This is a genomic window from Streptomyces sp. NPDC026377 (assembly GCF_055567715.1).
Map to the genome: position 1 here is coordinate 168,492 of NZ_JBVHPV010000006.1, position 112,953 is coordinate 281,444.

Annotated in this window: 105 protein-coding genes and 1 tRNA gene (2 of these 106 running past the window's edge); 32 read left to right on the forward strand and 74 right to left on the reverse strand. The window is 72.3% G+C overall.

The features are described from left to right. Together ACZ4MU_RS15360 and ACZ4MU_RS15365 are read right to left on the reverse strand one after the other, a co-directional pair. Positions 1-891, reverse strand: the 5' portion of a protein-coding gene (locus ACZ4MU_RS15360; RefSeq protein ID WP_467875881.1) for an MFS transporter. It extends 654 nt beyond the left edge of the window; 891 of the gene's 1,545 nt are visible here — the first part of the coding sequence; its start codon is at positions 889-891; the stop codon falls past the left edge of the window. After that, positions 888-1,439, reverse strand: coding sequence for a TetR/AcrR family transcriptional regulator (locus ACZ4MU_RS15365; RefSeq protein ID WP_467875883.1), 552 nt, complete (start codon positions 1,437-1,439; stop codon positions 888-890). The genes ACZ4MU_RS15360 and ACZ4MU_RS15365 overlap by 4 nt, the downstream gene beginning before the upstream one ends. Before the next feature lie 115 nt (positions 1,440-1,554). On the opposite strand from ACZ4MU_RS15365, the gene ACZ4MU_RS15370 reads away from it, so the two are divergent. Beyond that, positions 1,555-2,061: a DinB family protein gene (locus ACZ4MU_RS15370; RefSeq protein ID WP_467875886.1), complete on the forward strand. Its 507-nt coding sequence runs from the start codon at positions 1,555-1,557 to the stop codon at positions 2,059-2,061. A gap of 64 nt (positions 2,062-2,125) precedes the next feature. On the opposite strand, the gene lepB is transcribed toward ACZ4MU_RS15370, so the two are convergent. The 3 genes from lepB to ACZ4MU_RS15385 form a co-directional block, all read right to left on the reverse strand. Beyond that, the gene (gene lepB, locus ACZ4MU_RS15375; protein ID WP_467875888.1) at positions 2,126-3,025 is read right to left on the reverse strand and encodes a signal peptidase I; all 900 of its coding nucleotides are present in this window, start codon (positions 3,023-3,025) and stop codon (positions 2,126-2,128) included. Between the two features lie 120 nt (positions 3,026-3,145). Then, positions 3,146-4,573 carry an argininosuccinate lyase gene (argH, locus tag ACZ4MU_RS15380; protein ID WP_467875890.1) on the reverse strand — a complete coding sequence of 476 codons (1,428 nt, stop codon included), beginning with the start codon at positions 4,571-4,573 and terminating at the stop codon, positions 3,146-3,148. Between the two features lie 83 nt (positions 4,574-4,656). After that, complete coding sequence (locus tag ACZ4MU_RS15385; RefSeq protein ID WP_467875893.1) at positions 4,657-5,850, reverse strand: argininosuccinate synthase; 1,194 nt, start codon at positions 5,848-5,850, stop codon at positions 4,657-4,659. 184 nt (positions 5,851-6,034) lie between these two features. Here ACZ4MU_RS15385 and ACZ4MU_RS15390 point away from each other — a divergent pair, with 184 nt between their 5' ends. Further along, positions 6,035-6,745, forward strand: coding sequence for a L,D-transpeptidase family protein (locus tag ACZ4MU_RS15390; protein ID WP_467876358.1), 711 nt, complete (start codon positions 6,035-6,037; stop codon positions 6,743-6,745). A 13-nt stretch (positions 6,746-6,758) separates the two neighbouring features. Here ACZ4MU_RS15390 and ACZ4MU_RS15395 read toward each other — a convergent pair whose 3' ends face one another. From ACZ4MU_RS15395 to ACZ4MU_RS15420, 6 genes are read right to left on the reverse strand one after another with little or no spacing between them, the layout of a single operon-like run. After that, entirely contained in the window at positions 6,759-7,298 is a 540-nt protein-coding gene (locus ACZ4MU_RS15395) for an arginine repressor (RefSeq protein WP_190089598.1), read from the reverse strand. Between the two features lie 7 nt (positions 7,299-7,305). Further along, positions 7,306-8,505, reverse strand: a complete 1,200-nt coding sequence (locus tag ACZ4MU_RS15400; RefSeq protein WP_467875895.1) for an acetylornithine transaminase — start codon at positions 8,503-8,505, stop codon at positions 7,306-7,308. Beyond that, entirely contained in the window at positions 8,502-9,422 is a 921-nt protein-coding gene (gene argB / locus ACZ4MU_RS15405) for an acetylglutamate kinase (protein ID WP_467875897.1), read from the reverse strand. The genes ACZ4MU_RS15400 and argB overlap by 4 nt, the downstream gene beginning before the upstream one ends. Next, complete coding sequence (gene argJ, locus ACZ4MU_RS15410) at positions 9,419-10,576, reverse strand: bifunctional glutamate N-acetyltransferase/amino-acid acetyltransferase ArgJ (protein ID WP_467875899.1); 1,158 nt, start codon at positions 10,574-10,576, stop codon at positions 9,419-9,421. Before argJ ends, argB begins: the two co-directional genes overlap by 4 nt. Then, positions 10,573-11,604 (reverse strand): N-acetyl-gamma-glutamyl-phosphate reductase, encoded by a 1,032-nt coding sequence (argC, locus tag ACZ4MU_RS15415; protein ID WP_467875902.1) that lies wholly within the window; start codon positions 11,602-11,604, stop codon positions 10,573-10,575. The genes argJ and argC overlap by 4 nt, the downstream gene beginning before the upstream one ends. A 45-nt stretch (positions 11,605-11,649) precedes the next feature. Next, a complete protein-coding gene (locus tag ACZ4MU_RS15420; protein ID WP_467875903.1) occupies positions 11,650-11,877 on the reverse strand; it encodes a hypothetical protein in 228 nt (75 codons plus the stop codon). A 21-nt stretch (positions 11,878-11,898) separates the two neighbouring features. On the opposite strand from ACZ4MU_RS15420, the gene ACZ4MU_RS15425 reads away from it, so the two are divergent. After that, positions 11,899-12,456: a sugar O-acetyltransferase gene (locus tag ACZ4MU_RS15425; protein WP_467875905.1), complete on the forward strand. Its 558-nt coding sequence runs from the start codon at positions 11,899-11,901 to the stop codon at positions 12,454-12,456. Between the two features lie 138 nt (positions 12,457-12,594). Here the strand turns inward: ACZ4MU_RS15425 and ACZ4MU_RS15430 are convergent, their stop codons facing one another. Next, positions 12,595-13,170, reverse strand: a complete 576-nt coding sequence (locus ACZ4MU_RS15430) for a histidine phosphatase family protein (RefSeq protein WP_467875907.1) — start codon at positions 13,168-13,170, stop codon at positions 12,595-12,597. 32 nt (positions 13,171-13,202) lie between these two features. Continuing rightward, entirely contained in the window at positions 13,203-14,648 is a 1,446-nt protein-coding gene (locus ACZ4MU_RS15435) for an aminotransferase-like domain-containing protein (RefSeq protein ID WP_467875910.1), read from the reverse strand. On the opposite strand from ACZ4MU_RS15435, the gene ACZ4MU_RS15440 reads away from it, so the two are divergent. Both ACZ4MU_RS15440 and ACZ4MU_RS15445 read left to right on the forward strand, forming a co-directional pair. Then, complete coding sequence (locus tag ACZ4MU_RS15440) at positions 14,647-15,597, forward strand: DMT family transporter (RefSeq protein WP_467875913.1); 951 nt, start codon at positions 14,647-14,649, stop codon at positions 15,595-15,597. The genes ACZ4MU_RS15435 and ACZ4MU_RS15440 overlap by 2 nt on opposite strands. A gap of 65 nt (positions 15,598-15,662) precedes the next feature. After that, positions 15,663-15,854 carry a DUF1918 domain-containing protein gene (locus tag ACZ4MU_RS15445; protein WP_467875915.1) on the forward strand — a complete coding sequence of 64 codons (192 nt, stop codon included), beginning with the start codon at positions 15,663-15,665 and terminating at the stop codon, positions 15,852-15,854. A gap of 18 nt (positions 15,855-15,872) precedes the next feature. Here the strand turns inward: ACZ4MU_RS15445 and ACZ4MU_RS15450 are convergent, their stop codons facing one another. Then, positions 15,873-17,153, reverse strand: a complete 1,281-nt coding sequence (locus ACZ4MU_RS15450) for a glycoside hydrolase family 10-like protein (RefSeq protein ID WP_467875918.1) — start codon at positions 17,151-17,153, stop codon at positions 15,873-15,875. A 164-nt stretch (positions 17,154-17,317) separates the two neighbouring features. Between ACZ4MU_RS15450 and ACZ4MU_RS15455 the strand changes: the two genes are divergently transcribed. Both ACZ4MU_RS15455 and ACZ4MU_RS15460 read left to right on the forward strand, forming a co-directional pair. Beyond that, entirely contained in the window at positions 17,318-18,190 is an 873-nt protein-coding gene (locus ACZ4MU_RS15455; protein ID WP_467875921.1) for a 3-hydroxybutyryl-CoA dehydrogenase, read from the forward strand. 188 nt (positions 18,191-18,378) lie between these two features. Then, a complete protein-coding gene (locus ACZ4MU_RS15460) occupies positions 18,379-18,636 on the forward strand; it encodes a hypothetical protein (RefSeq protein ID WP_467875924.1) in 258 nt (85 codons plus the stop codon). Between the two features lie 20 nt (positions 18,637-18,656). Here the strand turns inward: ACZ4MU_RS15460 and ACZ4MU_RS15465 are convergent, their stop codons facing one another. The 10 genes from ACZ4MU_RS15465 to infC all read right to left on the reverse strand — a co-directional run bounded on the left by ACZ4MU_RS15465 (position 18,657) and on the right by infC (position 29,772). Then, positions 18,657-19,193: an NUDIX domain-containing protein gene (locus ACZ4MU_RS15465; RefSeq protein ID WP_467875926.1), complete on the reverse strand. Its 537-nt coding sequence runs from the start codon at positions 19,191-19,193 to the stop codon at positions 18,657-18,659. Between the two features lie 51 nt (positions 19,194-19,244). Next, positions 19,245-20,585 (reverse strand): transcriptional regulator, encoded by a 1,341-nt coding sequence (locus ACZ4MU_RS15470; protein WP_467875928.1) that lies wholly within the window; start codon positions 20,583-20,585, stop codon positions 19,245-19,247. A 321-nt stretch (positions 20,586-20,906) separates the two neighbouring features. Continuing rightward, positions 20,907-21,974 (reverse strand): PP2C family protein-serine/threonine phosphatase, encoded by a 1,068-nt coding sequence (locus ACZ4MU_RS15475; protein WP_467876361.1) that lies wholly within the window; start codon positions 21,972-21,974, stop codon positions 20,907-20,909. Positions 21,975-22,203: 229 nt separating this feature from the next. Further along, positions 22,204-24,732, reverse strand: coding sequence for a phenylalanine--tRNA ligase subunit beta (pheT, locus tag ACZ4MU_RS15480; protein WP_467875930.1), 2,529 nt, complete (start codon positions 24,730-24,732; stop codon positions 22,204-22,206). Further along, positions 24,732-25,856: a phenylalanine--tRNA ligase subunit alpha gene (pheS, locus tag ACZ4MU_RS15485; protein WP_467875932.1), complete on the reverse strand. Its 1,125-nt coding sequence runs from the start codon at positions 25,854-25,856 to the stop codon at positions 24,732-24,734. Before pheS ends, pheT begins: the two co-directional genes overlap by 1 nt. Positions 25,857-26,004: 148 nt before the next feature. Further along, on the reverse strand, positions 26,005-27,126 hold the full coding sequence (locus ACZ4MU_RS15490) for a sensor histidine kinase (protein ID WP_467875934.1): 1,122 nt from the start codon (positions 27,124-27,126) through the stop codon (positions 26,005-26,007). 82 nt (positions 27,127-27,208) lie between these two features. Further along, positions 27,209-28,045, reverse strand: a complete 837-nt coding sequence (locus ACZ4MU_RS15495) for a TrmH family RNA methyltransferase (RefSeq protein ID WP_467875937.1) — start codon at positions 28,043-28,045, stop codon at positions 27,209-27,211. A gap of 272 nt (positions 28,046-28,317) precedes the next feature. Beyond that, positions 28,318-28,701, reverse strand: coding sequence for a 50S ribosomal protein L20 (rplT, locus tag ACZ4MU_RS15500; RefSeq protein WP_003970214.1), 384 nt, complete (start codon positions 28,699-28,701; stop codon positions 28,318-28,320). 105 nt (positions 28,702-28,806) lie between these two features. Next, positions 28,807-29,001, reverse strand: a complete 195-nt coding sequence (gene rpmI / locus ACZ4MU_RS15505; RefSeq protein ID WP_030754426.1) for a 50S ribosomal protein L35 — start codon at positions 28,999-29,001, stop codon at positions 28,807-28,809. A 99-nt stretch (positions 29,002-29,100) separates the two neighbouring features. Beyond that, a complete protein-coding gene (infC, locus tag ACZ4MU_RS15510) occupies positions 29,101-29,772 on the reverse strand; it encodes a translation initiation factor IF-3 (protein WP_467875940.1) in 672 nt (223 codons plus the stop codon). A gap of 340 nt (positions 29,773-30,112) precedes the next feature. Between infC and ACZ4MU_RS15515 the strand changes: the two genes are divergently transcribed. Next, entirely contained in the window at positions 30,113-30,478 is a 366-nt protein-coding gene (locus ACZ4MU_RS15515) for a DUF1844 domain-containing protein (RefSeq protein WP_358837796.1), read from the forward strand. A 77-nt stretch (positions 30,479-30,555) separates the two neighbouring features. Here the strand turns inward: ACZ4MU_RS15515 and ACZ4MU_RS15520 are convergent, their stop codons facing one another. The 3 genes from ACZ4MU_RS15520 to ACZ4MU_RS15530 form a co-directional block, all read right to left on the reverse strand. Beyond that, positions 30,556-31,293, reverse strand: a complete 738-nt coding sequence (locus tag ACZ4MU_RS15520; RefSeq protein ID WP_467875943.1) for an SseB family protein — start codon at positions 31,291-31,293, stop codon at positions 30,556-30,558. A gap of 62 nt (positions 31,294-31,355) precedes the next feature. Next, entirely contained in the window at positions 31,356-32,576 is a 1,221-nt protein-coding gene (gene mycP / locus ACZ4MU_RS15525; protein WP_467875946.1) for a type VII secretion-associated serine protease mycosin, read from the reverse strand. Next, the gene (locus tag ACZ4MU_RS15530) at positions 32,573-33,364 is read right to left on the reverse strand and encodes a hypothetical protein (protein WP_467875947.1); all 792 of its coding nucleotides are present in this window, start codon (positions 33,362-33,364) and stop codon (positions 32,573-32,575) included. Before ACZ4MU_RS15530 ends, mycP begins: the two co-directional genes overlap by 4 nt. Positions 33,365-34,419: 1,055 nt before the next feature. Between ACZ4MU_RS15530 and ACZ4MU_RS15535 the strand changes: the two genes are divergently transcribed. After that, positions 34,420-35,622: an amino acid deaminase/aldolase gene (locus ACZ4MU_RS15535; RefSeq protein ID WP_467875949.1), complete on the forward strand. Its 1,203-nt coding sequence runs from the start codon at positions 34,420-34,422 to the stop codon at positions 35,620-35,622. Between the two features lie 18 nt (positions 35,623-35,640). Here ACZ4MU_RS15535 and ACZ4MU_RS15540 read toward each other — a convergent pair whose 3' ends face one another. From ACZ4MU_RS15540 to ACZ4MU_RS15555, 4 genes are all read right to left on the reverse strand, one after another. After that, positions 35,641-36,576, reverse strand: coding sequence for a DUF2510 domain-containing protein (locus ACZ4MU_RS15540; RefSeq protein ID WP_467875951.1), 936 nt, complete (start codon positions 36,574-36,576; stop codon positions 35,641-35,643). 73 nt (positions 36,577-36,649) lie between these two features. Next, positions 36,650-37,432 (reverse strand): 3-oxoacyl-ACP reductase, encoded by a 783-nt coding sequence (locus tag ACZ4MU_RS15545; protein WP_467875954.1) that lies wholly within the window; start codon positions 37,430-37,432, stop codon positions 36,650-36,652. A gap of 3 nt (positions 37,433-37,435) precedes the next feature. Beyond that, positions 37,436-38,833, reverse strand: a complete 1,398-nt coding sequence (locus tag ACZ4MU_RS15550; protein WP_467875957.1) for an aldehyde dehydrogenase family protein — start codon at positions 38,831-38,833, stop codon at positions 37,436-37,438. A gap of 8 nt (positions 38,834-38,841) precedes the next feature. Further along, positions 38,842-40,206 carry a glutamine synthetase family protein gene (locus tag ACZ4MU_RS15555; RefSeq protein WP_467875960.1) on the reverse strand — a complete coding sequence of 455 codons (1,365 nt, stop codon included), beginning with the start codon at positions 40,204-40,206 and terminating at the stop codon, positions 38,842-38,844. 77 nt (positions 40,207-40,283) lie between these two features. On the opposite strand from ACZ4MU_RS15555, the gene ACZ4MU_RS15560 reads away from it, so the two are divergent. From ACZ4MU_RS15560 to ACZ4MU_RS15570, 3 genes are all read left to right on the forward strand, one after another. Continuing rightward, complete coding sequence (locus ACZ4MU_RS15560; protein ID WP_467875962.1) at positions 40,284-41,009, forward strand: FadR/GntR family transcriptional regulator; 726 nt, start codon at positions 40,284-40,286, stop codon at positions 41,007-41,009. Between the two features lie 206 nt (positions 41,010-41,215). Then, positions 41,216-42,670: an ethanolamine permease gene (gene eat, locus ACZ4MU_RS15565; RefSeq protein ID WP_467875965.1), complete on the forward strand. Its 1,455-nt coding sequence runs from the start codon at positions 41,216-41,218 to the stop codon at positions 42,668-42,670. A gap of 47 nt (positions 42,671-42,717) precedes the next feature. Beyond that, on the forward strand, positions 42,718-43,422 hold the full coding sequence (locus tag ACZ4MU_RS15570) for a gamma-glutamyl-gamma-aminobutyrate hydrolase family protein (RefSeq protein ID WP_467875968.1): 705 nt from the start codon (positions 42,718-42,720) through the stop codon (positions 43,420-43,422). On the opposite strand, the gene ACZ4MU_RS15575 is transcribed toward ACZ4MU_RS15570, so the two are convergent. Further along, on the reverse strand, positions 43,416-44,360 hold the full coding sequence (locus tag ACZ4MU_RS15575; protein ID WP_467875970.1) for a LysR family transcriptional regulator: 945 nt from the start codon (positions 44,358-44,360) through the stop codon (positions 43,416-43,418). The genes ACZ4MU_RS15570 and ACZ4MU_RS15575 overlap by 7 nt on opposite strands. 70 nt (positions 44,361-44,430) lie before the next feature. On the opposite strand from ACZ4MU_RS15575, the gene ACZ4MU_RS15580 reads away from it, so the two are divergent. Beyond that, positions 44,431-45,528, forward strand: coding sequence for a TDT family transporter (locus ACZ4MU_RS15580; protein WP_467875973.1), 1,098 nt, complete (start codon positions 44,431-44,433; stop codon positions 45,526-45,528). On the opposite strand, the gene ACZ4MU_RS15585 is transcribed toward ACZ4MU_RS15580, so the two are convergent. From ACZ4MU_RS15585 to ACZ4MU_RS15600, 4 genes are all read right to left on the reverse strand, one after another. Then, positions 45,497-46,237: a helical backbone metal receptor gene (locus ACZ4MU_RS15585; protein ID WP_467875976.1), complete on the reverse strand. Its 741-nt coding sequence runs from the start codon at positions 46,235-46,237 to the stop codon at positions 45,497-45,499. The two genes, ACZ4MU_RS15580 and ACZ4MU_RS15585, sit on opposite strands and share 32 nt — an antisense overlap. Further along, positions 46,237-46,788 carry a helix-turn-helix domain-containing protein gene (locus tag ACZ4MU_RS15590; RefSeq protein ID WP_467875979.1) on the reverse strand — a complete coding sequence of 184 codons (552 nt, stop codon included), beginning with the start codon at positions 46,786-46,788 and terminating at the stop codon, positions 46,237-46,239. Before ACZ4MU_RS15590 ends, ACZ4MU_RS15585 begins: the two co-directional genes overlap by 1 nt. A gap of 222 nt (positions 46,789-47,010) precedes the next feature. Next, a complete protein-coding gene (locus ACZ4MU_RS15595) occupies positions 47,011-48,807 on the reverse strand; it encodes an ABC transporter permease/substrate binding protein (protein WP_467875981.1) in 1,797 nt (598 codons plus the stop codon). Next, positions 48,800-49,864: a quaternary amine ABC transporter ATP-binding protein gene (locus ACZ4MU_RS15600; RefSeq protein ID WP_467875983.1), complete on the reverse strand. Its 1,065-nt coding sequence runs from the start codon at positions 49,862-49,864 to the stop codon at positions 48,800-48,802. The genes ACZ4MU_RS15595 and ACZ4MU_RS15600 overlap by 8 nt, the downstream gene beginning before the upstream one ends. A 254-nt stretch (positions 49,865-50,118) precedes the next feature. Here ACZ4MU_RS15600 and ACZ4MU_RS15605 point away from each other — a divergent pair, with 254 nt between their 5' ends. Together ACZ4MU_RS15605 and ACZ4MU_RS15610 are read left to right on the forward strand one after the other, a co-directional pair. Beyond that, entirely contained in the window at positions 50,119-51,027 is a 909-nt protein-coding gene (locus tag ACZ4MU_RS15605; RefSeq protein WP_467876363.1) for a 5'-3' exonuclease, read from the forward strand. A gap of 123 nt (positions 51,028-51,150) precedes the next feature. Next, positions 51,151-51,996, forward strand: coding sequence for a siderophore-interacting protein (locus tag ACZ4MU_RS15610; RefSeq protein ID WP_467875985.1), 846 nt, complete (start codon positions 51,151-51,153; stop codon positions 51,994-51,996). Positions 51,997-52,288: 292 nt separating this feature from the next. Here ACZ4MU_RS15610 and ACZ4MU_RS15615 read toward each other — a convergent pair whose 3' ends face one another. The 11 genes from ACZ4MU_RS15615 to ACZ4MU_RS15665 form a co-directional block, all read right to left on the reverse strand. Then, positions 52,289-55,123: a DEAD/DEAH box helicase gene (locus tag ACZ4MU_RS15615; RefSeq protein WP_467875988.1), complete on the reverse strand. Its 2,835-nt coding sequence runs from the start codon at positions 55,121-55,123 to the stop codon at positions 52,289-52,291. Positions 55,124-55,267: 144 nt separating this feature from the next. Beyond that, the gene (gene tatC, locus ACZ4MU_RS15620; protein WP_467875990.1) at positions 55,268-56,224 is read right to left on the reverse strand and encodes a twin-arginine translocase subunit TatC; all 957 of its coding nucleotides are present in this window, start codon (positions 56,222-56,224) and stop codon (positions 55,268-55,270) included. 62 nt (positions 56,225-56,286) lie between these two features. Then, positions 56,287-56,568 carry a Sec-independent protein translocase subunit TatA gene (tatA, locus tag ACZ4MU_RS15625; RefSeq protein WP_467875993.1) on the reverse strand — a complete coding sequence of 94 codons (282 nt, stop codon included), beginning with the start codon at positions 56,566-56,568 and terminating at the stop codon, positions 56,287-56,289. A 211-nt stretch (positions 56,569-56,779) separates the two neighbouring features. Then, a complete protein-coding gene (locus ACZ4MU_RS15630) occupies positions 56,780-56,977 on the reverse strand; it encodes a hypothetical protein (RefSeq protein WP_467875995.1) in 198 nt (65 codons plus the stop codon). Between the two features lie 9 nt (positions 56,978-56,986). After that, complete coding sequence (locus ACZ4MU_RS15635) at positions 56,987-57,250, reverse strand: hypothetical protein (protein ID WP_358991305.1); 264 nt, start codon at positions 57,248-57,250, stop codon at positions 56,987-56,989. Between the two features lie 15 nt (positions 57,251-57,265). Continuing rightward, a complete protein-coding gene (locus ACZ4MU_RS15640) occupies positions 57,266-58,252 on the reverse strand; it encodes a helix-turn-helix transcriptional regulator (protein ID WP_467875998.1) in 987 nt (328 codons plus the stop codon). Between the two features lie 16 nt (positions 58,253-58,268). Beyond that, a complete protein-coding gene (locus ACZ4MU_RS15645) occupies positions 58,269-59,219 on the reverse strand; it encodes a helix-turn-helix transcriptional regulator (protein ID WP_467876000.1) in 951 nt (316 codons plus the stop codon). Between the two features lie 123 nt (positions 59,220-59,342). Continuing rightward, on the reverse strand, positions 59,343-59,714 hold the full coding sequence (locus tag ACZ4MU_RS15650) for an FKBP-type peptidyl-prolyl cis-trans isomerase (protein WP_467876002.1): 372 nt from the start codon (positions 59,712-59,714) through the stop codon (positions 59,343-59,345). A gap of 57 nt (positions 59,715-59,771) precedes the next feature. Next, positions 59,772-60,725, reverse strand: coding sequence for an FKBP-type peptidyl-prolyl cis-trans isomerase (locus ACZ4MU_RS15655; protein WP_467876005.1), 954 nt, complete (start codon positions 60,723-60,725; stop codon positions 59,772-59,774). 110 nt (positions 60,726-60,835) lie between these two features. Next, entirely contained in the window at positions 60,836-62,197 is a 1,362-nt protein-coding gene (gene pafA / locus ACZ4MU_RS15660; RefSeq protein WP_365110438.1) for a Pup--protein ligase, read from the reverse strand. A 24-nt stretch (positions 62,198-62,221) separates the two neighbouring features. Beyond that, positions 62,222-63,466, reverse strand: a complete 1,245-nt coding sequence (locus ACZ4MU_RS15665; RefSeq protein WP_467876009.1) for an MFS transporter — start codon at positions 63,464-63,466, stop codon at positions 62,222-62,224. Between the two features lie 54 nt (positions 63,467-63,520). On the opposite strand from ACZ4MU_RS15665, the gene ACZ4MU_RS15670 reads away from it, so the two are divergent. Then, a complete protein-coding gene (locus ACZ4MU_RS15670) occupies positions 63,521-64,594 on the forward strand; it encodes a LacI family DNA-binding transcriptional regulator (protein WP_467876011.1) in 1,074 nt (357 codons plus the stop codon). Positions 64,595-64,661: 67 nt separating this feature from the next. Here ACZ4MU_RS15670 and prcA read toward each other — a convergent pair whose 3' ends face one another. The 5 genes from prcA to arc all read right to left on the reverse strand — a co-directional run bounded on the left by prcA (position 64,662) and on the right by arc (position 70,411). Beyond that, positions 64,662-65,411, reverse strand: coding sequence for a proteasome subunit alpha (gene prcA / locus ACZ4MU_RS15675; RefSeq protein ID WP_406551024.1), 750 nt, complete (start codon positions 65,409-65,411; stop codon positions 64,662-64,664). Between the two features lie 46 nt (positions 65,412-65,457). Further along, positions 65,458-66,303: a proteasome subunit beta gene (gene prcB / locus ACZ4MU_RS15680; RefSeq protein WP_467876013.1), complete on the reverse strand. Its 846-nt coding sequence runs from the start codon at positions 66,301-66,303 to the stop codon at positions 65,458-65,460. A 232-nt stretch (positions 66,304-66,535) separates the two neighbouring features. Further along, positions 66,536-66,754 carry a ubiquitin-like protein Pup gene (locus ACZ4MU_RS15685; protein ID WP_467876016.1) on the reverse strand — a complete coding sequence of 73 codons (219 nt, stop codon included), beginning with the start codon at positions 66,752-66,754 and terminating at the stop codon, positions 66,536-66,538. Positions 66,755-66,885: 131 nt separating this feature from the next. Then, complete coding sequence (gene dop, locus ACZ4MU_RS15690) at positions 66,886-68,397, reverse strand: depupylase/deamidase Dop (protein WP_467876018.1); 1,512 nt, start codon at positions 68,395-68,397, stop codon at positions 66,886-66,888. A gap of 247 nt (positions 68,398-68,644) precedes the next feature. Next, positions 68,645-70,411, reverse strand: coding sequence for a proteasome ATPase (gene arc / locus ACZ4MU_RS15695; protein WP_467876021.1), 1,767 nt, complete (start codon positions 70,409-70,411; stop codon positions 68,645-68,647). A 278-nt stretch (positions 70,412-70,689) separates the two neighbouring features. Here arc and ACZ4MU_RS15700 point away from each other — a divergent pair, with 278 nt between their 5' ends. Next, complete coding sequence (locus ACZ4MU_RS15700; RefSeq protein ID WP_467876023.1) at positions 70,690-70,968, forward strand: ferredoxin; 279 nt, start codon at positions 70,690-70,692, stop codon at positions 70,966-70,968. Positions 70,969-71,005: 37 nt separating this feature from the next. Here ACZ4MU_RS15700 and ACZ4MU_RS15705 read toward each other — a convergent pair whose 3' ends face one another. The 3 genes from ACZ4MU_RS15705 to ACZ4MU_RS15715 form a co-directional block, all read right to left on the reverse strand. Next, positions 71,006-71,578 (reverse strand): hypothetical protein, encoded by a 573-nt coding sequence (locus ACZ4MU_RS15705; RefSeq protein ID WP_467876026.1) that lies wholly within the window; start codon positions 71,576-71,578, stop codon positions 71,006-71,008. Positions 71,579-71,802: 224 nt separating this feature from the next. Continuing rightward, the gene (locus ACZ4MU_RS15710) at positions 71,803-72,690 is read right to left on the reverse strand and encodes a tRNA (adenine-N1)-methyltransferase (protein ID WP_067156039.1); all 888 of its coding nucleotides are present in this window, start codon (positions 72,688-72,690) and stop codon (positions 71,803-71,805) included. 75 nt (positions 72,691-72,765) lie between these two features. Next, on the reverse strand, positions 72,766-74,016 hold the full coding sequence (locus ACZ4MU_RS15715; protein ID WP_467876029.1) for a site-2 protease family protein: 1,251 nt from the start codon (positions 74,014-74,016) through the stop codon (positions 72,766-72,768). Between the two features lie 103 nt (positions 74,017-74,119). Between ACZ4MU_RS15715 and ACZ4MU_RS15720 the strand changes: the two genes are divergently transcribed. Then, entirely contained in the window at positions 74,120-74,977 is an 858-nt protein-coding gene (locus ACZ4MU_RS15720) for a RecB family exonuclease (protein WP_467876032.1), read from the forward strand. A 108-nt stretch (positions 74,978-75,085) separates the two neighbouring features. Further along, the gene (locus ACZ4MU_RS15725) at positions 75,086-75,757 is read left to right on the forward strand and encodes a response regulator (RefSeq protein WP_053723497.1); all 672 of its coding nucleotides are present in this window, start codon (positions 75,086-75,088) and stop codon (positions 75,755-75,757) included. Between the two features lie 98 nt (positions 75,758-75,855). Here ACZ4MU_RS15725 and ACZ4MU_RS15730 read toward each other — a convergent pair whose 3' ends face one another. The 4 genes from ACZ4MU_RS15730 to metH form a co-directional block, all read right to left on the reverse strand. Further along, positions 75,856-77,442, reverse strand: coding sequence for an ABC transporter substrate-binding protein (locus ACZ4MU_RS15730; RefSeq protein ID WP_467876035.1), 1,587 nt, complete (start codon positions 77,440-77,442; stop codon positions 75,856-75,858). A gap of 114 nt (positions 77,443-77,556) precedes the next feature. Beyond that, entirely contained in the window at positions 77,557-79,158 is a 1,602-nt protein-coding gene (locus ACZ4MU_RS15735) for an ABC transporter substrate-binding protein (RefSeq protein ID WP_467876037.1), read from the reverse strand. Positions 79,159-79,685: 527 nt separating this feature from the next. Further along, complete coding sequence (locus ACZ4MU_RS15740) at positions 79,686-80,387, reverse strand: HAD family hydrolase (protein WP_467876039.1); 702 nt, start codon at positions 80,385-80,387, stop codon at positions 79,686-79,688. A gap of 158 nt (positions 80,388-80,545) precedes the next feature. Next, the gene (gene metH / locus ACZ4MU_RS15745) at positions 80,546-84,058 is read right to left on the reverse strand and encodes a methionine synthase (protein ID WP_467876041.1); all 3,513 of its coding nucleotides are present in this window, start codon (positions 84,056-84,058) and stop codon (positions 80,546-80,548) included. 281 nt (positions 84,059-84,339) lie between these two features. Between metH and ACZ4MU_RS15750 the strand changes: the two genes are divergently transcribed. From ACZ4MU_RS15750 to ACZ4MU_RS15770, 5 genes are all read left to right on the forward strand, one after another. Further along, positions 84,340-85,104 carry an IclR family transcriptional regulator gene (locus ACZ4MU_RS15750; protein WP_467876043.1) on the forward strand — a complete coding sequence of 255 codons (765 nt, stop codon included), beginning with the start codon at positions 84,340-84,342 and terminating at the stop codon, positions 85,102-85,104. A 302-nt stretch (positions 85,105-85,406) separates the two neighbouring features. Next, positions 85,407-86,198, forward strand: coding sequence for an MIP/aquaporin family protein (locus tag ACZ4MU_RS15755; protein WP_467876046.1), 792 nt, complete (start codon positions 85,407-85,409; stop codon positions 86,196-86,198). Positions 86,199-86,250: 52 nt separating this feature from the next. Then, positions 86,251-87,792 carry a glycerol kinase GlpK gene (gene glpK, locus ACZ4MU_RS15760; RefSeq protein WP_365110406.1) on the forward strand — a complete coding sequence of 514 codons (1,542 nt, stop codon included), beginning with the start codon at positions 86,251-86,253 and terminating at the stop codon, positions 87,790-87,792. Positions 87,793-87,799: 7 nt separating this feature from the next. Further along, positions 87,800-89,410, forward strand: coding sequence for a glycerol-3-phosphate dehydrogenase/oxidase (locus ACZ4MU_RS15765; RefSeq protein ID WP_467876049.1), 1,611 nt, complete (start codon positions 87,800-87,802; stop codon positions 89,408-89,410). Positions 89,411-89,637: 227 nt separating this feature from the next. Then, a complete protein-coding gene (locus ACZ4MU_RS15770) occupies positions 89,638-90,636 on the forward strand; it encodes a PAC2 family protein (protein ID WP_467876052.1) in 999 nt (332 codons plus the stop codon). 173 nt (positions 90,637-90,809) lie between these two features. Here ACZ4MU_RS15770 and mshC read toward each other — a convergent pair whose 3' ends face one another. The 4 genes from mshC to ACZ4MU_RS15790 all read right to left on the reverse strand — a co-directional run bounded on the left by mshC (position 90,810) and on the right by ACZ4MU_RS15790 (position 94,377). Continuing rightward, on the reverse strand, positions 90,810-92,039 hold the full coding sequence (gene mshC / locus ACZ4MU_RS15775) for a cysteine--1-D-myo-inosityl 2-amino-2-deoxy-alpha-D-glucopyranoside ligase (protein ID WP_467876055.1): 1,230 nt from the start codon (positions 92,037-92,039) through the stop codon (positions 90,810-90,812). 131 nt (positions 92,040-92,170) lie between these two features. After that, positions 92,171-93,010 (reverse strand): SCO1664 family protein, encoded by an 840-nt coding sequence (locus ACZ4MU_RS15780; RefSeq protein ID WP_467876058.1) that lies wholly within the window; start codon positions 93,008-93,010, stop codon positions 92,171-92,173. Further along, positions 92,974-93,564 (reverse strand): DUF3090 domain-containing protein, encoded by a 591-nt coding sequence (locus ACZ4MU_RS15785; protein ID WP_385535481.1) that lies wholly within the window; start codon positions 93,562-93,564, stop codon positions 92,974-92,976. The genes ACZ4MU_RS15780 and ACZ4MU_RS15785 overlap by 37 nt, the downstream gene beginning before the upstream one ends. 96 nt (positions 93,565-93,660) lie before the next feature. Next, the gene (locus ACZ4MU_RS15790) at positions 93,661-94,377 is read right to left on the reverse strand and encodes a histidine phosphatase family protein (RefSeq protein WP_467876061.1); all 717 of its coding nucleotides are present in this window, start codon (positions 94,375-94,377) and stop codon (positions 93,661-93,663) included. 59 nt (positions 94,378-94,436) lie between these two features. Between ACZ4MU_RS15790 and corA the strand changes: the two genes are divergently transcribed. Then, positions 94,437-95,450: a magnesium/cobalt transporter CorA gene (gene corA, locus ACZ4MU_RS15795; protein WP_467876063.1), complete on the forward strand. Its 1,014-nt coding sequence runs from the start codon at positions 94,437-94,439 to the stop codon at positions 95,448-95,450. 30 nt (positions 95,451-95,480) lie between these two features. On the opposite strand, the gene ACZ4MU_RS15800 is transcribed toward corA, so the two are convergent. Beyond that, positions 95,481-96,269 carry a ferritin-like domain-containing protein gene (locus ACZ4MU_RS15800; protein WP_467876065.1) on the reverse strand — a complete coding sequence of 263 codons (789 nt, stop codon included), beginning with the start codon at positions 96,267-96,269 and terminating at the stop codon, positions 95,481-95,483. Positions 96,270-96,508: 239 nt separating this feature from the next. Beyond that, positions 96,509-97,564, reverse strand: coding sequence for an LLM class F420-dependent oxidoreductase (locus ACZ4MU_RS15805; protein WP_467876068.1), 1,056 nt, complete (start codon positions 97,562-97,564; stop codon positions 96,509-96,511). A gap of 137 nt (positions 97,565-97,701) precedes the next feature. On the opposite strand from ACZ4MU_RS15805, the gene ACZ4MU_RS15810 reads away from it, so the two are divergent. Together ACZ4MU_RS15810 and ACZ4MU_RS15815 are read left to right on the forward strand one after the other, a co-directional pair. Further along, complete coding sequence (locus ACZ4MU_RS15810) at positions 97,702-98,685, forward strand: aldo/keto reductase (RefSeq protein WP_467876070.1); 984 nt, start codon at positions 97,702-97,704, stop codon at positions 98,683-98,685. After that, on the forward strand, positions 98,682-101,063 hold the full coding sequence (locus ACZ4MU_RS15815) for a helix-hairpin-helix domain-containing protein (protein ID WP_467876073.1): 2,382 nt from the start codon (positions 98,682-98,684) through the stop codon (positions 101,061-101,063). The genes ACZ4MU_RS15810 and ACZ4MU_RS15815 overlap by 4 nt, the downstream gene beginning before the upstream one ends. A 90-nt stretch (positions 101,064-101,153) precedes the next feature. On the opposite strand, the gene ACZ4MU_RS15820 is transcribed toward ACZ4MU_RS15815, so the two are convergent. Beyond that, positions 101,154-101,822: a hypothetical protein gene (locus tag ACZ4MU_RS15820; RefSeq protein ID WP_467876075.1), complete on the reverse strand. Its 669-nt coding sequence runs from the start codon at positions 101,820-101,822 to the stop codon at positions 101,154-101,156. 47 nt (positions 101,823-101,869) lie between these two features. On the opposite strand from ACZ4MU_RS15820, the gene ACZ4MU_RS15825 reads away from it, so the two are divergent. Then, complete coding sequence (locus ACZ4MU_RS15825) at positions 101,870-102,058, forward strand: DUF5703 family protein (protein WP_344075348.1); 189 nt, start codon at positions 101,870-101,872, stop codon at positions 102,056-102,058. Positions 102,059-102,160: 102 nt separating this feature from the next. Here the strand turns inward: ACZ4MU_RS15825 and ACZ4MU_RS15830 are convergent, their stop codons facing one another. The 3 genes from ACZ4MU_RS15830 to ACZ4MU_RS15840 form a co-directional block, all read right to left on the reverse strand. Beyond that, the gene (locus tag ACZ4MU_RS15830) at positions 102,161-102,973 is read right to left on the reverse strand and encodes a chaplin (protein WP_467876077.1); all 813 of its coding nucleotides are present in this window, start codon (positions 102,971-102,973) and stop codon (positions 102,161-102,163) included. Between the two features lie 135 nt (positions 102,974-103,108). Continuing rightward, positions 103,109-103,342 carry a chaplin ChpH gene (gene chpH / locus ACZ4MU_RS15835; RefSeq protein ID WP_467876079.1) on the reverse strand — a complete coding sequence of 78 codons (234 nt, stop codon included), beginning with the start codon at positions 103,340-103,342 and terminating at the stop codon, positions 103,109-103,111. Between the two features lie 214 nt (positions 103,343-103,556). Further along, entirely contained in the window at positions 103,557-104,882 is a 1,326-nt protein-coding gene (locus ACZ4MU_RS15840; RefSeq protein ID WP_467876082.1) for a M20/M25/M40 family metallo-hydrolase, read from the reverse strand. A 194-nt stretch (positions 104,883-105,076) separates the two neighbouring features. Here ACZ4MU_RS15840 and ACZ4MU_RS15845 point away from each other — a divergent pair. After that, positions 105,077-105,164 (forward strand) — tRNA-Leu (locus ACZ4MU_RS15845). A gap of 38 nt (positions 105,165-105,202) precedes the next feature. Next, a complete protein-coding gene (locus tag ACZ4MU_RS15850; RefSeq protein ID WP_467876084.1) occupies positions 105,203-106,156 on the forward strand; it encodes a pseudouridine synthase in 954 nt (317 codons plus the stop codon). A gap of 183 nt (positions 106,157-106,339) precedes the next feature. Here ACZ4MU_RS15850 and ACZ4MU_RS15855 read toward each other — a convergent pair whose 3' ends face one another. From ACZ4MU_RS15855 to ACZ4MU_RS15870, 4 genes are all read right to left on the reverse strand, one after another. Continuing rightward, complete coding sequence (locus tag ACZ4MU_RS15855) at positions 106,340-106,969, reverse strand: MBL fold metallo-hydrolase (RefSeq protein ID WP_467876087.1); 630 nt, start codon at positions 106,967-106,969, stop codon at positions 106,340-106,342. Beyond that, complete coding sequence (locus ACZ4MU_RS15860; protein ID WP_467876089.1) at positions 106,969-108,054, reverse strand: S-(hydroxymethyl)mycothiol dehydrogenase; 1,086 nt, start codon at positions 108,052-108,054, stop codon at positions 106,969-106,971. Before ACZ4MU_RS15860 ends, ACZ4MU_RS15855 begins: the two co-directional genes overlap by 1 nt. A 147-nt stretch (positions 108,055-108,201) precedes the next feature. Further along, positions 108,202-109,653 carry an amino acid permease gene (locus ACZ4MU_RS15865; protein WP_467876092.1) on the reverse strand — a complete coding sequence of 484 codons (1,452 nt, stop codon included), beginning with the start codon at positions 109,651-109,653 and terminating at the stop codon, positions 108,202-108,204. 213 nt (positions 109,654-109,866) lie between these two features. Continuing rightward, positions 109,867-110,568 (reverse strand): FadR/GntR family transcriptional regulator, encoded by a 702-nt coding sequence (locus ACZ4MU_RS15870; protein WP_467876094.1) that lies wholly within the window; start codon positions 110,566-110,568, stop codon positions 109,867-109,869. A 193-nt stretch (positions 110,569-110,761) separates the two neighbouring features. Here ACZ4MU_RS15870 and ACZ4MU_RS15875 point away from each other — a divergent pair, with 193 nt between their 5' ends. Continuing rightward, on the forward strand, positions 110,762-111,271 hold the full coding sequence (locus ACZ4MU_RS15875) for a gluconokinase (RefSeq protein WP_467876097.1): 510 nt from the start codon (positions 110,762-110,764) through the stop codon (positions 111,269-111,271). A 10-nt stretch (positions 111,272-111,281) separates the two neighbouring features. Continuing rightward, positions 111,282-112,688: a GntT/GntP/DsdX family permease gene (locus tag ACZ4MU_RS15880; protein WP_467876100.1), complete on the forward strand. Its 1,407-nt coding sequence runs from the start codon at positions 111,282-111,284 to the stop codon at positions 112,686-112,688. An 80-nt stretch (positions 112,689-112,768) separates the two neighbouring features. Here the strand turns inward: ACZ4MU_RS15880 and ACZ4MU_RS15885 are convergent, their stop codons facing one another. Beyond that, positions 112,769-112,953 carry the 3' portion of an APC family permease gene (locus ACZ4MU_RS15885; RefSeq protein WP_467876103.1) on the reverse strand. The gene runs 1,336 nt beyond the window's last position, so 185 of the gene's 1,521 nt are visible here — the last part of the coding sequence; the start codon falls outside the window, past its right edge — the gene reads right to left on this strand; its stop codon occupies positions 112,769-112,771.

Here is a 112,953-nt window from a genome sequence, read left to right on the forward strand (position 1 = left end):
GGAGAGGAAGAAGACCAGCCCGGACAGGCCGAGGATGGTCAGCAGGTCGGCCAGGACCGCGCCGGAGAAACCCCGGTGGTGGAAGAGCCGCATGTCCAGCAGCGGCGACTCCAGGGTGAGCTGGCGGCGTACGAACCAGACCAGGGCCAGCACACCCACCGCGGCCGCCGCGGCGATCTCCCACGTGAAGCCGTTGACCGCCGCCTCCTTCACCGCGTACACCACCGCGACCATGCCCACCAGCGACAGCAGCACGCTGCCGAGGTCCCAGGGGCCCGGGCTGGGGTCGCGCGACTCGGGCAGCAGCTTGATGCCGACGAGTACCAGCACCGCCATCACGGGCAGGTTGATCAGGAACACCGAGCCCCACCAGAAGTTCTCCAGCAGGAAGCCGCCGACGACGGGTCCCACGGCGGCGCCCGCCGAGGCGGCCGCGCCCCAGATGCCGACGGCGACGCTGCGCTCGCGCGGGTCGTGGAAGATGTTCCGGATCAGCGCCAGCGTGGACGGCATCAGCGTCGCGCCCGCCACACCGAGCAGCGCCCGCGCCGCGATCATCATCTCGGGGCTGGAGGCGTACGCGTTGAGGACCGAGACCGCGCCGAAGGCCACCGCGCCGCACAGCAGCAGCCGCTTGCGGCCGATCCGGTCGCCGAGGCTGCCCATGGAGACGAGCAGACCCGCGATGACGAACGAGTAGACGTCGCCGATCCACAGCAGCTGCGTCCCCGAGGGCTTGAGGTCCTCGCTGAGGAAGGGCGTGGCCAGGCCCAGGACCGTCGCGTCGACGGCCACCAGGAGCACCGCCAGGACGAGCACGGCCAGCGCGAGCCAGCGGCCCGGCTGGCGTGCCTCGTGCACGGACTCGGCCCGGGAAGTGGTACTGGTCATTTCTCCACGCTCCGTCGCGCTCCGCCGAGCAGCAACTCGACGATCATGTGCTGGAAGTCGTTGCCGGCGACCCGGCCGACCTGGACGGCCCAGGCGCAGGTGCCGATCAGGCCGTAGAGGGCCTCGGTGAGCCACGCCGGGGTCAGGTCGATCCGGAAGTCGCCCTGCTCCTGGCCGCGCCGGAAGAGCGCGCAGACGCGCGCGTCGAGCCGGTCCCAGCCCTCGTTCATCCGGTCGCCCTCGAAGAGCTGGTTCTCGGTGACCAGGAAGGCGAGCAGTCCGGCGGCGGGCTCGACCTCGGCGATCAGGCGGCGCAGCGCGTCGGGCGCGGGCCCCTCGTCCAGCCGGGCCGCGTCCAGGGCGTCCTCGAACTGCTCGATGCCGAAGTTCTCCAGCGCCCTGACCAGCGCGTCACGTCCGGCGAAGTGCCGGTGCAAGGTGGCGCGCCCGATACCGGCGGCGCGCGCCACCTCGTCCATCGTGGCGGTGGCCTTGCGGGAGAGCAGGGCGGCCGCCGTACGCAGCACCTGGTCACGGTCCACAGTCATGAGACAACCATAACCCGAATGAGACATTGGCGTCTCATTCGAAATGCTGTCGACTCGCGGCTTGTGGATCACTAGCGTGGCGGTCGCCCGCCCACGCCCCCGGAAGGACCCCGTCATGACCGACGACCGCCCCTCGCCGCCCCTGCTCGCCGATGAGCGCGAGACGCTGCGCGGCTTCCTCGACTACCACCGGGCCACGCTCGCCATGAAGTGCGAGGGCCTGACCGACGAGGAGCTGCGCACCACCTCCATGCCGCCCTCGACGCTCTCGCTGCTCGGCCTCGTCCGCCATATGGCCGAGGTGGAGCGGACCTGGTTCCGCAGGGTGGTGGGTGCCGAGGACATCACGCTGGTCTACTCGGACGTGAACGACTACCAGGTGGCGTACGACGCGAGCGGCGCCACCCGCGCGGACGCGTTCGCCCGCTGGCAGGCGGAGGTCGAGCACTCCCGGCGCATCGAGCGCGAGGCCGAGTCGCTGGACGTGGTCGCGCACAACGCCCGGTGGGGCACGGATGTCTCGCTGCGGCTCGTGATGGTGCACGTCCTGCTGGAGTACGCCCGCCACAACGGCCACGCCGACTTCCTGCGCGAGGGGATCGACGGGGTGGTCGGCGCCTAGGGCGCGCACGGTGAAGGGCCGGGCCGTCCGGTCGGACGGCCCGGCCCTTCCCTGGCGAAACCCCTCAGCGCCTGGCGCGCCTGCGCCTGCGCAGCAGCACGACCGGGGCCGCGCCGAGCAGGCCGAGCGCGGCGGGCGCCGCCGAGGCGGCCGTGCCGATGCCCGGCTGCCCGAAGGTGCTCGGCACCGACAGCGCCTCCCAGCGGTTGACGGGCCAGGCGACGACGAGCGCGCGCCCCACGACCTTGTCGACCGGCACCGAGCCGCCGCCCGGCTGGTCGCGGTGGTAGCGGGAGTCCGCCGAGTTCTGCCGGTGGTCGCCCATCACCCAGATCCGGCCCCGGGGGACAGTGATCTTGAACTGGCTCTCCTGGTCGGCGCTGCACGGGGTGTTCCCGGCGAAGACATACGGTTCGTCCAGGGCCTTGCCGTTGACCTTGAGAGGGCCGGTGCCCTTGCACTCCACGGTGTCCCCGCCGACCGCGACGACCCGCTTGATCAGGTCCTTCTCCTCGGCGGAGGGCATCAGCCCGACGAAGCTGAGCACCTTCTGGACGGCGTTGGGCTGCGGGGTGGGCTCGCCGTCGAGCCAGTTGCCCGGGTCGTGGAAGACGACGACCTCGCCGCGCTCCGGCTCGGAGCCGAACCACGGGGTCAGCTTGTCCACCAGGACCCGGTCACCGCGCTGGAGCGTGTTCTGCATCGAGTCCGAGGGGATGGAGAACGCCTGCACCAGGAACGTCTTGATCAGCAGCGCGAGGATCAGCGCGATGCCGATGAGCAGCGGCAGCTCCTTCCAGAAGGAGCGCTGCCGGGGCTTGGGCCCGGCCGGCTCGGCGCCGGTGTCGGCCGTTTCGTCCGCTGCCGTTTCGGTCGCTGCCCCGGGCGCCGCCGTCCCCCCGGGCTCCCGGGGCCGCTCGGCGTCCCCGTGTCCTTCTTGCGCGCCGACCGCCACGTCCCCCACGTCCCACTCCCTCACCGCCGAAGGGACCATGGTCGCACGAAAAGGGCGCCGCTGATCGACATCGGCGGCGCACTCCATCCGTACGGGGCATGCGCGGCGCGCACACCCCGCACCGGTATCTCATGTACGGGCGCCGGCCCAGGCGTGCTGGACGGCCAGGTCGGCCTTGACCTCGGCGAGCTGGACGGCGACGGCCGAGGGGGCGGTGCCGCCGCGGCCGTCTCGGGAGGCGAGGGCGCCGGGGACGTTCAGGACGGTCCGCACCTCGGGCGTCAGATGCTCGGAGATCTCGGCGAACTGCTCGTCGGTGAGCTCGTCGAGCTCGATGCCCCGCGTCTCGCAGACCTTGACGCACTCCCCCGCGACCTCGTGCGCCACCCGGAACGGCACGCCTTGCCTGACCAGCCACTCCGCGATGTCCGTGGCGAGCGAGAAGCCCGCGGGCGCCAGCTCCTCCATGCGCTCCCGGTTGACGGTGAGCGTCGCCATCATCCCGGTGAACGCGGGCAGCAGCACCTCCAGCTGGTCGCAGGAGTCGAAGACCGGCTCCTTGTCCTCCTGGAGGTCACGGTTGTACGCGAGCGGCAACGCCTTCAGGGTCGCCATCAGACCGGTCAGATTGCCGATCAGCCGTCCGGACTTGCCGCGCGCGAGCTCCGCGATGTCCGGGTTCTTCTTCTGCGGCATGATCGAGGAGCCGGTGGAGAAGGCGTCGTGCAGGGTGACGAAGGAGAACTCCTTCGTGTTCCAGATGATGATCTCCTCGGCGATCCGCGAGAGGTTCACGCCGATCATCGCGGTGATGAAGGCGAACTCCGCCACGAAGTCGCGGGAGGCCGTGCCGTCGATGGAGTTGGCCGCGCTGCCGCGCTCGAAGCCGAGGTCGGCGGCGACCGCCTCCGGGTCGAGGCCGAGGCTGCTGCCCGCGAGCGCGCCCGAGCCGTACGGCGAGACCGCGGTGCGCTCGTCCCACTGCCGCAGCCGCTCGGCGTCCCGGGACAGGGACTGGACGTGGGCCAGGACGTGGTGGGCGAAGAGGACGGGCTGGGCGTGCTGGAGGTGGGTGCGGCCGGGCATCGCCACGTCCCCGTGCGCCTCGGCGAGGCCCACCAGCGCGTCCTGGAGCTCGGCGATCAGGCCGCCGATGATCCTGGCGTGGTCGCGCAGGTACATCCGGAAGAGGGTGGCGACCTGGTCGTTGCGGGAGCGGCCGGCCCGCAGCTTGCCGCCGAGGTCGGGGCCGAGCCGCTCCAGCAGGCCCCGCTCCAGGGCGGTGTGCACGTCCTCGTCGGCGATGGTGCCGGTGAAGGCGCCGCTCGCGACGTCCGCCTCCAGCAGGTCCAGACCCGCGGTCATCCGCTGGAGCTCGTCGGCCGTGAGCAGGCCCGCCTTGTGCAGCACGCGCGCGTGGGCGCGGGAGCCGGCGATGTCGTACGGCGCGAGGCGCCAGTCGAAGTGGACCGACGCGGACAGCTTCGCCAGCGCCTCGGCGGGTCCGTCGGCGAACCGGCCGCCCCAGAGCCGGACGTCACCGTTGTTGCTGCTCACAGCTGCTGCTCCTCACAAGGGGTGGGTATGCCGCCGCCTCCCCGCCGCGGAGACGGGGAGGCGGCATGGACAACGCGTCGCCGTTACGCCAGGTCGCGCTTGGCGGCGATCTTCGAGGAGAGTCCGAAGATCTCGATGAAGCCCTGCGCCTTGGACTGGTCGAAGGTGTCGCCCGAGTCGTAGGTGGCGAGGTTGAAGTCGTAGAGCGACTCCTCGGACTTCCGGCCGGTGACGACGGCGCGGCCGCCGTGCAGGGTCATCCGGATGTCGCCGGTGACGTGCTGGTTGGCCTCGTTGATGAAGCCGTCCAGGGCGCGCTTGAGCGGGGAGAACCACAGGCCGTCGTAGACCATCTCGCCCCAGCGCTGCTCGACCTGCCGCTTGTAGCGGGCCAGTTCGCGCTCGACGGTGACGTTCTCCAGCTCCTGGTGGGCGGTGATCAGCGCGATCGCGCCGGGCGCCTCGTACACCTCACGGGACTTGATGCCCACGAGCCGGTCCTCGACCATGTCGATCCGGCCGATGCCCTGGGCGCCGGCCCGCTCGTTGAGCTGCTGGATCGCCTGGAGGACGGTGACGGGCCTGCCGTCGAGGGCCACGGGCACGCCCTCCTTGAAGGAGATGACGACCTCGTCGGCCTCGCGGGGCTCGGCCGGGTTCGAGGTGTACTCGTAGATGTCCTCGATCGGCGCGTTCCAGATGTCCTCCAGGAAGCCGGTCTCGACCGCGCGCCCGAAGACGTTCTGGTCGATCGAGTACGGCGACTTCTTGGTGGTGGCGATGGGGAGGTTCTTGGCCTCGCAGAAGGCGATCGCCTTGTCCCGGGTCATCGCGTAGTCGCGGACCGGGGCGATGCACTTCAGGTCCGGGCCCAGGGCCGCGATACCGGCCTCGAACCGCACCTGGTCGTTGCCCTTGCCGGTGCAGCCGTGGGCGACCGTGGTGGCGCCGTGCTTCCTGGCCGCGGCCACCAGGTGCTTGACGATGGTGGGCCGGGAGAGCGCCGAGACCAGCGGATAGCGGTCCATGTACAGGGCGTTGGCCTTGATCGCCGGGAGGCAGTACTCGTCGGCGAACTCGTCACGGGCATCCGCGACCTCGGCCTCCACGGCACCGCAGGCGAGCGCGCGCTTGCGGATGACGTCCAGGTCCTCGCCGCCCTGGCCGACGTCCACGGCAACGGCGATGACCTCGGCGCCCGTCTCCTCGGCGATCCAGCCGATGGCGACGGAGGTGTCCAGACCGCCCGAGTAGGCGAGTACGACGCGCTCGGTCACGGGTTTCTCCTTACGGTGCATTCGGTGATGGGTATAACTATGCAGTGGTCCGTATGTTTTGTCAACGAGGGGACGGAAGGGGACCGCGGGGGGGCATCAGGAGAACGCGTGCCACGCGACCGGGGTAACGGTTCGGGCCCCCGGCAGGACGTCAACGGGCGGGCCGCGTACGGTCACGGGCATGATGCGTACCGCTCTCGCACTCGGTGCGGCCCTGCTCGCGCTCGCGGCCCCGGCCGCGACGGCCGACTCCCGCCCCTTCCACTCGCCGAACCTGCCCAACCGGATGTCCGACACCGGCGGCGGCACCCAGCTGATCACCGCGGAGGCGCCCTCGCCCGGCTCCACCACGGGCCGGGTGACCTGGTGGGACAGACGCGGGCCGCTGTGGGTGGCGGTGGGCGGGGCCGAGGCGAGGTTCGGCGCCAAGGGCCTGGTCGAGGGGACCACCCGCACCCAGGGCACCAACACGACCCCGACCGGCCTGTACGACCTGCCGTACGCGTTCGGCACCACGGCCGCGCCCCAGGGGACGAAGTTCACCTACCGTCGCGCCACGGCGAAGTCCTGGTGGTGCGAGGACACCGCCTCGCAGGCGTACAACCGCTGGGTGGAGGGGCTGCCCGCGGACTGCCGGGCGAGCGAGTCCGAGCAGATCACCGCCTACCCCACGCAGTACGCCCGCGCCCTGGTGGTCGGGTTCAACTACGACCAGCCGGTGCGCGGGCGGGGTGCGGGGATCTTCCTGCACGTCAACGGGAAGGGGGCGACGGCCGGTTGCGTCTCGGTCCCGGCGGACGCGATGGCCGCCATCCTGGCCTGGGCGGACCCCGCCAAGCACCCCCACATCGCGATCGGCACGGCGTCCGGGCCGACCGCGATCACGCGTTACTGAGCCCCGGCGGGCCCTAGCGGTCGTTCTGTGCCAGGCGCAGCAGATGGTCCGCGAGGGCCTGGCCGCCGGCCGGGTCGCGGCTGATGAGCATCAGGGTGTCGTCGCCCGCGATCGTGCCGAGGATGTCGTGCAGCTCGGCCTGGTCGATGGCCGAGGCGAGGAACTGGGCGGCGCCCGGCGGCGTCCGCAGCACCACCAGGTTGGCGGAGGCCTCCGCGGAGATCAGCAGCTCCGCGGAGAGCCGGCGCATCCGCTCCTCCTTGGCCGACTCGCCGAGGGGCGCCTTGGGCGTGCGGAAGCCGCCCTCGCTGGGCACCGCGTAGATCAGCTCGCCGCCGGTGTTGCGGATCTTCACCGCGCCCAGCTCGTCGAGGTCGCGCGAGAGCGTCGCCTGGGTGACGCTCAGCCCGTCGTCCGCGAGCAGCTTGGCGAGCTGGCTCTGGGACCGCACCGGCTGCCGGTTGAGGATGTCCACGATCCGTCGGTGGCGGGCGGTGCGGGTCTGCGGTACGGCGGGGCCGCCGAGCTCTTGGTCCTGCGCCTCGTCGGTCATCGTCGTCTCATTCTCCGGATCGTCCGTCCCCGTTATTGCTCGCGTCGAGGACACCGGGCAGCGACTGGAGGAACGCGTCCACCTCCGCGTCACCGATGATCAGCGGCGGCATGAGCCGTACGACATCGGGGGCGGGCGCGTTGACCAGGAATCCGGCATCCTGGGCCGCCCGCTGCACCTTGGCGGCGACGGCCTCGGTGAGCACGATACCCAGCAGCAGCCCCGCGCCACGGACGTGGGAGACCAGTGGGTGTGCCAGCGCCTCGATTCCGCCCCGCAGCCGCTCGCCCAGCCGCTTCACGCGGTCGAGGGCTCCGTCGGCGGCGAGCGTGTCCAGGACGGCGAGTCCGGCCGCGCACGCCACCGGGTTCCCGCCGAAGGTGGTGCCGTGCTGACCGGGCGTCAGCAGCTCGGCGGCCGGGCCGAAGGCGACGGTGGCGCCGATGGGCAGACCGCCGCCGAGCCCCTTGGCGAGGGTGACGAGGTCGGGCAGGACGCCCTCGTGCCGCTGGTACTCGAACCAGGCGCCGGTGCGGCCGATGCCGGTCTGCACCTCGTCCAGGACGAGGAGCGTGCCGGTGGCCGCGGTGATTTCCCGGGCCGCCCGCAGATAGCCCGGGGGCGGGACGACCACGCCGTTCTCGCCCTGGATGGGCTCGATGACGACCAGCGCGGTGTTCTCGGTGACCGCTTGCCGCAGCGCCTCGACGTCCCCGTACGGCACATGCGTCACATCGCCGGGCAGGGGCAGGAAGGGCTCCTGCTTCTTGGGCTGGCCGGTGAGGGCGAGCGCGCCCATCGTGCGGCCGTGGAAGCCGCCTTCGGTGGCGACCATGTGGCCCCGGCCGGTCAGCCGCCCGATCTTGAAGGCGGCCTCGTTGGCCTCGGCGCCGGAGTTGCAGAAGAAGACCCGGCCCGGCCGGCCGAACAGCTCGATCAGCCGCTCGGCGAGCGCCACCGGCGGCTCGGCGACGAACAGGTTGGAGACGTGGCCGAGCGTGGCGATCTGGCGGGAGACCGCCTCGACGACGGCCGGGTGGCCGTGGCCGAGGGCGTTGACCGCGATGCCGCCGACGAAGTCGGTGTACTCGGTGCCGTCGGCGTCCCACACCTTGGCGCCCGCGCCGCGCACCAGCGCCAGTTTCGGCGTGCCGTAGTTGTCCGTCATGACCCGCTGCCAGCGCTGGGCCAGTTCCTGACCGGTCACTGTGCTTCCCCCTGCTGGTCGTCGGGCCGCTGATCGTCGGGCACGACCATCGTGCCGATGCCCTCGTCGGTGAAGATCTCGAGAAGGATGGAGTGCGGGACGCGCCCGTCGATCACGCGCGCGGTGGTGACGCCGTTGCGCACCGCGAACAGACAGCCCTCCATCTTGGGGACCATGCCGCTGGAGAGGTCGGGCAGCAGCTTCTCCAGCTGCCGGGCGGTGAGCCTGCTGATGACCTCGTCGCTGTGCGGCCAGTCCTCGTACAGGCCCTCGACGTCGGTCAGGACCATCAGGGTTTCGGCGCCCAGCGCAGCCGCAAGAGCCGCAGCCGCCGTATCAGCATTGACGTTGTAGACATGTCCGTCGTCCTGGGAGCGGGCGATCGAGGAGATGACCGGGATCCGGCCGTCCTCCAGCAGCGCCTCGATGGCACCGGTGTCGATCGCGGTGATCTCACCGACCCGTCCGATGTCGACGAGCTCGCCGTCGATCTCGGGCCGGTGCTGGGTGGCGGTGATGGTGTGGGCGTCCTCGCCGGTCATCCCGACGGCCAGCGGGCCGTGCTGGTTGAGCAGCCCGACGAGCTCGCGCTGGACCTGCCCGGCGAGCACCATCCGTACGACGTCCATGGCCTCCGGCGTGGTGACGCGCAGGCCCGCCTTGAACTCGCTGACCAGGCCGTGCCGGTCGAGCTGGGCGCTGATCTGGGGGCCGCCGCCGTGCACCACGACGGGCTTGAGCCCGGCGTGCCGCAGGAAGACGACGTCCTGGGCGAAGGCGGCCTTGAGCGCCTCGTCGACCATGGCGTTGCCGCCGAACTTGATGACGACGGTCCTGCCGTGGTGGCGGGTCAGCCACGGCAGCGCCTCGATGAGGATGCGCGCCTTGGGGAGCGCGGTGTGCTTTCGCGTGCTCATGAGCTGTACGCGCTGTTCTCGTGGACGTAGTCGGCGGTGAGGTCGTTGGCCCAGATCACGACGGGCTCGGCGGACCCGGCGGCGAGGTCGGCGGTGATGCGGACCTCCCGGTAGCGCATGTCGACGAGGTCGCGGTCCTCGCCCACCGAACCGTTCTTGCACACCCAGACGCCGTTGATGGCGACGTTGAGGCGGTCCGGGTCGAAGGCGGCCCTGGTGGTGCCGATGGCGGACAGCACCCGGCCCCAGTTGGGGTCCTCGCCGTGGATGGCGCACTTGAGGAGGTTGTTGCGGGCGATGGAGCGTCCGACCTCGACGGCGTCCTCCTCGCTCGCCGCGTTCACGACCTCGATGCGGATGTCCTTGCTGGCGCCCTCGGCGTCCCCGATGAGCTGCCGGGCGAGGTCGTCGCAGACGGTCCGTACCGCCTCGGCGAACTCCGCGTACCGGGGGGCGGTCTCCGAGGCGCCGGAGGCCAGCAGCAGCACGGTGTCGTTGGTGGACATGCAGCCGTCGGAGTCGACCCGGTCGAAGGTGGTCCGGGTGGCATCGCGCAGGGCGCGGTCCAGGACGGGGGCGTCCAGGTCGGCGTCGGTGGTGAGGACGACGAGCATGGTGGCCAGGCCCGGGGCGAGCATCCCGGCGCCCTTGGCCATGCCGCCCACGGTCCAGCCGTCCTTGGTCACGACGGACGTCTTGTGGACGGTGTCGGTCGTCTTGATGGCGATGGCCGCCTTCTCGCCGCCGTGCGCGGAGAGCTCGGCCGCGGCCTTCTCGATGCCCGGCAGCAGCTTGTCCATGGGCAGGGTCACGCCGATGAGCCCGGTGGAGGCGACGGCGACCTCGCCCGCGCTGTGCCCGTCGAGGACCTCGGCGGCCTTCTCTGCGGTCGCGTGGGTGTCCTGGAAGCCCTTGGGGCCCGTACAGGCATTGGCGCCACCGGAGTTGAGGACGACGGCGGTGACCGCGCCGCCCTTGAGGACCTGCTCGGACCACAGGACGGGGGCGGCCTTGACGCGGTTGGAGGTGAAGACGCCCGCGGCGGCGCGGCGCGGCCCGTGGTTGACCACGAGGGCCAGGTCCGGGTTGCCGTTCTCCTTGATCCCGGCGGCGATGCCCGCCGCCGTGAATCCCTTGGCTGCCGTCACGCTCACGGCGCAACTCCTGTCGTGGTCAGGCCCAGGGTCTCGTGAAGTCCCAGGGCGATGTTCATGCTCTGCACCGCGGCGCCCGCGGTGCCCTTGGTCAGGTTGTCGATGGCGGCGACCACCACGATCCGGTGGGCGCTCTCGTCGTACGCCACCTGGATCTGCGCGGCGTTGGAGCCGTACACCGACGCGGTGGCGGGCCACTGCCCCTCGGGCAGCAGATGGACGAACGGCTCGTCGGCGAACGCCTTCTGGTACACCGCCCGCACCGCCTCCCCGGTGACCGACGGCTTCGCCCTGGCGGAGCAGGTGGCGAGGATGCCGCGGGGCATGGGGGCGAGGGTCGGCGTGAAGGAGACGGTGACGCGCTCCCCGGCGGCCGCGCTGAGGTTCTGGACCATCTCGGGGGTGTGGCGGTGCCCGCCGCCCACGCCGTACGGCGACATCGACCCCATGACCTCGCTGCCGAGCAGATGCGGCTTGGCCGCCTTGCCCGCGCCGGAGGTGCCGGAGGCGGCGACGATCACGGCCTCGGGCTCGGCGATGCCGCTCTCGTACGCGGGGAAGAGCGCCAGCGACACGGCGGTCGGGTAGCAGCCGGGGACCGCGATGCGCCGGGCCCCCTCCAGCGCGGCGCGCCCGCCCGGCAGTTCCGGCAGCCCGTAGGGCCAGGTCCCGGCGTGCGGCGAGCCGTAGAACGCCTCCCAGTCGGCGGGGTCCTCCAGCCGGAAGTCCGCGCCCATGTCCACGACCAGGACGTCCGCGCCGAGCTGCTCGGCGACGGCGGCGGACCGACCGTGCGGCAGCGCCAGGAACACCACGTCGTGGTCGCGCGCCAGCGCCTCGGCGGTGGTGGGCTCCAGGACGCGTCCGGCCAGCGGCAGCAGATGCGGCTGGAGCGCGCCGAGCCGCTGTCCGGCGTTGGTGTTCCCGGTCAGGGCGCCGATCTCGACGTCCGGGTGCGCGAGGAGCAGCCGCAGCAGTTCCCCGCCCGCATACCCGCTCGCCCCGGCCACTGCCGCTCGTACCGCCATCGAAGCCTCCTCGTCGATGGCATGACTATACGCAGCTATGCAGTTTTATGCAAAAGTCCTGTCGTCGACCGGCTCCTGCCCCTCGCCACCCCGGCGGTACCCCCTCGGCCGCACCAGCCCCGTCATGTACGCGAACACCGCCGCCCGGGTCCGGTCGCGCGGGCCGGGTCCGGCCAGGACGGCGATCCGCCCGGTGTGCGCGAGGTCCCCGACGACAGGGCAGGGGGGCGGGTCGCCGAACTGCCCTGCGGCGGCGGTGAGATGCTTCGTCACCGAGGACGAGGAGGAGCTCCCGTGGGTGAGAACAAGCGGCTCATGCTGGCCGGCGAGTGGTACCTGCCCGACGACCCCGAGCTGGCCGCCGACACCGAGCGCCGGATCGCGCGGTGCGCCGCCTACAACGCGGCGGCCGGGGCCCCGCCCGCCGAACGGCACGCCCTGCTGGCCGAGTTGCTGGGCGCGGTCGACCCGTCCGTACGCGTCCGGCCGCCGTTCCACTGCGACTTCGGGTACAACATCAGCATCGGCGCCGGTACGTTCGTGAACTTCGGCGCGGTGTTCCTGGACACCGGCCGGATCACGGTCGGCCGGGACGCCCAGATCGGGCCGAACGTCCAGCTCCTCACCCCCACGCACGAACTGGACGCCGAACGGCGCCGCCAGGGGTGGGAGAAGGCCGAGCCGGTGACCATCGGGGACAACGTGTGGCTGGGCGGCGGGGTGATCGTCTGCCCCGGCGTGAGCATCGGAGCGAACACGGTGGTGGGGGCGGGATCGGTGGTGACCCGCGACCTGCCGGACGGGGTACTGGCGGTGGGCAACCCGGCAAGGGTGATACGACAACTCGGCTGACGCCACCCGGGAAGGGGCGCGAGCACCCCACCACGACCGGCAGACGAAGTCCGGGCACGGCAAGGGGCGCGGGGAACGGGGAACGGGGAACGGGGCGAGCAACCCACCACCGCCCGCAGACGAACCCCGGGGCAACGGCTACCCCGCGAAATTCAGCAGACTCAGATGCCATCCCCGCGCCCCACCCGTCAACGTCACCGTGGACAGCGGCCGGACGTCGACGTTCCAGTACGCCGCCGGGGGTGCGTTCAGGGTGTACACCAGCGCCGCCCGGACGACGGAGGGCTCGGCCACCGCGACCATCGCGCCGTCCTCGGCGGGCCGGGTGTCCAGCCACGCCCCTATCCGTGCGATGAAGCCGAGCAGCGGCTCACCGCCGTGCGGGGCCGCGCGCGGGTCCGCGAGCCAGGCGTCGACGGCCTCGGGCTCCCGGGACGCGACCTCGGCCAGGGTGTAGCCGCGCCAGCGGCCCATGTCGCAGTCGCGCAGCGCGGGCTGGACCATCGGCGCGTACCCCAGGGCCTCCCCGGTGGCCCGGCTGCGCGCGGTCGGCGAGCAGTAGCGCAGCTCGGCCGCGCCCAGCGGCACCAGGGAGGGCGCGGCGAGCGCGACCTCGTGCCGGGCCGCCCCGTCGAGCGGGCGGTCGTCGGCGAAGCGTTCGACCGGCAGCGCCGAGCAGCGCGCCGCCGCGACCATCGTCAGCCGGACCGTCATGGCCGTGATCGTGCGACCGGACGGGCGGTCGGTCAAGAGGTCGCGGCGCCCACCTCGTCGTAGGCGGTACGCAGCCGCCGTACCCCCTCCTCGATCTCGGCCCGGCCCGCCACACCCGCGAAGCACAGCCGCAGGTGCGCGGCGGGGGGTTCCGCGCTGAAGTAGGGGCGGCCCGGGGCGACCGCGACTCCGGCCCGCAGGGCCGCCGCGGCGAGCACGGCCTCGGGCGTGCCGTCCGGCAGGCGCAGCCACAGGTGGTAGCCGCCGGAGGGCAGGTGGGGCACGGCCGGGCCGGGCAGCTGGCGGGCCAGGGCCGTCGCCATGGCCTGCCGGCGCTCTCCCAGCTCCTGGGAGACGGCCCGCAGGTGGCGGGGCCACGCCGGGGAGCCGACCAGCTCCAGGGCCGTCTCCTGGAGCGGGCGCGGGACGAAGAAGCTGTCGACGACCTGGATCGCGCGCAGCCGCTCCAGGACCGGGCCCCGGGCCGCGAGCGCGCCCACGCGCAGACTGGGCGAGGCCACCTTGGTGAGCGAGCGGACGTGCACGACCACACCGTCCGGGTCGTCGGCGGCGAGCGGCGCGGGCAGCGGGCCCGCGTCCGCGTGGACGAGCAGCCGGGCGAAGTCGTCCTCGATGACGAACGCCCCGAACTCCCGTGCCACCCGCAGCACTTCGGCCCGCCGGGCGGGGGCGAGCACCGCGCCGGTGGGGTTCTGGAAGAGGGGCTGGCTCACCAGGACCCGCGCCCCGGTGGCCCGGAAGGCGGCGGCGAGCAGGTCGGGCCGCACCCCGTCGGTGTCGACCGGGACCGGCACCGGCCGCAGCCCCGAGGCGCGGGCCACCGCGAGCATGCCGGGATAGGTCGGCGACTCCACCAGGACCGGCGCGCCCGGCGCCGCGAGCGCCCGCAGCGCCGTGGTGAGCGCGGACTGGCCCCCGGCGCAGATCAGCACCTCGGCGGCGGTGACCGTGCCGCCGATCTCGCGGGCGAACCAGTCGCGCAGCTCGGTCAGCCCGTCGGTGGGCGGCCGCCCCCAGGCTCCGGGGCGGCGGCCGGCCCGGGCGAGGGCGGCGGCCATCGCGCGCTCCGGCTGGAGGGCGGGGGCCAGGTAGCCGCCGTTGAACTCGATCACCCCGGGCGGCGGCGAGGCGAGGGTGGCCAGGACCCCGGAGGCGTCGACCGCGCGCGGCACCGCGTCGGTGGCGCCGTCGGCGCTGAGCGAGACCTCCTGCCAGGAGGTGTCGCCGGGGCGGGTCTCGGACGTACGGGGCTCGGCGCGGAAGACGCCGGAGCCGGGACGGGTGACGACCAGGCCCTCGGCGGCGAGCCTGGCCAGCGCCCGCGAGACGGTGACCGGCGAGACCCGGTACTGCTCGACGAGCGCCCGGCTCGACGGCAGCTTTCCACCTACGGAGTAGCGGTCGAGGTCCTTTTTCAGGATGGTCGCCAGGTCGGCCACACTGCTACGCTCTTGCATGACAGCACAGGATAGCGCTACTGCTCGCACGACGATAGCGGTCGACGGCCGCCCGGCCCGTACCCCGGTTGCGGCCCCGGCGGTCTCCCCCGACCCCCGGCAGGGCGCGCTCCTCGCCGGACTCGGCGTCGTCGCCTTCTCCCTCACCTTCCCGGCCACCGCCTGGGGCCTGGAGAGCTTCGGGCCCTGGTCGCTCGTGGCCGTCCGCAGTCTGCTCGCCGGGCTGCTCGCGGGCGCCTTCCTGCTCACGGGCCGGGTGCCGCTGCCCGAGCGCCGGCACTGGGCGGGCCTCGCGGTGGTCGCGGCCGGGACCGTCGTCGGCTTCCCGCTGCTGACCACCCTGGCCCTGCGGACGTCCACGACCTCGCACGCCGCGGTCGTCGTGGGCCTGCTGCCGCTGACCACGGCCGCGCTCTCGGCGCTGCGGACCGGCCGCCGCCCCTCCCGCGCCTTCTGGGCGGCGGCGCTGGCCGGAGCCGGGGTCGTGGTCGCCTTCACCGTGCAGCAGAGCGGCGGCGCCCTCTCCACGGGCGACCTCTACCTCTTCGCGGCCCTGCTGGTGTGCGCCGCCGGGTACACCGAGGGCGGGCGCCTCGCCCGGGTGATGCCGGGCTGGCAGGTGATCGGCTGGGCGCTGATCCTCACCCTGCCGCTCGCCGTCCTCGGCTCGGCCGCGGCCCTCGCCGCCGAACCGGTCCACCTGGGCGCGCACGGCGTCCTCGGGATGCTGTGGGTCGCGGCCGGCTCGCAGTTCTTCGGGCTGTACGTCTGGTACCGGGGCATGGCCGCCATCGGGGTGCCCCGGGCCAGCCAGCTCCAGCTGGCGCAGCCGCTGCTGACGCTGGTCTGGGCCGTGCTGCTGCTCGGCGAGCACCTCTCCCCCGCCGCCCCGCTGGCAGCGGCGGGCGTGCTGGTCTGCATCGCCGTGACGCAGCGCGCGGCGGCCTGAAACCACCGCCGCCCGAGGCCCGTTCGCACGGGTGCGGGCCGGCCCCGCCGCCCTAGAATGGGCCCATGCGAGCGAGCGTGGGCGACCGGCTGCTGGTGCACGGCAGAACCGTCGGACAGCACGACCGGAGCGCGGAAGTCATCGAGGTACTGGGCCCGGACGGGACACCGCCGTACCGGGTGCGCTTCGAGGACGGGCACGAGACCCTGATGTCCCCGGGTCCCGACACCGTCGTCAGGCGCCCCACGGACGAGTAGGACCCCGAGGCGGCGCGGTCACGGCCGCACCCGGCCCGGATAGTGGTCCGCGACCACCCGGGCCATCGCGCCGATGCGGTCCTCGGCCACGTCCTTCGCCGAGAAGAAGCAGTGGCCCCGCACCGAGGCGTACCGCCGGGCGAGGGTGAGGTGGCGGGAGAGCTCGGCCGGGTCCTGCCAGGCGGGGGGCTGCGCCGGGTTTCCCGCCTTGTACAAAGCCTCACCGACGATCAGCTGGGTGCCGCTGCCCCGGGCGACCGCGTCCCACCAGGGCACCAGCGCGGCGTAGTCGGCGGCCTGGAAGCCGATGTTCCAGTACACCTGCGGGCAGATGTAGTCGATCCAGTGCTCGCGCACCCACTTCCGGGTGTCCGCGTGCAGGTCGTCGTAGGTCTGCACGCCGGCCGATGTGGGCGAGCCGAGCGGGTCGGTGGCCGCGTTGCGCCAGACCGCGAAGGGGCTGATCCCGAACTTCACCCGGCTCCGGACCTGCTTGAGCCGGGCCGCCGTCTCCCGGACGAGCCGGTCGATGTTGTCGCGGCGCCAGGCGGCCCGGTCGGGGAAGCCCGCCCCGTACCGGTCGTAGGCGTCGTCGTCCGCGAAGCTCTGTCCGGCGACCGGGTACGGATAGAAGTAGTCGTCCCAGTGCACCGCGTCCACGTCGTAGCGCGCCACCGCGTCCAGCATGGCGTCCTGCACGAACCGGCGGACCTCCGGCAGGCCGGGGTTGTAGTAGAGCTTTCCGCCGTACGCCACGACCCACTCGGGGTGCACGCGCGCGGGATGGGTCGGCACGAGTCTGGAGGGGTCGGTGTGGTTGGCCACCCGGTACGGGTTGAACCAGGCGTGCAGCTCCAGGCGGCGCCGGTGGGCCTCGCGGACGGCCGTGCCCAGCGGGTCCCATCCCGGGTCCTGGCCCTGGACACCGCTGAGGTACTGGCTCCACGGCTCGTACGGCGAGGGCCACAGGGCGTCGGCGGTGGGGCGGACCTGGAGCGCCACCACGTTCAGCCGCAGGGCGGCGGCCCGGTCGAGATGGGCGATGAGTTCGGCCTCCTGCCGGTCGGGGGGCAGACCCGGTTGCGAGGGCCAGTCGAGGTTGGACACCGTCGCCAGCCACATCCCCCGGAACTCCAGCGGCCGGGGCGCGTGCCAGGGGCGGCCGGGGCCGGCGGCCGCGAGGGCCCCGGCCGCGCCCTCCACGGCCGCCGCGTCCGCTGTGACCAGGCCGTTCACCGCGCCCGCCGTACCGGCCGCGAGCGTCGCCGCCAGCAGTCCCCGCCGAGTGATCCGTCCCACTTCATGACCCCCTCGTCGCCGCGAATGTCCGGTGTTGCGCACAGCATGCCCGCCCCACCCCCTGATCCCACGCAGGCGCGGAGTAACGTCGTGGGGCCGGGTCGGGCGCCGGACTCATACGGGGGACCCGCCGGGACTTTTCTGTCAGAAGCGAAAGGCACGATGTGACGGACCCCACGGGAGATATTGCACGCGTCGGAGTGGTGGGCTGCGGCCAGATGGGGGCCGGCATCGCGGAGGTCTGCGCCCGCAGCGGCCTGGACGTGAAGGTTGCCGAGACCACCGGCGAAGCCCTGGAGATCGGCCGTACCCGGCTGCACAACTCCCTGACGAAGGCCGCCGAGCGCGGCAAGATCACCGAGGAGGAGCGCGACGCGACGCTCGCCCGGCTGAGCTTCACCACCGACCTCGGCGAGTTCGCCGACCGTGACCTGGTCATCGAGGCCGTGGTGGAGAACGAGCAGGTCAAGACCGAGATCTTCCAGGTCCTCGACCAGGTGGTCACCCGCCCGGACGCGATCTTGGCCTCCAACACCTCCTCCATCCCGCTGGTGAAGCTCGCGGTCGCCACTTCGCGGCCCGACCAGGTCATCGGCATCCACTTCTTCAACCCGGCGCCGGTGCAGAAGCTCGTCGAGCTGATCCCGGCGCTCACCACCTCCGAGGGCACCCTCAGCCGGGCCCAGACCATGGTGGAGAAGGTCCTCGGCAAGCACGCGATCCGCGCCCAGGACCGCTCGGGCTTCGTGGTCAACGCGCTCCTCATCCCGTATCTGCTCTCCGCGATCCGGATGTTCGAGTCGGGCATCGCCAGCCGTGAGGACATCGACAACGGCATGGAGCTGGGCTGCGCCCATCCGATGGGTCCGCTCAAGCTGTCCGATCTGATCGGTCTGGACACGGTCGCCTCGGTGGCGGACTCGATGTACGACGAGTTCAAGGAGCCGCTGTACGCGGCGCCTCCGCTGTTGCAGCGCATGGTGGACGCGGGGCGCCTGGGCCGCAAGACCGGCTCGGGTTTCTACACGTACGCCTGAGTACCGCGGGACGGCTGACGCCGGGCCCGGCTCCTCTGGGTGAGGGCCGGGCCCGCCGCGTTCACACCCGGTGTGCGGCGCGAGCACGCATATGCTCTTCGCACACTCTCCCGCCCCGGGGGCAGGGCGAGTTGACTCCTTGGCGAAAAGTCAATGGCATTCCGCCACAACGACGAAGGAGCCTCGCCGTGCCGAGCGACCCCGGCCTACCGATGGCCGTCGACGAACTGTTCGAGTTACGCCGTTCCCTGGAAGTGGGCCTGGCCCGCATCGACGGGCAGCTCACGCTGCTCACCCACCGCGACGACCAGAGCGAACGCGAACTGGCCGAGCTGGGCATGCGGCTGTCGTCCCTGGAGCACACGAGGTGGCCGCTGCCCGCGCTCACGGCGCTCACCGCCCTGGGCGCGCTGGCCGTCGCCGTCTGGCAGGCGCTGGGGCGGTGAACACCGGCGGTCGGCGGCGGTCAGCCGTCGCCGAGCCGCAGATGGTGCAGGAGCAGGAGTCCGGCCGCCATGTTGGCGGCCGGGACCTCCCCACGGGCGATCATGTCGGGCACGAGTTTGAGCGGGACCCACTCGCGCCGCGAGGACTCGAAGTCGTCCTCGGGGTGGCCGATGTACTGGGCCGACTCCGACCAGTAGAGGTGGTGACGGGCGTCGATGAGCCCGTTGGCGGGTTCGACGGTGAGGAGATGGCGCAGCGGGCCAGGCCGCCACCCCGTCTCCTCCTCCATCTCCCGGGCGGCCGCGGCTTCGATGTCCTCGCCGTCCTCGACGACCCCCGCGGCCAGCTCCCAGCCCCAGCTGTCGGTGATGAACCGGTGCCGCCACAGCAGCAGCACCTCGTTGGCCTCGTTGACCGCGGTCGCCACGGCGACCGGGCGCAGCCGGATCAGGAAGTGGTCGAGGTGTCGCCCGTCCGGGAGAGCGACATCGGCGAGATTGACGCGGAACCAGCGGTTCTCATAGACAGTTTGCTCACTCAGGTTCGTCCACTGCACGTTTTTGCCACCTTCCGACAAGAGGATGGCAATATCGCAGCAGGCACGCGCTCACAGGGGAACGCGCAGTGCCCCGTCGATCAGCTCGGCGGCTTCGTCGGCGCCGGCGCAACCGCTCTCGACCAGGTGTTCGCGTACGGCTCGCAACCGGTCGCGAAGGCGCTGCGACTCCATCCCCCGGGCCCGCTCGGCCATTTCGACCGCCGTCGCGACGGCCCGGTCCGCGTCGCCCTGCCGGAGCTCGATCTGCGCGAGCATCGCCAGGCGGTGCACCCTGCCCCGGTCGTGCGAGGGGGCGTGCGCCGCCAGTCCCGCCTGCTCGCGCGCGGCCGGCAGATCGCCGAGCCGCAGCAGGGCCTCCGCCACCTGGACGTTGACCAGGCCCGGCTGGACGTAGCCGGTCTCGGCGGGTTCGTTCTTCGGCCGGATGTGCTCGGCGGCCCGCTCGGCGCCCCGGATCGCGCCGAGCGCGCTGCGCCCGTCACCGAGGTGGGCGTACGCCTTGGCCTGCATCGCGTGCAGATCCGCCGCCAGCGCCGGGGTGAGCTGGTGGCCCGCCGCCCGCAGCGCCGCCTCCGCGAAGGCGACCGCCTGGCGGTAGTCGCGCATGAACAGCGACTGGTTGACCAGCAGGGCGATCACATACGCCCCCAGCCCCCGGTCCCCGCTCGCCTTCGCCAGCCTGAGCGCCTGGTGGAAGTAGCGCTGCGCCAGGCCCTGGGCGTTGGAGTCGTACGCGCAGATCCCGGCGACCGCGACCAGGCCGCCGGTCGCCCGGTGCAACTGGCGGCCGGTCGCGTCGGTGTAGCAGCCGCGCAGCAGCGGCGCGGTCTCGGAGTTGAGGAAGCCCACGATCCGCGAGCGGGTGGCGATGCCCCCGGCCTTGCGGTACATCAGCTCGTAGTGCGCGCGTGCGGCCCGCAGCATCTCGATGTCGCTCTCGCCGACCGCGGTCTGCCCGTGCCGGGACACATCGGTGTCCTCCGGCGGGTTCTCCCACTCCCACACCGGCATCACGGCCGGGGTGCCGGTGACCGCGGGCGCGCCCAGTATGTGCGGGCGCTGCTGCTCGTCGGAGCGCCACAGGGCGGTGGCGCGCTCCACGAACCCGGCGAGCGGCGAGCCCACCGGCGCGGCCGGTTCACCCGGCACGCCGAGCCCGATGTCGTCGAGGGTGACCGGCCGGTGCAGCCGGGCGGCGAGCACCTCGCAGATCAGGTCGGGCACCTGCCCGCGCGGCCGCTGGCCCTTCAACCACCGGGCCACCGCGGTGTGTTCGTACTTCAGTGCCAGTCCTCTGGCACGGCCGGCCTGGTTCACATGGGCCGCCAGCCCGGCGTTCGAGATGCCTGCCTCGTCGACCAGCGCGTCGAGCAGGGTATTGGGCTGCATCAGGCCCTCCGTTGGCTCGTTGGCCCCAGCGTAGAGGAGGCGCGTTCACACGGGGTGTGATGGGAGTGCTCGCATTTGTGCGCCGCGCACTCTGCCGCGGGGATGGGGCTCCCGATTGACTGAACTGCCTCTCCACAGAGGCGTGCCGGGCCGTCGGCTCCCCCTCGTACAGTGCGGCGGCCCGCACCCGGCGCCGCCGGTCCTGCCGAACTGCCCGTCACTCCGCGGCAGGGCCGACGGCGCACGCGCGCCCGGCTGAGAGCCTGTCTTTGAACCCCCGTCGTCCGCCCGCAGCGCAGACGGGGGTTCGAAGACAGGCTCTCAGCGCCGGGCCCGTGCGGTGGGAACCGCCGCGGGCCGCGCGGGCACGCGCACCCGGTCGTTGCGCAGCACCATCAGCGCCACGTCGTCGGCGAGCCGTCCGCCGGTGTGCCGCAGCAGCTCCCGCTGTACGCGGTCGACCACCGCGGCGGGTGACAGCGGGGTGTCCAGGGCCGCCCGGGCGAGTACTTCCTGCAGCCGGAAGAACCGCCCGGCGCGGTCCCTGGCGTCCTCGGCGCCGTCCGTGTGCAGGCACAGCGCCTCCCCCGGCAGCAGCCGGGTGCAGCGGTGCAGCGGCAGCTCGGCGGGGAGCGGGAAGGAGCCGAGCGGGGGCAGCGGGTCGCCGGGCAGCAGTGCCTCGGCGCCGCCGCACAGCCGGTAGGGCCAGGGGTGGCCGCAGTTGAGGCCGACCACCAGGCCGTCGTCGCGGATCTCCAGGAGCAGGACGGTCACGAACTCCTCGGCGACCGGGCTCTCCGGCTCACCCGCGCAGCACGCAGGGTGCTCGGTGCGGGCCCGCTCGCGCAGATGCCGTTGCAGCGCCCGCTCCAGCCGCCGCAGCACGCCCGCCAGCTCCGGCTCGTCGTGTGCGGCCTCACGGAAACTGCCCAGCACCGCCGCGACCGCGCCGAGCGAGCCCAGGCCGTGGCCGCGCACATCACCCATCACGACCCGCACCCCGTACCGCGTGGCCATCACCTCGTACAGATCGCCGCCGACGACCGCGCCGCGGCCGGCGCAGAGCTGCCCGGCGGCCACGAGGAGTCCGTCCACCCGGGGCGGCGGCGGGCGCAGCAGCACCAGCTGGGCGGCGTCCGCGACCTCCTGGACGAGCCGCAGCTCCCGGGCCGCGCCCAGCCGTACGCCGTGCACCAGGCAGATCACGGCCAGTAGGAAGGCGGCGCAGGTGGCGATCCGCAGGCCCAGGGAATCGTCGGTGACCAGCGGACAGGTCAGCTGCCAGACGACGACCAGGAGCAGCCAGAGGACGGGCAGCGCCGGCACGAGGCCCCGCCGTGCGGCCAGGGCTCGCGCGCAGGCCGCGGTCCGACTCCCGGTACGGATCATGCCGTCGGCCCCCCTGGGCTCTGCGCCGCTCGCCCCTGCCCTGGCCTCCACGGCCGGGTCGATTCTGTCCACCGGCCGCCCTTTTTTGCCTACATCGCTCCCGGTTCTCACCCGAACGAGTGAGGAGGGAGGGGTTCGGGGAGAGCGGCGCGCGGGGAGGGGCGTGGAACGCCGGAAGGGCGCGCCCGGGGATCCGGACGCGCCCTTCCTCACCACCGCTGTACGGCGGTCATGCCCCGCGGAGCACCGCGCCCGTGCGCTCGGCGGCCAGGGCCACCGCCGCGTCGCGGGCGGCCGAGGCCTCCTCGACGGTCAGCGTGCGGTCGGCGGCACGGAAGCGCAGCGCGTACGCCAGCGACTTCTTGCCCTCGCCGATCTGCTCGCCGGTGTAGACGTCGAACAGCCGGATGGACTCCAGGAGTTCACCGGCGCCGCCGCGCAGGAAGTACTCGACGACCGCCGAGGGGACCTCGGTGTCGACGACCAGCGCCACGTCCTGGGTGGCCACCGGGAAGGTGGAGATCCGCGGCGCCCGCAGGGTGCCCTCCCCCGCCTTGGCCAGCAGGTCCAGGTCGAGCTCCATGGCGCAGGTGCGCTCGGGCAGGCTGAGCGCCTTGACCACGCGCGGGTGCAGCTCGCCCGCGTGGCCGATCCGGACGATCTCCCCGTCGACGACGACGGCGAGCTCGGCGCAGCGGCCCGGGTGCCACGGCCCGTACTGGCCCTGCTGGACGATGAGCTCCGCGCCGGCCTCGCGGGCCAGGGTCCGGGCGGCCTCGACCGCGTCGGCCCAGTCCGCCGGGCGGCCCTTGCCCCACCAGCCGGCCTGCTCGCGCGCACCGGCCAGGACCGCGGCCGCGTGCCGGGGCTGCGCGGGCAGCACGGCGTCGAGCGCGGCGATCTCCTCGTCGGTGGGGCGGCGGTCGACGGGAAGGCGGGCGGCGACGCCCTGGTGCTCGGTGGGCCGGAAGACCAGACCGGTCTCGAAGAGCGCCAGGTCGTGGCCGCCGCGGCCGGCGTTGCGGCGCAGCGCGGTGAGCAGCCCCGGCAGCAGCGTCGTGCGCAGCGCCGGCTCCTCGTCGTTGAGCGGGTTGACCAGCTTCACGACGCGGCGGGCGGGGTCGTCCGCCTCCAGGCCGAGCTGGTCGAAGACCTGCTCCGAGACGAAGGGGTAGTTCGGCGCCTCGACGTAGCCTGCTCCGGCGAGCGCGCGGCCCGCCCTGCGGTGCAGCCGCTGGCGCTCGGTCAGACCGCGGCCCGCGGGCGGCTTCGGCAGGGTCGAGGGCAGGTTCTCGTACCCCTCCAGCCGGATGACCTCCTCGGCGAGGTCGTTCGGCTCGGTGAGGTCGGGGCGCCAGGAGGGCACGGTGACGACGAGCTCGTCCTGCCCGTAGACGTCGCAGCCGATCTCCTGGAGGCGGCGCACGACGGTCTCGCGGCCGTACTCCACGCCCGCCACCCGGTCGGGGTGGTCGGCGGGGACGGAGATGGTGCGCGGCGCGGAGGGCGCCAGGACCTCGGTGACACCGGCCTCGGCGGTGCCGCCCGCGAGCAGCACCAGCAGGTCGACGGTCCGCTGGGCGGCCGCGGAGGCGGCCTGCGGGTCGACGCCGCGCTCGAAGCGCCTGGACGCCTCCGAGGACAGCTTGTGGCGGCGCGCGGTGCGCGCGATGGCGACCGGGTCGAAGTGCGCGGCCTCGATGACCACCTCGGTGGTGCCCCGGACCTGCCCGGTCTCGGGGTCGGTGACCGAGTCGGCGATCTCCGTGTTGGCGCCGCCCATGACACCGGCGAGGCCGATCGGGCCCCGGTTGTCGGTGATGACCAGGTCGGCGGCGTCGAGCTTGCGCTTGGCGCCGTCGAGGGTGGTGAGCACCTCGCCCGCCTCGGCGCGGCGGACCCCGATCGGCCCGTCGACCAGGGTGCGGTCGTAGGCGTGCAGCGGCTGGCCGAGCTCGATCATCACGTAGTTGGTGACGTCGACGGCGAGCGAGATGGGGCGCATCCCGGCCTTCTGGAGCCGGCGCTGGAGCCAGATCGGGGAGCGCGCCTCGGGGTCGAGGCCGACGACGGTGCGCGCGGTGAAGCGGTCGCAGCCGATCGGGTCGGCGATCTTCACCGGGTAGCCGTAGGAGTTGGGCGCGGGCACGTCGAGCAGCGCCGGGTCGCGCAGCGGCAGGCCGTAGGCGATGGCGGTCTCGCGGGCCACGCCGCGCAGGGACAGGCAGTCGCCGCGGTTGGCGGTGACGGCGATGTCCAGGACCTCGTCGACGAGCTCGAGGAGCTCGATGGCGTCGGTGCCGGCCTCGTGCTCGGGCGGCAGGACGATGATGCCGCCGCTGCCGTCGTCACCCATGCCCAGCTCGTCGCCGGAGCAGATCATGCCGTGCGAGGTCTTGCCGTACGTCTGGCGCGCGGCGATGGCGAAGTCGCCGGGCAGCACGGCGCCGGGCAGGACCACGACGACCTTGTCGCCGACCTGGAAGTTGCGCGCGCCGCAGACGATCTCCTGCGGCTCGCCGGTGCCGTTGGCCGTGCCGACGTCGACCGTGCAGAAGCGGATGGGCTTCTTGAAGCCCTCCAGCTCCTCGATGGTCAGCACCTGGCCGACGACCAGCGGGCCCTTGAGCCCGGCGCCGAGCTGCTCGACCCTCTCGACCTCGAGACCGGCGGACACGAGCTTGGCCTGGACGTCCCGGCCGGTCTCCGTCGCCGGCAGGTCGACGTACTCCCGCAGCCAAGAAAGCGGGACCCGCATCAGATCTCCATCCCGAACGGCCGGGTGAACCGGACGTCACCCTCGACCATGTCTCGCATGTCTTCGACGTTGTGGCGGAACATCAGCAGGCGTTCGATGCCGAAGCCGAAGGCGAAGCCGCTGTACTTCCCGGGGTCGACACCGCAGGCGGTGAGCACCTTGGGGTTGACCATGCCGCAGCCGCCGAGCTCGATCCAGCCCTCGCTGGAGCAGGTGCGGCAGGGGCGGTCGGGGTTGCCGACGGACTCGCCGCGGCACACGTAGCAGACCATGTCCATCTCGGCGGACGGCTCGGTGAACGGGAAGAAGTTCGGCCGCAGCCGGGTCTTCATGTCCTGTCCGAAGAGCGACTGGACCATGTGGTCCAGGGTGCCCTTGAGGTCCGCCATGGTCAGGCCCTCGTCGACGGCGAGGAGCTCGACCTGGTTGAAGACGGGGGTGTGCGTGGCGTCCAGCTCGTCCGTGCGGAAGACGCGGCCGGGGCAGATCACGTAGACGGGCGGCTCGCGGTCGATCAGCGAGCGGATCTGCACCGGGGAGGTGTGCGTGCGCAGCACGACGCCGGAGTCGGCGGAGGTGCCCCCAGGGCCCTGGACGAAGAAGGTGTCCTGCTCACCGCGGGCCGGGTGGTCGGGGCCGATGTTGAGCGCGTCGAAGTTGAACCACTCGGCCTCGACCTGCGGGCCCTCGGCGACCTCGTAGCCCATGGCCACGAAGATGTCCTCGATGCGCTCGGAGAGCGTGGTCAGGGGGTGGCGGGCGCCGGCCGGTACGCGGTCGTAGGGCAGCGAGACGTCCACCGCCTCCTCGACCAGGACGCGCGCGTCGCGCTCGGCCTCCAGCTCGGCCTGGCGGGCGGCCAGCGCCTTGTTCACGGCGCCGCGGGCCATGCCCACGAGCTTGCCGGCCGCGGCCTTGGCCTGCGGCGGCAGGGCGCCGATCTCACGGTTGGCGAGCGACAGGGGCGAGGTGCCACCGGCGTGCGCGGTCTTCGCGTGTGCGAGGGCGTCGAGATCGCCGGCCGCGGCGAAGGCGGCGAGCGCCTCGTCCCGCATGCGCTCGATCTCTTCCGGTTTCAGCGCCTCGACCTCAACAGGGTCGTACGACTTATTGGGTGCCGACATCTCTTCCCGTACTTCCGATTGGCTTGGCTGGGGGTCCCGCCACCGCGACCGCGACTGGGCCGCGCGACAGCACGGACACGAACGCGCCAAAGGTCGAGTCTAACGGGGTGGGTGAATGCGGATGCGCCCGTGGGCGGCCCGGCGGTCCCTACTGGAGGTAGGCCGGGGCGCCGACGGGCAGGATAAATCGGAACTCGGCGCCGCCGCCGGAGCCGCGGCCCACCGCGATGGTGCCGCCGTGCGCCTCCACGATGCCCTTGACGATGTAGAGCCCGAGGCCGGTGCCGCCGCGTTTGCTGCCCCGCCAGAAGCGGGTGAAGACGCGGCCCATCGACTCCTCGGGGATGCCGGGGCCTTCGTCGCTCACGGTGACGGCCGTTCCCTTCTCGTCGTGCTCGTCGATACGGACGGGCGCGGGTGCCACCTCGATGGTGACGGTTCCCTCGCCGTGGCGCACCGCGTTTTCCAGCAGGTTGCCCAGGACCTGGTCGATCTTGTCCGGATCCGCCCACAGATCGGGCAGCGGGCGCTGGATGCGCACCAGGAAGCGGTCGGGGACCTGGCCGGAGGCCACATGGGCCTGGATGTGCCTGCCGACGGCGGCCGCTATGTCCACGGGCTGGCGCCGCACCTCCAGCCGGCCGGAGTCGATCCGGGAGATGTCGAGGAGTTCGGCGATCAGCCGGGTGACGCGGTTGGCGTCGGCGTCGACGGTCTCCAGCATCAGCCGCTTCTGGTCGTCGGTGAACCGCTCCCACTTGGCGAGCAGCGTCGCGGTGAACCCCTTGACCGAGGTCAGCGGCGAGCGCAGCTCGTGGGCGACGGTGGCGATCAGCTCGGCGTGCGAGCGCTCGGTGCGTCTGCGCGCCTCGGTCGAGCGCAGGCTGACCACCACCTGGCGCACCGGGCCGGTGGGGTGCTCGCGCACGTACCGCGCGGAGACCAGCACCTCGCGGCCGCCGGGCAGCAGCAGATTGCGCTCGGGCTGGCCGACGCGGATGGCGAGTCCGCCGTACGGATCGGTCAGCTGCCACCAGCGGCGGCCCTTGAGGTCCTCCAGCGGCAGCGCGCGCTCCAGCTCCAGGCCGAGCGCGTCGCGCGCGGAGACCGCGGTGATCCGGGCGGCGGCCGTGTTGAAACAGATGACGCGGCCCTTCTCGTCGGCGACGACGAGACCGTCGGGCAGGTCCTCGGGGTCTATGCCCGGGGTGCCTTGGGCAGCAGGCCGCACCAGGGCGTTCGCGCCGATGGTCCTCACGCCGACAGCCATCCCCGTATCCCACCTCTCCGAAGCACACAGTGGGCCCCCGAGCCCGCCACACTACTAGCTGGAAGTGACCGTGCGGACCCCCTCAGCGAGGAGTGCGGGCGCGCTGGGCCCGCGCCGAGGCGTACAGGCACACCGCGGCGGCGGTCGCCAGGTTGAGGCTCTCGGCCTTCCCGTGGATCGGGACGCGCACCACGGCGTCCGCGAGCGCGCGGGTCTCCTCGGGCAGGCCCCAGGCCTCGTTGCCGAAGATCCAGGCGGTGGGGCCGCCCATGGTGCCCGCGTCGAGCTCGTCGTCGAGGTCGTCCTCGCCCGCGCCGTCGGCGGCGAGGATGCGCACACCGGCGTCCCGCAGCCCCCGTACGGCCTGCTCGACGGGGACGCCGACGGCGACCGGCAGATGGAAGAGCGAACCGACCGAGGCGCGGACCGACTTGGGGTTGTACAGGTCGACGGAGGCGTCGGTGAGGACGACGGCGTCGGCGCCCGCGGCGTCCGCGCAGCGCAGTACGGTGCCGGCGTTGCCGGGGTCGCGGACGTGCGCGAGGACGGCGACGAGCCTGGGGCGCGCCGCGAGGATGTCCTCGAACGGGGAGTCCAGGAAGCGGCAGACGCCGACGAGGCCCTGCGGGGTGACGGTCTGGGAGACCTCGGCGAGCACCTCGTCGTCGGCGTAGTGGACCCGGGCGCCCGCGTCGCGGGCGGCGGCCACGATGTCCGCGTACCGCTCGGCGGCCTCGACGGTGGTGAACAGCTCGGTCAGCGTCGCCTCACCGCCGCTGCGGTGCTCCACGGCCTCCCGCACGGCCTGCGGCCCCTCGGCGATGAACCGCCGCTCCTTGCCCCGGAAGTTGCGCCGCGCGAGCCGCCTGGCGGCGGCGACACGGGGGGAGCGGGGGGAGATCAGCTCGGGCGTGGGCATGTGCGGACTCTCTGGGAAGGGGGCGGGGGGCTGGGCCCGGTGTTCGTCTGCGGACCGTGGTGGGTTGCTCGCGCCGTCCCCGGCGCCCCTGAGACGCCCCTGCGGGGCGCCCGGGGGGATGCCGCGCAGCGGCGTTTTCAGGGGCGCGGGGAACTGCGCGACCAGCCACCCGCCCCCCGCGGACGAAAGCGGGGGCCGGGGCCGCCGGAACGCACGGACCCGCAGGCCGATGGCCTGCGGGTCCGGGTCCGGCTCAACAAGCCGTCAGGCGCTTACGCGGCCTTCGGCGCGTTGACGTCGCTCGGAAGCGCCTTCTGCGCGACCTCGACGAGCGCGGCGAACGCGTTGGCGTCGTTGACCGCGAGCTCGGCCAGGATCTTGCGGTCCACCTCGATGTTGGCGGCCTTCAGACCCTGGATGAGTCGGTTGTACGTCATGCCGTTCTGGCGGGCAGCGGCGTTGATGCGCTGGATCCACAGCTGACGGAAGTCGCCCTTGCGCTTCTTGCGGTCGTTGTAGTTGTAGACCAGCGAGTGGGTGACCTGCTCCTTGGCCTTGCGGTACAGGCGCGAACGCTGACCGCGGTAGCCGGAGGCCGCCTCGAGGATCGCCCGGCGCTTCTTGTGGGCGTTGACTGCCCGCTTGACGCGTGCCACTTGTTAACTCCTTGTAGCGGGGCCGTGGTGGGTGATCACACGGCCCGAATTCGAATAGGTCCCGGTCCCGACGTTCCGCCCCCGGTCACCGGGGGCGGAGAAACGTCACTTGCCGAGAAGCTTCTTGATCTTCTTGGCGTCGCCCGGGGCCATCTCGGCGTTGCCGGTGAGGCGACGCGTCAGCTTGGACGACTTGTGCTCGAGCAGGTGGCGCTTGCCGGCACGCTCGCGGAGCACCTTGCCGGAGCCGGTGATCTTGAAGCGCTTGCTGGCACCGCTGTGCGACTTGTTCTTCGGCATAGCGCCGTTATCTCCTCGTCAGTGGCGCCCCCAGCCGGTCCGCAGACCGGCGCGCGGGAGCGTCATGTGTATCGGTAGTCCTGGGCGGGCTGCCCGGGATCAGGCCTCGGCGGGTTCCTCGGCCGGTGCCTCGGCGACGGGCTCCTCGGCGGAGTCCTCCGCGTCGGCCGGGTGACCCTGGCGCTCCGCCTTGCGGGCGGCCTGCGCCTCGCGGGCTTCGGCCATCGCCTCGGTCTTCTTCTTGTGCGGACCGAGAACCATGATCATGTTTCGGCCGTCCTGCTTCGGGCTCGACTCCACGAAGCCGAGGTCCTGGACGTCCTCCGCGAGACGCTGCAGCAGTCGGTAGCCGAGCTCCGGCCGGGACTGCTCGCGACCACGGAACATGATCGTGATCTTGACCTTGTCGCCCTGCTTGAGGAACCGGACGACGTGACCCTTCTTGGTGTCATAGTCGTGCGGGTCGATCTTCGGCCGGAGCTTCATCTCCTTGATGACCGTGTGCGCCTGGTTCTTGCGCGCCTCACGGGCCTTCATGGCCGACTCGTACTTGAACTTCCCGTAATCCATGAGCTTGCACACGGGCGGACGGGCGGTCGCCGCCACCTCGACCAGGTCCAGGTCGTACTCCTGTGCGAGCTCCAGGGCCTTGGCAAGCGGAACAATCCCGACCTGCTCGCCGCTGGGACCGACCAGTCGTACTTCGGGAACACGAATCCGGTCGTTGATGCGGGGCTCGGCGCTGATGGATCCTCCTCGGTAGCACCACACGCCTGTCTGGCAGACAAGCGCGTACTTTCACTCGGGACCAACCGTCGCGGCACATGAAAAATGCCCCGGACGGGACACAGGCGGGGCTCCATGGGCTACCGGAGCACCGCCGCGGTCAACCGCGGGGCGCGCATCGGACGGCTCCATCGTCCGTACGGAACGATGGCTACCGTCTGACCGGATGACCCGCCGCCCCGGAGGGTGGTCGGGTGGGAGATCGGAGCCTCCACTTGTGGGCCGGACACATGGGAGTGCCTGGCCGGTCGTTACACCAGGTTAGCAGTACACCGCCACGGGGGCCAATCGTGTGCACCCCGCCGCAGCGCCTATCGTGTGGGGCATGAGTGAGACCTCCCCCCAGTCCCCCGAGACCACCGACTTCGACACCATGACCCGCGACATCGCCGAGGTCCCGGCCGTCGAGGTGATCGTCACGGTCGCCGTGAACCTGATGAGCGCCGCCGCGGTGAAGCTCGGCCTGACGGAGGAGGGCGACGAGCACAAGGACCTGGACGAGGCCCGCAAGCTCGTGCACGCGCTGGCCGGCCTGCTCGACGCCAGCACCACCGAGATCAGCTCCTTCCACGCCGCCCCGCTGCGTGACGGCCTGAAGTCGCTCCAGCTCGCCTTCCGCGAGGCCTCGCTCGTCCCGGACGAGCCGGGCCAGGGCCCGGGCGAGAAGTACACGGGCCCGGTGTACGGCTAGTCCCCGGCCCCTCACGTACGTATGAAAGGGAGCGCCCCCGGAAAGCCGGGGGCGCTCCCTTCGTCCGTGGGTGGCGCTCAGCGCGTGAACAGCGGCTCGTTGGGCTGCGGGGCGGCGGCCGGAAGCAGGGCGAGGTCGAGGCCGCGCACCAGGCGGGCGCGGAGCACCTCGTCGGCGGCGAGCAGCCCGGCGACCCGGCGCGCGGCTTCGGCGGGCGCCGCGTCCTCGGCCAGGACCAGGGCGAGCGTGCCGTCGGCGGTGCCGGGGCCGAGGTGGGCGCGGAGCACGGCGGGTTCGGCGGCGACGGCCGTGCGCACGGCCTCGACGACCGCCGGGTCGTCGAGCGGGTCCGCGCTGGTGCGCCCCTCGGCAAGGGCGAGCAGCGCACCGCCGGTCAGTTCGTACGCGACAGGGCCCGCCAGGTCGAGGACGACCGTGTCGGCGCGTTCGTGGGCGGCGGCCTGGAGCGCCTGGTGCAGGGGGACGGCGACGGGCCGGGCCTCGGGATCCCACAGCGCCAGCGAGGCGAGCGAGGTGAAGGCGGGCAGCGCCTTGCGGTCACCCGCGGTGAGCGTGGGCACCGCCATGTCGCTGGTCTTCTCGCGGCGCAACCCGTTCTCGTCCGTCTCCACCTCGCCCAGCACGGCCACGACGGGGACGAGCAGCCGGGCACCCCTGAGCGCGGCCAGCACGCGCGATTGGGCCGCGCCGCTGCCCCTGTCCTCGGCCCAGGCGGCGAGCGCCGCGGCGAGTTCGGGGTCGGCGGTGCCGTCGTCGTCGGAGAAACCGGGGTCCGGGATGTTCTTGAGCGCCACGGCACGAGCCTAACCGGGGCCCGCCCCGCCCCTCGCACCAGGGGATTTCCCCGAGGTCCCGCTCAGCTCCGGGCGGTCGTGCGGCTGCCGCGCCACAGAACGAAGGACGCGGCCAGGAGCAGCGCCCCGGCGGCGGCCGCGAGGGCGGCGAGCCAGTCGGCGCGGTGGCCGCTCTCCTTCTCCCGGTCGGGGCCGGTGCCGAAGTAGGCGCGGGCGCGGCCGGGCGCCACCTTCGCCCGCGCCTCGGGCCGCAGGCGGGCGCCCTCGGCCAGGGCGGCGGCCGGGTCGACGCTGCCGTAGCCGCGGGCGTCGTCGCGGCCGCCGCGGGGTGCGTTGCGGGCGGTGTCCGCGAGGAGGGTCTTGATCTGGGCCGGGGAGAGGCCGGGGTGGGCCGAGCGGATCAGGGCGACGGCGCCGGAGACGAAGGCGGAGGCCGCGCTGGTGCCCCAGCCCTCGTAGTACTTGCGGTCCGGGTCCGCTATCACCACGTCCACGCCGGGCGCGGAGACGGTGGCGTACCAGCGGCGGGTGGAGAAGGCGGCGTGGGTGCCGTAGCGGTCGACGGCGGCGACGGCGATGACGCCGGGGTAGGCGGCCGGGTAGGAGACGTGGTCGCCCTGTTCGCCGCCGTTGCCCGCGGAGGCGACGACGACGGAGCCCCGGGAGAGGGCGTACTGGATGGCGGCGTCCTCGGACGGCTCGGGGTGCGCGGAGGCGCTGTCGTCGCCGAGGGAGAGGTTGATGACGTCGGCGCCGTGGTCGGCGGCCCAGCGGATGCCCTCGGCGAGCGCGCCGCCGCGTGACTCGCGCGCCTTCTTGCGCGCCGGGTCGGTGGATTCCAGGATCACCCGGACCGGCAGGATCCTGGCCTCGGGGGCGATACCGAGGACGCCGTCCCCGCGGCCGGGCCCGTGTCCGTGACCCGCGATGATCCCGGCCATGGCGGTGCCGTGCCGGGCCCAGTCGCGGCTGCCCCGGCCGGCCCCGAAGCCGACGAGGTCCTTGCCGGTCAGGACCTGCCCGGCGAGGTCGGGGTGGGTGGCGTCGACGCCGGTGTCGAGGACGGCGACGGTGATGCCCTTGCCCTTGGTGGTCCGCCACGCCTGCTGGGTGTGCATGGCGGCCAGCTCCCACTGGCGGTCCCGGATGACGTCCGCGCGGGCGGGGGCGGCGGGCAGCAGGAGCGCGAGGCAGGCACAGGCGGAGAGCGCGGCGGCGCGGTACCGGCGGGGGGTGGCCCCGGGCGTGGTCAGGACGGCTTCTTCGTTCCGGGGCGTGGTCACGACGGCTTCTTCGTTCCGGTGGCGGCGGTCTTGCGCAGGGCGCGTTCCACCCGGTCCGCGATGCCCTTGGCGTCGTAGGTGAGCCCGGCCTCGACGGGCGCGTCCGCCGTCCCCTCGTCCAGGGCGCGGTCGGCGGGCTGGGGGTCGGTGACGGTACGGGCGTCGGCGAAGCCGGTGACGGACGTGACGACGACGGGGGCGTCGGTGAGGACGCGCACGGTCCAGCTCGCCCGCTGCCTGTCCCCGAAGCGGGCGGCGGGGGTCCCCTCCACGGCGTACGGGCGCGGCATCAGATCGGCGCGGTCGCCCAGGGACTCGTCGGCGAACCGGGTGCGCAGCGCCGCCATCGCGTCGGCGTCGGCCTCGGTGAAGACGAGCCCGACGGTGGTGACGGCGCTGGAGGTGGCGTCGGTGTACGTGGCCCGCAGCAGGCGTGCGCAGCCGACCGGCTGGAGCGCCTTGAGCAGCAGCGGGTCGAGGGCTCCGGCGCAGCCGGAGTCCGGGGCGACCCCGATACGGGTCCAGACGCGGTCGGCGCCGCCGGGTCCCGCGCCGTTCCCGGTCAGGATCGGCGGGAAGAGGGTGTCCACGGGGGTGGAGTGCCACATCTCGCGGGCGGCGGAGTACCCGCCGCGGGCGTCGGCGCCCCCGGCTCCCCCGCTCAGCCAGCTCCCGGCGGCGGCGCCACCGAGCAGCCCGACCCCCAGCACCAGACAGACGCCCGCCGCGACGACCCGCCCCCGACGCCGCCCGCGCCCCGGCCCGACGGCCCCGGGTATGGACGGCACGGCCCCCGGAGGGGCGACCGGGAACGACGGCAGGGGCCCCCGGGGCGCGGGGACGGGGGGCCTCGGCGGGGCGGGGGGCGCGGAAGGGGACGCGGCGGAGGGGGGCGCGGCGGGTCCGGCCGGGTCCCGGGGGGCAGGGAGGTGCGGGGCGGTGGCCGGCGCGACCGGGGGGGCGGTGGGCGTGGGCGCGGCGGCCGGGTTCCGGGGCACGTCCGGACGGGGTGCGGCAGGGGGCGCGGCGGCCGGGCGCGGGGCCGGGTGGGGCGCGGCCGGCGGCGCGGTGGTTGCGGCGGACGGGGGCGGTGTCGGTGGGGCCGGGGGGCGGGTCGGGGCCGGGTGCGGAGGGAGGGGCGGGCGCGCGGGCTGCGGGGAGGTGCGTGCGGGCGTGCGCGCGACGCCGGGCGCCGGGGGCTGCGCGGGTATCCGGAGCCGGGGCGCCAGGCCCGTGTCGAGCAGGTCGATGGCCGAGCGCGGCGGCTCGCCGGTGCGGGGGGCACCGTCCTCGGCGGGGGCGCCCACACGGGGCGCGGGGGTGGCGCCGAGCGCGGGAGCAGCGCTGGGCGCGGGCGCGGCAGCGGCACTGGGCGTGTACGTGGACGCTGCTTCCGGCGGGGGCGCTGAAGCAGCACCGGGGGTGGGGGCGGCGCCGCGCGCGGGGGTGGCACCGGACACGGAAGCGGCGCCGGACACGGGCCTGGCACTGGGCGCGGGAGCGGCACTGGGCGCGGGCCCGGAAGCGGCAGCGGCAGCGGGCGCAGGTTGCCGGTGGTCCGGGTGTGCGGGCTTCCGCGGGTGGTGCGGGGCCGGGTGGTTCACGTCCCCCTCCGTGGGGCGGTGCGCCGCGGGCCGGGGGCGTTGTGCGTCCGTGGTCAATGGCCCCCCTCGTACCCGTCGTGCCCGCGCTGCGGATCGGCTTGGCCGCCAGGGCCGTTCGTCGCCGCGTGGGCGCTACTTTACGGGCTGGGGCGAGCGAGCAGGGATGCGGTCCGCGCTCGGGTGATCTGCACCGACTCGTCCCCCTACCCCCGGGTAGGACGTTCTGGCAGGCTCTGCCCATGACTCCCCGCGCCGCAGACCGGGCCCGGTACGACCGGGCCACCGCCCATCTCGACGCCCCCCTCGCGCTCGTGGACCTGGAGGCGTTCGACGCCAACGCCGACGATCTGGTCCGCCGCGCCCAGGGCAAGCCGATCCGGGTCGCCAGCAAGTCCGTACGGTGCCGGGCGCTGCTCGAACGGGTGCTGGCCCGGGAAGGGTTCGCCGGGATCATGTCGTTCACGCTGGCGGAGTCGATCTGGCTGGCCCGGGCCGGGTTCGAGGACGTCCTGCTGGCGTATCCGTCGGCCGACCGGGACCGGTTCGCGGAGCTGGCCGCCGACCCCAAGCTCGCCGCGGCCGTCACGGTGATGGTCGACGATCCGGCCCAGCTCGACCTCATCGACCGGGCGCGGGACCGGAACGACCTGCCCGTACGCGTCTGCCTGGAACTGGACACCTCGCTCCGGCTGTTGGGCGGGCGCGTGCGCGTCGGCGCCCGCCGCTCCCCGCTGCGCGAGCCCGCGCAGCTGGCCGAGCTCGCCCATGCCGTCGCCCGCCGCCCCGGCTTCCGGCTGGTCGGGCTGATGGCGTACGAGGGCCATGTCGCCGGCGTCGGGGACGCCGTCGCCGGGCGGCCGGTGCGCTCGCGCGCGATCCGGCTGATGCAGCGGGCCGCGCGCAAGGAGTTGGCGGCCCGCCGGGCCGAGGTGGTGCGGGCGGTCCGGGCCGTGGCGCCGGACCTGGAGTTCGTCAACGGCGGCGGGACGGGCAGCGTGCAGCACACCGCGGCCGAGGACGCGGTCACCGAGATCGCGGCGGGGTCGGGCCTGTACGTGCCGCGGCTCTTCGACAACTACACCTCGTTCACCGGGCGTCCGGCCGCGCTGTTCGCCCAGCCCGTGGTGCGCCGACCGGGCGTGGGCGTGGTCACGGTGCTCGGCGGCGGCTACCCCGCCTCCGGGGCGGCGGGCGTGGACCGGCTGCCCGTCCCGTACCTCCCCGAGGGGCTGCGCTACGACCCGCAGGAGGGCGCCGGGGAAGTGCAGACGCCGCTGCTCGGCTCGGCCGCCGACGATCTGCTGATCGGGGACAAGGTGTGGTTCCGGCACGCCAAGGCGGGGGAACTGTGCGAGCGGTTCGACGAGTTGGTGCTGGTGGAGGGCGACCGGGTCACCGCGACCGTCCCCACCTACCGGGGTGAGGGGCGCACGTTCCTGTGAGGTCCGCGCGGCGCCGGCTCACGGCGCCGGTGGCGCCACACTGCTGCCCACCCCGCCGCTGTCCCGGCCGCCCAGGACCCGGATACCTGCCGTGATCCGGTCCAGCACGGCGAGCGGCGGGGCGCCCTTGCCCGTGTCGAAGGCGAACCGGACGAGGATCATGGCCTCGCTGCCGACGCTCGACGGGAAGGCGAGCGACTGGACGTACCCGCCGGACCCGGCCCCCGTCCGCACGCTCCAGCGCACCAGATATCCGGTGCGCCCGGCGACCACCACGGAGGCGGAGCGCGTCTCGCGGTGCGAGACGAGCCCGCCGTAGCGCTCCCGGTCGAGACCGTCCTTCCCGAAGGCGGCCTCGGCCGCGTCCGCGATGTCGTGCCGGGCGAGGGCCTCGGCGGTCTTGAGGTCGGTACGGGTGGGGGTACGGGTGTTGACAGAGGCGTGGTGGCAGAACGCGCCCTGGTCGCCCGGGCAGTCGAAGGTGTCCTTGGTCTGCATGGTGGGCAGACCGTCGATCTTGGAGTCGGCCTTCTCCCAGCCCGGCAGGACCGGCAGGGTGATGCCGTTGAGCTGGTCGACCAGGAGGTCCGGGGCGTCGCTGGGCGACGGCGGCGGCGCGGTGCTCGGCGCCCGGGTGGCGGCCGTGGTCGTGGCGCCCCCGCTCGGCGCCACCGCTGCCGCCGGTTCCCCGTCGTCGCCGTTCAGGACGACCACCCCGGCCACCAGCGCCGCGACGAGGACCGCGGCGGCCACGGCGACGACGGCCACCGGGCCCCGTCCGCGCGACCGGCCCGGCGGCGCCACGGCCCCCAGGGGGACGGTCGGCGCCGGCGGCACCACCACCGGCTGACCGGCGGCCCGGGTGTGCCCGGTCCAGGCGGTGCCGTCCCACCAGCGCTCCAGCAGCGGGGTGCCCGGATCCGGATACCAGCCGGGCGGCGTTGTCATGCTCATCCGGCCACCCTAAGACCGCGCTCCGGCCGCCGTACACCGCCTCCCGGCGGCCGTCCCGGGCGTACGCGTCCGCCTACAGCGGCGTCACGTACGCGCCCGAGATGCCCCCGTCGACCAGGAAGTCGGTCGCGTTGACGAACGAGGAGTCGTCGCTCGCCAGGAACGCCACCGCCGCCGCGATCTCGTCGGCCTCGGCGAACCTGCCGAGCGGGATGTGGACCAGCCGGCGCGCCGCCCGCTCGGGGTCCTTGGCGAACAGCTCCTGGAGGAGCGGGGTGTTGACCGGCCCGGGGCAGAGCGCGTTGACGCGGATGCCCTCGCGGGCGAACTGCACGCCCAGCTCGCGGGACATCGCCAGGACGCCGCCCTTGGAGGCGGTGTAGGAGATCTGCGAGGTCGCGGCCCCCATCCGGGCGACGAAGGACGCGGTGTTGATGATCGAGCCCCGGCGCTGCTCGCGCATGTACGGGATGGCGGCCTTGCAGCACAGGTACACCGAGGTGAGGTTGACCTCCTGGACGCGCTTCCAGGCCTCCAAACCGGTCTCCAGGATGGAGTCGTCGTCGGGGGGCGAGATACCGGCGTTGTTGAAGGCGATGTCGACGCTGCCATAGGTGTCGTACGCGGCCTTGAAGAGCGCGTCCACCTGCTCGGCGTCGGTGACGTCGACGCGGACGGCGAGGCCGCCGGTCTCGTCGGCGGCCTTCTTGGCGGCCGCCTCGTCGATGTCGCCGCAGACCACGTGGGCGCCTTCGGAGGCGAGCCGGCGCGCGGTCGCCAGACCGATGCCGCTGCCCGCTCCGGTGATGACGGCGGTGCGCCCGACCAGGCGGCGGCAGATGGTGTCGTCGGTCATTGCTCAGGCCTCCGTGCTGATGAAGACGTTCTTGGTTTCGGTGAAGGCGGCCAGCGCGTCCGGGCCGAGCTCGCGGCCGAGGCCGGACTGCTTGTAGCCGCCGAAGGGGGTCCAGTAGCGCACGCTGGAGTGCGAGTTGACGGAGAGGTTGCCGGCCGCGACGGCGCCGGAGACCCGCAGCGCGCGCCCCACGTCCCGGGTCCAGATGGAGCCGGACAGGCCGTACTCGGTCGCGTTGGCCAGCGTCACGGCGTCGGCCTCGTCGTCGAAGGGCAGGACGACGGCCACCGGCCCGAAGACCTCCTCGACCGCCACGGGGGCGTCCGGCGCCGCGCCGGTGACGACGGTGGGCGCGAACCAGAAGCCGGGGCCCTCGGGGGCGGTTCCTCGGATGCCCGGCAGGCCGTCGGGGACGTACCCGCGCACCCGCTCCAGCTGGGTCCGCGAGATCAGCGGGCCCATCTGCGTCTTCTCGTCGGCCGGGTCGCCGACCACCACGGACTCGATGCCGGGGGCGAGGAGCTCCAGGAAGCGGTCGTACACCGGGCGCTGGACGAGGATGCGGGTGCGGGCGCAGCAGTCCTGACCGCTGTTGTCGAGGAAGGACATGGGGGCGGCGGCCGCGGCGGCCTCGACGTCGGCGTCCGCGAAGACGATGTTGGCGCTCTTGCCGCCGAGTTCGAGGGTGACCCGCTTCACCTGCCGGGCGCACTTGGCCATGATCTGCTTGCCGACGCGGGTGGAGCCGGTGAACACGATCTTGGCCACGCCGGGGTGCTCGACGAGCGCGTTCCCGGCGACGGCACCCGCGCCCGGCAGCACCTGGAACAGGTGCTCGGGCAGCCCCGCCGCGAGGGCGAGTTCGGCCAGCCGCAGGGCGGTGAGCGGGGTGGTCTCGGCGGGCTTGAGGACGACCGCGTTGCCGGCCGCGAGCGCGGGGGCGGCGCCCCAGGCGGCGATCGGCATCGGGAAGTTCCAGGGTGCGATGATGCCGACGACGCCCAGCGGTTCGAGCAGGGTGAGGTCGATGCCGCCCGCGACCGGGATCTGGCGCCCGGTCAGGCGTTCGACTCCCCCGGCCGCGTAGTCGAGCAGGTCGCGGACGTTGCCCGCCTCCCAGCGGGCGTTGCCGATGGTGTGCCCGGCCTCGCGGACCTCCAGCCGGGCGAGCTCCTCCAGCTGCCCGTCGACGGCGGCGGCGAAGCGGCGCAGCAGCCGGGCGCGGTCGGCGGGGGCGAGCGCCGCCCACTTCTCCTGCGCCCGCGCGGCGCGCGCGACCGCCGCGTCCACCTCTCTCGCGGTGGTGGCGGCGACGGTGGCGACGACCTCCTCGGTCGCCGGGTTGAGCACCTGGTGCTCGTACGGGCCGGTCGGGTCGTTCGGGTCGTGCGCGTCGGACATTGCGGGCCTCACAGGCGTTCGAAGGAGCGGCGGAGCTCCCAGTCGGTCACCGCGGCGTCGAAGGCGTCCAGCTCGACGCGCGCCATGTTGCGGTAGTGCGCGACCACCTCGTCCCCGAAGGCCGCCTTGGCGATGGGGCTGTTCTCCCACAGCTCGGCGGCCTCGCGCAGGGTGGTCGGGACGTGCTCGTAGTCGCCGGTGTAGGCGTTGCCGGTGCAGGCGTCGGGGAGCTCCAGCTCGTGCTCGACGCCGTACAGACCCGCCGCGACCAGGCCCGCGACCGCGAGGTGCGGGTTGACGTCGCCGCCGGGCAGCCGGTTCTCGAACCGGGTCGAGCCGCCGTGGCCGACCACCCGCAGCGCGCAGGTGCGGTTGTCGTGGCCCCAGGCGACGGCGGTGGGGGCGAAGGAGCCGGGCTGGAAGCGCTTGTAGGAGTTGATGTTCGGCGCGTACAGCAGGGAGAAGTCCCGCAGGGCGGCCAGCTGGCCCGCCAGGAAGTGGCGCATCAGCGGCGACATTCCGCCGGGCCCGTCGCCCCGCATGGCGTTGCGGCCGTCCTCGTCGGTGAGCGAGAGGTGGATGTGGCAGGAGTTGCCCTCGCGCTCGTTGTACTTCGCCATGAAGGTGAGCGAGACGCCCTCCTGGGAGGCGATCTCCTTGGCGCCGGTCTTGTAGACGGCGTGCTGATCGCAGGTGACCAGGGCCTCGTCGTAGCGGAAGACGATCTCGTGCTGGCCGGGGTTGCACTCGCCCTTGGCGGACTCGACCGTCAGGCCCGCTGCCGCCATCTCGTTGCGGATGCGGCGCAGCAGCGGCTCGATCCGGCCGGTGCCGAGCACCGAGTAGTCGATGTTGTACTGGTTGGCCGGGGTCAGCCCCCGGTAGCCGGCGTCCCACGCCTGCTCGTAGCTGTCGCGGAAGACGATGAACTCCAGCTCGGTGCCGACCTGGGCGGTCAGGCCGAGCGCGGCGAGCCGGTCGAGCTGGCGGCGCAGGATCTGGCGGGGAGCGGCGACGACGGGCGCGCCGTCGTTCCAGGCCAGGTCCGCGATGAGCAGGGCGGTGCCCTCGTTCCAGGGCACCCGGCGCAGGGTGGTGAGGTCGGGGTGCATGGCGAAGTCGCCGTATCCCCCCTCCCAGGACGACATCGCGTAGCCGTCGACGGTGTTCATCTCGGTGTCCACGGCGAGGAGGTAGTTGCAGCCCTCGGTGCCGTGGGCGGCCACCTCGTCGAGGAAGAACCGTGCGGCGAACCGCTTGCCCTGGAGCCGCCCTTGCATATCGGGGAAGGCCAGGACCACAGTGTCGATCTCGCCGCTCTCGACGAGGGCGCGCAGCGCCTCGACGGGGAGCGGGGGTGTGCGGTCTGCCACGGGAAAAGCCTCCTTCGGTCAGCCGGGAGCCATAAGGTATTGCCGAGAACCATTGCTTGGGAAGGGGGTGCGGCCAGATGTCGCGACCGGATTCCGGGGACCGGCTCGCCGCGGTGCTGCGTCCGGTACGGGCCGGCAACGGCTTCGAGGAGGCGCTGGAGCAGATCCTCCAGGTCGTCCGCCTGGGGCTGGTGCCCGGTGGGGAGCGGCTGCCGTCGGAGCGGGAGCTGGCCGAGCGGCTGGGCATCAGCCGGGTGACCCTGCGCGAGGTCCTGAAGGTGCTGACCGACCAGGGCCTGGTGGAGGCGCGGCGCGGCCGCTACGGCGGAACGTTCGTGCTGCCCAGGGCCGCGACGCCCGGCGAGGAGGAGCTGCGGCGCCGGGTGGCCGGGGTCGACGTGGAGGACGCGCTGCGCTTCCGCGAGGTCCTGGAGGTGGGCGCGGCCGGGCTGTGCGCGACGCACGGCCTCACCGACGAGCAGGCGGGACGGCTGCGCGAGGCGCTGGCCCGCACGCACGACGCGCCGCTCACGGAGTACCGGCGACTGGACACGCTGCTGCATCTGACCCTGGCCGAGCTCTGCGGCTCCCCGAGCCTGACGACCCAGTACGCGGCGGTCCGCGCGACCGTGAACGACCTGCTGGACTGCATCCCGCTGCTCGTGCGGAACCTGGAGCACTCCCAGCGCCAGCACACCGCGCTGGTCGAGGCGGTGCTCGACGGGGACGCGGACGGGGCGCGGGAGATGATGCGGGAGCACTGCGGGGGCACTGCGGCGCTGTTGCGGGGGTTCCTCACGTGATGCCTTCGCCCGCGGGCCGTGGTGGGTTGCTCGCGCAGTTCCCCGCGCCCCTGTAGGGCGTCCGGGACCGCGGCGCCCCTCCACACGGCCACTCGGACGCGCACCCGTTTACCCCGACGTAACGCAAGGGGCTTGCTTTCCGGCCGGGTTCCCCGCAAAGGTATGCCCCCAGTCCATTGACCCCGTCCCCCGTCGGGAGCCGCGTCATGACCATGGAGTCCACGGAATCCGCCAAGCCCCGCGCCGCCCGGCCGCCGGACGACTACCTGGAGCGCCGGACCCTGCGCCGCGGCAGCGCCGGCTGGCTGCTGCTGACCGGCCTCGGTGTCGCCTACGTCGTCTCCGGCGACTACTCCGGCTGGAACTTCGGCCTCGCCGAGGGCGGCTTCGGCGGCCTCGCGATCGCGATGGCCCTGATGGGGCTGATGTACGTCTGCATGGTCTTCTCGCTCGCCGAGCTCTCCTCCGTCCTGCCCACGGCGGGCGGCGGCTACGGCTTCGCGCGGCGCGCGCTCGGCCCCTGGGGCGGCTTCCTGACCGGCACGGCCATCCTCATCGAGTACGTCCTCGCCCCCGCCGCCATCTCGATCTTCATCGGTGACTACGTCGAGTCGCTCGGCCTGTTCGGGCTCACCTCGTCCTGGCCCGTCCACCTCGCCTGCTTCGCCCTCTTCATCGGCATCCATCTGTGGGGCGTGGGCGAGGCGCTGCGGTTCAGCTTCGTGGTGACGGGCGTGGCGGTGGCGGCCCTGCTCGTCTTCGCGGTCGGCGCCCTCACCGACTTCGACGCCTCCCGGCTCGACGACATCGCCGTCCACCACGACGCGTTCGGCGCGAACTCCTGGCTGCCGATGGGGGTGATGGGCATCTGGGCGGCGTTCCCCTTCGGCATGTGGTTCTTCCTCGGTGTGGAGGGCGTACCGCTGGCCGCGGAGGAGACCCGCGACCCGGCCCGTACGCTCCCGAAGGCGATCCGCTGGTCCATGGCCGTCCTGGTGGTCCTGGCCCTGCTCACCTTCCTCGCCTCGGCGGGCGCGCGCGGCTCCGCCGCGATCCAGGACGCGGGCAACCCGCTGGTGGAGGCGCTCCAGCCGGACGGAAAGGCCACCGCGCTGAGCCGGATCGTCAACTACGCGGGCCTGGCGGGCCTGGTGGCATCGTTCTTCTCCCTCATCTACGCAGGCTCGCGCCAGCTCTTCGCCCTCTCCCGGGCGGGCTATCTGCCCCGCTTCCTCTCCCTGACCAGCCGCCGCAAGGCGCCCTACCTCGGGCTGCTGGTCCCCGGCGCCATCGCCTTCTCGCTGGCGGCGGCGACCGGGGACGGGGCGCGGATGCTGAACGCCGCGGTCTTCGGCGCCACCGTCTCGTACGCACTGATGTCGCTCTCCCACATCGTGCTGCGCCGCCGCGAACCGGACCTGGCGCGGCCGTACCGTACACCGGGAGGAGCGCTGACCTCCTCGGTCGCGCTGGTCCTCGCGTGTGCGGCGCTGGTGGCCACGTTCCTGGTGGACGTGGTGGCGGCGCTGATCGCGCTCGGGGTGTACGCGGTCGCCATCGGGTACTTCGGCCTCTACAGCCGCAGGCATCTGGTGGCCCGGGCCCCCGAGGAGGAGTTCGCGGCGCTGGCGGCGGCGGAGGCGGAACTGGAGCGCGGGTGAGGGCCGGTCGGCGGGACGAGAGCCGGTGACAGGAGAGGGAGGACGCGGTGGGACGGCCACTGATCGGTGTCAGCACATATCTGGAGGAGTCGGTGCGCTGGGGGGTGTGGAACTGGCCGGCCGCCCTGCTGCCCGCCGCCTATCCGCGCCTGGTCAGGGCCGCGGGCGGCCTCACGGCGATGCTGGCGCCGGACGATCCGGAGTCGGCCGCCGAGGTGGTGGCCCGGCTCGACGGCGTGGTCGTCGCGGGCGGCCCCGACGTGGAGCCGCTGCGGTACGGGGCCGCCCGCGACGCCCGCACCGGGCCGCCCGCTCCGGAGCGGGACGCCTGGGAGAGCGCCCTGATCGGGGCCGCGCTGGCGTCCGGGACCCCGCTGCTCGGCATCTGCCGGGGGATGCAGCTGTTGAACGTGGCGCTCGGGGGCACCCTCGTGCAGCACCTGGACGGGCACACCGGCGGACCCGGCGTCGTCGGGCGCCACACCGTGCGCCCGGTGCCCGGCACGCGCTACGCGGCCATCGAGCCGTACGAGGCGTCCGTGCCGACCTACCACCACCAGGCCGTGGACCGGCTCGCCGAGACGCTGGTGGTGTCGGCGTACGCCGGGGACGGGACCGTCGAGGCGGTCGAGCTCCCGGGCGAAGCCTGGGTCCTTGGCGTGCAGTGGCACCCCGAGCTGGGCGAGGACACCAAGGTGATGGAGGCGCTGGTGGCGGCGGCGCGGGCGCGCACGCCGGTGAGGGCCTACTGAGCCGGGCCCGGCCCCGACCGCGTCAGTGACAGCAGGTCGCGGGCGGGTCCCGTGGGGCGGTGGGCGGTGCGCCAGACCGCGCGCAGATCGCGGCGGAGCCGCAGCCCCTCCAGGGGGATCCGGACCAGGCGGCGGGCCGCCAGCTCCTCCCCCAGGGCGAGTTCGCTCAGCACCGAGGGCCCCGCGCCGCTCACCACCGCCGCCTTCACGGCCGTGGTGGAGGCGAGCTCCAGGAGCGGCCGGGCCACCCCGCCCACGTCCGCCAGGGCCGCGTCCAGGACCTGCCGGGTGCCCGAGCCCTCCTCGCGCAGGATCAGTGGGGTCGCGGCCAGCTCGGCCGCTCCCAGCGGGGCGCGGCGCCGGGCCCAGGGGTGGGCGGGGGCGGTGACCACCACCAGGCGGTCGTGCCCGATCACGGCCCCGTCGAGTCCGGAGGGCACGGCCAGGCCCTCCACGAATCCGAGGTCGGCCTCGTCGGCCAGCAGCCGTTCGGCCACGAACGCCGAGTTACCGGCGAGCAGCGAGACGGCCGTGCCGGGGCGCCCGCCGCGCAGCGCGATCAGCCAGCCCGGCAGCAGATACTCGGCGATGGTCATGCTGGCGGCGACCCGCAGCCGCGAGTCGCGCCGCCCGCGCAGCGCCTGGGCGCCCGCGTCGAACGCCTCGGCCGCCTCCACCACCCGCCGGGCCCAGTCGGTCACCAGCGCGCCCTCGGCGGTCAGCCGGGAGCCGCGCGGCGAGCGGTCGACGAGGGCGACGCCGAGATGGCGCTCCATCGAGCGGATGCGGCTGCTCGCGGCGGGCTGGGTGATCCCCAGGTCGCGTGCGGCGCGCCCGAGGCTGCCGTGCCGGGCGACCGCGATCAGCAGCTCCATCGCGCCCAGGTCGGGCACCCGCCGGGACAGCGGACCGGCGTCCTCCGCACTGCTCATACTCATAAAGCCAGCTTATGTCCCCATAGCGGGACCGGGTCTGGTGGCCCCCGCCCACCGCCGCGAAGGTGGGCACATGGCCCTCCTCACCCAGCCCCGCCCCCCGGCGCCCACCACGCGCCGCGCGCCCCTGCGCCACCTCGGTCCGAACTGGTACGCCGTGGTGATGGGCACCGCGATCGTCGCGGGCGCGGGGGCGGGGCTGCCGTTCCGGGTGCCCGGGCTCACGGTGGTGTGGGCCCTGTCCCTGGCCATGCTCGCCGTCCTCGTCGCGGCCCGCGCCGCCCACTGGCGCCACCACCGCGACCAGGCCCGCGCCCACCTCCTGGATCCGGCCGTCGCCCCCTTCTACGGCTGTATGTCGATGGCGTTCCTGGCCGTCGGCATCGGCGCCCTGACCGTCGGGAAGGACCTGATCGGCGAGGGCGCCGCGGTCCCGCTGGCCTGGGCGCTGTACGCGATCGGCACCGCCACCGGCCTCGCCGTCGCCGTGGGCGTCCCGTATCTGATGGTGGCGCGCCACCGCCTCGCCCCCGGCGCCGCCTCCCCGGTCTGGCTGCTGCCCGTGGTGGCCCCCATGGTCTCCGCGACCCTGGGCGCGCCGCTCGTCCCCCACCTGCCGGCCGGACAGCCCCGTGAGGCGATGCTGCTCGGCTCGTACGCGCTGTTCGGCATGAGCCTGCTGGCCGTCCTCGTCCTGCTGCCGGTGGTCTTCGCCCGGCTTCTCCACGAGGGCCCGCTGCCCCTGGTCCTGACCCCGGCGTTGTTCCTGGTGCTCGGGCCGCTCGGCCAGTCCACCACCGCCGTCAACAAGCTCGCCGACGTGGCCCCGGGCGCGGTCCACGCCCCCTACGCGGGCGCTCTGGGCGCCTTCGCCGTCGTCTACGGGGTGCCTGTGATGGGCTTCGCCCTGCTGTGGCTCGCCCTGGCGGCGGCCATGGTGGTGCGCGCGGCCCGGTCCGGGATGCCCTTCGCGATGACCTGGTGGGCGTTCACCTTCCCCGTCGGCACCTGCGTCACCGGCGCCCAGGGCCTGGCCCACCGCACCGGCCTGACCGCGTTCACCTGGCTCGCCTGCGGTCTGTACGCGCTGCTGGTCGCGGCATGGCTGGCGGCGGGCGCGCACACCGTACGCGGCCTGCTCAGCGGACGGCTGCTCGCAGCGCCCCGCTGAGCGCGCCCGGCGCGGCCGCGAGCGACGGGCCGTACCAGGTGAGCAGGCGGCCGTCGACCAGGGCGGCCGGAAGGCCGTCGAACGCCTCCGGGCCGTCGTCGGCGGTGAAGCGGTAGGGCTCGTCGGGGAGGACCACCAGGTCGGCCCCGGCGGCCCGCAGCTCGTCCAGGGGGATGCGCGGATACCGCTCGGCGTGCTCCGCGTACGCGTTGCGCACCCCGAGCCGCGCCAGCAGGTCGCCCGCGAAGGTGTCGCGGCCCAGCACCATCCAGGGGCGCCGCCACACCGGCACCACGGCGGTGACCGGCTCGGGCGGGCGCACCACCCGCTGCCAGGCCTCGCGCGCCTCCTCGAGCCAGCGGGGCCGGGGCAGCCCGCAGGCGTCCACCAGGACCCGGTGCAGCTCGGCGAACGCCTGGTCCAGGTCGCGGACCTCGGTGACCAGGACCTCCAGGCCCGCCGCGCGCAGCGCGTCCAGGTCGGGCCGCCGGTTCTCCTCCTCGTTGGCGATCACCAGATCGGGGCGCAGCACCGCGATGGCGTCCGTGTCGGGGTTCTTGGTGCCGCCGATCCGGGCCGCGGCGAGGCCGGGCGGGTGGGTGCACCAGTCGGTGGCGCCGACCACCAGGCCCGGGGCCGTGACCTCGACCGCCTCGGTGAGCGAGGGCACCAGCGAGACCACCCGGGGGCCTGCCGCGCGGCGGACCATCAGTGGCGGGTCTCCTCGATCGCCTCGATGTGGTCGGCGACGGCCACGAGCAGGATGCGGGTGCCGGGCACGGCCGCGCGCCAGCGGTGGCGGACCCCGCCGGACAGGCACAGGGTGTCGCCGCGCTCCAGGCGGTAGGCCCGCCCCTCCGCCTCGACCTCGACGGCACCGTCGGCCACGTACATCAGCTCGTCGTTGCGGTGCTGGAACTCGCGCGCGGTGTCGTGCTCGCCGGTGAACTCCATCGCGTGCAGCTGGTGGTGGCCGCGCAGGAGCTGGCGGACCCCGCCGCCGCCCCCGTCGTCGGCGCGGGCGACCTCGACCGTACGCGCGGTGTCGGCGGCGTCGTACAGCTCGGGCACGGTGGTGCCCAGGGCGTCGGCCACGCGCGCCAGCGAGCGGGCGCTGGGGCGGGCGCGCTCGTTCTCGATCTGGCTCAGGAAGGGCACCGAGAGCCCGCTGCGCTGCGCGACCGCGGCGAGCGTCATCCCCAGCTCGCGCCGCAGCCGCCGCACCGCGACTCCCACCCGAAGAGTTTCCTTGTCGTCCATCTCTCCGGCTCCCTCCCCGTCACCTGGTCCACTCCGGCCGCCGCACTGTCTGCACCCTACGCAGCTTCGGCGCCCCGGGGCACCATCACGCGGAAGAAGAGTGTCCGCACGGCGCGCTGGACCCAGGCATGCGGACGGGGCCCCGCCGGTGTCCGGCGGGGCCCCGCTTCCCGCGCGGACGGACACGTACCTTCGCCCGTCCGCCCGTCCGTGCGCCGGTGGCTACGAGCCGACCGGCGTCCACTTGTCCGCGAGGCCGGGGTTGTCGTCGAGCCAGGCGCGGACCGCCTCCTGTTCCTTGCCCTTGCCAGTGGACTGGATCTTGGCTTCGAGACCGGTGAGCTGCTTCTCGGTCATCTTGAAGCCCTTCAGCCAGGCGCCGACCTTCGGGTTGTCGCCCGCGAAGCCCTTGCGGGCCAGGGTGTGCACCCCGTCGCCCTTGCCCCAGGTGCCCTTGGGGTCCTTGAGCTTCTTGAGGTCGTACGTGCTGTACGCCCAGTGCGGCGACCAGAGCGTCACGGCGATCGGCTCCTTCTTGGCGTACGCGCGCTTGAGCTCGGCCAGCATCGAGGGCGTGGAGCCGTCGACGACCTTGTACTCGCCGTCCAGGCCGTACTCCTTCAGGACCTTGTCCTTGAGCAGGCCCATCATCCCGGCGCTCGGCTCGATGCCGATGATGCGGCCCTTGAACTGGCCGGACTTGCCCCTGAGGTCCTCCAGCGAGTCGACGCCCTTCATATAGGAGGGCACGCTCAGCTCCAGCGAGGTCGGGCCGTACCAGGCGCCGAGGTCCTCCAGCTTGTCGTGGTACTTCTGCCAGTACGTGGCGTGGGTGACCGGGAGCCAGGAGTCGGTCTCGAAGTCGATCTGGCCTCCGGCCATACCGGTGTAGAGCGCGCCCGCCTCGTACTGCTTGGTGTCGACCTTGTAGCCGCGCCGCTCCAGGAGCTCCTTCCACAGGAAGGTGGAGGCGATGCCCTCGTCCCAGGGGATGTAGCCGAGCGAGACCTTCTTGCCCTTGCCGACGTTCTCGGCGCCGGAGGCGGTGGCCGTGGTGGAGGAGCCGAACATGCCCATGCCGCCGGCCACCAGCGCGAGGACGACCACACCGACGACCGCGACGGCGGGCTGCGGGCGGTGGTTCCACACCTTGGCGCCGGAGGACTTGGCCCGGGCCAGCGCCCGGCGGCCGACCGGCGAGACCTGGCGGCCCAGCGCGCCGGTCATCCGGTCGAGGTACATGGCGAGGATGACGATGGAGATGCCCGCCTCGAAGCCCAGGCCGATGTCGACGTTGCCGATGGCGCGGTAGACCGCGCCGCCGAGGCCGCCGCCGCCGACCATGCCCGCGATGACGACCATGGACAGGCCCAGCATGATGACCTGGTTGACGCCCGCCATGATGGTGGGCAGCGCCAGCGGGAGCTGGACGCGGAGCAGGGTGTTGCGCGGGGTGGTGCCGAACGCCTCGGCCGCCTCGACGAGTTCGGGGTCGACCTGGCGGATGCCGAGTTCCGTCATCCGCACGCCCGGGGGCAGCGAGAAGACGATGGTGGCGATGATGCCGGGGACCACGCCGACGCCGAAGAAGATGATGCCGGGGATCAGATAGACCATGGCGGGCATGGTCTGCATGAAGTCCAGGACGGGGCGGCTGATCGCGCTCACGGCCTTGGACCGGGACGACCAGATGCCGAGCGGCACCGCGAGGACCAGCGTGACGACGGTCGCCACGAGGACCAGCGACAGCGTCGACATCGCCTCGTCCCACAGCTCGATCGAGTCCACCAGCGCGAACCCGCCGAAGGCGAGCACACCCGCGACCAGACCGCGCAGCCACCAGGCGACGACGGCGAGGATGCCCGCGAAGAGCAGCGGGTGCGGCGCGGACAGCACGGCGTCGATGCCGTCGTACATGCCGTTGACGACCTTGGTGATGGCGTCGAACAGCCAGGAGAGGTGGCTCTGGAGGAAGGTGACGGCGCTGTCCACCCACTCGCCGAGAGGAAGCCTAGGCATGGGCCACCTCCTGCGCCGAGCAGGCGACCGGCCCGCGCTGGTCGTCCCCGAGGAAGGCGATCAGCCGCTCCTGCGGTACGACGCCGAGCAGCACCCCGTCGCCGTCCTTGACGGCCACGGGGTGCGGCACGCGCGCGGCGACCGCGCACAGGTCCGCGACGCTGGTGTCGGCGGTGACGGTCTCGCAGTCGCAGTCCCCGGCGTCGGGCCGGTGCGGCTCGGTCATCACGGACAGGGCGGTGAGTACCCGCGAGCGGTCGACGTCCTGGATGAAGGAGGCGACGTAGTCGTTGGCGGGGGTGAGGAGGATGTCCTCGGCGCTGCCGAGCTGGACGATCCGCCCGTCGCGCATGACGGCGATGGAGTCGCCGAGCCGCATGGCCTCGTTGAGGTCGTGGGTGATGAACACGATGGTCTTCTTCAGGCGCTTCTGCAGGACCAGGAGCTGGTCCTGCATGTCGCGCCGGATCAGCGGGTCGAGCGCGCTGAAGGACTCGTCCATGAGGAGCAGGTCGGCGTCGGTGGCGAGCGCGCGGGCCAGGCCCACGCGCTGCTGCATACCGCCGGAGAGCTCGTCGGGCCAGGAGTCGCCCCAGCCCGCGAGGCCGGTGAGCTCCAGGGCCTCGGCGGCGCGCTTCTCGCGCTCGGCGCGCGGCACGCCCTGGACCTCCAGGCCGTACGCGGCGTTCTCCAGGACACTGCGGTGCGGGAAGAGCGCGAAGTGCTGGAACACCATGCTGATCTTGGTGGAGCGGACGGCGCGGAGCTCGCGCGGGCTCAGGCCGGTCAGGTCCTGCCCGTCGTAGAGCACCCGGCCCGAGGTGGGCTCCAGGAGCCCGTTGAGCATCCGCAGCAGCGTGGACTTCCCGGACCCGGAGAGCCCCATGACGACGAAGATCTGGCCGGGCTCGACCGTGAACGACGCGTCGATGACCGCCGCGGTCGTCCCGTCGGCCCTGAGCTCGTCACGGTCGGCTCCGGCCCGGAGCCTGCGCACCGCGTCGTCGGGTCGTCGCCCGAACACCTTGTAGAGCTGCTCGGCTTGCAGCGTGGACACATCTACCTCACGGATAGGACGGAGAACGGCCCGCCTCCCCCGCCGGCGGGCCGTGGAGCGGCGCGGAATCGGTCCGTCGCCCTGTGCATGCGGTGCCGTATTCGTGGTAACCGATACGAGGGTCCGCTCCGGCGCCGCACCTTCCCACCCTTAACCGGAGCAAACGGAAAGGTGACCCACCTCACTGGCCTGCCCGCGAACGGTCCGCGGCTGTCAGTGGGCTGCGGCATCATCGGGGTGTGACGCGACGCCTGATGCTCCTCGACACCGCCTCCCTGTACTTCCGCGCCTATTTCGGGGTCCCCGACTCGGTCCGGGCCCCGGACGGCACCCCGGTCAACGCCGTACGCGGCCTGCTCGACTTCATCACCCGCCTGGTCCAGGACCACCACCCGCAGGATCTGGTGGCGTGCATGGACGCGGACTGGCGCCCCCAGTGGCGGGTCGAGCTGATCCCCTCGTACAAGGCGCACCGGGTGGCCGCGGAGACGGCCGACGGCGTCCCGGACGAGGAGGAGGTCCCGGACACGCTGGCCCCCCAGGTCCCGGTGATCGAGGCGGTCCTTGACGCGCTGGGCATCGCCCGGGTCGGCGTCGCCGGGTTCGAGGCGGACGACGTGATCGGTACCCTGGCCGCGGCGGCGCCCGGCCCGGTGGACATCGTCACGGGCGACCGCGACCTGTTCCAGCTGGTCGACGACAAGCGCGGCGTGCGGGTCCTCTACCCGCGCAAGGGCGTGGGCGACTGCGACGTGGTGGACGAGGCCCTGATCCGTACGAAGTACGGGGTGCGGGCCGATCAGTACGCGGACTTCGCGGCCCTGCGCGGCGACGCCAGCGACGGCCTGCCGGGCGTCAAGGGCATCGGCGAGAAGACGGCCGCCCAGCTGATCACGGAGTACGGCGACCTGGCCGGGGTGCGCGCGGCGGCCGTGGACCGCACCTCCCGCCTCACCCCCGCCAAGCGCCGGGGCATCGTCGAGGCCGCCGCCTATCTGGACGTGGCGCCGAAGGTGGTGCGGGTCGCGCTCGACGTGCCGCTGCCCGCGTTCGAGGCGGCGCTGCCGGCTGAGGCGCTGCATCCGGAGACGGTGGACGAGCTGGCGCGCGCCTGGGGGCTGGGGAGCTCGCTGACGCGGCTGCTCACGACGCTGGGGCGCTGAGCGGAAGGGGGACCGCCGAGGGGTGATCCCCACGGGCCGGGGTGCTAACTTAGGCAAACCTAAGAAGAGCAGACGGTTCGGCGTGCCGGCCAGACGGGCCGGCACACATCAGGGGAGAACACCGTGGCAGAACGACCGGCCCGCAAGGGGCCCCGGGCCCATGAGACGCGTGTGGTCCGCACCGAGTGGATCACCGAGCACATGGTCCGGCTGGTCCTGGGGGGCGCTGCGGCGAGCGGCTTCACCCTCGACGGCTGCACCGACCACTACGTGAAGCTGCTCTTCCCCCGGCCCGGGGTGGTCTACCCCGAGCCGTTCGACCTGGAGCGGGTGCGCGCCGAACTCCCGCGCGACCAGTGGCCGAGCAACCGGACGTACACGGTCCGGGCCTGGGACGCGGAGCGGGACGAGCTGAGCATCGACTTCGTGGTACACGGGGACGAGGGTTTGGCCGGCCCCTGGGCCGCCCGCGCCCAGGTGGGCGACGTCCTCCGCTTCTCCGGCCCCGGCGGCGGGTACGCCCCGGACCCGGCCGCTGACTGGCACCTCCTCGCGGGCGACGAGAGCGCCCTCCCGGCCATCGCCGCGTCCCTGGAGGCGATGCCCGACGGCGCGCTCGTCCACGCCTTCGTGGAGGTCCCCGGCCCCGAGGAGGAGCAGAAGATCCTCGCGCCCGAGGGGGTCCGGGTGACCTGGCTGCACCGCGGTGACGCCCCGGTGGGCGAGCCGCTGATCGCGGCGGTACGGGAGCTGGTCTTCCCCGAGGGCGAGGTCCACGCCTTCGTCCACGGCGAGGCGGGCTTCGTGAAGGAGCTCCGCCGCCATCTGCGCCTGGAGCGCGAGATCCCCCGCGAGCGCCTCTCCATCTCCGGCTACTGGCGCCTGGGCCAGAGCGATGAGGCCTGGCGGGCGGTCAAGCGGGAGTGGAACGAGCAGGTGGAGCGGGAACAGGAAACCCGGGACGCATAGCCCCGGCACCCCCTGCGCCCCTCCCCCCTGGGCCCCGCCCCGGCCCGTGCTGTGCCTGCGGCCCCGCTGGGGCTCGGCCCCGGCCCGCGTGTGTCTGCAAGACCGTGGCGGGTTGCTCGCGCGGTTCCCCGCGCCCCTAGGTACTCAGGGGCGCGGGGAACCGCGCGAGCAACCCAAACAGACCCGCAGCCGAACTCCGGCCCCGCAAGGGGCGCGGGAAACTGCGCGACCAGCCCCCACCGAGCCCGCAGACACACACGCCCCCGGGAGGACCCCCCGCCCCCCGGTGGGCTCACCCCACTGAGCTGTACGCCACCACGCCCCTCAGCAGCGCGTCCACCGCCTTGCGGGCGTTCTTCGCCACCGTGCTGCCCGCCGCGGTGCCGGGAGAGGCCGCGGCGATCTGGCCGAGCACGTCGATGACCTGCTTGCACCAGCGCACGAAGTCACCCGCGGGCATCTCCGCCTCGCGCAGCACCTCGTCCAGACCCTGGCCGGAGGCCCACTGGAAGGCCGCCCAGGCGAAGCCGAGGTCGGGCTCGCGCTGGCCGACACCCTCCGCCTGGTTGATCTTGTGGGACTCCTCCAGCGCGTCGAGCCGGCCCCAGATCCGCACCATCTCGCCGAGCGCCGCCTTGGCCGCGCCCGAGGGCAGCTTCGGAGCCACCGCGTCGTCGGCCTGGCGGGCCTCGAAGACCAGCGCCGAGACGCACGCGGCCAGCTCGGCGGGGCTGAGCCCTTCCCAGACGCCCGCGCGCAGGCACTCACTGGCCAGCAGGTCCAGCTCACCGTAGAGCCGGGCGAGACGGCGGCCGTGCTCGGTGACCTCGTCGGCGCGCAGATAGTCCAGCTCGGTCAGGAGCGACACGATCCGGTCGAAGGTGCGGGCGATGGTGTTGGTCCGCCCCTCGATGCGCTTCTCCAGCTGCCGGGTGTCGCGCTGGAGCCGGTGGTACCGCTCGGCCCAGCGCGCGTGGTCCTCGCGCTCGTCGCAGCCATGGCAGGGGTGGGCGCGCAGCTCGGCGCGCAGCCGCGCGATCTCGCGGTCGTCGGCCGCCTCGGAACGGTCCTTGCGGTGGCGCTCGGGCACGATGTGGCCCGCCTTGGTGCGCAGCGCGGAGGCGAGGTCGCGGCGGGACTGCGGCGAGCGCGGGTTGAAGGACTTGGGGACCCTCATCCGCTCGATCGCCTCCACCGGCACCGGGAAGTCGATCGCGGCGAGCCGCTTGACCTGCCGCTCGGCGGTCAGCACCAGCGGGCGCGGCCCGTCGTGCGCATCGAAGCCGCGGTGGCCGTTGGAGCGCCCGGCCGGGATGCCCGGGTCGAGCACCAGCGCGAGCCCGGCGAACTTGCCCGTCGGCACATGGATCACATCACCGGGCTTGAGCCGCTCCAGGGAGGCGGCGGCCGCGGCCCGGCGCTGGCTGGCGCCCTGCTTGGCGAGCTCCGTCTCGCGGTCCTTGAGGTCGCGGCGCAGCCGCGCGTACTCCTCGAAGTTCCCGAGGTGGCAGCTCATGCCCTCCTTGTAGCCCTCCAGGCCCTCCTCGTTGCGCTGCACCTGGCGGGAGATGCCGACGACGGACTTGTCCGCCTGGAACTGCGCGAAGGAGGTCTCCAGGAGCTCGCGCGAGCGGTGCCGGCCGAACTGCTCGACCAGGTTCACCGCCATGTTGTACGACGGGCGGAAGCTGGAGCGCAGCGGATACGTCCGGGTGCCGGCCAGCCCCGCGAGCGCGCCCGGGTCCATGCCGCGCTGCCAGAGCACCACCGCGTGGCCCTCGACGTCGATGCCGCGGCGCCCGGCGCGACCGGTCAGCTGGGTGTACTCACCGGGGGTGATGTCGGCGTGCTGTTCGCCGTTCCACTTCACCAGCTTCTCCAGGATCACCGTCCTGGCGGGCATGTTGATGCCCAGGGCGAGCGTCTCGGTGGCGAAGACGGCCTTCACCAGACCGCGGACGAAGAGCTCCTCCACGACCTCCTTGAAGGTCGGCAGCATGCCCGCGTGGTGGGCCGCGATGCCCCGCTCCAGGCCCTCCAGCCACTCGTAGTACCCCAGGACGTTGAGGTCCTCGCCGGGGATGGAGGCGGTGCGCTCCTCGACGATCTCGCGCACCCGCCGGCGCGCGTCCTCGTCGTTGAGACGCAGGCCCGCGTACATGCACTGCTGGACGGCGGCCTCGCAGGCGGCGCGGCTGAAGATGAAGGTGATGGCGGGCAACAGGCCCTCGGCGTCCAGCCGTTCGATGACCTCGGGGCGGCTGGGCGTCCAGATCCGGGAGCGCTGGCGCCGCTCGCGCTCGCGGTCGGCCTCGCGGACCATCTTGCCGCGCCTGCGGTCGCGCGGGTTGTACGTCTTCTGGTTCTCCATCCGGGCCATGCGCAGCAGGTCCGGGTTGACCTCGCGCCGGGCGCCGCCGCGGCCGCCGTGGTCGGTGGACTCCTCGAAGAGGTCGTACATCCGCCGGCCGGCCAGCACGTGCTGCCAGAGCGGGACCGGGCGCTCCTCGGAGACGATCACCTCGGTGTCGCCGCGCACGGTGTCCAGCCAGTCGCCGAACTCCTCCGCGTTGGACACGGTCGCGGACAGCGACACCAGGGTCACCGACTCGGGAAGGTGGATGATCACCTCTTCCCAGACGGCGCCCCGGAAGCGGTCGGAGAGGTAGTGCACCTCGTCCATGACCACATAGCCCAGGCCCCGCAGCGACTGGGAGCCCGCGTAGAGCATGTTGCGGAGCACCTCGGTGGTCATCACGACCACCGGCGCCTCGGAGTTGACGCTGTTGTCGCCGGTGAGCAGGCCGACCTTGTCCGCGCCGTAGCGTCTGACCAGGTCGGCGTACTTCTGGTTGGAGAGCGCCTTGATCGGCGTGGTGTAGAAGCACTTGCGGCCCTGCTGGAGGGCGAGGTGCACGGCGAACTCGCCGACGATGGTCTTGCCGGAGCCGGTCGGGGCGGCCACGAGCACACCCTTGCCGGTCTCCAGGGCGCGGCACGCCTCGATCTGGAACGGGTCCAGATCGAACTCGTACAGATCGCGGAAGGGTGCGAGCGCGGTCGCCTGCTCGGCGGCGCGGAGCCGGGCAGCTGCGTACGCTTCGGCTGGTGAGAGGTCCTCTGTCATCTTGTCTTCGAGCCTACCCGGCGCCTGTGACAGAGGTCGCGATCTTTATGGGACCGGGGCCCCGGAGGGAGCGCGCGGGGGTCCGGAACGCGCAAGCGGCCGGGTGCGCGCCGTGCGCGCCCCGGCCGCCGCGCGGCAAGGCCGTCAGGTGACGTCGTCGTACCCGTTGACCCGGCTGCCGGAGCGGTGGGCGTCCGCCTGCTCGGGCAGGGACGGGGCCGCGACCGGCTCGATGCCGCCGATGTCGGAGGGGGTGAGGTCGAGGTCGGAGGCCTCGTCGTCGGCGGGTCCTGCCGCGGCGCGCTCGCGGCGGCGCTTGTCGTTGAGGAACGAGATGCCGACGGCGATGAAGTACAGCAGCACGATCGGGGTCGCCAGCGAGAGCATCGACACGGGGTCGACGGTCGGCGTCGCGAAGGCCGCGAAGACCGTGACGCCCATGATCATGCCGCGCCACCAGCCGAGCATCCGACGACCGGTGAGCACCCCGCCGAAGTTCAGCATGATCAGGAGGAGCGGCAGCTCGAAGGAGAGGCCGAAGACGACGATCATCCGCAGGGTGAGGTCGATGAGCTCGTTCAGCGGAAGCAGGTTCAGCGTGCCCTCGGGAGTGAAGTCCAGGAGCACCTTCGCCGCCGCGGGCAGGACGTGGTACGAGAACCAGCCGCCGGCGAGGAAGAGGGGGAAGCCCGCCGCGACGAAGCCCAGCGAGTACTTCTTCTCGTTCTTGTGCAGGCCGGGGGCGACGAACGCCCAGAGCTGGTAGAGCCAGACCGGACTGGCCCCGACGACGCCCGCCACCAGGGACGTCTTGATCATCAGCGTGAACGGCGACATCAGGCCGGACATCGTGACGTTGCCGCAGGGATCGTCGCTGTCCTTCTTGGCCAGCGTCTGCAACGTGTCCGGGCAGCCGACCGACTCCCTGACCGGCTTGATGATCAGGTCGACGATGTCCTTGTAGTAGAACGCCGCCACCACGGCGCAGACCAGGATCGCGAGAACCGCCTTGGCGAGCCGGTTGCGCAGCTCACGGAGATGGTCCGAGAGGGGCATCCGCCCCTCCGGGTCCTTCTGCTGTTTGCGGGCAGACTTCAGCAACCCACGTCCTCATCTCGTGCGGCAGGGCACCTTGGTGATCAGCGCCTGCTTCGGCCCAGGTGTCAGCGGGTGGAGTCGGTCGGCTCGGTCACGGGACGCGAGCTGCTGACGTCGCCGGGGGCCGACTGGATCGTGCGCTGGACCGGCGGCTGCTCGCCCGGGTGCGGCGGGTCGGCGGGGGCGGTCTGCTGGCCGTCGGACTTCATGGCCTTCGCCTCGCTCTTGAGGATGCGCGCGGACTTGCCGAGCGAGCGCGCCATGTCCGGAAGCTTCTTCGCGCCGAACAGCAGGACGATGACGACGAGGATGAGAATGATCTCGGGGGCTCCGAGCCTTCCGAACATAAGCTTTTACCTTCTCACCGAGGCGACGTGGGTGGGGCTGCGGGGTCCCGGTCGGACTGGTGTCCGACCGGTTGCGTGCAGCGATCGTAACGCGCAGGGGTGAACGCCGGGCAATCCCCGTGCGTCCTCCCCGGCACGGCCCACTGCCTCGCTGCGTGGCCCGCGCTCTGAAGCGTACCCAAAGGGACGGACACACAGGAGTCCCCACCGGTCACCGCAGGGTCTCTCCGGCCTCGGAGAGTTCAACTGCGGCGCGTTCCAGCTCCTCGGCGGCGCCGTTGATCCTCCTTGTGGTGTCGGCCACTTGCCGGCCGAGGCGCTGCGCCTCGACGAACACCTTGATCGCGAGGACGCCGAGGACGGCGATGGAGAGGAACCCGACGGCGATGGCGGTCATCGGCCAGAACATGAGCGGACCCTAGACGCTGGAGTGGAGGCGGAGGGTGCGGACCCCTCCACCGGTGAGGAGTTCGACGATGCGCTCACCGGCCGGCTTGCGCACGGCGGAGCCGCACTCGGGGCAGGTGAAGGAGTAGAAGGTGGTACGGCGGCTGGCGCCGATGGCCAGCCGCAGCGCTCCCGCGGCCAGCTCGATACGGGCACGGCAGTCGGGGCAGGCGGCCTTGAAGAGCACCGACTGGACCGCGGCCATCTGCCGCGAAATACCGGGCATCACCGACATGATCCGCTTGTCTCCTCAGCTCTGTCCGTCGTGCGCGCTCTGCTCTTCGTACGCCGCCAGCGCCGCCAGGGCCGCACTGCGGGCGCTCTCCGCAAGGTCGCCGGGGGCGACGATCCGGCCGTCGCGGCCCAGTCGCAGCGCCAGGCGCCGCAGCGAGGCCGGCTCCGGGGTGCGCAGGGTGATCCGCAGACCGCCGTCGGGGAGCTCCTCGGCGCTGTCGTGCGGGTAGTACTCGGCGACCCAGCGCCCGCCCGGCCCCACCTCGACGACCACCTCGGGATCCTCGGCGGCGGGCTGCACCAGCCCCTCCGAGAGGTCCCGCAGCTCCAGCTCGGGCGGCGCGGCGGGCTCGTCGAGGAGGCGGATCTCGGCCACTCGGTCGAGGCGGAAGGTGCGGCGCGCCTCGGAGAGACGGCACCACGCCTCCATATAGGTGTGGCCGACGGCGAAGAGCCGGATCGGGTCGACCTCGCGCTCGGTGAGCTCGTCGCGCGCGGGCGAGTAGTAGCGCACCCACAGCCGGCGCCGCTCCGAGATCGCCCGGTCGACGTCGGCGAAGACCCCGCCCTCGGACTCGAAGGTCACCGAGAGCCGGGAGCTGGCGCCCGCCGCCTCCCCGGCCGCCGCCTCCAGCTTGGCGGTGGCGCGCAGCAGCGCCTGGCGGTCGCCCTCGCGCAGCCCCGGCAGCGTCGCCACCGCTCGGGCCGCGACCAGGAGGGCGGTCGCCTCGTCGGCGGCGATCCGCAGCGGCTCGGCCGCCTCGGCGCCCAGGGCGTTCGGATTGCGCCACCAGATGCGGTCGCCGTCGGTGTCGATGTCGAGGAGGTCGCCGCCGCGGAAGCTGGTCCCGCACATGGGCAGTACGTCGAGGTCCGAGATCAGCTCGTCCTCGCTGATGCCGAAGGCGCGGGCGACGTCGGCGACGTGCGCACCGGGCCGCTCGCGCAGATAGGTGACGAGGGAGAGCATCCGCCGCGTCTGGTCGATGGCGTTGGCAGCCATGGTCGTCCGGTTCCCCTCAGCCCTTGGCCACGGCGCGCAGCCGGTCCACCACGTCGGCCCGCAGGTCCGCGGGCTCCAGCACGACCACGTCGGGGCCGAACTCCACGAGCCAGGCGTCCAGCCCGTGCCCGTACGGAATCTCCAACTCGTCCCACCCGTCGCCGAGTTCCCGCGTCGTGGTGGCCCGCGAGCGCAGCGGGTAGCCGGCGCCCGCGCGCAGCCGGATCCGCGCGGAACGGGTGGCGGTCTCCCCCGCCCAGCTCTCCACGGTCTCGCGCACGGTCACCACGTCGGGCACCGGCGCGGTGAAGGAACCGGCCCGCGAGCGCACCTTGCCGGTGATCCGCGACAGCCGGAAGACCCGCTCGGCGCCCCGGTCGCGGTCCCAGCCCGCCAGGTACCAGTGGCCGCGCCAGCACTCCAGCGTCCACGGCTCGACATGGCGGGTGCCGGGGCGGGCGGCGGTGGCCTTGCGGTACTCGAAGACGACCGGGCGGCGGTCGCGGCAGGCCAGCATCAGTGGCTCGAAAGCGGCCTCGTGGACCGGGATGCGTGGCTCGATCGCGCTGTGCTCGTACGGGTTGTCGGCTTCCGGCATTCCGGCGGCGCGCAGCTTCTGGAGTGCGCCGCTGGCCGCGCCCGCGAGCCGGGCCTGCTGCCAGACGCGGGCGGCGAGCCCGAGCGCCGCGGCCTCCTCGGCGTCCAGCTGGACCGGCGGCAGCCGGTTGGAGTCGCGGCGGGCCAGATAGCCGGTCTCCCCGTCGAGGTTCTCCACCGTCTCGATGACCAGGCCGAGTTCACGCAGGTCGTCCTTGTCGCGCTCGAACATCCGGTTGAAGGCGTCGTCCGAGCCCGCCTCCAGATAGGCCTCGATGGAACCGCGCAGTTCGCGCTTGCTGAGCGGACGGCGCGTCCCCAGCAGACACAGCGCCAGGTTCATCAGCCGCTCGGCCTTGGCAATCGCCATCGACGCCCTTCGCCTCTCCTCGAATCCGCTGCTCCGACCGTTGACCGTACCGCCCCGGGGTGTCGGGGCAAAAGCCGAGGGCCCGTGCCGGACGGCACGGGCCCTCGGTGTGATCGGGTGTGATCAGACAGCGACCAGGTCGCAGACGAAGATAAGCGTCTCGCCCGGCGCGATCCGGCCACCGGCACCGCGGTCGCCGTAGGCGAGGTGCGCGGGGATGGTCAGCTGGCGGCGGCCGCCGACCTTCATGCCCTGCACGCCCTTGTCCCAGCCCTGGATGACCTGGCCGACACCGAGCTGGAACTCCAGCGGGTTGCCGCGGTTCCAGGAGGAGTCGAACTCCTCACCGGTGGAGAAGGCGACGCCCACGTAGTGGACCTTCACGTAGTCGCCCGCCTTGGCGACGGCGCCGTCGCCCTCCCAGATCTCCTTGATCTCCAGGTCCGCCGGCGGCTCGCCCTCGGGGAAGTCGATCTCGGGCTTCTCGATGCTCACTGAACTGCTCCTCTTGAATACGTGCAGGGCAACCGGGACAGTCTTACATCTCCGCCGTCACATCTTGGCCAGGATGTCGATCGAGAAGACCATGGTCGAGTTGGCCGGGATCCCGGACTGCTCCTTGTCGCCCAGACCCTGGTCCGGGGGGATGACGACGAGGACGCGGCTGCCGACCTTCTTGCCGATCAGACCGGCCTTGAGGCCCTTGAGGGTCAGGTTCGGCAGCGCGAAGGTCTGCGTCTTGCCCTGGTCGTAGGTGCTGTCGAACTTCTTGCTGTCCTTCCACAGGAAGCCCTCGTACGCCAGGACCACGCTGTCGGTGTCCTTCACCACCTCGCCGTCGCCCTCCAGCACGTAGTCGGAGACCAGCTTCTTGGGCGCGTCGGTCTTGGGGATGGTCAGCGAGGGTGCCTTGCCGTCGGTGTTGGTGCCCACCTTCGGCAGGTCCTTGTCGTCCTGCGCGACCTCCTTGCCCTTCGCGGAGGCGGGGATGGTGGTCGCCTTGACGATGTCCACGACGAAGACCAGCGTGGCGTTGGGCTTGATGCTGTCGCCCTGGCCCTGCGCGCCGTAGCCGAGCTCCGGCGGGATGCCCAGCTCGACGCGGCTGCCGACCTTCTGGCCCTCCAGGCCCTGGTCCCAGCCCTTGATGACCTGGCCGGCGCCGAGGGTCAGCGTGAACGGCTGCTTGCGGTCGAAGCTGTTGTCGAACGGCTTGTCCGAGTCCCAGGCCTGTCCGAGGTAGTTCACGGACACGGCGTCGTTCTTCTTGAGCGGCGCGCCCTTGCCCTCGCTGATGACGTTCACCTTGAGCGCCTTGGGCGGGTTGCCATCGCCCTTGGCCAGGGTCGGCTTCTCCCCGAACTTGGCGCCCGCGGTGATGGCGGGCAGGCCGTTCTTCATCGAGGCGGTGTCGGAGGGGGAGTCGGAGCCCTTGTCGTCGCTTCCGCAGGCGGCTGTGGCAACCAGCAGCAGCGGGACGGCGAGCAGGCCGGCAAGTCGGCGCACGTGTTCCTCAGATCTCAGACGGCACGGTAGTTTGCCGCCACTCTAAGGTGTACTACGGGCCCCGTACGAGGAACGTACGGAGCCCGTGTCCACATCGCCGGCCGCGCCGGTCACATTCCGGCGATCAGCTTCTCCACCCGGTCGTCCACGGAGCGGAACGGGTCCTTGCACAGCACGGTGCGCTGCGCCTGGTCGTTGAGCTTGAGGTGGACCCAGTCGACGGTGAAGTCCCGGCGCTGTTCCTGCGCCCGGCGGATGAAGTCGCCGCGCAGCCGTGCCCGGGTGGTCTGCGGGGGCACCGACTTGCCCTCGAAGATCTTCAGGTCGTTGCAGATCCGCGCCGCCTGGCCCTTGCGCTCCAACAGGTAGTAGAGCCCCCGTTGACGGTGGATGTCGTGGTAGGCCAGGTCTATCTGGGCGACCCTGGGGTGCGACATGGTCATGTTGTGCTTCGCCCGGTACCGCTCGATCAGCTGGTACTTCATCACCCAGTCGATCTCGGTGCCGATCCGGTCGAGGTCCTCGGCCTCGATGGCGTCCAGGGTGCGGCCCCACAGCTCCAGGACCTGGTCGACCGTTCCGGTGCGGATGCCCCGGCGCTCCACGAAGTCCACGGCCTTCTCGTAGTACTCCCGCTGCACTTCGAGGGCCGAGGCCTCGCGGCCGCTGGCCAGGCGCACCTTGCGCTGGCCCGTGATGTCGTGCGAGACCTCGCGGATCGCCCGGATCGGGTTCTCCAGCGTCAGATCGCGCATCACCGTGCCCGCCTCGATCATGCGCAGCACCAGGTCGGTGGCGCCGACCTTGAGCAGCATGGTCGTCTCGGACATGTTGGAGTCGCCGACGATCACGTGCAGCCGCCGGTAGCGCTCGGCGTCGGCGTGCGGTTCGTCCCTGGTGTTGATGATCGGGCGCGAGCGGGTGGTGGCGGAGCTGACGCCCTCCCAGATGTGCTCGGCGCGCTGGCTGACGCAGTAGACCGCGCCGCGCGGGGTCTGGAGGACCTTGCCCGCGCCGCACAGGAGCTGGCGGGTGACCAGGAACGGGATGAGGATGTCCGCCAGCCGGGAGAACTCGCCGTGCCGGGCGACGAGATAGTTCTCGTGGCACCCGTAGGAGTTTCCCGCGGAATCGGTGTTGTTCTTGAAGAGGTAGACGTCGCCCGCGATTCCCTCCTCGTGCAGGCGGCGTTCGGCGTCGACGAGCAGGCCCTCGAGAATGCGCTCGCCGGCCTTGTCGTGAGTGACCAGCTCGGTCACGTTGTCGCATTCGGGAGTTGCGTATTCCGGATGCGAACCCACGTCGAGGTAGAGGCGGGCGCCGTTCCGCAGGAAGACGTTGCTGCTGCGGCCCCATGACACAACACGGCGGAAGAGGTAGCGCGCCACTTCGTCAGGTGACAGTCGGCGCTGTCCCCTGAACGTGCACGTGACGCCGTACTCGTTCTCCAGCCCGAAAATGCGGCGGTCCATGACTGAACATTACGCCCGTTGCCCTCAGCTGAAACCGGGTTCGACGGCACGGGTTGGATCATTTTGGTCAACCGCCGCGACGCTTTCCGTACGCCCACCGCCTGCGAGGACCCCCCGGGTGGCGATGAGCACCACCAGCGCGGCCGCTCCCCCGCCGCCCGCCACGGCGAAGCTCGCCGCGCTGCCGCCGAGTTCCACGGCGGGGCCCGCGACGGCCGTGCCGAGCGCGGTGCCGACCCCGAAGGCCGTCACCAGCCAGGAGAAGGCCTCGGTCACGGTGCCGCGCGGGGCGTGCCGGTCGACCACGATGAACGCGCAGGCGATGCACGGCGCGAGGAAGAGGCCCGACACGACGGCGAGCAGCACCATGGGCACCACACCGGGCACGAGCATCAGCGGCAGATAGCCCACGGCGAGCAGCGCGACGAGCGAAATCAGCCGTTTCTCGGGAGTTCCGGACCACTGGCGCGCCCCGTACACCAGACCTCCGAGCAGCGCTCCGAGGCCGTTGGCCGCCATCAGCCAGCCGTAGACCGCGTCCCGGCCGTGGTCGTCGGCGTACGCCGAGGCCGCCACGATGATCGCGCCCAGCGCGAGGCCGACGAAGAAGAAGGCCCCGAGGAGCGCCAGCAGGCCGGTGGAGCGCAGCGCGCCCAGCCAGTGGGCCTCGCGCGGGGCCGATCGCCACGCGCGCGAGGGGCGCGAGAGGACCACCGAGAGCGCGCCGAGCACCCCGAGCGCGTTGATGGCGACGAGCGCGGCGGCGGGCGACCACAGGGCGATGCCGAGGGTGACCAGGAGCGGGCCGACGGTGAACATCACCTCCTGGGCTATCGCGTCCATCGCGTACGCGGTGTGCACCTGGTCCTGGCGGGTCAGGACGCTGGGCCACAGCGCCCGCAGCCCGCCTTCGAGGGGAGGCGTGCAGAAGCCCGCGACCAGCATCGCCGCGTATGCGAGGGCGACCTGGTCGATGCCGGTGAGGGCGAGGACGCACATGCCGAGCGCGCTGGCCACCGACGCGGGCAGCATCACCCGGGGCTGGCCGTACAGGTCCACGGCGCGGCCGAGCAGCGGCTGCCCGGCGGCGGTGGCCACGCCGTACACCGCGGTGAGGGCGCCCGCCAGCGAGTAGCTGCCGCCCTCGGCGCGGACGAAGAGCACCACGGCGATGGCCGCCGTGGCGTTCGGCAGCCGTCCCGTGAGGGTGCCCGCCAGCAGTCGCGCGGCGTGCCGCGTCCGGAGGATCTCCAGGTATCCCGCCGCCATGCTCGCCCCTCGATCGGTTGAGTGTTACGTATAACGTACGAGGTCATACGTACCATGTCGACAACCCCCGGGTCCACCCCGGACCGGGGGCGCCCAGCAGCCCCACCCCCCGCCGGAGGACCCGTGAAGACCCAGCCGACCAGCCGGGACGTCGCCCGCGCGGCCGGGGTCTCCCAGGCCACCGTCTCCCTGGTCCTCGGCGACAAGTGGCGCGGCCGGGTCTCGGAGCGGACGGCCGCCCTGGTGCGCGACGCCGCCCGCGACCTCGGCTACCGGCCCAACCTCGCCGCCCGCAGCCTGCGCCTGGGGCGCACCCGCACGGCCCTGCTGGTCGTCCCGGCCCTCACCAACGAGTTCTTCGCCCGCGTCTACACCGGCGCCGCCCGGGTCGCCGCCGAGCACGGGTTCGGGGTGGTCCTCTACCCCTCCCCCGAGGGCGTCGGCCCCGCCCGCGACCCCTTCGCCTCCGCCAGCGCCGCCCTGGACGGGGTCATCGCCTCGTCCATGGCCGCCGACGCCCTCGCCTCCATCCGCGGCACCGAACTGCCGCTGGTCATGCTGGACAGCGACCCGGCCGCGCCCGGGCCGGCCGCCCGCGTCAACCTCGACATCGCCGACGGCATACGGCAGATGACGGACCATCTGCTCGGGCTCGGCCACCGCCGGTTCGTCCACCTCGCCTCGGCCGTGGACTCCTGGACCTTCCGGGTACGCGCCCGGGCCCTGGAGGACGCGCTGCGCCCGGTGTCCGGCGCCGAGTTCCTGACCGTGCCCTCCGCGCTCAGCGTCGACGCCGGCCGCGCCGCAGCCGAACACGCCCTGACCCGGCCCGGCCCGCGCCCCACCGCCCTGATCTGCGACGACGACATCCTGGCCGCGGGAGCCTGCAAGGCCGCCCGGCGCCTGGGCCTGCGCGTCCCGGAGGACCTCTCGGTGGCCGGCTTCGACGACCTGGCCCTGGCCACCGCCCTGGAACCGGAGCTCACCACGGTCCGGCTGCCCGCCGAGCGGGTGGGCGAACGGGGCATGGCCGCGCTGCTCGCCGTACTGGAGGGCCGGGAGCCGGAGGCGGGCGGTCTGCCCGTCTCCCTGGTCGTCCGCGGGTCCACGGCCCCGCCCGCGCCCTGATACGCGAGCGGGCCCGTGCCCGCCGTCGGGAACGGCGGGCACGGGCCCCGGGGGCGCTGACGCGCCTCTACTCCTCGTCGTCGTCCGACGGCACCTCGGTCGGCTCGGCGCTCGCCTCCTCGGTCTGCAGGAGACGGGAGAGCTGACGGCCGACGATCCGCTTGAACTTGCGCTGCTGCGGCCGCGTGCGGTCGAGCACCGCGACCTCAAGACGCTCCGCGGGGATCTCCCGGTCGGCGCCGTTGGTCTGGTTGGACAGGGCCTGCACCGCCAGCTTCAGCGCCTCCGCCAGCGACATGCCGTCCTGGTGGCGCTGGTCGAGGAAGGTACTGATCTGCTCCGCGTTGCCGCCGACCGCGACCGAGCCGTGCTCGTCCACGATCGAGCCGTCGTGCGGCAGCCGGTAGATCTGGTCCTCCTCCGGCGTCGCCCCGACCTCGGCGACCACCAGCTCCACCTCGTACGGCTTCTCGCCGGCGCTGGAGAAGATGGTGCCCAGCGTCTGCGCGTACACGTTCGCCAGGCCCCGGGCCGTCACGTCGTCCCGGTCGTAGGTGTAGCCACGCAGGTCCGCGTAGCGCACACCGCCGATGCGGAGGTTCTCGTACTCGTTGTACTTACCGGCGGCGGCGAAGCCGATCCGGTCGTAGATCTCGCTGAACTTGTGCAGGGCACGGGACGGGTTCTCGCCGACGAAGACGATGCCGTCGGCGTACTGCAGCACGACCAGGCTGCGGCCGCGCGCGATGCCCTTGCGGGCGTACTCGGCGCGGTCGGCCATGGCCTGCTGGGGTGAGACATAGAACGGCGTCGACACCGGCTATCCGTCCCTTTCTGTCAGTGGCGGGGTCATCTCTGCGGCCTCAGAGCAGTGCGGCGCGCGGGCCGTCGGGCTGCTGAAGGCGCTTCTCCAGGATCGTGCGGGCGATCTCGGAGGACTCCGCCTCGGTCAGTCTCCGGAAGCCCTCGTCGCTGATGACGGTGACGATCGGGTAGATCCGGCGGGCGACGTCGGGACCGCCGGTCGCCGAGTCGTCGTCCGCCGCGTCGTAGAGGGCCTGGACGACCAGGGTCGTCGTCTGCTCCTCGGTGAGGTCCTCGCGGTAGAGCTTCTTCATCGAGCCCCGGGCGAAGATCGAACCGGAGCCGGTGGCCGCGTACCCGTGCTCCTCGGAGCGGCCGCCGGTGACGTCGTACGAGAAGATGCGGCCCTTCTCGCGGTCCACGTCGTACCCCGCGAAGAGCGGGACCACGGCGAGGCCCTGCATGGCCATGCCGAGGTTGCCGCGGATCATCGTGGACAGGCGGTTGGCCTTGCCCTCCAGGGAGAGGGTGGTGCCCTCGACCTTCTCGAAGTGCTCCAGCTCCAGCTGGAAGAGCTTGACCATCTCCACGGCCAGACCCGCGGTGCCGGCGATGCCCACCGCCGAGTACTCGTCGGCGGGGAAGACCTTCTCGATGTCGCGCTGGGCGATCATGTTGCCCATCGTGGCCCGCCGGTCACCGGCGAGCACCACGCCGCCGGGGAAGGTGGCGGCGACGATGGTGGTGCCGTGCGGGGCCTCCACGTGCCCCTGCACGGGCGGCAGGACGCGCTTGCCGGGCAGCATCTCCGGCGAGTGCTCGGCCAGGAAGTCCATGAACGAGGACGAGCCCGGCGTCAGGAAGGCAGCTGGTAGACGCCCTGTGCCACGGGTGTTGGCTTCCACGAGGTTCCCTCCAGGTAGGCGGCAGCCCGACGAACTCTGTCGGGATCGTCTCCCAACTTGCCGATGGCCGAATCGCAGTTGAAGACCGTACGCCACGGACCATACCCGGCTCGCGGCGGTGATCCACATGAACGCCGGGGGCGGGCGGACGGGGTGGACGCACACCGCGCCGCCCCGCCGCCGGGGACCGTCGCCCCCGGGCCCGCACCCCTCAACCGTTCACATGTGTGGACTACTGTCCACCCTTCTGAACGAACGAGCGGACGAAGTCCTCGGCGTTCTCCTCCAGAACGTCGTCGATCTCGTCCAGCACCGAGTCGACGTCGTCCGAGAGCTTCTCGTGGCGCTCCTTGAGGTCCTCCGAAGCCTGCGCGTCCTGGGTCTGCTCCTCGGCCTCCTCGGTGGAACGCGTGGCCTTCTGCTGTCCGCCGCCGGTGTCCTTGGTCGCCATCTACCTCACCCCGCTCGGTTCGATGTCCTTGATCAGACCCTACAAGCAGGGTCTGACATCGGCCCCGCACTTGGTGGAACGTGCGGGGTCTACCTCTGTGTTTCCCCTGCCGCCGACTTTTCAGCCCCAGGTCAGCCGCCCGAGAGCACCCGGACCAGATCCTCGGCCGTACGGCAGCGGTCGAGCAGCTCCTTGACGTGATTACGCGTTCCGCGAAGCGGTTCCAGGGTTGGCACGCGCTGGAGCGAGTCACGGCCCGGCAGATCGAAGATGACCGAGTCCCAGGAGGCGGCGGCGACGTCGTCCGCGTACTGCTCCAGGCAGCGCCCGCGGAAGTAGGCCCTGGTGTCCTCCGGGGGCTTCGTCCGGGCCCGGGAGACATCGGACTCGTCCAGGAGCCGCTTCATCTTCCCGCGGGCCGCCAGCCGGTTGTAGAGGCCCTTCTCGGCCCGTACGTCGGCGTACTGGAGGTCGACGAGGTGGAGCCGGGCCGCGTCCCAGTCCAGGTTGTCGCGCCGCCGGTAGCCCTCCATCAACTCCCGCTTGGCGATCCAGTCCAGCTCGCCGGAGAGGCTCATCGGGTCGTTCTCCAGCCGGTTGAGCACGTCCTCCCAGCGGCCGAGGACGTCCTTGGTCTGTTCGTCCGCGTCGGCGCCGAACCGCTCCTCCACGTACTTGCGCGCCAGCTCGAAGTACTCCATCTGCAGTTGTACGGCGGTCAGCGTGCGGCCGCTGCGCAGCGTGACCAGATGGCGCAGGCCGGGGTCGTGGGAGACCTGGTGCAGGGCGCGGACCGGCTGGTCGACGGCGAGGTCGACGTTGATGAAACCGTCCTCGATCATGGAGAGGACGAGGGCCGTCATCCCCAGCTTGAGGTAGGTGGAGATCTCGGAGAGGTTGGCGTCGCCGATGATGACGTGCAGCCGGCGGTACTTCTCCGCGTCCGCGTGCGGCTCGTCGCGGGTGTTGATGATCGGGCGCTTGAGGGTGGTCTCCAGGCCCACCTCGACCTCGAAGTAGTCCGCGCGCTGGCTGATCTGGAAGCCGTGCTCGTGCCCGTCCTGGCCGATACCGACGCGGCCGGCACCGGTGATGACCTGGCGGGAGACGAAGAACGGCGTCAGATGGCGCACGATGTCCGAGAACGGGGTCTCCCGCTTCATCAGGTAGTTCTCATGGGTGCCGTAGGAGGCGCCCTTGTTGTCGGTGTTGTTCTTGTAGAGGTGGATCGGCTGGGCGCCGGGGAGCTGCGCCGCCCGCTCGGCCGCCTCGGCCATGATGCGCTCGCCCGCCTTGTCCCAGAGCACCGCGTCCCGCGGGTTGGTGACCTCCGGCGAGCTGTACTCGGGGTGTGCGTGGTCGACGTACAGCCGGGCCCCGTTGGTGAGGATGACGTTGGCGAGGCCGATGTCCTCGTCGGTGAGCTGGCTGGAGTCCGCGGCCTCCCGGGCGAGGTCGAAGCCGCGGGCGTCCCGCAGCGGGTTCTCCTCCTCGAAGTCCCATCGCGCGCGGCGCGCCCGGTGCATCGCCGCCGCGTAGGCGTTGACGATCTGGGACGAGGTGAGCATGGCATTGGCATTGGGGTGGCCGGGGACGGAGATGCCGTACTCCGTCTCGATGCCCATTACTCGCCGTACGGTCATGCGGCCCTCCTTGCCCGGCGGCGCTCCCCTGTGGGAGCGGCGCTCAAGTACCGCTGTTTCTCCGGTGCGTGTGCGGTGCCCGTCCCCGCACTGCGCGACTCGGCGGTACGGAAGAGCCTAGAACGCCTTTGCGCTGGTGGGGAGATCAATTCCGTCATTGCTCTTGGTCGGTCCATGGCCGGAATTCGGCCGGAAACGCAGGCGGCTGCGGATGCCCCGGCCGGGCACCCGCAGCCGCCCCTGTGTGCTACAGGTACTGACCGGTGTTGGCCACGGTGTCGATGGAGCGTCCGGTGTCCGCGCCCTGCTTTCCGGTGACGAGGGTACGGATGAACACGATCCGCTCGCCCTTCTTTCCGGAGATACGGGCCCAGTCGTCGGGGTTGGTGGTGTTGGGCAGGTCCTCGTTCTCCTTGAACTCGTCCACGCAGGCCTGGAGGAGATGGGAGACGCGGATGCCCTTCTGGTTGTGGTCGAGGAAGGCCTTGATGGCCATCTTCTTGGCCCGGTCCACGATGTTCTGGATCATGGCGCCGGAGTTGAAGTCCTTGAAATAGAGGACTTCCTTGTCGCCGTTGGCGTACGTGACCTCCAGGAAGCGGTTCTCCTCGGATTCCGCGTACATCTGCTCGACGACGGACTGGATCATCGCGTGGGCCGCCACGTCCTTGGAGCCGCTGTGCTCGGCCAGGTCGTCCGCGTGCAGCGGGAGGGAGGCCGTGAGGTACTTGGCGAAGATGTCCTTGGCCGCCTCGGCGTCGGGCCGCTCGATCTTGATCTTCACGTCCAGGCGCCCGGGGCGCAGGATGGCCGGGTCGATCATGTCCTCGCGGTTGGAGGCGCCGATGACGATGACGTTCTCCAGGCCCTCCACACCGTCGATCTCGGCGAGCAGCTGCGGGACGATGGTGTTCTCCACGTCCGAGCTGACACCGGATCCGCGGGTGCGGAAGAGGGACTCCATCTCGTCGAAGAAGACGATGACGGGGGTGCCCTCGCTGGCCTTCTCCCGGGCCCGCTGGAAGACCAGGCGGATGTGCCGCTCGGTCTCACCGACGTACTTGTTGAGGAGCTCGGGGCCCTTGATGTTGAGGAAGTAGCTCTTCCCCGCGGGCTGGCCGGTCACCTCGGCGACCTTCTTGGCGAGCGAGTTGGCGACGGCCTTGGCGATGAGCGTCTTGCCGCAGCCGGGCGGCCCGTAGAGCAGGATGCCCTTGGGCGGCCGCAGTTCGTGCTCCTTGAACAGGTCCGGGTAGAGGTACGGGAGCTCGACCGCGTCGCGGATCATCTCGATCTGGCCGCCGAGTCCGCCGATCTTGTCGTAGTCGACGTCCGGGACCTCTTCGAGGACGAGTTCTTCGACCTCGCTCTTGGGGACCACCTCGTACACGTAGCCGGAGCGGGGTTCCAGCAGGAGGGCGTCGCCGGGGCGGATGGTGATGTCCAGGAGCGGCTCGGCGAGCCTCACCACCCTCTCCTCGTCGGTGTGCCCGATCACCAGGGCGCGCTCGCCGTCCTCCAGGATCTCCTTGAGGGTGACGATGTCCCCGGCGCGCTCGAACTCCATGGCCTCGACCACGTTGAGCGCTTCGTTGAGCATGACTTCCTGGCCGCGCCGGAGCTCGTCGAGCTCGACGCTGGGGCTGACGTTCACCCGGAGCTTGCGGCCCCCGGTGAAGATGTCCGCCGTGCCGTCCTCGTTGGACTGCAGGAAGACACCGAAGCCGGCCGGCGGCTGTGCGAGCCGGTCGACCTCCTCCTTGAGGGCCACGATCTGGTCCCGGGCCTCGCGGAGTGTGTTGGCGAGCCGCTCGTTCTGCGCGGACACGCCCGCCAGGTTGGTCTGCAACTCGACGATCCGCTCTTCGAGAATCCTCGTATGACGCGGAGAGTCGGCGAGCTTGCGTCGCAGGACGGCGATTTCCTGCTCTAGATAGGCAACCTGGCCGGCTGGGTCCTCAGACCCCCGCCCGGGCCGGATGCCGCGGTTGATGTCGTCGTCGTGGGCTGCCACGGTCCTCACCTCCTCCAAGGGGAGCTGGACGCTTCCTGACCCTACCTGGGCGGGTGGTGATTGAAACCCCTAGATCACAAAGACTGTGGGGTGTGTCCGATCTTCACCCTTGCGCTCTCCCTCACGCCAGGGGAATACCCACCCATCAACATCGGAAAGCGGGCGGTTGTATCGTCGAGTCGGTCAACACCCGTCAGGACTGGTACGGATTGCCCGGACCAGGCTGTGGGGTGGGGCACACCGCACGACCACAGCACCGCGCAGGAACGGCAGGCGACATGAACGACGCGCTCGAGGTCTGGATCGACCAGGAGCTCTGCACCGGCGACGGCATCTGTGTCCAGTACGCGCCCGAGGTCTTTGAGCTGGACATCGACGGTCTGGCCTATGTGAAGAGCGCCGAGGACGAGCTGTTGCAGTCGCCGGGCGCCGTGACGCCGGTGCCGCTGCCACTGCTCCAGGACGTCGTCGACTCGGCGAAGGACTGCCCGGGCGACTGCATCCACGTACGCCGGGTTTCGGACAGCGTCGAGGTCTACGGGCCGGACGCCGACTGAGACGTTAAGTAACGAGTCACCTACGCTCGGTGACGGATCAGACGCTCGGCGCCTCGGCCCGGGTGCTCCGGACGAACATCCCGCCCTGCCACCGCCACTTGGTCATGCGCTTCTCGTCCGGGCAGCAGCGCGGCACGTCCGGCGAGGAGTAACCGAGCAGGGTCGCGGTGACCGCGCCCTCGCGGACCGCGAGGGCCAGGACACTCAGCTTCTCGCGGGGGTCGGCGAGCGTGGCCACCAGGCGGGGCGGGCCGCCCGGCACGGCGGGCCGCGTCAGGACGTAGAGCCCGCTCGGCGGGGTGCCCGAGCCCGCCCGGCAGTGGACGGCAGCCACGGTCTCGGGGCGTCCGTCGCCGTCGAGGTCGCCGGTGGCGCGGGCGGCCACCTGGACGCCCACCGACCCGCACTGGAGCGGATACGCGACGGCCGCCGCGTCCGGGGCCGGGGCCGCCGCCACGCGGGCGCCCGGGGCCCCTTGGGAGGCCTTGGCGGCATCGGGCTGGAGCCAGCCGGCCAGCGCCACGACACCGGCCATCGCGGCGGCCGTGGCCAGCCAGTGCACCGGGCGGGCGAGGGTGTGCGCGAGCTCGGGGACGGCGGCGTTCTGCACGCGGGAAGTCTCCTGATGAGGGGTGGCGCGGGTGGTGGGAGTGGCCAGCATCGTGCCATACGTCACACCCGGGCGGAACAGCGGGGTCGGGGCGGTGTGCGCCGCCGCGCGACGCACCGCGGGGCGGACCGGCCCGTACCTCCAACGGAAAAGCGCCGCCGCCGAGTTCCCGGGCGGGTCCGGGAACTCGGCGGCGGCGCCGGTGCGTTGGAGGTACGGGCTCGTCAGTCCTTGTTGGGGCCCTCGTAGTCGTCTCCGTACGCGCCCTTGGCGGGGCGGCGGCGACGCAGCGGGGGCTCGACGCCGTCCGCGAGGCGGCGGGCGGTGACGAGGAAGCCGGTGTGGCCGATCATCCGGTGGTCGGGGCGGACGGCGAGGCCCTCCACGTGCCAGTTGCGGATCATCGACTCCCACGGCTGCGGCTCGGCGAAGCAGCCGATCTCGCGGATCGCCTCGACGGTCCGCGAGAGCTGGGTGGTGGTGGCCACGTAGCAGCAGAGGATGCCGCCGGGCACCAGCGCCTTGGAAACGGCGTCCAGGCACTCCCAGGGGGCCAGCATGTCGAGGATGACGCGGTCGACGTCGGTGTCCGACAGGTTGTCCTGGAGGTCGCCCACGGTGAGCTGCCAGGCGGGGTGCGGCTCGCCGAAGTAGCGCTCCACGTTCTGCTGGGCGATCTCGGCGAAGTCCGCGCGGCGCTCGTAGGAGTGGAGCATGCCGTGGTCGCCGATGGCGCGCAGCAGGAAGGCGCTGAGCGAGCCGGAGCCCACGCCCGCCTCGACGACGCGCGCGCCGGCGAAGATGTCGGCGAAGGCCAGGATCTGCCCCGCGTCCTTGGGGTAGACCACGGCGGCGCCGCGGGGCATGGACAGGACGTAGTCGGGGAGCAGCGGGCGCAGCGCGAGGTACGCGACGTTCCCGGTGGTACGGACAACACTGCCCTCGGGAGCGCCGATCAGCTCGTCGTGCGGAAAGGAACCCTTGTGGGTGTGGAAGTTCTTCCCGGCTTCGAGCGTGAACGTGTAGTGGCGTCCCTTGGGGTCGGTGAGCTGGACCTGGTCCCCGACCTTGAAGGGCCCGCGACGGCGGGCGGCACCGGTCGGTTCGGACATACGAACAGGGTACCGGCCCTGTTGACCCGGGAGCGCCACAGCCTGTGCGGCCGGGGGCGGGCGGGGCGGCGCGGGCTAGGCGGTGGGGCGCGCCATCGCCGCCACGAAGGCCTTCTCGACATCGGCGGCCGAGAGCACTCCGTAGATCTCCCCGCTCTCCTCGACCACCAGGTACTCGGTGGCCGGGGTGGCCCGCAGCCGGTCCAGGAGAGGTTCGCCCGCCAGCTCGGCCGGGACGCGCATCCCGTCGGTGAGGTCCTGGGCCAGTCCGCTGACCGCGACCCAGGGGCGGCGGTGCTCCGGTACGCCCACGATGGCGGCCTCGCGGACCAGACCGGTGGGATCGCCGTGGCCGTCGACGACGACCAGGGCGCGCGCCCCGGCCTCGTTGGCCCGGCGCAGCGCCTCGGAGAGCGGGGTGGCGGACTCCACGGGAACGGCCCGGCGGGTGAGGTTGCGGGCGCGCAGCTCCGGCAGGTGCTCGCGCAGCCGGGCCATGCGCAGGCTGTTGCCCGCGCCGGTCCAGATGATCGCGGCGAGGATCGCGGCGAGCAGCGCGTCGGTGACGGTGTCCATGCCGTCGACCTCTTCGGGCGCGTTGCCCAGGGCGCCGGTCTGGGTGAGCAGCGGCAGGCCGATGAGGACGGTGACGGCCAGCGCCCGGCCGACCCAGGCGGCGGCGACCGTGCCGCTCATGGGCCTGCCCGTGATCTTCCACACGACGGCGCGGAGCATCCGGCCGCCGTCCAGCGGCAGCCCGGGCAGCAGGTTGAAGCCGGCCACGATCAGATTGGAGATCATCAGTCCGGCGAGCAGCACCCCGGGGACGGTGCCCGGCTCGACGGCCTGCATCCCGGCGTAGAACAGCCCCGACAGGACCAGCGAGAGCAGCGGGCCGACGAAGGCGAGCACGAATTCACGGCCCGGGGTCTCGGTCTCCTTCTCGATCTCCGAGACACCGCCGAAGAACTGGAGCTGGATGCGCCGCACCGGCAGCCGGAAGCGGAGTGCGGCGACGGTGTGGGCGAGCTCATGGACCAGCACCGAGGCGTAGAAGGCGACGGCGAAGAAGAGCGAGACGAGGTAGCGGGCGGCGCCGAGCTCGGGCAGCACCCGGTCGAGCTGGCCGCCGAAGACCCAGGTGATCAGGGCGGCGACCAGGAACCAGCTGGGGGCGACGTAGACCGGCACGCCGAAGGGGCGCCCCATGAGGAGTCCGCCGCCCGGCTCCGGTCCCCGGGGCGACCTGCCGCTGCCGGGCGCGGAGCCGGGGCCTTCGTCGCCCGCGCCGGACTGCGGCCTCTTGCTGTCGCCGCTCTCGTCCACGGTGTCCCTTCGTCGGTGCTTCTGTCACGATCATGCAGTGTGAGGGGGCTCGTCGTCGATGGTATTCCGCTCGCTGTCAGTGGCGGGCCGTAGGGTCTGTGTCATGGATACGAGCACCCAGCAGGCCGCGCCGGACCGGCGGCCCGTGTCGTTGTCGCCGTCGCGGGCGAACGACTTCATGCAGTGCCCCTTGCTGTACCGGTTCCGGGTGATCGACAAACTCCCCGAGAAGCCGAGCGAGGCGGCGACGCGCGGCACGCTGGTGCACGCGGTGCTGGAGCGCCTCTTCGACGACCCCGCGGCGGAGCGGACCGTTCCGCGCGCGAAGGCGATGATCCCCGGGCAGTGGGACCGGCTCCTGGAGGTGAAGCCCGAGCTGACGGAGCTCTTCGCCGAGGACGCGGACGGGGCGCGGCTGACGCAGTGGCTGTCGGAGGCCGAGCGGCTGGTGGAGCGGTGGTTCTCGCTGGAGGACCCGACCCGGCTGGAGCCGGTGGAGCGGGAGTTCTTCGTCGAGACGGAGCTGGAGTCGGGGCTGCGGCTGCGCGGGGTGATCGACCGGGTCGACGTGGCGCCCACCGGCGAGGTGCGGATCGTCGACTACAAGACCGGCAAGGCCCCGCGCCCGCAGTACGCGGAGGGCGCGCTCTTCCAGATGAAGTTCTACGCGCTGGTGGTGTGGCGTTTGAAGAACGTGCTGCCGCGCCGGCTCCAGCTGGTCTACCTGGGCAGCGGCGACGTGCTGACGTACGACCCGGTGGAAGCGGACCTGCACCAGGTGGAGCGGAAGCTGCACGCCCTGTGGGAGGCGATCCGCCAGGCCACCGAGACGGGCGACTGGCGGCCCCGGCCCACCAAGCTCTGCGGCTGGTGCGACCACCAGGCGGTCTGCCCGGAATTCGGGGGGACTCCCCCGGCCTATCCGCTTCCCCTGGTCGCGGCCGAGGATCGCACGGGCTGAGACACGACGGCCCGGCGGGCGCAGCGGCTTCGCCTGCTGCCGGCCGAGGCGGCACAGGGTGGGCAGGGCAGAATGGACCCGGTCCAGCAACCCTGATGAGGAGTTCCCGTGGCGATCCGCGTCCTACTGGTCGACGACCAGCCGCTGCTGCGCACCGGTTTCCGGATGATCCTGGAAGCCGAGCAGGACATCGCGGTGGTGGGCGAGGCCGGCGACGGTCTCCAGGCCCTCGACCAGGTGCGGGCGCTCCAGCCCGATGTGGTGCTGATGGACATCCGGATGCCCCGGATGGACGGCGTGGAGGCGACCCGGCAGATCAGCGGCCCGGGCAAGGACGGCCCCGCCAAGGTGCTGGTGCTTACCACCTTCGACCTCGACGAGTACGTGGTGGAGGCGCTGAAGGCGGGGGCCAGCGGCTTCCTGCTGAAGGACGCCCCGGCCAATGAGCTGGTGCAGGCGATCCGGGTGGTCGCGGCGGGCGAGGCGATGCTCGCCCCCTCCATCACCCGCCGGCTGCTGGACAAGTACGCGGACCACCTCCCCTCGGGCGAGGAGCCGGTCCCGGACACCCTGCACACGCTGACCGACCGCGAGGTCGAGGTCCTGAAGCTGGTGGCGCGCGGCCTGTCCAACGCGGAGATCGCCGCGGACCTGTTCGTCAGCGAGACGACGGTGAAGACGCATGTGGGCCATGTGCTGACGAAGCTGGGCCTGCGCGACCGGGTCCAGGCGGCGGTCTACGCGTACGAGAGCGGCCTGGTCCGGCCCGGCGCGCAGTAGGGCGGAAGCGCGCGACGCGACAGAAACGACGAAGGGGTGCGGGAATCGATTCCCGCACCCCTTCGTAGCGTTCCGCGCTTCCGCCGCGTTCGCGGCGCCTAGTTCTTGCTGATCTCCCAGAACCGGAAGACCGTCGACGGGTCCAGCGTCCACTCCAGGCCCGCCACGCCCTCGCGGGCCACCGCGTACTGCTTGCCCTGCCACAGCGGCAGGATCGGCAGGTCGGCCGCGACGAGGTCCTGGAGGCGGGAGAAGTCGGCCTCGGTGGCCGAGCGGTCCTCGGTGGCGGCGGTGGACGGGATGATCTCGTCCGTGATCGCCTTGCTGACGTAGTGGTTGGCCAGCACGCTGTCCTTGCCGAAGAACGGCGAGGTGAAGTTGTCCGGGTCCGGGTAGTCGGGGATCCAGCCCTTCACGTACACCCCGTACTTGCCCGCCGCGATGTCCTTCTCGTACTGCTTGAAGTCGACGGACTTGACCTCCGCCTCGAACAGCCCGCTCGCGTTGAGCTGCTTGGCTATGGCCCGCATCTCGTCGTCGGTGCCCGGTCCGTAGCGGATGGGCGTGGACCAGAGGGTGAGCTTGACCTTGCCGTTGATCCCGGCCTTGTGCAGCACCTGCTTGGCCTTCGCGGGCTGCGGGCTGCCGCCGTACATGTCGAACAGGGCGGTGCTGTGCGCGGTGATACCGCTCGGCACGATCGAGTAGAGCGGCGTGGCGGTCGACTTGTAGACATCGCGCACCAGCGCCTCGCGGTCGACGAGGTAGGCGACGGCCTTGCGGACCGCGAGCTTGCCCGCGACCGGGTCGTTCATGTTGAAGACCAGGTGCTGGACCTCGGCGCCGGTGCCCTCGACGACCTTGACGCCCTTCTTGTCGGCCACGCTGGAGGCCTGGAGGTCGGCGATGTCCTTGGCGGTGAGACCACGGTAGGCGAGGTCGATGTCACCCTTCTTCAGCGCGTCCGCCAGGTCCTTCTGGCGGCCGTGGAAGAGCTTCATGGTCATGCCGGAGTTCTTGACCTTGGCACTGCCCTTGTAGGCGGAGTTCACCGAGAAGCTGGCCTGCTTCTCACCGAAGGCGTCCAGCTTGTAGACGCCCGAGCCGACCGCCTCGCCGTCGGTGCGCAGCTTGTTCGCCGGGTACACCTGGTGGTCGACGATCGAGCCGGCACCGGAGGCGATCCTGCTGGGGAAGGTGGCGTCCGGCACCTTGAGGTGGAAGACGACCGTCTGCGCGTTCGGGGTTTCGATCTTCCCCAGAGTGGAGAGCAGCGGGGCGGGCCCGTTGGGGTCGTTGATGCGCAGCACCCGCTCGAACGAGAACTTCACGTCCTCGGAGGTCAGCGCGTGGCCGTTGGTGAACTTCAGGCCCTCGCGCAGGGTGCAGCGGAAGACCTGGGAGCCGCCCTTGTCGAACGAGCACTGCTCGGCGGCCTCGGGCTGCGGGGCGGAGCTTCCCTTGGGGAAGCTGAGCAGCGACTGGAAGACGTTGTTGAACAGCAGCCAGGAGCCCGGGTCGTAGCCGGAGGCCGGATCGGTGGCCTGGATGTCGTCCGACATCCCCATGACCACCGACTCCCCGCTTCCGGAGGAGGAGCCGTCCTCCGAGCCGCAGCCGCTGAGGAGACCGGCCGCCAGCCCCGCGGCGAGCGGGCCCGTCAGCCATCGGTTCCGTATCTTCACGTGCGCGTGCCTCACAGTCGTTGCTCGGCCGCGGCCCCGCGGGGTCGCCCCCGCAGGTCCGCGGCCGCACGGAAATTGCTTACCGGCCCGTGGGAGTCGCGGCCGGGTCCTGCGTTACTTCACACCGCGGCCCAGCTCCCACAGCTGGAGGTCGGCCGAGGAGTTGAGCGCCCACTCGGTGCCCGTGATGTCGCTGCGGGCGGCGACGTACTGCTTGCCCTGCCACAGCGGCAGCACCGGGACGTCGTTGGCGACGATGTCCTGGATCTTCTCGAACGGCTTGGCGGCCTGGTTGCGGTCGGCCGCGACCCGGGACTCGGGGATCAGGGTGTTGCGGACCTCGACGTTGGAGTACGGCGAGTTGAGGAAGTTGTCGCGGCCGAGGAAGGGCGCGACGTAGTTGTCCGGGTCCGGGAAGTCGGGGAACCAGCCGAGGCCGTAGACGGCGTACTCGCCGGCCTTCTGCGCCGGGCGGTACTTGGGCCACTCGGTCGCCTTGAGCGTGGTGGCGAAGAGGCCGGTGGAGTTCAGCTGGTCCCGGAGGATCGCGAACTCCTTGGCGGTGCCCGGGCCGTAGTGGTCGCCCGTGTAGTTCAGGGTGAGCTTCACCGGAGTGGAGACGTTCGCGGCCTTGAGGATGCCCGCGGCCTTCTGCTTGCTCGGCTCGCCGTACTTGTTGAAGAACGAGTTGGTGTGTCCGGCGATCGAGGTCGGGATCAGCGAGTAGAGCGGCTCGGCGGTCGCCCCGTACACCTTGGAGGCCAGCGCGCCGCGGTCGACGACGGCGGCCATCGCCTGGCGGACGGCCTTGTTCTTCACCGACGGGTCGTTGGTGTTGAAGCCCAGATAGCGGATCTCCAGGCCGGGCATCTCGACCAGGTTGACGTCCTTGGGCGGGGTGACCGAGTACTTCTGGATCTGCTCCGGCGACATGGAGCGGGTCATCAGGTCGATCTTGCCGGATTCGAGCTCGGCGCCCATGGCGTCGGCGTCGGGGAACGAGCGGAGCTCGACCTTGTCGTGGTTGACCTTCAAGTCCCCCTTGTAGTTGGGGTTCTTGCTGAAGACGGCCTTGACGACCTGGTCGCCCTTGTACTCGGCCTTGAGGGTGTACGGGCCGGAGCCGTCGACCTCGAAGCCGCCGCGCAGCTTCTTCGGCAGGTACTTGTCCTTCTGCACGATGGCGGCGGCGGGCGTCGCGAGCTTGTACGGGAAGGTGGCGTCCGGGGTCTTCAGATGGAAGACGATCTCGTCGTCGCCCTTGGTCTCCATCGTGTCGATGTTCTCGAGCAGCGCGACGGGGCCGTTGCCGTCCTTGATGTTCAGGACGCGCTGGATGGAGTAGTGGACGTCGGCGGCGGTCAGCTTGGAGCCGTCGGCGAACTTCAGGCCGCTGCGCAGCTTGCAGCGGTAGCTCTCGTTCTCCTTGTCGGTGAACGAGCAGCTGGAGGCCGCGTCCGGGACCGGCTCGCCACCGCCGCGCGGCACGTGGACCAGCATCTGGACGGTCTGGCGCAGCACGTTCCAGGCGCCGGTGTCGTAGGCGTAGGCCGGGTCGAAGGGAGCGGGCGCGTCCTTGGTGACCACGAACTGGTCCGTGGTGCCCACGACGATGGCCTTGCCGCCGTCGCCCCCACTTCCCGCGCCGCCACATGCGGCGAGTACGGGGGCGAGCAGGCCCACTACGGCCGGCAGCACCAAAGTCTTGCGGTTCATCCTGGACGTTCTCCCTATGTGTCCGGCACTGGGGTACAGCGGTGTACGGAAGACTCCGCCGCGGCCGCCCGGTCGGGGCGGGGAGGCGATCGGGCCGGTACGTACGATCGGACCTGCGCGCCCGGCGGCTTGGTGGGTGCCGGGGCAGTTGAGGGTGCGGCGAAGTTCTCGCGACGAGATTAGTGGGCGGGCCGGTAAAGCCCGTACCGGGCCTGCTCCATTCACACGCCACGGAGTGGCCGGAAATAGCGGCCGTCGGATATCGCGGCGGTGGAATCTTTCGTACAGGAGATCACCAAACAGGACACAAGGGCACCTCCGGAAGGCCGGGGGACGCCCTTGACGTGGGTCACTGACGGCAGATCAGGTGACGAACGTCACCCACTTGACAAGGCTGGACAAGGATTGACGCGTCGTGAATTCCACCGAGGTGATGGCGCTGCCGCCCCCTTGCGGGGTAACGGAAAATGCACGGCCGGATGCGATCGGTTTGCGCCGCATTCACATAGCGCGCTGTGTGTGACGGATCAGTTCATCCTGGTGATCAGCGTACGCAGAAAAGCCAGGTCGACCTGTTCCAGGGATTCCACGACGACCCGGCCCTCGGCTGCCTCGATGGGCGCCACGGAGGGCACCGCCACCACCCGGCAGCCGGCCGCCTCGGCGGCCGCCACACCGGTCGCGGTGTCCTCGACGACCGCGCATCTGGTGGGGTCCGCGCCGAGCCCGGCGGCGGCGAAGAGGTACGGCTCGGGGTGCGGCTTGGTGCGGCCCACCTCGTCCCCGGCGACGGTGAGCGCGAAGTGGCGCGCGCCCAGCGTGTCCAGGACCCGGTCGATGATCCGCCGGTGCGAGGCCGAGACCAGGGCGGTCGGCACCGCGTGCTGGGCGAGCTCGCCCAGCAGCCGGGCGGCACCGGGCATCAGCGGCACCCCTTGGCCGATGCGCGCCTCGAAACGGTCGTTGAGCAGCACGGTGAGCTCGGGCACGGTGATGTCGGCGCCCGTGGCCTCGATGAGGAACCCGGCGCTGCGGGTCATCGGGCCGCCCACCACGACCTCGCGCCAGGTCGGCTTGAGCGTGCGGCCGAGCGCGGCGAAGACCTCCACCTCGACGTCCCACCAGAACCCCTCGGTGTCGACCAGGGTGCCGTCCATGTCGAGGAAGACGGCTTCGAGGGCGGAGCCTTGAGCCGAACCGGTTACGGGCGCGGGAACCGTGGTGGTCATCCGGGCACACCTCCTGGAGGGACGAGAAGGCCGGTTCTCAGGGGGAACCGGCCTGCGCTGGACCGACCAGTGTACGTCCGGCCGGCACCGAACGCCCGTGGTGAGGGTCACGTCCCCGTCGGGGCGCGGTGGGGCCGCGGTGGGACCGCGGGGAGCGCCTACCGCGCGTTGAAGTACTTCGCCTCCGGGTGGTGGATGACGATGGCGTCCGTGGACTGCTCGGGGTGGAGCTGGAACTCCTCGGAGAGGTGGACGCCGATCCGCTCGGGTTCGAGGAGCTCGGCGATCTTGGCGCGGTCCTCCAGGTCGGGACAGGCACCGTAGCCGAGCGAGAAGCGCGCGCCGCGGTACTTCAGGGCGAACATGTCCTCCACCTCGGAGGGGTCCTCGCCCGCGAAGCCGAGTTCGGCGCGCACGCGCGCGTGCCAGTACTCGGCCAGGGCCTCGGCCAACTGCACGGACAGGCCGTGCAGTTCGAGGTAGTCGCGGTAGGAGTCGGCCGCGAACAGCTCGGCCGTGGCCTCGCCGATCTTCGAGCCGACCGTGACGACCTGGAACCCGACCACGTCGGTCTCGCCGGACTCCTCCGGCCTGAAGAAGTCCGCCAGGCACAGCCGGCGGCCCCGGCGCTGGCGCGGGAAGGTGAAGCGCGTCCGCTCCGAGCCGTCCTCGTTCAGGATGATCAGGTCGTCGCCCTTGGAGACGCACGGGAAGTAGCCGTGGACGACGGCCGCCTCCAGCAGGTTCCTGGTGTGCAGCTGCTCCAGCCAGCCGCGCAGCCGCGGCCTGCCCTCGCTCTCCACCAGCTCCTCGTAGCTCGGCCCGTCGCCGGTCCGGTTCTGCTTGAGGCCCCACTGGCCCTTGAAGAGCGCCCCCTCGTCCAGCCAGGAGGCGTACTCCTTGAGGCCGATGCCCTTGATCACCCGGGTGCCCCAGAAGGGCGGCTCGGGGACGCGGTTGTCGACCGCCACGTCCGAGCGGACCGAACCCTCGGGCTCCTCCGGCTCGGGCAGGGCCGTCGTCCGCTTCGCCACCCGGCGCTGCTTGAGTTCGGGCAGGACCGCGCCGGGCACGCCGCGCTTCACCGCGATCAGCGCGTCCATCAGGCGCAGGCCCTCGAACGCGTCGCGGGCGTAACGGACTTCGCCCTCGTAGATCTCGTGCAGGTCCTGCTCGACGTACGCGCGCGTGAGGGCCGCGCCGCCGAGGATCACCGGGTAGTCGGCGGCCATCTTGCGCTGGTTGAGCTCCTCCAGGTTCTCCTTCATGATCACGGTCGACTTCACCAGGAGACCGGACATGCCGATGACGTCGGCCCGGTGCTCCTCGGCGGCCTCCAGGATCGCGGAGACGGGCTGCTTGATGCCGAGGTTGACGACGTTGTAGCCGTTGTTGGACAGGATGATGTCGACGAGGTTCTTGCCGATGTCGTGGACGTCGCCGCGCACGGTGGCCAGGACGATGGTGCCCTTGCCCTCCGCGTCCGACTTCTCCATGTGCGGCTCCAGATGGGCCACCGCGCTCTTCATGACCTCGGCGGACTGCAGGACGAACGGCAGCTGCATCTGGCCGGAGCCGAAGAGCTCGCCGACGACCTTCATGCCCTCCAGGAGGGTGTCGTTGACGATGTCGAGCGCCGGGCGGGTCAGCAGCGCCTCGTCGAGGTCGGCCTCCAGGCCGTTCTTCTCGCCGTCGATGATCCGGCGCTTGAGGCGCTCCTCCAGCGGCAGGGCGAGCAGCTCCTCGGCCTTGCCCGCCTTCATCGACTTGGTGCTGACGCCCTCGAAGAGCTCCATGAGCCGCTGGAGCGGGTCGTAGCCCTCGGCGCGGCGGTCGTGGATGAGGTCGAGGGCGACCTTGACCTGCTCCTCCTCCAGCCGCGCGATCGGCAGGATCTTGGAGGCGTGCACGATCGCGGAGTCCAGGCCCGCCTTGACGCACTCGTCCAGGAACACCGAGTTGAGGACGACCCGGGCGGCCGGGTTGAGGCCGAAGGAGATGTTGGAGAGACCGAGCGTGGTCTGGACGTCCGGGTGGCGACGCTTGAGCTCGCGGATGGCCTCGATGGTGGCGATGCCGTCCTTGCGGGACTCCTCCTGGCCGGTGCAGATGGTGAAGGTGAGGCAGTCGATGAGGATGTCCGACTCATGGACGCCCCAGGTGCCGGTGAGGTCGTCGATGAGCCGCTCGGCGACGGCGACCTTGTGCTCGACGGTACGGGCCTGGCCCTCCTCGTCGATGGTGAGCGCGATCAGCGCCGCGCCGTGCTCCACGGCCAGCTCGGTGACCTTGGCGAACCGCGACTCGGGCCCGTCGCCGTCCTCGTAGTTGACGGAGTTGATGACCGCGCGCCCGCCGAGCTTCTCCAGACCCGCCCGCAGGACGTCCACCTCGGTGGAGTCGAGGACGATCGGGAGGGTGGAGGCGGTGGCGAAGCGGCCGGCCAGCTCCTCCATGTCGGCGACGCCGTCGCGGCCCACGTAGTCGACGCAGAGGTCGAGCATGTGGGCGCCCTCGCGGATCTGGTCGCGGGCCATCTCCACGCAGTCGTCCCAGCGGCCCTCCAGCATGGCCTCGCGGAACTTCTTGGAGCCGTTGGCGTTGGTGCGCTCGCCGATCGCCAGGTACGAGGTGTCCTGGCGGAACGGGACGGTCTGGTAGAGGGAGGCGGCGCCGGGCTCGGGGCGCGGGCTGCGCTCGGTCGGGGCCATGCCCCGGACCCGCTCGACGACCTGGCGCAGGTGCTCGGGCGTGGTGCCGCAGCAGCCGCCGACCAGGGAGAGGCCGTACTCGCGTACGAAGGTCTCCTGGGCGTCGGCGAGCTCCGGCGCGGAGAGCGGGTAGTGGGCGCCGTCCTTGCCGAGGACGGGCAGTCCGGCGTTGGGCATGCAGGACAGCGGCACCCGGGAGTGGCGGGCGAGATAGCGCAGGTGCTCGCTCATCTCGGCGGGGCCGGTGGCGCAGTTGAGGCCGATCATGTCGATGCCGAGCGGCTCCAGCGCGGTGAGCGCCGCACCGATCTCGGAGCCGAGCAGCATGGTGCCGGTGGTCTCGACGGTGACCGAGCAGATGATCGGGACGCGGTAGCCGGCGGTGTCCAGGGCGCGCTGGGCGCCGAGGACGGCCGCCTTGGTCTGGAGCAGGTCCTGGGTGGTCTCCACCAGGAGCGCGTCGGCGCCGCCCGCGAGCATGCCCTCGGCGTTGCGCTGGTAGGCGTCGCGCAGGGTGGTGTACGGGGCGTGGCCGAGGGTGGGCAGCTTGGTGCCGGGGCCCATGGAGCCGAGCACCCAGCGCTGCTGCCCGGTGGAGGCGGTGAAGGCATCGGCCACCTCGCGGGCGATCCGGGCGCCCGCCTCGGACAGCTCGTACACCCGCTCGGAGATGTCGTACTCGCCGAGGGCGGAGAAGTTGGCGCCGAAGGTGTTGGTCTCCACGCAGTCGACACCGACGGCGAAGTACTCCTCGTGCACCGAGCGCACGATGTCGGGCCGGGTGATGTTGAGGATCTCGTTGCAGCCCTCGAGGTCCTGGAAGTCCTCCAGGGTGGGGTCCTGGGCCTGGAGCATGGTGCCCATGGCTCCGTCGGCCACCACCACGCGGGTGGCGAGCGCTTCGCGGAGCGCGTCGGCGCGGGTCCGGCTGTCGGCGGAAGGGGTCGGCAACGAGGCCATGGATGTGCTCCCTGGAGTGCGACGGCTGTCGGCTTTGCGGCGTCCGGGGGGAGGCCGCACCCGGTCAGGGTAACCGGGCACCGGCTCCCTGGGCACAGGTGTCCCACGGGGCGGACGGCGGGTGGGGCCGCCCGGGTGACCGCCGGACGGCCGGGGTGCGGCGGTCATCTGAACTGGCCGGATGGCGGCCGGAGCCGTCCATCACGGTGACACGGGGTCGGCAACGGCCGATACTGTTCAGCATTGTCGAACTCCATGTTCCAAAGGTGGGAGGAAGCGCGATGGCGCGCAACATCCAGTCGCTCGAACGGGCGGCCGCCATGCTGCGGCTGCTCGCGGGCGGCGAGCGGCGGCTCGGCCTGTCCGAGGTGGCCTCCGCGCTCGGCCTGGCCAAGGGCACCGCGCACGGCATCCTGCGCACCCTCCAGGCGGAGGGGTTCGTGGAGCAGGACCCGGCGTCCGGGCGCTACCAGCTCGGCGCGGAGCTGCTGCGCCTGGGCAACAGCTATCTGGACGTCCACGAGCTGCGGGCGCGGGCCCTGGTGTGGACGGACGACCTGGCGCGCTCCAGCGGGGAGAGCGTGTACGTGGGTGTTCTGCACCAGCAGGGCGTGCTGATCATGCACCACGTCTTCCGGCCCGACGACAGCCGCCAGGTCCTGGAGGTCGGGGCGATGCAGCCGCTGCACTCCACCGCGCTCGGCAAGGTGCTCTCCGCCTTCGACCCGGTGGCGCACACCGAGGCCGTGGAGTGCGAGCGGACGGCGTTCACGCCCCGCACGGTGACCGAGCCGGACCGCTTCGAGGAGCTGCTCGACCTGATCCGCGCGCGCGGCTGGGCCGGGGACACGGAGGAGACCTGGGACGGGGTGGCGTCGGTGGCCGCCCCCATCTTCGACCGGCGCCGGATGCCGGTGGGGGCGGTGGGGGTGACCGGGGCGGTGGAGCGCGTGTGCGCGGACGGCGAGATCCGTCCCGACCTGGTGGCGGCGGTGCGCGACTGCGCCCGCTCGGTCTCGCGCGACCTGGGCGCCGGCCGCTTCTGAGCGCCTGACCAGCCGCTTCCGGCCCCGCTCTGATCGTTTCCGATCCTGGCCGGAAGTTTCCGATCAATGTGGCCGAAAGATACCTGCTGGTAACGATCGGGATACCGGCCACAGAACCCTTGACGACACCTTCACACCGGGGCAACACTGCCGTTCATCGGTCGGCATTGTCGAACACCTAACGGCAATACGAGTTAGAGTGTGACAACGCCAAGGGCCGTCAAGCCCTCGACGTGAGGGCGCGGACCACCGGAGTCACCCGGGGTTCGCCTTCCCCTGGACGAAGGACAAAGGAGTCGCGGGTGTCCAGCTCCGACATCTTCACCGGCGAGATCATCGGTACCGCCGTTCTCATCCTGCTCGGCGGTGGCGTGTGCGCCGCCGTCACGCTGAAGAGCTCCAAGGCACGCAACGCGGGCTGGCTGGCCATCACCTTCGGGTGGGGCTTCGCGGTGCTCACCGGCGCCTACATCTCCGCACCGCTCTCGGGTGCGCACCTCAACCCGGCGGTGACGCTCGGCCTCGCGATCGAGGGCGGCACCGAGTGGAGCGACGTGCCCACCTACCTCGCGGGACAGCTGCTCGGCGCCATGATCGGCGCCACCCTGGTGTGGCTCGCCTACTACGGCCAGTTCCAGGCGCACCTGACCGACCCGGAGATCATCGGCGACCCGGCCGACCAGGCGATCGAGGGGCCGCACAACGGCGCCTCGCACGCCGGCCCGGTGCTCGGCATCTTCTCCACCGGCCCCGAGATCCGCAACGCGATACAGAACCTCACCACCGAGATCATCGGCACCGCCGTGCTGGTCCTGGCCATCCTGACCCAGGGCCTCAACGGCGACGGCAAGGGCCTCGGCGTCATCGGCGTACTGATCACCTCGCTGGTCGTCGTCGGCCTCGGCCTCTCGCTCGGCGGTCCCACCGGCTACGCCATCAACCCGTTCCGTGACCTGGGCCCGCGCATCGTGCACGCGCTGCTGCCGCTGCCCAACAAGGGCGGTTCGGACTGGGGCTACGCCTGGGTGCCGGTCGTCGGCCCGCTGGCCGGTGCCGCCCTCGCGGGCGGCCTGTACAACCTCGCGTTCGCCTGAGCCGTACAGCGTTGAGAAGCCGTAGAGACCTTCAGACCTCCAGGAGAAACCCGTGAGCGACACCCACACCACCGCCTCGCACGGCCACGGCCCCTTCATCGCGGCCATCGACCAGGGCACCACCTCCTCCCGCTGCATCGTCTTCGACAAGGACGGCCGGATCGTCTCGGTCGACCAGAAGGAGCACGAGCAGATCTTCCCGAAGCCGGGCTGGGTCGAGCACGACGCCGCCGAGATCTGGACCAACGTCCAGGAAGTCGTGGCGGGCGCCATCGACAAGGCGGGCATCACCGCCGCCGACGTCAAGGCGATCGGCATCACCAACCAGCGCGAGACCACGCTGCTGTGGGACAAGAACACCGGCGAGCCCGTGCACAACGCGCTCGTGTGGCAGGACACCCGCACCGACGCGCTCTGCCGCGAGCTCGGCCGCAACGTGGGCCAGGACCGCTTCCGCCGCCAGACCGGCCTGCCGCTCGCCTCGTACTTCGCCGGCCCCAAGGTCCGCTGGCTGCTCGACAACGTCGAGGGCCTGCGCGAGCGCGCCGAGCGCGGCGACATCCTCTTCGGCACCATGGACTCCTGGGTCATCTGGAACCTGACCGGCGGCACCGACGGCGGTGTGCACGTCACGGACGTCACCAACGCCTCGCGCACGCTGCTCATGAACCTCCACGAGATGGCGTGGGACGAGAAGATCCTCGCCTCCATGGACATCCCGGCGGCCGTGCTGCCCGAGATCCGCTCCTCCGCCGAGGTGTACGGCCACGCCAAGGGCGGCGTCCTGGACGGCGTCCCGGTCGCCTCCGCGCTCGGCGACCAGCAGGCGGCCCTGTTCGGCCAGACCTGCTTCTCCGAGGGCGAGGCCAAGTCCACGTACGGCACCGGCACCTTCATGCTGATGAACACCGGTGACAAGCCCGTCAACTCCTACAACGGCCTGCTGACCACCGTCGGCTACCAGATCGGCGAGCAGAAGCCGGTCTACGCCCTGGAGGGCTCCATCGCCGTCACGGGTTCGCTGGTGCAGTGGATGCGCGACCAGATGGGCATGATCAAGACCGCCGCGGAGATCGAGACGCTGGCCTCCTCGGTCGAGGACAACGGCGGCGCGTACTTCGTGCCGGCCTTCTCCGGTCTGTTCGCCCCGTACTGGCGTCCCGACGCCCGCGGTGTGATCGCCGGTCTCACCCGGTACGTCACCAAGGCGCACATCGCGCGCGCCGTCCTTGAGGCCACCGCCTGGCAGACCCGCGAGATCAGCGACGCCATGACCAAGGACTCCGGCGTCGAGCTGACCGCGCTCAAGGTCGACGGCGGCATGACCTCCAACAACCTGCTGATGCAGACCCTCTCGGACTTCCTGGACGCGCCGGTGGTGCGTCCGATGGTCGCCGAGACGACCTGCCTCGGCGCCGCCTACGCCGCCGGCCTCGCCGTCGGCTTCTGGCCGGACACCGACGCGCTGCGCGCCAACTGGCGCCGGGCGGCGGAATGGACCCCTCGCATGGACGCCGACCAGCGTGACAGCGAGTACAAGAACTGGCTCAAGGCCGTCGAGCGGACCATGGGCTGGATCGAGGACGAGGAGTAGATCGACCATGACCACCACGCAGAGCGTCCCTGCCCTGGGGACGCACCCGGCCTCCGGCTCCACCCAGAGCCGCGCCGAAACTCGGGAGCAGCTTTCCAAGGCGACATACGACCTCCTGGTGATCGGCGGCGGCATCCTGGGCATCTCCACCGCCTGGCACGCCGCGCAGTCCGGGCTGCGGGTGGCCCTGGTGGACGCCGGCGACTTCGCCGGCGCCACCTCCTCGGCCTCCTCCAAGCTCCTGCACGGCGGTCTGCGCTACCTGCAGACCGGCGCCGTGAAGCTGGTGGCCGAGAACCACTTCGAGCGGCGTGCGGTGTCGCGTCAGGTGGCACCGCACCTCGCCAACCCGCTCACCTTCTACCTGCCCGTCTACAAGGGCGGCCCGCACGGCGCGGCCAAGCTCGGCGCGGGCGTCTTCGCCTACTCGGCGCTCTCCGCCTTCGGTGACGGCGTCGGCCACCTGCTCTCGCCCTCCAAGGCCGCGCAGGACGTGCCGGAGCTGCGCACGGACAACCTGAAGGCCGTGGCCGTCTACGGCGACGACCAGATGAACGACGCGCGCATGGCCCTGATGACGGTCCGCGCCGCGGTGGACGCGGGCGCCGCGGTGCTCAACCACGCCGAGGTCACCGGGCTGCGCTTCACCCGGGGCCGCGTCACCGGTGCCGAGCTGCGCGACCGCCTCTCCGGCGACGAGTTCGGCGTCGACGCCCGTCTGGTGCTGAACGCGACCGGCCCCTGGGTCGACCACCTGCGCAGGATGGAGAACCCGGACGCGGCCCCGTCCATCCGCCTGTCCAAGGGCGCGCACCTGGTCCTCAAGCGCACCTCCCCCTGGAAGGCCGCGCTGGCGACCCCGATCGACAAGTACCGCATCACCTTCGCGCTGCCGTGGGAGGACATGCTCCTGCTCGGCACCACGGACGAGGAGTTCGAGGGCGACCCGGCGGACGTCGCGGTCACCGAGAAGGACACCGCCCAGATCCTGGACGAGGCCGCGTTCTCCATCCGCGACCAGCAGCTGTCGCGCGATCTGATCACGTACTCCTTCGCCGGTCTGCGCGTCCTTCCGGGCGGCCCCGGCGACACCTCCAAGGCCAAGCGCGAGACGGTCGTCACCGAGGGCCGCGGCGGCATGCTGTCGGTGGCCGGCGGCAAGTGGACGACGTTCCGCCACATCGGCCGTACGGTGATGAAGAAGCTGGAGCAGCTGCCCGGGCGCCCGCTCGGTGAGGACTTCGAGCCCATCTCCGCGCTGCCCGGCAAGCTGCCGCTGCCCGGTATAGCCAACCCGCGCGCCGTCGCCCACCGCCTGATGGTGGACGGCCCGGCGCCCGGCCCGCGCATGGCCGCCGACACCGCCAAGCACCTCGCCACGCACTACGGTTCGCTCTCCTTCGACATCGCGCGCCTGGCCAACGAGGACGCGGCGCTGGCCGAGCGGATCCACCCGGACGCGCCCGAGATCTGGGCGCAGGTCGTCTACGCGCGCGACCACGAGTGGGCCGAGACGGCCGACGACGTGCTGCGCCGCCGCACCACGCTGACGATCCGGGGCCTGGCCACGGACGAGATCCGCGGCAAGGTCGAGGACCTGCTCGGCAAGAGGGACTGACGAGGGTCCCGCCCGGCACATCAGCCGGAAGGGGCGGTTCCCACGGGGGGAGCCGCCCCTTCCGCGCTGCGCGAGCGCGGCCCGGAGACCGCGCTCTGCCCCGGAGTTCGCCGGTTCATGCGGGGATCACTGAGACGGGGAGGGGGCGTGCACGGGGGCTGCGGCGGGGTAGTGCTGAAGCCGTAAGGTTGGGGCGTACGCAAGAGAACTTCGGAGGGAGGCACTGGGTGATCGAGCTGGAGGGAGTTCCCGAGCTGGTCGACCCGGTCATGATCGCCGCGTTCGAGGGCTGGAACGACGCGGGCGACTCCGCCTCCTCGGCCGTCGCTCACCTGGAGCGCGAGTGGAAGGGCGAAGTCTTCGCCGCCCTCGACGCTGAGGACTACTACGACTTCCAGGTCAACCGGCCCACCGTGTTCCTGGAGGGCGGGGTCCGCCGGATCACCTGGCCCACCACCCGCCTCTCGGTCGTCCGGGTCGGCGGCGACAAACCGCGCGACCTGGTGCTGGTGCGCGGGATCGAACCGTCCATGCGCTGGCGCTCGTTCTGCAACGAGATCCTCGGCTTCGCGCACGAGCTGGGCGTGGAGATGGTGGTGATCCTGGGCGCGCTGCTGGGGGACACCCCGCACACCCGTCCGGTGCCGGTCAGCGGGGTCACCTCCGACCCCGACCTGGCTCGCACGATGGACTTGGAGGAGACCCGGTACGAGGGCCCGACCGGCATCGTCGGCATCCTCCAGGAGGCCTGCACCCACGCGGGCGTCCCGGCGGTCAGCCTCTGGGCCGCGGTGCCCCACTACGTGTCGCAGCCGCCGAACCCCAAGGCCACCCTCGCCCTGCTGAACCGGCTGGAGGACCTCATCGACCTGCGCATCCCGCTGGGCGAGCTGGCCGAGGACGCCCGGGCGTGGCAGCTCGGCGTGGACCAGCTGGCGGCCGAGGACAGCGAAGTGGCCGAGTACGTGCAGACGTTGGAGGAGGCGCGGGACACCGCGGACCTGCCCGAGGCGTCCGGCGAGGCGATCGCCCGCGAGTTCGAGCGGTATCTGCGCCGCCGCGACGGCGGTCCGGGGCCCGGTGGCCCGGGACCCGGCGGGCACGCCACGGACGGGGGCGAGTCCACGTCGTATCTGCGCGACACCAGCAGTGGCCGCACCCGGCCGCCGAAGCCGTCGCGCGAGGATCCGGAGGAGCCGGGCGAGGGCGAGTCGTCGGAGGGCTGAGCGCAAGCGTGCCGCGGGGGCGCCGGGGCATCCGGCCGCCCGCGTCGGCGAAGGAGTGGCCCGGTCGGCGGCGTCGTCGGCCCGGTCGCGGCGGTTCAGGGGCCCGGAGGCCCGCGGATACGGAAGGGCGCCGGGCGGGGCCACTGCCCGCCCGGCGCCCTGGCCGACACCGACTACAGCGCGACGCCGAGCAGCGCGTCGACGGCGCGGGAGACCACCCCGGGCGCGCTCTCGTCCGTACCGCCCTGCGTCCGCTGGAGCTCGGCCCACCGGTCCACGGCCAGGAGAGCCCTGGGGGCGTCCAGGTCGTTCGCCAGGGCCTCGCGGATCTCCTCGACCAGCGCGTCCGCGGACGGCCCGTCGGGGCGGGAGACGGCCGCACGCCAGCGCTCCAGCCGCTCCAGGGCGTCCTGGAGGACCTGGTCGGTCCACTCCCAGTCGGCCCGGTAGTGGTGCGAGAGCAGCGAGAGGCGGATCGCCGCCGGGTCGACGCCGTCGCGGCGCAGCGCGGAGACGAAGACCAGGTTGCCCCGGGACTTCGACATCTTCTCGCCGTTCAGGGCGACCATGCCGGCGTGGACGTACGCCCGGGCCATCGGGAACTCGCCGGTGAGCACCTGGGCGTGCGAGGCGCCCATCTCGTGGTGCGGGAAGGCGAGGTCGGAGCCGCCGCCCTGGACGTCGAAGCCCATGCCCAGGTGGTCGAGGGCGATGGCGACGCACTCGATGTGCCAGCCGGGCCGGCCACGGCCCAGGCTCGCGCCGTCCCAGCTCGGCTCGCCCTCGCGGGCGGCCATCCACAGCATCGGGTCGAGCGGGTTCTTCTTCCCCGGGCGCTCGGGGTCGCCGCCGCGCTCGGCGGAGAGCCGCCGCATGGCCTCGGCGTCGAGGCGGGAGACCTGCCCGAAGTGGGCGTCGCTCTCCACCGAGAAGTAGATGTCGCCGTCCAGCTCGTAGGCGGCGCCCAGGTCCCGCAGCCGCTCGACGAGCGGCACGATGCCCGGTATCGCCTCGACGGCACCGATGTAGTGCTCGGGGGGAAGCATCCGCAGGGCGGTCATGTCCTCGCGGAAGAGCGCGGTCTCGCGCTCGGCGAGCTCGGTCCAGTCGTGCCCGTCGCGGATGGCCCGCTCCAGGAGCGGATCGTCGACGTCGGTGACGTTCTGGACGTAGTGGACCTGCCGCTTGGTGTCGAGCCACACGCGCTGCACGAGGTCGAACGCGTTGTAGGTCGCCGCGTGACCCATGTGGGTCGCGTCGTACGGAGTGATGCCGCAGACGTAGATACGGGCGACGGGACCGGGGTCGAGGGTGACCAGACCGCCGGTCGCGGTGTCGTGGATCCGGAGGTCGCGGCCCTTGCCGGGCAGGGCGGGGACCTCAGAAGCGGGCCAGGCATACATGTCATGAGCGTAACCGGACGCACGCTCCAGATTCGAACCGGATAGGCGCTCTTGGCCGAATGAGGGGTCTTGCGCGGGCGCGGCCCGCCGTGCATGGATCCGGCTTGTCCCGTTACGTCCTCCGGCCGGGACTACACTGGTGGCCAGGGGATCGGCGGCCACTCACCGGACGGGCTGCGGTGCACCCCTTCGGCCAGCAGGGCCGCCACCCGGTCCCGCAGGGCGTCGAGCTCGGCGGCGGTGATCAGCTCCGCCAGTCGGGTGGCGAGCGGCTCCCCCGGCCTCAGCGCGGCGGCCAGCCCGGTCAGCGCCGCCACCGCTTCCGCCGTCAGCGGCTCGCCCGCCCAGCCCCACAGCAGGGTGCGCAGCTTGTCGTCGACGTTGAAGGTGACGCCGTGGTCGATGCCGTAGAGCCGGCCGCCCTCGGCGGGCAGCAGATGGCCGCCCTTGCGGTCGCCGTTGTTGATCACCGCGTCCAGGACGGCGAGCCGTCGCAGCCGCTCGTCGTCGGCGTGCACCAAAAGCGCCGTACGGCCCTCCCCCACGTCCGCGAGCCCGACCGGCTTCCAGCCCTCGTCCGGCTCCTCGCCGTCGACGAGCGCGAGCAGACCCTCCTGGTCACCGGCCTCCGCTGCCTCGGCGGGCCGCTCGATCCACAGCTGGACCATGCCCTCGCCGTACGGTCCGTCGCGCAGCACGGTGGGCGGCACCAGGTCCCAGCCCAGCGCCGCGCAGACCTCGTACGCGGCGACCTCGCGCTGGGCGAGGGTGCCGTCGGGGAAGTCCCACAGCGGGCGCTCACCGGCCACCGGCTTGTAGACGCAGTGGGCCTGCGCGCCCTCGTACGAGACGGAGCAGTAGAGCACCGCGTTGGACGCCTCGCGGATCCGGCCGAGGACGGTGAGTTCGCCCTTGGCCAGCAGGTCCACCGCCGTCAGGCTCCCCGTCGGTATCCGTTCTGGCGCGGGCATACGTGTCCTTCCGGGTCGAGCGGCAGGCTGCACAGCGGGCACGGCGGGCGGCCCGCGTTGACCACGTCCAGGGCGCGCTTGGCGAACGCGCGGGCCTGGGCGCCGGTGAGGCGCACCCGCAGCATCGGCGGGCCGTTCTCGTCGTCCTGGAGCAGCCGCTCCTCGGCCTCGGCGAGGTCCTCGTCGGAGTCGGCGTCGAGCTCGACCAGGGCCTGCGCCTCGATGACCATGCGCTGCTCCTCGCCGTCCCAGGCGAGCGCCATCGTGCCGACGCGGAACTCCTCCTCCACCGGCGAGTCCAGCGGCGCGGTGTCGGTGACATCGGCCGGGGCGACGGCCGGTACGGGCGCGTTGCCGCCGGTGCGCCGCACGACCTCGTCAAGGAGCTCGTCGATGCGCTCGGCGAGGGCGGCGACCTGGGTCTTCTCCAGGGCGACGCTGGTGGTGCGGCTGCCCGCGGACGCCTGGAGGAAGAACGTACGGCGCCCGGGCAGCCCGACCGTACCGGCCACGAAGCGGTCCGGTGGGTCGTAGAAGAACACCTGACGGGACACGTCCTGGTCTCCCTATGTCGGAAGTGAGCGATGAGCGCGGGCCCGGCGGGGCGGAGCGCGGTGTTTTCGGCCCGTCCACCCTACTGCGCCCGGCGATCACGGTGCTCCCGCGCCACCCCCCACGACGGCCCGGCCCTCATCGGCCGGCTCCGCGGCCGGGTCCCGCGGCTCCTTCGGCTCCCTCGGCGCGAGCGAGGCGAGGTCCCCGGTCTCCCCCAGTCGCACCAGGAACGGGCGCAGCCGGGTGTAGCGGATGACGGTCAGGGAACACGGTTCCACCGAGATCCGCTGAAAGAGGTCCAGATGCATTCCGAGGGCGTCGGCGACGACCGACTTGATGATGTCCCCGTGCGAGCACACGAGGAACACGGCGTCCGGCCCGTGCTCGGCCTCCACGCGCGCGTTCCACTCGCGCACCGCCTCGACGGCCCGGCGCTGCATGGCCGGCATCGACTCGCCGCCCGGGAAGGCCGCGGCCGACGGGTGCTGCTGCACCACCTCCATCAGCGGGTCCTCCACGAGCTCGGCGAGCTTGCGGCCCGACCAGTCGCCGTAGTCGCACTCGCTGACGCGCTCGTCGGTGTGGAGCGCGAGGCCGGGCCGGGCGTCGAGGAGCGGGCGCAGGGTCTCGCGGCAGCGCTCCAGCGGGCTGGAGACGGCGGCGGCGATCGGCAGTCCGGCGAGCCGGGCGGGCAGCGCGGCGGCCTGGGCGGCCCCGCGCTCGTCCAGCAGCACACCGGGCGTGCGCCCGGCCAGCACGCCCGAGGTGTTGGCGGTGGAACGTCCGTGACGTACGAGGATCAGCGTGGCCATGTCCGCCAGCGTAGGCCGAGCGGCGCGCGGGGGTGCGGGCGGTACGGCTTCGCGGAAGAATGCGCGCCGTGATCGTCGACTGCGCCATCTACCGGGACGGCCGCCGCACCGAGGGCCCGCCGGACTACTCCGACGCCCTGGACAAGGCCCGTTCGGCCGGGGACGGGTTCGTCTGGCTGGGCATGTACGAGCCGACCGAGGACGAGTTCGAGCTGGTCCGCAGCGAGTTCGGGCTGCACGCGCTGGCGGTCGAGGACGCGCTCTCGGCGCATCAGCGGCCCAAGCTGGAGATGTACGACGACTCGATGTTCGCGGTCCTCAAGCCGGTGACGTACGAGGCGGAGAGCGACACCGTGAGCACCGGGGAGCTGATGCTGTTCATCGGCGACTCGTTCGTGGTGACCGTCCGGCACGGCGAGGGCTCCCCGCTGCACGACGTGCGCATGCGTCTCGAGGCCGAGCCCGAACTGCTGCGGCACGGCCCGAGCGCCGTGCTGTACGCGGTGAGCGACGCCATCGTGGACCACTACATGGAGGTGGCCGCCGAGCTCCAGACGGACCTGGAGGAGCTGGAGGCGGAGGTCTTCGCGCCGGTCGGCCGCGAGAGCAGGGGCCGCGCCCCGAGCAGTGGCACGGTCGCCTCCCGGATCTACACCTTCAAGCGGCAGGTGCTGGAGTTCCGCCGGGCCACCGGGCCGCTGACCGAGCCCATGCAGCGGCTGTCCGGGGCCGGAGTGCCGTTCGTGGACGACCAGGCGCGGCCCTTCTTCCGCGATGTCAGCGACCACCTCACGCGCGCCAACGAGGGCGTGGACAGCCTGGACCGGCTGCTCTCGGACATCCTGTCGGCCCATCTCGCGCAGATGGGCGTGCGGCAGAACGACGACATGCGCAAGATCTCCGCGTGGGCGGCGATGGCCGCGGTGCCGACGATGGTCGCGGGGATCTACGGTATGAACTTCACACACATGCCCGAACTCGACTACGTCTGGGCGTATCCGGCGGTCCTGGCGCTGATGGTGCTGCTCGAAGTGGGGCTGTACCGCACGTTCAAGCGCCGCGGCTGGCTCTAGGGCTCCCAGGACCGCCGGGACTCGGCCTCGTCACGCGAACTCCGGGGCCGGGACCGCCGGTCCGCCCAGCGCGTCACGGCGTTCGGGCATGGTCAGCGAGACCATCCGCCGCCAGCCCGCGGCCCGTTCGTAGGCGTACAGCCCGTGGACGCCTGCCGCCAGCGCCGCTGACTTGGCCCCGGGCCAGCCGAGGAGGCGGCCCATGTGCCCCATCACGGCGAGGCCGACATCGCGGTGGACGCGGATCTCGGTGAGCGCGCACTCGCGCAGCACCCGCTGGATGGTGCGGCCGTGCCCGGCGCGGGCCAGACGCAGCAGCTCCTCGTGGCAGTACGCGAGGTGGTTGTCCTCGTCGTCGCTGATCATCCGGATCGCCCGGCCGATCTCGGGGTGGTCCCCGAAGTGCCGCACCAGCATCGCCATCTGGTCGGCGGCCCGCTGCTCGGTGACCCGGCTGTGGGCGAGGTACGTGACGATGTCGCGCTCGGTGAGCGGCCGCTCGGCGCGCAGTCTTTCGTGGGCGAGGCCGATGCCGCGGCGCTCCAGGAGCATCGTGTAGTCGGTTGCGGCCGGTACCGGCACCGGGGTGAGGCCGCGCTTCTTGAGCAGGGCCCGGAAGATCCGTCCGTGCTTGTCCTCGTCGGCGCCGTGCCGGGCGATCCTGGGGGCGAGGTGGGCGAGCTCCGACGGGACCAGGGCGGAGATACGGCCGTTCTCCCAGCCACCCTGGCTCTCGCCGCTGGCCGCGATCGAGCAGAAGAGCCGGAACGACTCGTCATGGTCGAGGATCTCCTGGAACAGGCTCTTGGCCGAAAGCATCGCCGTACCTCCGCATGACTCCCGCACAGACATCTGCAAAGAGCCAGTCAAGTGCTCAGGACAGAACGGGGCAACAGGGGTGCTTCTCCACTGGGCCGAACGATGGAACACGCCGGGGCGCCCCTGCCCGTAACCGACCCGGCGCACGGCGCGTTGTTGAGGGTGACGGCCGTGGCGGGGAAGACCCCCCGAGCCCCCACCACGGCCGCAGACTTCCCCCCGAATCCCCCGCTCCCCGCCTACGCCAGTCCGGCGTGCTCGAGCGCCTCCACGCCCGCGCGCAGGGCCGCGACGCGCTCGTCGAGGGTGAATCCGGCCGGGGCGAGGGTGAGGGTGGTGACCCCGGCGGCGGCGTAGGCCCGCATCCGGTCGGCGATGCGCTCCACCGAGCCGAGCAGGGTGGTGGAGTCGATCAGCTGGTGCGGGATGGCGGCGGCCGCGCCCGCCTTGTCACCGGAGAGGTACTTCTCCTGGATCTCGGCGGCCTCCTTCTCGTACCCCATGCGCTGCGCCAGCTGGTTGTAGAAGTTCTGCTTGCGGCTGCCCATGCCGCCCACGTAGAGCGCGGTGTACGGGCGGAACATGTCGGCCAGCGCGCCGACGTCGCCGTCCGCGCCGAGCGCCAGCGGCAGCGTGGGGCAGACGTCGAAGCCCTCCAGCGTCCTGCCCGCCTTCTCGCGGCCCGCCCGGATGTGGCGGATCGCGGTGTCCTCCAGATGGTCGGCGGAGGGGAAGATCAGCAGCGCGCCGTCGGCGATCTCGCCGGTCTGCTCCAGGTTCTTGGGGCCGATCGCGGCGATGTAGAGCGGGATGTGCTCGCGCTCGGGGTGGACGGTGAGCTTGAGCGCCTTGCCGGGGCCGCCGGGCAGCGGAAGCGTCCAGTGCTCGCCCTCGTAGCTGAGCCGCTCACGGGTCATCGCCCGGCGGACGATCTCCACGTACTCCCGGGTGCGGGCGAGCGGCTTGTCGAACTTGACGCCGTACCAGCCCTCGGAGACCTGCGGGCCCGAGACGCCCAGGCCGAGGCGGAAGCGGCCGCCGGAGAGCGAGTCGAGGGTGGCGGCGGTCATCGCCGTCATCGCGGGCTGGCGGGCCGGGATCTGAAGGATCGCGGAGCCGACGTCGATGCGCTCGGTCCGGGCGGCGACCCAGGCCAGGACAGTGGGCGCGTCCGAGCCGTAGGCCTCGGCGGCCCAGCAGACGTCGTAGCCGAGCCGGTCGGCCTCCTGGGCGACGGCGAGATTGTCGCCGTCCATTCCGGCGCCCCAGTAGCCGAGGTTGATCCCGAGCCGCATAACGGTCCCCTTACTGATCAGTAACGTCCCTGTTCGGGGGACTCTAGCGCGCGGGCGGGCGCCGGGGCAGGGCTCCCGGAGCCGAGTTGTCCACAGGCCCCCACCGGCCGTGGCCGTGGCCAGTAATCTCAGCGCCCATGGAGCTAAGGCACCTGGGCCGTACGGGCCTGCGCGTATCCCGGATCGGGCTGGGCACCCTCACCTGGGGCCGGGACACCGGCGAGCACGACGCCGCCGGTCTGCTGAAGGCGTTCTGGGAGGCCGGCGGCACCCTGATCGACACGGCGGACGTGTACGGGGGCGGGGACGCCGAATACCTGCTGGGTCGGCTGGTGGAGCGGCTGGTGCCGCGCCGCGACCTGGTCATCGCGACCAAGGCGGGCAGCGTGCCCGACCCGGACCGGCGCTTCGACTGCTCGCGCGGCCATCTGCTCGCCGCGCTCGACGAGTCGCTGGAACGGCTCGGCACGGACTACGTCGACATCTGGCAGGTACACGCCTTCGACCCGGCGACCCCGCTCGACGAGACGCTCCAGGCCCTGGACATCGCGGTCAGCAGCGGCCGGGTGCGGTACGCGGGCGTGTCCAATTTCTGCGGCTGGCAGCTGGCCAAGGCCGCCACGTGGCAGCTGGGCGCGCCGGGCGTGCGGACCCGGCTGGCGAGCACGCAGATGGAGTACTCGCTGCTCCAGCGCGGGGTGGAGCGGGAGGTGCTGCCGGCCGCGCTCGACCTCGGGATCGGGCTGCTGCCGTCCTCGCCGCTGGGGCGCGGGGTGCTGACGGGGAAGTACCGCACCGGCACCCCGGCGGACTCCCGCGGTGCCTCCGCGTCCCTCGCGCCCTTCGTCGCGCCCTATCTGGACGAGGCGGCGAGCCGGATCGTCGACGCGGTGGCGACAGCCGCGGACGGCCTCGCGACGACGCCGCTCCAGGTCGCGCTCGCCTGGGTGCGGGACCGGCCCGGAGTGACCGCGCCGATCGTCGGCGCGCGCAACGCGCAGCAGCTCGCGTCGGCGTTGTCAGTGGAGGCGCTTAGTCTTCCAGACGAGATCTGCCGGGCGCTGGACGATGTGTCGGCGCCCGTGCACCGCTATCCCGACCAGGACTGGAGCACCTTGTGACCGCGCTTCCCCCGGGGACGGCCCCCGGAACCCCGGCCGAGGGCGCCCTCGGCGCCGCGGGTGCCACCGGCACCGACAACGGCGGGGCCGGTGTGGCCGAGGCCGCCGACACGCCCGGAGGCGTGGGGGAGGCCGTGGGCATGGCTGAAGGCGACGGGGAGGCCGGTGACACGCCCGAGGGCGTCGGCCAGGCCGGTGACGCCGGTGCCGGTGGTGGCTCCCTCCCGGAGGGCGCGGCTGAGGACGACGGCAGCGGCAACGGGGAGGGGGAGGGGGAAAGCGGCGCGGCAGCCACAGGCGACGCCGGAGCCGCGAGCGATGCCGCCGCGCTTTCCGAGGCGCAGGCCGAGCTGGCCGCGCAGCGTGAGCTGCGGGCGCGGATCGAGGCGCGCAAGGCCGATAAGGAGGGGCCCGTCGCGGCCGGGACCAAGCTGAGCGGGCAGGCCGCCGATCTGCTCGCGGCCGTCCGCGCGGTCGAGAGCGGCGAGAAGCCGGGCACGTCCTTCTTCGCCTCCGCCCCGGCCCCCCGCCGCCCCGCCCCGGTTCCGACCGCTCCCGCGCCCGTGCGGACGCGGGCGCCGGAGCCCGCGCGCGCGGCGGGGCCCGAGGCGCTGGCCGCGACGCGGGCGGTGCTCGGTGAGGGAGGCGCGCCGGACTCGCTGGCCGCGCAGGTCACGGACGCCCTGGGCGAGCAGGCGGCCGATGTGCTGCGGGCCGACCCCTGGCAGCTGCTGGCCGTGCCCGGGGTCCGCCCCGAGCAGGCCGACGGCTTCGCCCGGGCGCTCCTGGGCGACGCGTGCGGCCCGGACGACCCGCGCCGGGCCGCCGCGCTGGTCGCCTGGACGCTGGAGCGCGCCTCCGTCCAGGGCCACACCGCGCTGCCGATCGCGACCGTGAAGGCGGCGCTGGCCGAGCGTTCGCTGCCGGACCCGGACGAGGCCGTGCGGCACGCGGTCAGCGAGGGCGTGGTGCTGGTCTTCCAGGACGGCGAGGCTTCCCTGGACGGCGAGCCGGGCACCGGCGAGGAAGCCGCCGCGACGGACGAGGCGGAACACGAAGACCCGGCGGAACAGACGCGGGAAGGGCAGGAGACGGCCCCCGTCGAGGTGCTGCTCGGTCTCGACCGGTACGCGCTGGCGGAGGAGAGCCTCGCCGACGGCCTGGCCCGGCTCGCCAACACCCCGGTGAAGGACGACGACGGCGCCTGGGAGAGCGCCGCGACGGCAGCTCCCTCCCCGTCCGCCGCCGAGCTGATCCGCGCGGTGGCGGGCGCCGGCCTGGTCACCCACTCGGGCGGCGAGGCCGCCCGCGCGGAGTCGGCGGCCGTGGTCACCGCCGCGCACGGCCTCGGCCTGCGGGCGGCGGCCGCCGTCCACACCCGGGACGGGCGGCGCAGGCTCGCCGCGGCGGTGGGCGCCGGGCGGGCGTTCACCGTGGCCGAGCTGCTCTCCGCCGAGGGCCCCGGCCGGGACGAGGACGGGGCGCTCGCGCTGGACGTCCTGGTGGTGCAGGACGCCCCGCAGTTGGACGTGGAGGGCGCGGCGATGCTCGTCGAGTCCCTGCCGGACGGCTGCCGGCTGGTGCTCGGCGGGGACCCGGAGGTGCTGGGTTCGGCGGGCGCGGGCCGGGTGTTCGCCGATGTGCTGGCGGCCCGGGCGGTGCCGCACGTGGCGTCGCGCACCCCCGACCCCGGTCCGCTGGGCGAGCTGGTCTCCGGGATCGGCGCCGGCGAGCTCGGTCAGGTCGAGGCGCCGGGCAAGGAGGTCGTGATCGTCCCGGTGCGGGACGCGGGCGAGGCGGTGCACCGCTGCGTCCAGCTCGTCGCGGACTCGGTGCCGCGCGCGCTCGGGGTGCCCCCCGAGCAGACCCAGGTGATCACGGTGGGCCACGGCGGCTCGGCGGGTACGCGGGCGCTCAACGCGGCCCTGAAGCAGCGGCTCAACCCGGGTCCCGGCCGGTTCGGGGGCTTCGACCCGGGTGACCGCGTGGCGTACGCGGAGGCGCCCGGGCGCACCTCGGTGGGCGTTGTCGGCTCGGCGGGCCCGGACGGGCTGCACCTCGACTGCGGGGGCGAGCGGCTCGTCGTCCCCAAGGAGCGGGTCGAGTCGGCGCTGCGGCACGGCTGGGCCCTCACCGCCCACCAGGCGGCCGGGACGCGCTGGCCCGCGGTGGTGGCGGTACTGCCCGGGGACGCGGCGCGGGGCCTCAGCCGGGCGTGGGTCTACACGGCGTTCGGCCGGGCAGAGCGCCATCTGTCCGTGGTGCACGGCGTGGACCAGGCGCTCCCGCGCGCGGTGGCGGAGGTGCCCGCCCCGGCGCGTACGACACGGCTCACGCCCCTTCTGACGGCCCTGCTGCGCCCGTCCGGGACGGAGTAGCCCCGGGCCGTCCGAGGCCCGCACACGACAGCCTCCGTGCCCGCGAAGGGGTACGGAGGCTGTCGACGGCAGGGCGTGGCGCCCGAGGGGTCAGGGTGCCGCCCCCGGCAGGTCGTCCTCGTCCTCCAGTTCGTCCTCGTCGAAGACCGCGCTGACGTCGAACCGGCACACCACCCGCTGGGGGTCGGCGTGGTCGAAGGGCGTGCTCAGCCACTCCCCCGGCTCCGGCAGCTCGTCCGCCGCCGACACCCACAGCGTGGAGTCGCCCTCCTCCAGGCCGAACTCCTTGTGCCGGGAGGCGATCTCGTCCGGTTCGTACTCCCCGAAGAGCACGCCGAGCGCCGCGTGCACGCTCGTGCCGACCACCGCCGCCGCCCGGTCGCCCTCGGCCGGCTCATCGGCCTCCGGGTCCAGGTCCGCGATCCGCTGGGCCTGGGCAAGGAGCCGCTGGGGCTCCACCACCGCGTAGTCGCGGCGGATCAGGACGCTCAGGGCGTTCGGCTCCTCGGGGCCCGTGTAGGGCGGCAGGGAGTCGTCGGCGCCCGGGATCTCGAAGGGGGTGACCTCGTCGTACCGGTCGTAGAGCCGCTCGTCGTACGCCTCGGCAGCGGCCGCCAGGGCGTTGAACGCGTCGTACACGGCCGGATCGTCGTCCCCGGTGCGGCGTTCCACCGCCTCCAGGTGGCGGTCCAGCGCGGCTTTGACCGCGTCGGCGGCGGCACGTACCTCGGCAGCGGAGGGCTGCGCAGCATCAGACATAGTGCAGACGCTATCCGTACCGGGGCTCTGCCCGCACAATAGATGCGATGCCGGAATACGAATTTGTCGACGTGTACGTGCCGCGCGGGGTGTCCCGCAAGGAGACCACACGTCTGTTGACCGACCACGCCGAGTACGGACACTGGGAACTGGAGCGACTGAGTCTGCTGCGTGACGGCAGCCGCAGGGTGCGGCTGCGCAGGCGGATCATCCGCCAGCTGCGCGCCACGTGGTGAAGGACCCCGGACGACGAGAACGGGATGAAAACGGATCGGGCCCCGCGACCGCGGGGCCCGATCCGTTCTGTCCGGTTCCTGCCGCTCCGGGAGCGGCTTCGCCTACGCGCCGGAGCGGGCGCGGCGGTAGAGCGTGGTTCCGGCGAGGAGCAGGCCCGCACCGGCCGGCAGGGCGATGCCCATCAGGTCCGAACCGGTGTGCGCCAGCGCGCCGGCGGCCTGCGGGGCCGTCAGGGCCTGGCTGCCCGGGGTGTGCGCGGCGGCCGAGGTGGCCGTCCCGCCCGGGGTGTGCGGGTGCTGTCCCGGCTTGGTCCGGTGGATCGGCTTGACCTGGTCCCCGGGCTTGCCCGGGTGGTGGCTGCCGGGGTGGTCCGTGTCGCACGGCTCACCGGGCTTGCCGGGGTGGCCCGGCTTTCCGGGGTGACCGGGCTTGCCGGGGTGCCCCGGCTTCCCCGGGTGGCCGGAGTGGTGCGGCGGCCGGTGGTCGTCGCCGGAGACATTGGCGCAGTCGTTGCCGAAGACCGGGTTGAGGGCCCCGATCACGGTGACGCCGTTGCCGCAGGCGTTGACGGGGACGTCGACGGGCGCCTGGACGCTGTTGCCGGAGCCGACGCCGGGCGAGTGGCTCGCGCCGCCGCGGGCCGTGGCCCCGCCGGCGCCGTGGTGCGAACCGCCCTTGTTGACGCAGGTGTTGCCCATCGCCGGGTTGAGCAGCCCGATGATGTTGACGGTGTTGCCGCACGCGTTGACCGGCACGTGCACCGGGGCCTGGACCGCGTTGCCGGACAGGGCGCCCGGGGAGTCCTTGGCGCCCCCCTTCGCCGCGGAGTCGGCGTGTGCGTAGCCGCTGCCCATGGCGATGACGCCGGTGGCGGCGGCCATGGTGATCAGGCCTTTTTTGGTGACCTGTCGCATAGGTTGTTCCCTGCCTTCTACCTACCGGGTGTTCCCGGACGCCGGTGCGCCCGGGAGGGGTGCCTGGCGGCCCCGGAGCGCATGGGGCGCACTCCGGGGCCGCCTGGCTCGGACCTCACGGGGTCAGGCTCGACGTCACTTGTTGACGCAGGTGTTGCCGAAGGCGGGGTTCAGCAGCCCGATCACGGAGATCGTGTTGCCGCACACGTTCACCGGCACGTGGACGGGCACCTGGATGACGTTGCCGGAAGCGACGCCCGGGGAGTTCACCGCGGCGCCCTGGGCACCGGCGTCGGCGACGGCGAGGCCGGCACCCGCGAGAACGAGACCACCGGTGACAGCCGCAGCAGCGACGACCTTCTTGATCATTATTTTCCTCCTTGTTGGCAAAGGCGCGATCCCAGCCGCGGACCGCACACCCTGTAACGAGGGGAAAGTTATGGGGCTACGAGCTTATGAACGCATTCACTCTTCTCAGTCAACTCCGTACACCCGGACGATTGTTGACGTGTCGTTTCGTCACCGGGGCCGTGGAGAGGTCCGCGGGTGCCGGGCGCTCCCGGCAGCCGCGGACCCTCCCGGTTCAGGAGGCGTCGATGAACCGGTCGAGGACGCGTACGCCGAACTTCAGACCGTCCAGCGGCACCCGCTCGTCCACGCCGTGGAACATCCCGGCGAAGTCGAGCTCCGGCGGCAGCTTGAGCGGGGCGAAGCCGAAGCAGCGGATGCCGAGGTCCGCGAAGGACTTGGCATCGGTGCCGGCCGAGAGCATGTACGGCACGGCCCGCGCGATCGGGTCCTCGGCCACCAGGGCCGTCTGCATGGCGTCGACGAGCGCCCCGTCGAAGGTGGTCTCCAGTGCCTTGTCGGCGTGCACGTCCTCGCGCCGGACCCGGGGCCCCAGGATGCGGTCGAGGTCCGCGAGGAACTCCTCCTCGTACCCCGGCAGGAAGCGGCCGTCGACGTGCGCGGTGGCCTGGCCCGGGATCACGTTGACCTTGTAGCCCGCGCCCAGCTGGGTGGGGTTGGCGGTGTTCTGGAGCGAGGCGCCGATGAGCTTGGCGATGCCGCCGAGCTTGGCCAGTGTCTCGTCCATGTTCTCCGGGTCGAGCTCGGTGCCGAGCGCGTCGCCGAGCTCGTCGAGGAAGTGCCGCAGCGTCTTGGTGACGCGCACCGGGAACTTGTGCCGCCCCAGCCGTCCGACCGCCTCGGACAGCTCGGTGATGGCGTTGTCCTTGTGGATCATCGAACCGTGTCCGGCGCTGCCGTCCACGGTCAGCTTCATCCAGTGCATGCCCTTCTGGGCGGTCTCCACGAGGTAGAGCCGCAGGTTCTCGTTGACGGTGAACGAGAAGCCGCCGACCTCGCTGATCGCCTCCGTCACGCCCTCGAAGAGGTCGGGGTGCTTGTCGACGAGGTAGCGGGCGCCGTAGGTGCCGCCCGCCTCCTCGTCGGCGAGGAAGGCGAGCACGATGTCGCGCGGGGGCCTGCGGCCGCTGCGCAGCCGGTCCCGTACGACCGCGAGGGTCATCGCGTCCATGTCCTTCATGTCGACCGCGCCGCGCCCCCAGACGCAGCCGTCGGCGATCTCGCCCGAGAACGGGTGGTGCGTCCAGTCGTCGGCGTTGGCCGGGACGACGTCGGTGTGGCCGTGGATGAGCAGCGCGGGCCGCGAGGGGTCCTCACCCTGGATCCGGGCCACCGTGGAGGCCCGGCCGGTGTGCGACTCGAAGATCTTCGGTTCGAGTCCCACCTCCGCGAGCTTCTCGGCCACGTACTCGGCCGCCGCCCGCTCGCCGGGGCCGGAGTGGTCCCCGTAGTTGCTGGTGTCGATCCTGATCAGGTCGCGACAGAGGTCGACGACCTCGTCCTCGCCGGTCACGCCCCGCACCGCCTTCGACTCGCTCACGCTGCTTCCTCCCGCTGCTGCCGCTGCCGCTCCGTCGATTCCCCCTCATCCTCCCCCGAGCGCCCCGCGCGCCCAAGGGCGGCGTCCCGTCGACATACGCCGTTCACGCAGGCCACGGGGGTGATCGAGCACCCCCAGATGTTTGCTATTGTTTTCCACGTCGGAACGGGCACGGCCCGCGAGACAGACACCTTGTCCGGGTGGCGGAATGGCAGACGCGCTAGCTTGAGGTGCTAGTGCCCTTTATCGGGCGTGGGGGTTCAAGTCCCCCCTCGGACACCACTTGAAAACCCCAGCTGAGCTGGGGTTTTCTTGTTTTTGTGAGACGTAGGTCAAAGATCCCGGCCGCCCCGCTCCCCCAGCGCGACGGCATCGACCCGGTACGGGTGCGGCTGCCCGCCGACCCGGAGGGCGCCTGGGGGACGGTCCAGGAGCACCTCGTGGAGCGGTTCCGGGGTGCGATCGGGGCCGCGCGGGTGGAGGAGATGGTGCGCGGCGGGCGGTTCCTGACCGTCGACGGGCCCGTGGACGGGACGCTGGCGTACCGGGCGGGGACGTACGTCTGGTTCCACCGCGACTTCGCCCCCGAGGTGCCCGTGCCGTTCGGGATCGGGATCGGGATCGTCCACCGCGACGAGCGGATCGTGGTCGTGGACAAGCCCCACTTCCTGGCCACCACGCCCCGGGGGCGGCACATCACCGAGACCGCCGTGGCCCGGCTGCGGCGCGAGCTCGCCCTGCCCGCGCTCCAGCCCGCGCACCGCCTGGACCGGCTGACCGCCGGTCTCGCCCTGTTCGTGGTGCGTCCCGAGGACCGGGGCGCGTACCAGAACCTCTTCGCCGAGCGGCGGGTGCGCAAGGAGTACGAGGCGGTCGCCCCGTACGAGGCGGGGGTGGCGCTGCCGGTGACCGTGCGCAGCCGGATCATCAAGGAGCGCGGGGTGATCGCGGCCCGGGAGGAGGCGGGCGAGCCGAACGCCGAGAGCCGGATCGAGCTGACCGGGCAGCGGGGCGGCCTCGGTCGCTACAGGCTGCTTCCGGCGACCGGCCGCACCCATCAGCTGCGCGTCCATATGAACGCCCTGGGGCTGCCGATCCTCAACGACCCGGTGTATCCGGTGGTGGCCGAGGAGCCCCGCCCGGACGACTTCAGCCGGCCGCTGCAACTGCTGGCGAAGGTGCTGGAGTTCACCGATCCGGTTGACGGGCGGGAGCGGCGGTTCACGAGCGGGCTGCGGCTGGCCGCCTGGGACGGGGACGGCCGGGGGCGGTAGAACGGGAGCGGGAGCGGCAGAGCGGGTGCGGCACGCGGCGACCACCGCGAACAGGCCCTCGCCGAGGTACCGCAGCGGAACGCCGCGCTCGCCCTTCCGCTGCGGTACCCGGCGGGACGAGGGACCTGGGCCCGTAAGAACGGGCCCAGGTCCTCGGGGGTGCGGCCGGACGGGTCGAAGGGCTCAGTGGCCGCGCCTGATCCACTCGTCCAGGTGGGGTGCCTCGGCGCCGATGGTCGTCGAGTCGCCGTGGCCCGTGCGGACGACCGTCTCGGGCGGCAGGGTCAGCAGCCGTTCGCGGATCGAGCCGACGATCGTCGGGAAGTGCGAGAAGGACCGCCCGGTCGCGCCCGGCCCCCCGGCGAACAGGGTGTCGCCGGTGAAGACGGTGCCCAGCTCGGGGGCGTACAGGCAGACCGCGCCGGGGGCGTGGCCGGGGGTGTGGACGACCTCCAGGCGCGTCCCGGCGACCGGCACGCTCTCGCCGTCGGCCAGTTCGCCGTCGGGGGCGCGGTCCGGGTGGGTGAGCTTCCACAGGGGCAGGTCATCGGGGTGCAGCAGGACCGGGGCGCCGGTGGCGGCCGAGAGCGCCGGGGCGGCGTCGATGTGGTCGTTGTGGGCGTGGGTGCACAGGATCGCGCGCAGGGTGCGCCCGCCCAGGGCGGCCAGGATCGCCTCGGCGTCGTGGGCGGCGTCGACGACCACCGCCTCCTCGTCGTCGCCCACGATCCAGACGTTGTTGTCGACGTCCCAGACGCCGCCGTCGAGGGCGAACGTGCCGGAGGTGACCAGGTGCTCGATACGGGCGGCCATCAGAACGCCACCACCGAGCGCAGCACATCGCCCTCGTGCATCCGCTCGAAGGCCTTCTCGACCTCGTCGAGGGCGATGGTCTCGGTGACGAAGGCGGCGAGGTCGATCCGGCCCTGCTGGTGCAGGTCGATCAGCACGGGGAAGTCCCGCGAGGGCAGGCAGTCGCCGTACCAGGAGGACTTGAGCGCGCCGCCGCGTCCGAAGACGTCGATCAGCGGCAGCTCCAGCTTCATGTCCGGGGTGGGCACGCCGACCAGGACGACGGTCCCGGCCAGGTCGCGGGCGTAGAAGGCCTGTTCGTAGGTCTCGGGGCGGCCGACCGCCTCGATGACGACATCGGCGCCGTAGCCGCCGGTGAGGGAGCGGATGGCCTCGACGGCGTCCGCGGTGAGGGAGTTGACGGTGTGGGTGGCGCCCATGGCCCGGGCGGTGGCCAGCTTGCGGTCGTCGATGTCGACGGCGACGATCTTCGACGCGCCCGCGAGCCGGGCGCCCACGATCGCCGCGTCCCCGACCCCGCCGCAGCCGATGACGGCGACCGAGTCGCCCCGGCCCACGTTGCCGGTGTTGAGGGCGGCGCCGATGCCCGCCATGACGCCGCAGCCAAGGAGGCCCGCCACGGCCGGGGAGACCGTCGGGTCGACCTTGGTGCACTGCCCGGCCGCGACCAGCGTCTTCTCGGCGAAGGCGCCGATGCCGAGCGCGGGAGTGAGCTCGGTGCCGTCGGTGAGGGTCATCTTCTGCTGGGCGTTGTGGGTGTTGAAGCAGTACTGGGGGCGCCCGCGCAGACAGGAGCGGCACTGGCCGCACACCGCGCGCCAGTTGAGGATCACGAAGTCGCCGGGGGCCACGTCGCTCACCCCGGCGCCGACCGACTCGACCACGCCGGCCGCCTCGTGGCCGAGCAGGAAGGGGAAGTCGTCGTTGATCGCGCCCTGCTTGTAGTGGAGGTCGGTGTGGCACACCCCGCACGCCTGGACCTTGACCACGGCCTCGCCCGGCCCCGGGTCCGGCACCACGATCGTCTCCACCCTCACGGGCTCGTTCCGCCCCGGCGCGATGACCCCTTGGACCTGCTGCGGCATACGTGGACTTCCTTTCTCGCACCGCCGGTACGCGTGGACGCGCACGGGCGGAGATGGGTACGGGCCCGACCTTGGCACGTTACCCGGCGCATGCCGGAGGGCGGCACCCCGCGCCGGGATGCCGCCCTCGTCGTACGCGCTGTTCGGCTACCGCTGCGCCGCGAGCTCCGTGACCCGCCTGCGGACCAGGAACCAGCCGCCGACCAGCATGCCCAGGATGACGGGCAGGCAGTAGACGGTGGTGCGGCCGACGCCGCCGCCGTACCACATCAGGTACAGGACCGTGGCGAGGAAGACCAGCGTGACGATCTGGGTGTACGGGGCCCAGGGCAGCCGGTAGGACGGGCGGGTGAGCAGGCCCTCCTGGGAGCGGCGCCAGAACAGCAGCGAGCAGACCATGATCATCGCCCAGGTGCCGAGGATGCCGATGGAGGCGAAGTTCAGCACGATCTCGAAGGCGTCGTCCGGCATCAGCTTGTTCAGGGCGACACCGGCGGCGCCGAAGGCGGCGGTCAGCAGGACACCGCCGTAGGGCACCTGGCCCTTGTTCATCCGGGCGGTGAACTTGGGCGCGGAACCCGCGACGGCCATCGAGCGCAGGATGCGGCCGGTGGAGTACAGGCCGGAGTTGAGGCTGGAGAGCGCGGCGGTCAGGACCACCAGGTTCATCACACCGGCCGCGCCCGGCACCCCGAGCTTGTCCAGGACGGTGACGAACGGGCTCTGGTCGCCCGAGTACGCGGTGTACGGCAGGATCAGCGCGAGCAGGACGACCGAGCCGACGTAGAAGACGCCGACGCGCCACATGATCGAGTTGATCGCCTTCGGCAGGATCTTCTGCGGGTTCTCGGTCTCGCCGGCCGCGACACCGCAGAGCTCGACCGAGGCGTACGCGAAGACGACGCCCTGGACGACCAGGAGCATCGGCAGGGTGCCCATCGGGAAGATGCCGCCGTGGTCGGTGATGTTGGCCAGGCCCGGGGTGTTGCCGTCGACGCTGTGCTGAGTGGCGACCAGGTAGATGCCCACCGCCATGAAGGCGACCAGGGCGGCCACCTTGACGATCGCGAACCAGAACTCCATCTCGCCGAAGTACTTCACCGAGATCAGGTTGGCGGTGAGGACCACGGCCAGGGCGATCAGGGCGAGGACCCACTGCGGGATGTCGCTGAACATCGCCCAGAAGTGGGCGTAGGTGGCGGCGGCCGTGATGTCGGCCACGGCGGTGGTCGACCAGTTCAGGAAGTACAGCCAGCCGGCCGTGTAGGCGCCCTTCTCGCCCATGAACTCACGGGCGTAGGAGACGAAGGCGCCGGAGGAGGGGCGGTAGAGCACGAGCTCGCCGAGGGCCCGGACCACGAAGAAGGCGAAGACGCCGCAGACCGCGTAGGCGATCGCGAGCGAGGGGCCCGCGCCCGCCATCCGGCCGCCGGCGCCGAGGAACAGCCCGGTGCCGATCGCGCCGCCGATGGCGATCATGTTGATGTGGCGGGACTTGAGGTCCTTGCTGTAACCGGCGTCACCGGCGTCGAAGTGGGGGGTGCCCTGCGTCTGCGCGGGCGCCGACGTCTCGGCCGCAGGCATGGTGCGGTCACTCATGTAGCTGTATCGCCTTCGTGAGGGGTCATACGGTCGTGCGATACCGGGCAGTGCCGGTGCCGTCCCGGCTGTGGCCGGTGATGCGGGGAGAGCGCTGTGGGGTCACCCGCGGCGTGGCTGATTCGGGACATCGTCGCGGCTCGACGGGGCATTTGGCAGTGGCCAATGTCACGTACGGGCAGATCTGTGATGAATCTGAGGTAAATCTGAGCTTTACGGGGCGAGAACGTCCAATTCCTTGAGGGCACCGACGGCGATCTCACGGGTGAGCCGCTCGGCCCGCTCCGCATCCCGCTCCCGGACCGCCTCGGCCACCTTCACGTGCAGGGTGACGGCCGCCGGATCGGGGTCCTCGAACATCACCTGGTGGTGGGTGCGGCCGGTCAGGACCTCGGCGACCACGTCGCCGAGCCTGGCGAACATCTCGTTGCCCGAGGCGTTCAGGACGATCCGGTGGAAGGCCACGTCGTGGACGAGGTAGCCCTCCAGCTGGCGCCCGCGCGAGGTGGCGACCATGCCGAGCGCCTGCTCGGTGAGGGCGGCGCACTGCTCGGGGGTGGCGTGGTGGGCGGCGAGCCCGGCGGCGACCGGCTCCACGGCCGAGCGCAGCACGGTCAGCGAGCGCAGCTGACGCGGCCGGTCGGATCCGGCCAGGCGCCAGCGGATGACCTGGGGGTCGTACACGTTCCACTGCTCGGTGGCCCGGACCGTGACCCCGACCCGGCGCCGGGACTCGACCAGCTGCATCGATTCCAGGACCCGGATCGCCTCGCGGATCACGGTGCGCGAGACGTCGAAGCGCTGGGCGAGCTCGTCGCCGCGCAGCACGCTGCCGGGCGGGTAGTCGCCTGCGGTGATCGCGCGGCCGAGGGTGTCGAGCACCTGTGCGTGCAGTCCCCGGGCCTGTGTGGTCATGGCCGTAAGGGTACGGGGCGGTGGAACCGGGACAGGACGGGCGCGTGGACCCGCCGAGCAGAAAAGTATTACTTATTTGTCACGGGGTCTTGAATACGTCGCACCTTTTGGGTTTCAGTAGCGCGACGGACGGATGGCCGGAAACGACCCCCGCCCGGACCACATCGATGTCGACGAAGACAGCGAGGCACCTATGAGCACCCCCCACGTCGTCGTGGTGATGGGCGTGGCCGGCACCGGCAAGACCACGATCGGCCCCCTGGTCGCCCGCGCCCTGGGCGTTCCGTACGCCGAGGGCGACGACTTCCACCCGCCGGCCAACGTCGCCAAGATGTCGGCCGGCGTCCCGCTGGAGGACGACGACCGGCTGCCCTGGCTCGACGCGATCGGGCGGTGGGCCCACGAACGGGCGGGCCTCGGCGGGGTGGTGAGCAGCAGCGCGCTCAAGCGCGCCTACCGCGACCGGCTGCGGGCCGCCGCCCCCGGCCTGGTCTTCCTGCACCTGACCGGCGACCGCGAGCTCATCGAGCGCCGGATGGGCGAGCGCCGGGGCCACTTCATGCCCACCGCGCTCCTCGACTCGCAGTTCGCCACGCTCCAGCCGCTCCAGCCGGACGAGGCGGGCGTCGCCGTCGATGTCGCCGGGACCCCAGAGGACATCACCGACCGGGCCGTCGCCGCGCTGCGCCGGCTCCCCGCGTAAGGACCACACCGTGACCAGTCCATGCGTCGAGATCCTGGCAGCGGGCGCGGCCGAGCCGATCACCTCGGCGGGCAACGCCCGGTTGGGGATCGCCGTACTCGCCGGCATCGCCGTCATCGTCCTGCTCATCACCCGGTTCAAGCTGCACGCCTTCCTCGCCCTGACCATCGGCTCGCTGGCACTGGGCGCCTTCGCGGGGGCACCCCTGGACAAGACGATCACCAGCTTCACCACGGGCCTGGGCAACACCGTCGCCGGTGTCGGGGTGCTCATCGCCCTCGGCGCGATCCTCGGCAAGCTGCTCGCCGACTCGGGCGGCGCGGACCAGATCGTCGACACGATCCTGGCCAGGGCCGGGAAGTCCGGCGGACGCGCGATGCCCTGGGCGATGGTGGTCATCGCCTCGATCATCGGGCTGCCGCTCTTCTTCGAGGTCGGGATCGTGCTGCTGATCCCGGTGGTGCTGCTCGTCGCCAAGCGCGGCAGCTACTCGCTCATGCGGATCGGCATCCCGGCGCTCGCCGGGCTCTCGGTGATGCACGGGCTGATCCCGCCGCACCCGGGCCCGCTGGTCGCCATCGACGCGGTGGGCGCCAACCTGGGCGTCACGCTCGCCCTCGGCGTCCTGGTCGCCGTCCCGACGGTGATCATCGCCGGTCCGGTCTTCTCCAGGTACGCCGCGCGCTGGGTCGACATCCCGGCGCCGGACCGGATGGTCCCCGCGCGCCCCTCGGAAGAGCTGAAGAAGCGGCCGAGCTTCGTCGCCACCGTCTGCACGGTGCTGCTGCCGGTCGTGCTGATGCTGGTCAAGGCCCTCGTCGACATCGTCGTCGACGATCCGGAGAACCACCTCCAGCGGGTCACCGACGTGATCGGCTCGCCGCTGATCGCGCTGCTCGCGGCCGTCCTCGTGGCGATCTTCACGCTGGGCCGGGCCGCCGGGTTCAGCAAGGAACGCGTCTCCACCACGGTCGAGAAGTCGCTCGCCCCGATCGCGGGCATCCTGATGATCGTCGGCGCGGGCGGCGGCTTCAAGCAGACGCTGATCGACGTGGGCGTGGGACAGATGATCCTGGACATCTCCAAGGACTGGTCCATCCCCGCGCTGCTGCTCGCCTGGCTGATCGCGGTCGCGATCCGCCTCGCGACCGGCTCGGCGACGGTGGCGACCATCTCCGCCGCCGGTCTGGTGGCCCCGCTGGCCGCCGACATGTCGACCGGGCACACGGCCCTGCTCGTCCTCGCGGTCGGCGCCGGCTCGCTCTTCTTCAGCCATGTCAACGACGCCGGGTTCTGGCTGGTGAAGGAGTACTTCGGGATGGACGTCGGCCAGACGGTGAAGACCTGGTCGGTGATGGAGACAATCATCTCGGTGGTGGCCCTGGGCTTCGTCCTGCTGCTGTCCCTGGTGATCTAGCGGTCGACGGGGCCGTCGGGCACCGGCGGCCCCGGACACCAGGGGCCGCCGCGCACCGTCACCGTTTGGCCGGATCCGGGCTACGCCCGGGTGCCGCGTGCCGCCTTCTCCAGGCGGAAGGCCTCGTTGCCCTGGCCGATGCGGGCGTGCGCCTCGGGGCGCACCGCCCGGACGACCAGGCCGTACGCCACCCCGCCCACGAGGGCCAGCGCGATGATCGAGGGCAGCAGCCAGCTGAGCGAGGAGCCCGGGCCCGCGCCGACGA

Bases quoted from the DNA above. Each gene is read 5' to 3' on its own strand.
- ACZ4MU_RS15365 (WP_467875883.1), bottom strand. From the start codon at position 1,439: ATGACTGTGGACCGTGACCAGGTGCTGCGTACGGCGGCCGCCCTGCTC.
- ACZ4MU_RS15370 (WP_467875886.1), top strand. From the start codon at position 1,555: ATGACCGACGACCGCCCCTCGCCGCCCCTGCTCGCCGATGAGCGCGAG.
- ACZ4MU_RS15390 (WP_467876358.1), top strand. From the start codon at position 6,035: ATGCGTACCGCTCTCGCACTCGGTGCGGCCCTGCTCGCGCTCGCGGCC.
- ACZ4MU_RS15395 (WP_190089598.1), bottom strand. From the start codon at position 7,298: ATGACCGACGAGGCGCAGGACCAAGAGCTCGGCGGCCCCGCCGTACCG.
- argB (WP_467875897.1), bottom strand. From the start codon at position 9,422: ATGAGCACGCGAAAGCACACCGCGCTCCCCAAGGCGCGCATCCTCATC.
- argC (WP_467875902.1), bottom strand. From the start codon at position 11,604: ATGGCGGTACGAGCGGCAGTGGCCGGGGCGAGCGGGTATGCGGGCGGG.
- ACZ4MU_RS15430 (WP_467875907.1), bottom strand. From the start codon at position 13,170: ATGACGGTCCGGCTGACGATGGTCGCGGCGGCGCGCTGCTCGGCGCTG.
- ACZ4MU_RS15440 (WP_467875913.1), top strand. From the start codon at position 14,647: ATGACAGCACAGGATAGCGCTACTGCTCGCACGACGATAGCGGTCGAC.
- ACZ4MU_RS15435 (WP_467875910.1), bottom strand. From the start codon at position 14,648: ATGCAAGAGCGTAGCAGTGTGGCCGACCTGGCGACCATCCTGAAAAAG.
- ACZ4MU_RS15445 (WP_467875915.1), top strand. From the start codon at position 15,663: ATGCGAGCGAGCGTGGGCGACCGGCTGCTGGTGCACGGCAGAACCGTC.
- ACZ4MU_RS15470 (WP_467875928.1), bottom strand. From the start codon at position 20,585: ATGCAGCCCAATACCCTGCTCGACGCGCTGGTCGACGAGGCAGGCATC.
- ACZ4MU_RS15475 (WP_467876361.1), bottom strand. From the start codon at position 21,974: ATGATCCGTACCGGGAGTCGGACCGCGGCCTGCGCGCGAGCCCTGGCC.
- pheT (WP_467875930.1), bottom strand. From the start codon at position 24,732: ATGCGGGTCCCGCTTTCTTGGCTGCGGGAGTACGTCGACCTGCCGGCG.
- pheS (WP_467875932.1), bottom strand. From the start codon at position 25,856: ATGTCGGCACCCAATAAGTCGTACGACCCTGTTGAGGTCGAGGCGCTG.
- ACZ4MU_RS15490 (WP_467875934.1), bottom strand. From the start codon at position 27,126: ATGGCTGTCGGCGTGAGGACCATCGGCGCGAACGCCCTGGTGCGGCCT.
- ACZ4MU_RS15495 (WP_467875937.1), bottom strand. From the start codon at position 28,045: ATGCCCACGCCCGAGCTGATCTCCCCCCGCTCCCCCCGTGTCGCCGCC.
- rpmI (WP_030754426.1), bottom strand. From the start codon at position 29,001: ATGCCGAAGAACAAGTCGCACAGCGGTGCCAGCAAGCGCTTCAAGATC.
- ACZ4MU_RS15515 (WP_358837796.1), top strand. From the start codon at position 30,113: ATGAGTGAGACCTCCCCCCAGTCCCCCGAGACCACCGACTTCGACACC.
- ACZ4MU_RS15535 (WP_467875949.1), top strand. From the start codon at position 34,420: ATGACTCCCCGCGCCGCAGACCGGGCCCGGTACGACCGGGCCACCGCC.
- ACZ4MU_RS15540 (WP_467875951.1), bottom strand. From the start codon at position 36,576: ATGAGCATGACAACGCCGCCCGGCTGGTATCCGGATCCGGGCACCCCG.
- ACZ4MU_RS15545 (WP_467875954.1), bottom strand. From the start codon at position 37,432: ATGACCGACGACACCATCTGCCGCCGCCTGGTCGGGCGCACCGCCGTC.
- ACZ4MU_RS15550 (WP_467875957.1), bottom strand. From the start codon at position 38,833: ATGTCCGACGCGCACGACCCGAACGACCCGACCGGCCCGTACGAGCAC.
- ACZ4MU_RS15560 (WP_467875962.1), top strand. From the start codon at position 40,284: ATGTCGCGACCGGATTCCGGGGACCGGCTCGCCGCGGTGCTGCGTCCG.
- eat (WP_467875965.1), top strand. From the start codon at position 41,216: ATGACCATGGAGTCCACGGAATCCGCCAAGCCCCGCGCCGCCCGGCCG.
- ACZ4MU_RS15575 (WP_467875970.1), bottom strand. From the start codon at position 44,360: ATGAGTATGAGCAGTGCGGAGGACGCCGGTCCGCTGTCCCGGCGGGTG.
- ACZ4MU_RS15580 (WP_467875973.1), top strand. From the start codon at position 44,431: ATGGCCCTCCTCACCCAGCCCCGCCCCCCGGCGCCCACCACGCGCCGC.
- ACZ4MU_RS15585 (WP_467875976.1), bottom strand. From the start codon at position 46,237: ATGGTCCGCCGCGCGGCAGGCCCCCGGGTGGTCTCGCTGGTGCCCTCG.
- ACZ4MU_RS15590 (WP_467875979.1), bottom strand. From the start codon at position 46,788: ATGGACGACAAGGAAACTCTTCGGGTGGGAGTCGCGGTGCGGCGGCTG.
- ACZ4MU_RS15595 (WP_467875981.1), bottom strand. From the start codon at position 48,807: ATGCCTAGGCTTCCTCTCGGCGAGTGGGTGGACAGCGCCGTCACCTTC.
- ACZ4MU_RS15605 (WP_467876363.1), top strand. From the start codon at position 50,119: ATGCTCCTCGACACCGCCTCCCTGTACTTCCGCGCCTATTTCGGGGTC.
- ACZ4MU_RS15615 (WP_467875988.1), bottom strand. From the start codon at position 55,123: ATGACAGAGGACCTCTCACCAGCCGAAGCGTACGCAGCTGCCCGGCTC.
- tatA (WP_467875993.1), bottom strand. From the start codon at position 56,568: ATGTTCGGAAGGCTCGGAGCCCCCGAGATCATTCTCATCCTCGTCGTC.
- ACZ4MU_RS15630 (WP_467875995.1), bottom strand. From the start codon at position 56,977: ATGTTCTGGCCGATGACCGCCATCGCCGTCGGGTTCCTCTCCATCGCC.
- ACZ4MU_RS15635 (WP_358991305.1), bottom strand. From the start codon at position 57,250: ATGTCGGTGATGCCCGGTATTTCGCGGCAGATGGCCGCGGTCCAGTCG.
- ACZ4MU_RS15640 (WP_467875998.1), bottom strand. From the start codon at position 58,252: ATGGCTGCCAACGCCATCGACCAGACGCGGCGGATGCTCTCCCTCGTC.
- ACZ4MU_RS15645 (WP_467876000.1), bottom strand. From the start codon at position 59,219: ATGGCGATTGCCAAGGCCGAGCGGCTGATGAACCTGGCGCTGTGTCTG.
- pafA (WP_365110438.1), bottom strand. From the start codon at position 62,197: ATGGACCGCCGCATTTTCGGGCTGGAGAACGAGTACGGCGTCACGTGC.
- ACZ4MU_RS15665 (WP_467876009.1), bottom strand. From the start codon at position 63,466: ATGGCGGCGGGATACCTGGAGATCCTCCGGACGCGGCACGCCGCGCGA.
- ACZ4MU_RS15670 (WP_467876011.1), top strand. From the start codon at position 63,521: ATGTCGACAACCCCCGGGTCCACCCCGGACCGGGGGCGCCCAGCAGCC.
- ACZ4MU_RS15685 (WP_467876016.1), bottom strand. From the start codon at position 66,754: ATGGCGACCAAGGACACCGGCGGCGGACAGCAGAAGGCCACGCGTTCC.
- dop (WP_467876018.1), bottom strand. From the start codon at position 68,397: ATGACCGTACGGCGAGTAATGGGCATCGAGACGGAGTACGGCATCTCC.
- ACZ4MU_RS15700 (WP_467876023.1), top strand. From the start codon at position 70,690: ATGAACGACGCGCTCGAGGTCTGGATCGACCAGGAGCTCTGCACCGGC.
- ACZ4MU_RS15710 (WP_067156039.1), bottom strand. From the start codon at position 72,690: ATGTCCGAACCGACCGGTGCCGCCCGCCGTCGCGGGCCCTTCAAGGTC.
- ACZ4MU_RS15720 (WP_467876032.1), top strand. From the start codon at position 74,120: ATGGATACGAGCACCCAGCAGGCCGCGCCGGACCGGCGGCCCGTGTCG.
- ACZ4MU_RS15735 (WP_467876037.1), bottom strand. From the start codon at position 79,158: ATGAACCGCAAGACTTTGGTGCTGCCGGCCGTAGTGGGCCTGCTCGCC.
- ACZ4MU_RS15740 (WP_467876039.1), bottom strand. From the start codon at position 80,387: ATGACCACCACGGTTCCCGCGCCCGTAACCGGTTCGGCTCAAGGCTCC.
- metH (WP_467876041.1), bottom strand. From the start codon at position 84,058: ATGGCCTCGTTGCCGACCCCTTCCGCCGACAGCCGGACCCGCGCCGAC.
- ACZ4MU_RS15750 (WP_467876043.1), top strand. From the start codon at position 84,340: ATGGCGCGCAACATCCAGTCGCTCGAACGGGCGGCCGCCATGCTGCGG.
- ACZ4MU_RS15765 (WP_467876049.1), top strand. From the start codon at position 87,800: ATGACCACCACGCAGAGCGTCCCTGCCCTGGGGACGCACCCGGCCTCC.
- mshC (WP_467876055.1), bottom strand. From the start codon at position 92,039: ATGTATGCCTGGCCCGCTTCTGAGGTCCCCGCCCTGCCCGGCAAGGGC.
- ACZ4MU_RS15780 (WP_467876058.1), bottom strand. From the start codon at position 93,010: ATGCCCGCGCCAGAACGGATACCGACGGGGAGCCTGACGGCGGTGGAC.
- ACZ4MU_RS15790 (WP_467876061.1), bottom strand. From the start codon at position 94,377: ATGGCCACGCTGATCCTCGTACGTCACGGACGTTCCACCGCCAACACC.
- corA (WP_467876063.1), top strand. From the start codon at position 94,437: ATGCGCGCCGTGATCGTCGACTGCGCCATCTACCGGGACGGCCGCCGC.
- ACZ4MU_RS15800 (WP_467876065.1), bottom strand. From the start codon at position 96,269: ATGCTTTCGGCCAAGAGCCTGTTCCAGGAGATCCTCGACCATGACGAG.
- ACZ4MU_RS15805 (WP_467876068.1), bottom strand. From the start codon at position 97,564: ATGCGGCTCGGGATCAACCTCGGCTACTGGGGCGCCGGAATGGACGGC.
- ACZ4MU_RS15810 (WP_467876070.1), top strand. From the start codon at position 97,702: ATGGAGCTAAGGCACCTGGGCCGTACGGGCCTGCGCGTATCCCGGATC.
- ACZ4MU_RS15820 (WP_467876075.1), bottom strand. From the start codon at position 101,822: ATGTCTGATGCTGCGCAGCCCTCCGCTGCCGAGGTACGTGCCGCCGCC.
- ACZ4MU_RS15825 (WP_344075348.1), top strand. From the start codon at position 101,870: ATGCCGGAATACGAATTTGTCGACGTGTACGTGCCGCGCGGGGTGTCC.
- ACZ4MU_RS15830 (WP_467876077.1), bottom strand. From the start codon at position 102,973: ATGCGACAGGTCACCAAAAAAGGCCTGATCACCATGGCCGCCGCCACC.
- chpH (WP_467876079.1), bottom strand. From the start codon at position 103,342: ATGATCAAGAAGGTCGTCGCTGCTGCGGCTGTCACCGGTGGTCTCGTT.
- ACZ4MU_RS15855 (WP_467876087.1), bottom strand. From the start codon at position 106,969: ATGGCCGCCCGTATCGAGCACCTGGTCACCTCCGGCACGTTCGCCCTC.
- ACZ4MU_RS15860 (WP_467876089.1), bottom strand. From the start codon at position 108,054: ATGCCGCAGCAGGTCCAAGGGGTCATCGCGCCGGGGCGGAACGAGCCC.
- ACZ4MU_RS15865 (WP_467876092.1), bottom strand. From the start codon at position 109,653: ATGAGTGACCGCACCATGCCTGCGGCCGAGACGTCGGCGCCCGCGCAG.
- ACZ4MU_RS15870 (WP_467876094.1), bottom strand. From the start codon at position 110,568: ATGACCACACAGGCCCGGGGACTGCACGCACAGGTGCTCGACACCCTC.
- ACZ4MU_RS15875 (WP_467876097.1), top strand. From the start codon at position 110,762: ATGAGCACCCCCCACGTCGTCGTGGTGATGGGCGTGGCCGGCACCGGC.